This window comes from Halobacillus sp. GSS1, assembly GCF_017307035.1.
Taxonomy (GTDB): Bacteria; Bacillota; Bacilli; order Bacillales; family Halobacillaceae; genus Halobacillus; species Halobacillus litoralis.
In genome coordinates this window covers 287,348-402,690 of record NZ_JAFLHE010000001.1, presented here as the reverse complement: position 1 = coordinate 402,690, position 115,343 = coordinate 287,348, and the positions used below count along the sequence as shown (strand labels likewise).

115 protein-coding genes (2 of these 115 running past the window's edge) are annotated in these 115,343 nt (G+C 42.5%); 55 read left to right on the top strand and 60 right to left on the bottom strand.

All coding sequences use genetic code 11. The features are described from left to right. The 3 genes from J0K78_RS02020 to J0K78_RS02010 form a co-directional block, all read left to right on the top strand. Positions 1 to 217, top strand: the end of a protein-coding gene (locus tag J0K78_RS02020; RefSeq protein ID WP_206945166.1) for a type III polyketide synthase. Its footprint begins 866 nt before the window's first position; 217 of the gene's 1,083 nt are visible here — the last part of the coding sequence; the start codon falls outside the window, past its left edge; it ends in the stop codon at positions 215 to 217. A 1-nt stretch (position 218) separates the two neighbouring features. Beyond that, complete coding sequence (locus J0K78_RS02015; protein ID WP_206945165.1) at positions 219 to 728, top strand: isoprenylcysteine carboxyl methyltransferase family protein; 510 nt, start codon at positions 219 to 221, stop codon at positions 726 to 728. Between the two features lie 420 nt (positions 729 to 1,148). Then, the gene (locus J0K78_RS02010) at positions 1,149 to 1,436 is read left to right on the top strand and encodes a DUF6123 family protein (protein ID WP_160913482.1); all 288 of its coding nucleotides are present in this window, start codon (positions 1,149 to 1,151) and stop codon (positions 1,434 to 1,436) included. Between the two features lie 13 nt (positions 1,437 to 1,449). Here the strand turns inward: J0K78_RS02010 and J0K78_RS02005 are convergent, their stop codons facing one another. The 3 genes from J0K78_RS02005 to J0K78_RS01995 all read right to left on the bottom strand — a co-directional run bounded on the left by J0K78_RS02005 (position 1,450) and on the right by J0K78_RS01995 (position 3,668). Next, positions 1,450 to 1,854 carry a ribonuclease HI family protein gene (locus J0K78_RS02005; protein WP_206945164.1) on the bottom strand — a complete coding sequence of 135 codons (405 nt, stop codon included), beginning with the start codon at positions 1,852 to 1,854 and terminating at the stop codon, positions 1,450 to 1,452. Positions 1,855 to 1,868: 14 nt separating this feature from the next. Next, positions 1,869 to 2,546 (bottom strand): queuosine precursor transporter, encoded by a 678-nt coding sequence (locus J0K78_RS02000; RefSeq protein WP_206945163.1) that lies wholly within the window; start codon positions 2,544 to 2,546, stop codon positions 1,869 to 1,871. Between the two features lie 921 nt (positions 2,547 to 3,467). After that, positions 3,468 to 3,668 carry a cold-shock protein gene (locus tag J0K78_RS01995; RefSeq protein ID WP_035504999.1) on the bottom strand — a complete coding sequence of 67 codons (201 nt, stop codon included), beginning with the start codon at positions 3,666 to 3,668 and terminating at the stop codon, positions 3,468 to 3,470. Between the two features lie 300 nt (positions 3,669 to 3,968). On the opposite strand from J0K78_RS01995, the gene J0K78_RS01990 reads away from it, so the two are divergent. The 23 genes from J0K78_RS01990 (at position 3,969) to J0K78_RS01880 (ending at position 24,709) form a co-directional block, all read left to right on the top strand. Beyond that, entirely contained in the window at positions 3,969 to 5,639 is a 1,671-nt protein-coding gene (locus tag J0K78_RS01990; protein ID WP_206945162.1) for a formate--tetrahydrofolate ligase, read from the top strand. Positions 5,640 to 5,744: 105 nt separating this feature from the next. Then, complete coding sequence (locus J0K78_RS01985; protein ID WP_370551072.1) at positions 5,745 to 6,602, top strand: DUF72 domain-containing protein; 858 nt, start codon at positions 5,745 to 5,747, stop codon at positions 6,600 to 6,602. Positions 6,603 to 6,611: 9 nt separating this feature from the next. Continuing rightward, a complete protein-coding gene (locus tag J0K78_RS01980) occupies positions 6,612 to 7,229 on the top strand; it encodes an HD domain-containing protein (protein WP_206945160.1) in 618 nt (205 codons plus the stop codon). Next, positions 7,216 to 8,175, top strand: coding sequence for a thymidylate synthase (locus J0K78_RS01975; RefSeq protein ID WP_206945159.1), 960 nt, complete (start codon positions 7,216 to 7,218; stop codon positions 8,173 to 8,175). The genes J0K78_RS01980 and J0K78_RS01975 overlap by 14 nt, the downstream gene beginning before the upstream one ends. 270 nt (positions 8,176 to 8,445) lie before the next feature. Continuing rightward, positions 8,446 to 8,940 carry a dihydrofolate reductase gene (locus J0K78_RS01970; protein WP_206945158.1) on the top strand — a complete coding sequence of 165 codons (495 nt, stop codon included), beginning with the start codon at positions 8,446 to 8,448 and terminating at the stop codon, positions 8,938 to 8,940. Further along, positions 8,940 to 9,539 carry a molybdenum cofactor guanylyltransferase gene (mobA, locus tag J0K78_RS01965; RefSeq protein ID WP_206945157.1) on the top strand — a complete coding sequence of 200 codons (600 nt, stop codon included), beginning with the start codon at positions 8,940 to 8,942 and terminating at the stop codon, positions 9,537 to 9,539. The genes J0K78_RS01970 and mobA overlap by 1 nt, the downstream gene beginning before the upstream one ends. A 133-nt stretch (positions 9,540 to 9,672) precedes the next feature. Then, positions 9,673 to 9,849 carry a twin-arginine translocase TatA/TatE family subunit gene (locus tag J0K78_RS01960; RefSeq protein ID WP_089652603.1) on the top strand — a complete coding sequence of 59 codons (177 nt, stop codon included), beginning with the start codon at positions 9,673 to 9,675 and terminating at the stop codon, positions 9,847 to 9,849. A 49-nt stretch (positions 9,850 to 9,898) separates the two neighbouring features. Then, positions 9,899 to 10,087 (top strand): twin-arginine translocase TatA/TatE family subunit, encoded by a 189-nt coding sequence (locus J0K78_RS01955; protein WP_160913462.1) that lies wholly within the window; start codon positions 9,899 to 9,901, stop codon positions 10,085 to 10,087. A 111-nt stretch (positions 10,088 to 10,198) separates the two neighbouring features. After that, the gene (gene tatC, locus J0K78_RS01950) at positions 10,199 to 10,921 is read left to right on the top strand and encodes a twin-arginine translocase subunit TatC (RefSeq protein ID WP_206945883.1); all 723 of its coding nucleotides are present in this window, start codon (positions 10,199 to 10,201) and stop codon (positions 10,919 to 10,921) included. 181 nt (positions 10,922 to 11,102) lie between these two features. Then, a complete protein-coding gene (locus J0K78_RS01945; RefSeq protein ID WP_206945156.1) occupies positions 11,103 to 11,321 on the top strand; it encodes a YozE family protein in 219 nt (72 codons plus the stop codon). Positions 11,322 to 11,336: 15 nt separating this feature from the next. Next, complete coding sequence (locus J0K78_RS01940) at positions 11,337 to 12,491, top strand: exonuclease SbcCD subunit D (RefSeq protein ID WP_206945155.1); 1,155 nt, start codon at positions 11,337 to 11,339, stop codon at positions 12,489 to 12,491. 1 nt (position 12,492) lies between these two features. Next, entirely contained in the window at positions 12,493 to 15,606 is a 3,114-nt protein-coding gene (locus tag J0K78_RS01935) for an AAA family ATPase (protein WP_206945154.1), read from the top strand. Positions 15,607 to 15,783: 177 nt separating this feature from the next. After that, positions 15,784 to 16,488 (top strand): uracil-DNA glycosylase, encoded by a 705-nt coding sequence (locus J0K78_RS01930; RefSeq protein WP_206945153.1) that lies wholly within the window; start codon positions 15,784 to 15,786, stop codon positions 16,486 to 16,488. Positions 16,489 to 16,532: 44 nt separating this feature from the next. Continuing rightward, on the top strand, positions 16,533 to 17,078 hold the full coding sequence (vrrA, locus tag J0K78_RS01925; RefSeq protein ID WP_206945152.1) for a VrrA/YqfQ family protein: 546 nt from the start codon (positions 16,533 to 16,535) through the stop codon (positions 17,076 to 17,078). A gap of 75 nt (positions 17,079 to 17,153) precedes the next feature. Continuing rightward, entirely contained in the window at positions 17,154 to 18,134 is a 981-nt protein-coding gene (msrB, locus tag J0K78_RS01920) for a peptide-methionine (R)-S-oxide reductase MsrB (protein WP_206945151.1), read from the top strand. 66 nt (positions 18,135 to 18,200) lie between these two features. Then, entirely contained in the window at positions 18,201 to 18,773 is a 573-nt protein-coding gene (locus J0K78_RS01915) for a TetR/AcrR family transcriptional regulator (protein WP_206945150.1), read from the top strand. Positions 18,774 to 18,862: 89 nt separating this feature from the next. Continuing rightward, complete coding sequence (locus J0K78_RS01910; RefSeq protein WP_206945149.1) at positions 18,863 to 19,894, top strand: AbrB family transcriptional regulator; 1,032 nt, start codon at positions 18,863 to 18,865, stop codon at positions 19,892 to 19,894. 97 nt (positions 19,895 to 19,991) lie between these two features. Further along, entirely contained in the window at positions 19,992 to 20,591 is a 600-nt protein-coding gene (locus J0K78_RS01905; protein WP_206945882.1) for an alpha/beta hydrolase, read from the top strand. A 69-nt stretch (positions 20,592 to 20,660) separates the two neighbouring features. Further along, a complete protein-coding gene (locus J0K78_RS01900) occupies positions 20,661 to 20,864 on the top strand; it encodes a DUF6501 family protein (RefSeq protein ID WP_089652517.1) in 204 nt (67 codons plus the stop codon). 160 nt (positions 20,865 to 21,024) lie between these two features. Continuing rightward, complete coding sequence (locus J0K78_RS01895; RefSeq protein WP_206945148.1) at positions 21,025 to 22,620, top strand: amidohydrolase; 1,596 nt, start codon at positions 21,025 to 21,027, stop codon at positions 22,618 to 22,620. A gap of 82 nt (positions 22,621 to 22,702) precedes the next feature. Next, positions 22,703 to 23,251 carry a histidine phosphatase family protein gene (locus J0K78_RS01890; protein WP_206945147.1) on the top strand — a complete coding sequence of 183 codons (549 nt, stop codon included), beginning with the start codon at positions 22,703 to 22,705 and terminating at the stop codon, positions 23,249 to 23,251. Positions 23,252 to 23,422: 171 nt separating this feature from the next. Next, on the top strand, positions 23,423 to 23,662 hold the full coding sequence (locus J0K78_RS01885; RefSeq protein WP_089652514.1) for a ferredoxin family protein: 240 nt from the start codon (positions 23,423 to 23,425) through the stop codon (positions 23,660 to 23,662). A 306-nt stretch (positions 23,663 to 23,968) separates the two neighbouring features. Next, the gene (locus tag J0K78_RS01880; protein ID WP_206945146.1) at positions 23,969 to 24,709 is read left to right on the top strand and encodes an SDR family oxidoreductase; all 741 of its coding nucleotides are present in this window, start codon (positions 23,969 to 23,971) and stop codon (positions 24,707 to 24,709) included. A 35-nt stretch (positions 24,710 to 24,744) separates the two neighbouring features. On the opposite strand, the gene J0K78_RS01875 is transcribed toward J0K78_RS01880, so the two are convergent. Next, entirely contained in the window at positions 24,745 to 25,020 is a 276-nt protein-coding gene (locus J0K78_RS01875; RefSeq protein WP_206945145.1) for an acylphosphatase, read from the bottom strand. 75 nt (positions 25,021 to 25,095) lie between these two features. On the opposite strand from J0K78_RS01875, the gene J0K78_RS01870 reads away from it, so the two are divergent. The 16 genes from J0K78_RS01870 (at position 25,096) to J0K78_RS01795 (ending at position 42,130) form a co-directional block, all read left to right on the top strand. Then, on the top strand, positions 25,096 to 26,055 hold the full coding sequence (locus tag J0K78_RS01870) for a P1 family peptidase (protein ID WP_206945144.1): 960 nt from the start codon (positions 25,096 to 25,098) through the stop codon (positions 26,053 to 26,055). Positions 26,056 to 26,071: 16 nt separating this feature from the next. After that, positions 26,072 to 26,953 (top strand): gamma-glutamylcyclotransferase family protein, encoded by an 882-nt coding sequence (locus J0K78_RS01865; RefSeq protein WP_206945143.1) that lies wholly within the window; start codon positions 26,072 to 26,074, stop codon positions 26,951 to 26,953. Continuing rightward, positions 26,950 to 27,774: an alpha/beta hydrolase gene (locus J0K78_RS01860; RefSeq protein ID WP_206945142.1), complete on the top strand. Its 825-nt coding sequence runs from the start codon at positions 26,950 to 26,952 to the stop codon at positions 27,772 to 27,774. Before J0K78_RS01865 ends, J0K78_RS01860 begins: the two co-directional genes overlap by 4 nt. Further along, entirely contained in the window at positions 27,771 to 28,820 is a 1,050-nt protein-coding gene (locus J0K78_RS01855; RefSeq protein ID WP_206945141.1) for a C45 family autoproteolytic acyltransferase/hydrolase, read from the top strand. Before J0K78_RS01860 ends, J0K78_RS01855 begins: the two co-directional genes overlap by 4 nt. Before the next feature lie 75 nt (positions 28,821 to 28,895). Further along, complete coding sequence (locus tag J0K78_RS01850; RefSeq protein ID WP_206945140.1) at positions 28,896 to 32,483, top strand: dynamin family protein; 3,588 nt, start codon at positions 28,896 to 28,898, stop codon at positions 32,481 to 32,483. Between the two features lie 155 nt (positions 32,484 to 32,638). Then, positions 32,639 to 33,136: a superoxide dismutase family protein gene (locus J0K78_RS01845; RefSeq protein ID WP_206945139.1), complete on the top strand. Its 498-nt coding sequence runs from the start codon at positions 32,639 to 32,641 to the stop codon at positions 33,134 to 33,136. Positions 33,137 to 33,387: 251 nt separating this feature from the next. Then, entirely contained in the window at positions 33,388 to 33,588 is a 201-nt protein-coding gene (locus tag J0K78_RS01840; protein WP_027954344.1) for a cold-shock protein, read from the top strand. A gap of 76 nt (positions 33,589 to 33,664) precedes the next feature. Next, positions 33,665 to 33,877 (top strand): cold-shock protein, encoded by a 213-nt coding sequence (locus J0K78_RS01835; protein WP_089652505.1) that lies wholly within the window; start codon positions 33,665 to 33,667, stop codon positions 33,875 to 33,877. 59 nt (positions 33,878 to 33,936) lie between these two features. After that, positions 33,937 to 35,277: a DUF2252 domain-containing protein gene (locus tag J0K78_RS01830; RefSeq protein WP_206945138.1), complete on the top strand. Its 1,341-nt coding sequence runs from the start codon at positions 33,937 to 33,939 to the stop codon at positions 35,275 to 35,277. Positions 35,278 to 35,358: 81 nt separating this feature from the next. After that, positions 35,359 to 36,975, top strand: a complete 1,617-nt coding sequence (locus J0K78_RS01825) for an ABC-F family ATP-binding cassette domain-containing protein (RefSeq protein WP_206945137.1) — start codon at positions 35,359 to 35,361, stop codon at positions 36,973 to 36,975. 329 nt (positions 36,976 to 37,304) lie between these two features. After that, on the top strand, positions 37,305 to 38,123 hold the full coding sequence (locus J0K78_RS01820; protein ID WP_206945136.1) for a 3D domain-containing protein: 819 nt from the start codon (positions 37,305 to 37,307) through the stop codon (positions 38,121 to 38,123). 126 nt (positions 38,124 to 38,249) lie between these two features. Continuing rightward, positions 38,250 to 39,248: a zinc-binding dehydrogenase gene (locus J0K78_RS01815; RefSeq protein WP_206945135.1), complete on the top strand. Its 999-nt coding sequence runs from the start codon at positions 38,250 to 38,252 to the stop codon at positions 39,246 to 39,248. A 139-nt stretch (positions 39,249 to 39,387) separates the two neighbouring features. Continuing rightward, positions 39,388 to 39,774: a helix-turn-helix transcriptional regulator gene (locus tag J0K78_RS01810; RefSeq protein WP_242517675.1), complete on the top strand. Its 387-nt coding sequence runs from the start codon at positions 39,388 to 39,390 to the stop codon at positions 39,772 to 39,774. An 18-nt stretch (positions 39,775 to 39,792) separates the two neighbouring features. Then, on the top strand, positions 39,793 to 40,785 hold the full coding sequence (locus J0K78_RS01805; RefSeq protein WP_206945133.1) for an LLM class flavin-dependent oxidoreductase: 993 nt from the start codon (positions 39,793 to 39,795) through the stop codon (positions 40,783 to 40,785). A 269-nt stretch (positions 40,786 to 41,054) separates the two neighbouring features. Next, positions 41,055 to 41,141, top strand: a complete 87-nt coding sequence (locus J0K78_RS01800; protein ID WP_008640034.1) for a YjcZ family sporulation protein — start codon at positions 41,055 to 41,057, stop codon at positions 41,139 to 41,141. 116 nt (positions 41,142 to 41,257) lie between these two features. Further along, on the top strand, positions 41,258 to 42,130 hold the full coding sequence (locus tag J0K78_RS01795; protein ID WP_206945132.1) for a CvfB family protein: 873 nt from the start codon (positions 41,258 to 41,260) through the stop codon (positions 42,128 to 42,130). An 86-nt stretch (positions 42,131 to 42,216) separates the two neighbouring features. On the opposite strand, the gene J0K78_RS01790 is transcribed toward J0K78_RS01795, so the two are convergent. Continuing rightward, positions 42,217 to 42,705 carry a YusW family protein gene (locus J0K78_RS01790; RefSeq protein ID WP_206945131.1) on the bottom strand — a complete coding sequence of 163 codons (489 nt, stop codon included), beginning with the start codon at positions 42,703 to 42,705 and terminating at the stop codon, positions 42,217 to 42,219. A gap of 151 nt (positions 42,706 to 42,856) precedes the next feature. On the opposite strand from J0K78_RS01790, the gene msrB (J0K78_RS01785) reads away from it, so the two are divergent. The 3 genes from msrB (J0K78_RS01785) to J0K78_RS01775 all read left to right on the top strand — a co-directional run bounded on the left by msrB (J0K78_RS01785) (position 42,857) and on the right by J0K78_RS01775 (position 45,462). Further along, a complete protein-coding gene (gene msrB / locus J0K78_RS01785) occupies positions 42,857 to 43,441 on the top strand; it encodes a peptide-methionine (R)-S-oxide reductase MsrB (RefSeq protein WP_206945130.1) in 585 nt (194 codons plus the stop codon). Positions 43,442 to 43,664: 223 nt separating this feature from the next. Then, positions 43,665 to 44,219 (top strand): nitroreductase family protein, encoded by a 555-nt coding sequence (locus tag J0K78_RS01780; protein ID WP_160913404.1) that lies wholly within the window; start codon positions 43,665 to 43,667, stop codon positions 44,217 to 44,219. Between the two features lie 307 nt (positions 44,220 to 44,526). After that, positions 44,527 to 45,462, top strand: a complete 936-nt coding sequence (locus J0K78_RS01775) for an exonuclease domain-containing protein (protein ID WP_206945129.1) — start codon at positions 44,527 to 44,529, stop codon at positions 45,460 to 45,462. Between the two features lie 13 nt (positions 45,463 to 45,475). On the opposite strand, the gene J0K78_RS01770 is transcribed toward J0K78_RS01775, so the two are convergent. After that, on the bottom strand, positions 45,476 to 46,015 hold the full coding sequence (locus tag J0K78_RS01770; RefSeq protein ID WP_206945128.1) for a YiiX/YebB-like N1pC/P60 family cysteine hydrolase: 540 nt from the start codon (positions 46,013 to 46,015) through the stop codon (positions 45,476 to 45,478). Positions 46,016 to 46,278: 263 nt separating this feature from the next. Between J0K78_RS01770 and J0K78_RS01765 the strand changes: the two genes are divergently transcribed. After that, positions 46,279 to 47,265: a potassium channel family protein gene (locus tag J0K78_RS01765; RefSeq protein WP_206945127.1), complete on the top strand. Its 987-nt coding sequence runs from the start codon at positions 46,279 to 46,281 to the stop codon at positions 47,263 to 47,265. Positions 47,266 to 48,296: 1,031 nt separating this feature from the next. Here J0K78_RS01765 and J0K78_RS01760 read toward each other — a convergent pair. From J0K78_RS01760 to J0K78_RS01750, 3 genes are all read right to left on the bottom strand, one after another. Continuing rightward, a complete protein-coding gene (locus J0K78_RS01760) occupies positions 48,297 to 49,460 on the bottom strand; it encodes a glycosyltransferase family 4 protein (protein WP_206945126.1) in 1,164 nt (387 codons plus the stop codon). 13 nt (positions 49,461 to 49,473) lie between these two features. After that, entirely contained in the window at positions 49,474 to 50,622 is a 1,149-nt protein-coding gene (locus tag J0K78_RS01755) for an NAD-dependent epimerase/dehydratase family protein (RefSeq protein ID WP_160913395.1), read from the bottom strand. 293 nt (positions 50,623 to 50,915) lie between these two features. Further along, on the bottom strand, positions 50,916 to 52,409 hold the full coding sequence (locus tag J0K78_RS01750) for a flotillin family protein (protein ID WP_206945125.1): 1,494 nt from the start codon (positions 52,407 to 52,409) through the stop codon (positions 50,916 to 50,918). A 190-nt stretch (positions 52,410 to 52,599) separates the two neighbouring features. On the opposite strand from J0K78_RS01750, the gene J0K78_RS01745 reads away from it, so the two are divergent. Next, entirely contained in the window at positions 52,600 to 54,555 is a 1,956-nt protein-coding gene (locus tag J0K78_RS01745; RefSeq protein WP_206945124.1) for an AMP-binding protein, read from the top strand. Between the two features lie 104 nt (positions 54,556 to 54,659). Here J0K78_RS01745 and J0K78_RS01740 read toward each other — a convergent pair whose 3' ends face one another. From J0K78_RS01740 to J0K78_RS01680, 13 genes are all read right to left on the bottom strand, one after another. Further along, positions 54,660 to 56,189, bottom strand: coding sequence for an acyl-CoA carboxylase subunit beta (locus J0K78_RS01740; RefSeq protein ID WP_206945881.1), 1,530 nt, complete (start codon positions 56,187 to 56,189; stop codon positions 54,660 to 54,662). Positions 56,190 to 56,204: 15 nt separating this feature from the next. Further along, entirely contained in the window at positions 56,205 to 56,987 is a 783-nt protein-coding gene (locus tag J0K78_RS01735; RefSeq protein ID WP_206945123.1) for an enoyl-CoA hydratase, read from the bottom strand. Positions 56,988 to 56,990: 3 nt separating this feature from the next. After that, on the bottom strand, positions 56,991 to 57,899 hold the full coding sequence (locus J0K78_RS01730; protein ID WP_305037796.1) for a hydroxymethylglutaryl-CoA lyase: 909 nt from the start codon (positions 57,897 to 57,899) through the stop codon (positions 56,991 to 56,993). A gap of 13 nt (positions 57,900 to 57,912) precedes the next feature. Then, on the bottom strand, positions 57,913 to 58,125 hold the full coding sequence (locus J0K78_RS01725; RefSeq protein WP_206945121.1) for an acetyl-CoA carboxylase biotin carboxyl carrier protein subunit: 213 nt from the start codon (positions 58,123 to 58,125) through the stop codon (positions 57,913 to 57,915). 12 nt (positions 58,126 to 58,137) lie between these two features. Next, positions 58,138 to 59,493 (bottom strand): acetyl-CoA carboxylase biotin carboxylase subunit, encoded by a 1,356-nt coding sequence (locus J0K78_RS01720; RefSeq protein WP_206945120.1) that lies wholly within the window; start codon positions 59,491 to 59,493, stop codon positions 58,138 to 58,140. Between the two features lie 17 nt (positions 59,494 to 59,510). Beyond that, the gene (locus tag J0K78_RS01715; RefSeq protein WP_206945119.1) at positions 59,511 to 61,151 is read right to left on the bottom strand and encodes an AMP-binding protein; all 1,641 of its coding nucleotides are present in this window, start codon (positions 61,149 to 61,151) and stop codon (positions 59,511 to 59,513) included. A gap of 23 nt (positions 61,152 to 61,174) precedes the next feature. Further along, positions 61,175 to 62,317, bottom strand: a complete 1,143-nt coding sequence (locus tag J0K78_RS01710) for an acyl-CoA dehydrogenase (protein ID WP_206945118.1) — start codon at positions 62,315 to 62,317, stop codon at positions 61,175 to 61,177. A 69-nt stretch (positions 62,318 to 62,386) separates the two neighbouring features. Further along, the gene (locus tag J0K78_RS01705) at positions 62,387 to 63,019 is read right to left on the bottom strand and encodes a TetR/AcrR family transcriptional regulator (protein WP_206945117.1); all 633 of its coding nucleotides are present in this window, start codon (positions 63,017 to 63,019) and stop codon (positions 62,387 to 62,389) included. A gap of 244 nt (positions 63,020 to 63,263) precedes the next feature. After that, positions 63,264 to 65,720: a DNA topoisomerase IV subunit A gene (gene parC / locus J0K78_RS01700; RefSeq protein ID WP_206945116.1), complete on the bottom strand. Its 2,457-nt coding sequence runs from the start codon at positions 65,718 to 65,720 to the stop codon at positions 63,264 to 63,266. A gap of 14 nt (positions 65,721 to 65,734) precedes the next feature. Next, on the bottom strand, positions 65,735 to 67,690 hold the full coding sequence (parE, locus tag J0K78_RS01695) for a DNA topoisomerase IV subunit B (RefSeq protein ID WP_206945115.1): 1,956 nt from the start codon (positions 67,688 to 67,690) through the stop codon (positions 65,735 to 65,737). Between the two features lie 456 nt (positions 67,691 to 68,146). After that, complete coding sequence (locus tag J0K78_RS01690) at positions 68,147 to 68,560, bottom strand: CoA-binding protein (protein WP_206945114.1); 414 nt, start codon at positions 68,558 to 68,560, stop codon at positions 68,147 to 68,149. A gap of 11 nt (positions 68,561 to 68,571) precedes the next feature. Next, positions 68,572 to 70,098: an ABC transporter permease/substrate-binding protein gene (locus J0K78_RS01685; RefSeq protein WP_206945113.1), complete on the bottom strand. Its 1,527-nt coding sequence runs from the start codon at positions 70,096 to 70,098 to the stop codon at positions 68,572 to 68,574. After that, positions 70,095 to 71,165, bottom strand: a complete 1,071-nt coding sequence (locus J0K78_RS01680) for an ABC transporter ATP-binding protein (protein WP_206945112.1) — start codon at positions 71,163 to 71,165, stop codon at positions 70,095 to 70,097. Before J0K78_RS01680 ends, J0K78_RS01685 begins: the two co-directional genes overlap by 4 nt. 259 nt (positions 71,166 to 71,424) lie before the next feature. Here J0K78_RS01680 and plsY point away from each other — a divergent pair, with 259 nt between their 5' ends. The 4 genes from plsY (at position 71,425) to J0K78_RS01660 (ending at position 73,729) form a co-directional block, all read left to right on the top strand. Beyond that, positions 71,425 to 72,006 carry a glycerol-3-phosphate 1-O-acyltransferase PlsY gene (plsY, locus tag J0K78_RS01675; protein WP_206945111.1) on the top strand — a complete coding sequence of 194 codons (582 nt, stop codon included), beginning with the start codon at positions 71,425 to 71,427 and terminating at the stop codon, positions 72,004 to 72,006. 175 nt (positions 72,007 to 72,181) lie between these two features. Continuing rightward, entirely contained in the window at positions 72,182 to 73,114 is a 933-nt protein-coding gene (folE2, locus tag J0K78_RS01670; protein ID WP_206945110.1) for a GTP cyclohydrolase FolE2, read from the top strand. A gap of 8 nt (positions 73,115 to 73,122) precedes the next feature. Beyond that, entirely contained in the window at positions 73,123 to 73,377 is a 255-nt protein-coding gene (gene yidD, locus J0K78_RS01665) for a membrane protein insertion efficiency factor YidD (RefSeq protein ID WP_160913363.1), read from the top strand. Between the two features lie 61 nt (positions 73,378 to 73,438). Then, positions 73,439 to 73,729 (top strand): HesB/YadR/YfhF family protein, encoded by a 291-nt coding sequence (locus J0K78_RS01660; protein ID WP_206945109.1) that lies wholly within the window; start codon positions 73,439 to 73,441, stop codon positions 73,727 to 73,729. Between the two features lie 7 nt (positions 73,730 to 73,736). Here the strand turns inward: J0K78_RS01660 and J0K78_RS01655 are convergent, their stop codons facing one another. From J0K78_RS01655 to acnA, 7 genes are all read right to left on the bottom strand, one after another. Next, positions 73,737 to 74,054, bottom strand: coding sequence for a hypothetical protein (locus J0K78_RS01655; RefSeq protein WP_206945108.1), 318 nt, complete (start codon positions 74,052 to 74,054; stop codon positions 73,737 to 73,739). After that, positions 74,054 to 74,479: an acyl-CoA thioesterase gene (locus J0K78_RS01650; protein ID WP_206945107.1), complete on the bottom strand. Its 426-nt coding sequence runs from the start codon at positions 74,477 to 74,479 to the stop codon at positions 74,054 to 74,056. Before J0K78_RS01650 ends, J0K78_RS01655 begins: the two co-directional genes overlap by 1 nt. Next, positions 74,479 to 76,743 carry an AAA family ATPase gene (locus J0K78_RS01645; RefSeq protein WP_206945106.1) on the bottom strand — a complete coding sequence of 755 codons (2,265 nt, stop codon included), beginning with the start codon at positions 76,741 to 76,743 and terminating at the stop codon, positions 74,479 to 74,481. Before J0K78_RS01645 ends, J0K78_RS01650 begins: the two co-directional genes overlap by 1 nt. Before the next feature lie 132 nt (positions 76,744 to 76,875). Beyond that, positions 76,876 to 77,121: a small acid-soluble spore protein Tlp gene (gene tlp / locus J0K78_RS01640; RefSeq protein WP_160913353.1), complete on the bottom strand. Its 246-nt coding sequence runs from the start codon at positions 77,119 to 77,121 to the stop codon at positions 76,876 to 76,878. A gap of 148 nt (positions 77,122 to 77,269) precedes the next feature. After that, positions 77,270 to 77,413 (bottom strand): FbpB family small basic protein, encoded by a 144-nt coding sequence (locus J0K78_RS01635; RefSeq protein WP_160912244.1) that lies wholly within the window; start codon positions 77,411 to 77,413, stop codon positions 77,270 to 77,272. Positions 77,414 to 77,464: 51 nt separating this feature from the next. After that, positions 77,465 to 78,037 (bottom strand): TlpA family protein disulfide reductase, encoded by a 573-nt coding sequence (locus tag J0K78_RS01630; RefSeq protein WP_206945105.1) that lies wholly within the window; start codon positions 78,035 to 78,037, stop codon positions 77,465 to 77,467. A 296-nt stretch (positions 78,038 to 78,333) separates the two neighbouring features. Then, positions 78,334 to 81,039, bottom strand: a complete 2,706-nt coding sequence (gene acnA / locus J0K78_RS01625; protein WP_206945104.1) for an aconitate hydratase AcnA — start codon at positions 81,037 to 81,039, stop codon at positions 78,334 to 78,336. Between the two features lie 277 nt (positions 81,040 to 81,316). Here acnA and J0K78_RS01620 point away from each other — a divergent pair, with 277 nt between their 5' ends. Continuing rightward, positions 81,317 to 81,745 (top strand): DUF2621 family protein, encoded by a 429-nt coding sequence (locus J0K78_RS01620; RefSeq protein ID WP_160913347.1) that lies wholly within the window; start codon positions 81,317 to 81,319, stop codon positions 81,743 to 81,745. A 12-nt stretch (positions 81,746 to 81,757) separates the two neighbouring features. Here the strand turns inward: J0K78_RS01620 and J0K78_RS01615 are convergent, their stop codons facing one another. From J0K78_RS01615 to J0K78_RS01595, 5 genes are all read right to left on the bottom strand, one after another. Continuing rightward, positions 81,758 to 82,240: a CcdC family protein gene (locus J0K78_RS01615; RefSeq protein ID WP_160913345.1), complete on the bottom strand. Its 483-nt coding sequence runs from the start codon at positions 82,238 to 82,240 to the stop codon at positions 81,758 to 81,760. Positions 82,241 to 82,272: 32 nt separating this feature from the next. Continuing rightward, a complete protein-coding gene (locus tag J0K78_RS01610; protein ID WP_206945103.1) occupies positions 82,273 to 82,632 on the bottom strand; it encodes a response regulator in 360 nt (119 codons plus the stop codon). Positions 82,633 to 82,646: 14 nt separating this feature from the next. Beyond that, positions 82,647 to 83,075: a Na(+)/H(+) antiporter subunit B gene (locus J0K78_RS01605; RefSeq protein ID WP_160913341.1), complete on the bottom strand. Its 429-nt coding sequence runs from the start codon at positions 83,073 to 83,075 to the stop codon at positions 82,647 to 82,649. 64 nt (positions 83,076 to 83,139) lie between these two features. Then, positions 83,140 to 83,841, bottom strand: coding sequence for a cytochrome c biogenesis CcdA family protein (locus tag J0K78_RS01600; RefSeq protein ID WP_206945102.1), 702 nt, complete (start codon positions 83,839 to 83,841; stop codon positions 83,140 to 83,142). A 139-nt stretch (positions 83,842 to 83,980) separates the two neighbouring features. Beyond that, positions 83,981 to 84,205: a YneF family protein gene (locus tag J0K78_RS01595; protein ID WP_035505139.1), complete on the bottom strand. Its 225-nt coding sequence runs from the start codon at positions 84,203 to 84,205 to the stop codon at positions 83,981 to 83,983. A 160-nt stretch (positions 84,206 to 84,365) separates the two neighbouring features. Between J0K78_RS01595 and J0K78_RS01590 the strand changes: the two genes are divergently transcribed. Further along, complete coding sequence (locus J0K78_RS01590) at positions 84,366 to 84,509, top strand: hypothetical protein (protein WP_206945101.1); 144 nt, start codon at positions 84,366 to 84,368, stop codon at positions 84,507 to 84,509. 1 nt (position 84,510) lies between these two features. On the opposite strand, the gene tkt is transcribed toward J0K78_RS01590, so the two are convergent. The 3 genes from tkt to J0K78_RS01575 form a co-directional block, all read right to left on the bottom strand. Then, entirely contained in the window at positions 84,511 to 86,514 is a 2,004-nt protein-coding gene (tkt, locus tag J0K78_RS01585) for a transketolase (protein WP_206945100.1), read from the bottom strand. A 183-nt stretch (positions 86,515 to 86,697) separates the two neighbouring features. Then, the gene (locus J0K78_RS01580) at positions 86,698 to 86,931 is read right to left on the bottom strand and encodes a DUF896 domain-containing protein (RefSeq protein ID WP_206945099.1); all 234 of its coding nucleotides are present in this window, start codon (positions 86,929 to 86,931) and stop codon (positions 86,698 to 86,700) included. An 85-nt stretch (positions 86,932 to 87,016) separates the two neighbouring features. Next, positions 87,017 to 87,676 (bottom strand): YneB family resolvase-like protein, encoded by a 660-nt coding sequence (locus tag J0K78_RS01575; RefSeq protein WP_206945098.1) that lies wholly within the window; start codon positions 87,674 to 87,676, stop codon positions 87,017 to 87,019. 302 nt (positions 87,677 to 87,978) lie between these two features. On the opposite strand from J0K78_RS01575, the gene lexA reads away from it, so the two are divergent. Beyond that, on the top strand, positions 87,979 to 88,602 hold the full coding sequence (lexA, locus tag J0K78_RS01570) for a transcriptional repressor LexA (protein WP_206945097.1): 624 nt from the start codon (positions 87,979 to 87,981) through the stop codon (positions 88,600 to 88,602). A gap of 157 nt (positions 88,603 to 88,759) precedes the next feature. Here the strand turns inward: lexA and glnA are convergent, their stop codons facing one another. The 7 genes from glnA to miaA form a co-directional block, all read right to left on the bottom strand. Then, positions 88,760 to 90,091, bottom strand: a complete 1,332-nt coding sequence (gene glnA, locus J0K78_RS01565; RefSeq protein WP_089652331.1) for a type I glutamate--ammonia ligase — start codon at positions 90,089 to 90,091, stop codon at positions 88,760 to 88,762. 24 nt (positions 90,092 to 90,115) lie between these two features. Beyond that, the gene (locus tag J0K78_RS01560) at positions 90,116 to 90,520 is read right to left on the bottom strand and encodes a MerR family transcriptional regulator (RefSeq protein ID WP_089652332.1); all 405 of its coding nucleotides are present in this window, start codon (positions 90,518 to 90,520) and stop codon (positions 90,116 to 90,118) included. A gap of 126 nt (positions 90,521 to 90,646) precedes the next feature. Next, positions 90,647 to 91,894, bottom strand: a complete 1,248-nt coding sequence (locus J0K78_RS01555) for a methionine gamma-lyase family protein (RefSeq protein ID WP_206945096.1) — start codon at positions 91,892 to 91,894, stop codon at positions 90,647 to 90,649. Between the two features lie 50 nt (positions 91,895 to 91,944). Next, positions 91,945 to 93,177 (bottom strand): GTPase HflX, encoded by a 1,233-nt coding sequence (gene hflX / locus J0K78_RS01550; protein WP_206945095.1) that lies wholly within the window; start codon positions 93,175 to 93,177, stop codon positions 91,945 to 91,947. An 80-nt stretch (positions 93,178 to 93,257) separates the two neighbouring features. Next, the gene (locus tag J0K78_RS01545) at positions 93,258 to 94,202 is read right to left on the bottom strand and encodes an AAA family ATPase (protein WP_206945094.1); all 945 of its coding nucleotides are present in this window, start codon (positions 94,200 to 94,202) and stop codon (positions 93,258 to 93,260) included. A 157-nt stretch (positions 94,203 to 94,359) separates the two neighbouring features. Continuing rightward, positions 94,360 to 94,584 (bottom strand): RNA chaperone Hfq, encoded by a 225-nt coding sequence (hfq, locus tag J0K78_RS01540; protein ID WP_089652336.1) that lies wholly within the window; start codon positions 94,582 to 94,584, stop codon positions 94,360 to 94,362. Positions 94,585 to 94,629: 45 nt separating this feature from the next. Then, positions 94,630 to 95,559 (bottom strand): tRNA (adenosine(37)-N6)-dimethylallyltransferase MiaA, encoded by a 930-nt coding sequence (gene miaA / locus J0K78_RS01535; protein WP_206945093.1) that lies wholly within the window; start codon positions 95,557 to 95,559, stop codon positions 94,630 to 94,632. 185 nt (positions 95,560 to 95,744) lie between these two features. Here miaA and J0K78_RS01530 point away from each other — a divergent pair, with 185 nt between their 5' ends. Continuing rightward, a complete protein-coding gene (locus tag J0K78_RS01530) occupies positions 95,745 to 96,104 on the top strand; it encodes a helix-turn-helix domain-containing protein (RefSeq protein WP_115823239.1) in 360 nt (119 codons plus the stop codon). A gap of 109 nt (positions 96,105 to 96,213) precedes the next feature. Here the strand turns inward: J0K78_RS01530 and mutL are convergent, their stop codons facing one another. The 16 genes from mutL to J0K78_RS01450 all read right to left on the bottom strand — a co-directional run. Continuing rightward, positions 96,214 to 98,076: a DNA mismatch repair endonuclease MutL gene (gene mutL, locus J0K78_RS01525; protein WP_206945092.1), complete on the bottom strand. Its 1,863-nt coding sequence runs from the start codon at positions 98,074 to 98,076 to the stop codon at positions 96,214 to 96,216. 13 nt (positions 98,077 to 98,089) lie between these two features. After that, the gene (gene mutS, locus J0K78_RS01520) at positions 98,090 to 100,672 is read right to left on the bottom strand and encodes a DNA mismatch repair protein MutS (protein WP_206945091.1); all 2,583 of its coding nucleotides are present in this window, start codon (positions 100,670 to 100,672) and stop codon (positions 98,090 to 98,092) included. Positions 100,673 to 100,858: 186 nt separating this feature from the next. Next, positions 100,859 to 101,434: an outer spore coat protein CotE gene (gene cotE, locus J0K78_RS01515; protein WP_115823236.1), complete on the bottom strand. Its 576-nt coding sequence runs from the start codon at positions 101,432 to 101,434 to the stop codon at positions 100,859 to 100,861. A 171-nt stretch (positions 101,435 to 101,605) separates the two neighbouring features. After that, positions 101,606 to 102,031, bottom strand: coding sequence for a YlbF/YmcA family competence regulator (locus tag J0K78_RS01510; RefSeq protein WP_160913319.1), 426 nt, complete (start codon positions 102,029 to 102,031; stop codon positions 101,606 to 101,608). Next, complete coding sequence (gene miaB, locus J0K78_RS01505) at positions 102,032 to 103,603, bottom strand: tRNA (N6-isopentenyl adenosine(37)-C2)-methylthiotransferase MiaB (RefSeq protein WP_206945090.1); 1,572 nt, start codon at positions 103,601 to 103,603, stop codon at positions 102,032 to 102,034. Between the two features lie 759 nt (positions 103,604 to 104,362). Continuing rightward, entirely contained in the window at positions 104,363 to 105,538 is a 1,176-nt protein-coding gene (locus J0K78_RS01500; protein WP_206945089.1) for a glycine C-acetyltransferase, read from the bottom strand. A gap of 18 nt (positions 105,539 to 105,556) precedes the next feature. Then, positions 105,557 to 106,597, bottom strand: a complete 1,041-nt coding sequence (tdh, locus tag J0K78_RS01495) for an L-threonine 3-dehydrogenase (protein ID WP_206945088.1) — start codon at positions 106,595 to 106,597, stop codon at positions 105,557 to 105,559. A 419-nt stretch (positions 106,598 to 107,016) separates the two neighbouring features. After that, a complete protein-coding gene (locus J0K78_RS01490; protein ID WP_008640081.1) occupies positions 107,017 to 107,277 on the bottom strand; it encodes a stage V sporulation protein S in 261 nt (86 codons plus the stop codon). 108 nt (positions 107,278 to 107,385) lie between these two features. Beyond that, a complete protein-coding gene (locus J0K78_RS01485) occupies positions 107,386 to 108,183 on the bottom strand; it encodes a TIGR00282 family metallophosphoesterase (protein ID WP_160913314.1) in 798 nt (265 codons plus the stop codon). 87 nt (positions 108,184 to 108,270) lie between these two features. Then, positions 108,271 to 109,833, bottom strand: coding sequence for a ribonuclease Y (rny, locus tag J0K78_RS01480; RefSeq protein WP_160913312.1), 1,563 nt, complete (start codon positions 109,831 to 109,833; stop codon positions 108,271 to 108,273). Positions 109,834 to 110,177: 344 nt separating this feature from the next. Further along, on the bottom strand, positions 110,178 to 111,221 hold the full coding sequence (recA, locus tag J0K78_RS01475; RefSeq protein ID WP_160913310.1) for a recombinase RecA: 1,044 nt from the start codon (positions 111,219 to 111,221) through the stop codon (positions 110,178 to 110,180). A 165-nt stretch (positions 111,222 to 111,386) separates the two neighbouring features. Continuing rightward, positions 111,387 to 112,625: a competence/damage-inducible protein A gene (locus J0K78_RS01470; protein WP_206945087.1), complete on the bottom strand. Its 1,239-nt coding sequence runs from the start codon at positions 112,623 to 112,625 to the stop codon at positions 111,387 to 111,389. Next, positions 112,622 to 113,200 (bottom strand): CDP-diacylglycerol--glycerol-3-phosphate 3-phosphatidyltransferase, encoded by a 579-nt coding sequence (gene pgsA, locus J0K78_RS01465; RefSeq protein WP_160913306.1) that lies wholly within the window; start codon positions 113,198 to 113,200, stop codon positions 112,622 to 112,624. Before pgsA ends, J0K78_RS01470 begins: the two co-directional genes overlap by 4 nt. 116 nt (positions 113,201 to 113,316) lie before the next feature. Continuing rightward, complete coding sequence (locus tag J0K78_RS01460; protein ID WP_206945086.1) at positions 113,317 to 114,249, bottom strand: helix-turn-helix domain-containing protein; 933 nt, start codon at positions 114,247 to 114,249, stop codon at positions 113,317 to 113,319. Between the two features lie 18 nt (positions 114,250 to 114,267). Beyond that, entirely contained in the window at positions 114,268 to 115,059 is a 792-nt protein-coding gene (locus J0K78_RS01455) for a DUF3388 domain-containing protein (protein ID WP_146816339.1), read from the bottom strand. 190 nt (positions 115,060 to 115,249) lie between these two features. Continuing rightward, on the bottom strand, positions 115,250 to 115,343 hold the final stretch of the coding sequence (locus tag J0K78_RS01450) for a DUF3243 domain-containing protein (protein ID WP_160913302.1). 167 nt of this gene lie beyond the right edge of the window; only the last 94 of its 261 coding nucleotides appear in the window; the start codon falls outside the window, past its right edge; it ends in the stop codon at positions 115,250 to 115,252.

Genomic DNA, 115,343 nt, shown 5'->3' with positions numbered 1-115,343 from the left:
AGTTTTAGAAGCCTACGAGGAAGTATTCGATTTGAAAGAGGGGGCTTTGAAGATTCCGAGGAAGGTGTTATCCGCTCACGGAAATATGTCCTCTCCAACGGTACATTTTGTGCTGCATGAAGTCTTAAAGACGAAACATGAAAAAGGGACGAAATCAATTATGACTTCTCTCGGTCCTGGATTTAGTTCTGAAATTGTAAGTTTGGAGTGGGATTAGAATGGAAATTTTTTTATGGATGATTTTGGCTTTTTTAATATTTCAACGGCTGGGGGAACTTGCCCTGGCAAATCGAAATCGTAAGTGGATGGTGGAAAGAGGGGCGAAGGAGTGGGGGCAAGGTCACTATTTCCTGTTCATCCTTCTGCATAGCTTATTTTTTGTATGTATCATTGCAGAGTTCGTTTGGACGCCTTATGTTCAGCAACCATTCTTTTATATCGCACTAACCGGGTTTTTCTTGTTACAAATTCTTAGAATCGCCTGCATACGAACTCTGGGAAAGCGGTGGAATACAAGAATCCTCGTATTACCTGATGAAGAACCGATCCGGAAAGGGATTTACCGATTTGTGAAACACCCGAATTATGTGATCGTCTTTTTTGAATTAATGGTCATCCCGGTGTTGTTTCATGCCTATTTAACTGCACTGATTTTCCCTTTCTTGCATCTGCTCGTCCTCACGGTAAGAATTCCTGCTGAGGAGAGGGCGCTTCAGGAAAGGATTTAAATGTTCAAAAAATATTGCTCATTTGCGGAATGTCTGTTAAGATTCTAATTAGAAATGAAATTCATTTTCAATTAGAAGGGTGAGAACAAATAATGTTGGTTTTCATAATGTTAACGGTCGCCGTTTACAGTAGTTTGATGATTTTCGTGTTAGCTAAATTGGGAAGCGTCCCTGCTCAAACTGTCATGAATGTATTCAGAACCAAAAACCAAAGTTCTCATTTCTACCATAAAAAAAGATACGAACGGACCCTTTCGGCCAGGTGAAAGCACCTGGTCTTTCTCATGCCTGAAAGTCTTAAAAAGTACAAAAATTAATGGGAAATTCCTGTCGAATTGCCGATAATTTCGTCATTTTTTGTTATGATATAGAAAAATGTCACAAATACATACCAATGACGGATAAGGTTAGGAGAGTATTATGGATAGAAACACGTTAGCTTACTTCCTTGAAGATCTTTGGAGTAAGGGATTCAAACTGAGTGATGAGGATGTCCAATTTATATATTTTGGGAATAACTCTTCTAATGCTCCGGAATGGAAAACCATTGTTGCTGTCAACATGACCTTAAAAATACAACAGTCTTTTGATCCCAGTTTTTTTATTAGTATTTTAGAACTTATTTCGAATCCATCCATCACCAGTAAAAGAAAGGCATATGAATCCATAGAAGCACAACTTTCCATTACAAGGACTACACACAAATAAAGAACCCAGATCACTACTGATCTGGGTTTTGTTTCGTCTGTAGACACTCTCTCGCAAGACGGTCTGCATTTTTGTTTTGTTTGTCGGGAATCCATTTATAAAAAACATAGGAAAAGCTTTCTTCAAGGCTCATGATCTGGTTAAACAAGGGAAGGAATTTTTCATTCTTCGTGTATCGCTTATCCATGGTATCAACTGCGATTTTTGAATCAGATCTGATCGAAATGATTTCTCCCGGATGTTTCTCCTTACAGATTTGCAAGGCGTGAATAATCGCGAGGAATTCCGCTTCATGATTCGTCCAGTTCCCTAAATAGAATTGATGTTCTTCCGTTTTTTGATTTTTTTTAATAACTACCCCAGCGGCACTGGGGCCCGGCTCTCCACTGCAAGCAGCGTCTGTGTACACTTCTAACATGGCATATGACCTCCTCACTCAGAATGCGGCATTTTTTTAGCCATATAAAAGAATGGTGTATCCATAGCTGCCACGATGAACTTAATGATATACGTGGTTATAAAAATCTCAAGCCAGATCTCAAATGGATACAAACCAAAAAAAGCGATGAAGCAAAAAATACTCGTATCTAACAATTGACTGATCATCGTACTTCCATTGTTCCGAATCCAAAGCGCACGATCAGATGGAAACATCTCTTTGAGTTTAGCATATAACCATACATCAAAATATTGGCTTACGATATACGCAAGCATGCTGCCGAGTGCAATCCTCGGAACAAGACCAAATAAAGACTGCAATGCTGGTTGAGCGATGTCGTTTTCGCCTGGATTGAAAAGAATGGCGAACTGCATAATGATTGTCATAATAATCAATGTGGAAAAACCCAACCACACAGCTTTCCTCGCCTCTTTTTTTCCATATTTTTCATTAAGAATATCGGTAGCTAGAAAGGCGGTTCCATAGACAATGTTCCCGAGGGTTGCATTCAACCCGAACATCTCTACTGTTTTGACAACTTGGATATTTGCAAGGACCGTGGACATTCCGATCCAAACAAATAAGCCAGGTTTTCCGAACAACCGATAAATTCCAATTAATAATCCGAAATTGAGTAGTGCAAATAATATCCATAGGATTTCGTTACTCATCGTATTTCCTCCTTAGTTTTGATATCGCGGGAGTTCCCGAACCGCGGGTAAAAAGAACCAACAGCGATCCATTATACGATGGTACAAGCCATTTGACAAGAACCATTTCCCTTATTCAATACTATGTCAGGATTGTGGAAGACTCAGTTTCGAGACTTTTGTTGAGTGGATGGGGCTGCGGGGAATAACTCGCTTTCCGCGGGAGCGCGATGAGCCTCCTCAGGCTGACGCCTTCCGGGGTCTCACCTAGCACTCTTTTCCTCTTAGATATCCGGTTCCGGCGCCTAGCGGCTAGTGAGACTTCCCTCGCTTCTGTCCGATAAGTCAACATCGAATCACTTCGTTCTTCGTGTTTCCTTTATCTCCGCCAGCTCAGTCCAGTCCATACGCCGCTGATCAAGGCGCCTGCACACTTAAGGTAGGAGTCTCGACATTCCCCTCCGCCCCTTAACCAAGGAAGGTTCTCGAAACCACTACTTAAGAATCAGCTTGTATGGTTTTGGGAAGAGGATAATATTAATTTTGCCCAGTGGGCATTCAGAAAGTGAAAGCTTGATACAGAAGCTTATACCCACTCCAGTTCGGAGAGTGGTCACTCCATCTCGGTATAGGGAGTTCGTTTCTCCCTCATATGAAATGGGGTGGTTGGGAAGCTGCGAGACTCCCGTGGGAGAAGGAGATAGGCGAGATCCCGCAGGACGCAGTCCGAGGAAGCTCGGCGCTCCCCCACAGGAAAGCGAGTTGCTTCCCAGCCACCCCTAACGCTTAACCAGGCAACGAACCCTGGAAACATCTCGAAACTGAGTCTTCAAGAAAAGGGAGCTATTCTGGAGTATTGAGTGAGGGAGTTGTGAGGCTTGTTTAGTCGTTAGAGGTAAAAGAAAAAGCAATCTCCGAGGAGATTGCTTTTTGATGGAACATCTATTCTTTCACAACGTTCGCAGCTTGTGGGCCGCGGTCGCCTTCTACGATTTCGAAAGTAACAGCTTGACCTTCTTCTAGAGATTTGAAGCCTTCTTCCTGGATAGCAGAGAAGTGTACGAATACGTCGTTTCCACCCTCAACTTGAATGAAACCGTAACCTTTTTCTGCGTTGAACCATTTGACTGTACCATTTTGCATGATTTGTTCCTCCTAAATCTTGCACGTAAAACGTGGAAATTACAAATATCAGACCGAAAAAAACCTCATAGAACGACGGAACAATAAATTCCGAAGCACTTCTATGAGGAGTTACCTGTCATTTATGTTTCCGATCGTGTTATTTGCTTACCCCAAATATATCGTATGAGAAAAGGAGCGTCAACAAGATAAATCTAATAAATTTAAACAACTTGTACCGCTTCCGATAATGGAAGACTATAACTCACAACAAGAGTCAGGTACAATGATAGAAGATACATAAGGAAAGGAACGATTTCAATGAAATCCGATATAAAAATAGCGTTGGAAGCTGATATGAAACCGATCCATCAGATTGCTGAACAGTTGAACTTAAATGTGGAAGATTGGGAACCTTATGGCCATTATAAAGCGAAATTGTCGGATCAACTTTTGAATAAACTCTCTAGCAGAAAAAAAGGGAAAATTATCTTGACTACATCAATCAATCCGACACCAGCAGGGGAAGGTAAATCCACGGTAACAGTCGGTTTAGGGCAAGCCTTGAATAGATTGAATCAACGCGCTGTGATCGCACTCAGAGAACCTTCTCTTGGTCCCACTATGGGAATAAAGGGGGGAGCAGCGGGAGGAGGATACTCCCAAGTGGTACCGATGCAGGATATCAACCTGCACTTCACTGGGGATATCCATGCCATTACTTCTGCGAATAATGCACTTTCCGCTTTTATCGACAATCATATTCATCAGGGAAATGAACTGAATATCGATCCGAGAAGAGTTTCATGGAAGCGTGTGATGGATTTAAATGATAGAGCTTTAAGAGAAGTCATTGTCGGTCTTGGTGGCCCGGTAAAAGGAGTGCCCAGAGAAGATGGTTTCAATATAACGGTTGCTTCAGAAATTATGGCCATTCTTTGTTTAGCGAAAGATCTTACTGACATGAAGCGAAGAATAGCTGAAATAGTCATCGGATACACTTATGACAAAAAGCCGGTTCAAGTAAAACAACTAGGTGTGCAAGGAGCTTTGACACTTCTTTTGAAGGATGCAATCAAACCTAACCTTGTACAGACCCTTGAGAATACACCTGCCATTATACACGGAGGGCCATTTGCGAATATAGCCCATGGTTGTAACAGTGTCATGGCCACAAACTTAGCCGCGAAACTTGGAGATTATGTAGTAACTGAAGCTGGATTCGGAGCAGACCTTGGAGCAGAGAAGTTTTTGGATATTAAAACTAGAGCAGGCGACCTTGAACCCGATGCCGTTGTTATTGTAGCTACAATTAGGGCTTTGAAAATGCATGGGGGTATGGAAAAAGGATTACTGGAGAGTGAAAGCGTGGACGCTTTAAAGGCTGGGATCGGCAACCTGAAGAAGCATATGGAAACCATCCAGCAATATGGACTTCCTTTTGTTGTGGCGATCAACCAATTTCCTTCTGATACAGAACGGGAAATAGAGTTTCTCACTCATTGGTGTGAGGAACAAGGAGTTGAAGTATCACTTACTAACGTATTTGCTGAAGGTGGTCAAGGTGGGATCGACCTGGCGGAAAAAGTGATGAGTGCATGTGAGAAGAAAACGGAACCGTTAAAGTATATGTATGAGTTGGAAGACTCTATAGAAGAAAAAATTGATAAAATCGCAATGAACGTTTATGGAGCTGAAGGTGTTGATTTTTCATCAAAAGCTGAGAAGCAGATTCGTCAACTAAGAGAGCTTGGTTTTGGAGAGCTGCCTGTATGTATGGCTAAGACTCAATATTCCTTATCTGATGACCCTGGAAAGCTTGGTCGCCCGCAAAACTTTAGAGTAACTGTCAGAGAGATCTATCCTTCAGTAGGAGCCGGTTTCCTTGTTGCTTTAACCGGAGACGTCATGACCATGCCGGGACTGCCCAAACAGCCGGCCGCTTTGCGGATGGATGTAGATGAAGAGGGTATCATCCATGGCTTATTCTGATACAAGTTTGGAAAATGATCTGCTATAATCATTCAAGTCGAACATTTTATGGGATTGAGAATGAAACAGGAGATGGAATGGTTATATAGAAGGTAAGGGGGATTTATAGTGACAATACGTATTGGTTTGACAGGATGGGGAGACCATCCCACCCTTTATTCGGACCGGACGAGATCTGAGGAGAAATTATCCGCGTACGCTTCTCACTTTCCTGTAGTTGAAGTAGATACAGCCTTTTATGCAATCCAACCCGTTTCCCGTTATGAAAAGTGGCTGAAGGAAACGCCTGAGTCCTTTTCATTTGTTATTAAAGCATTTCAACAATTGACAGGTCATGACAGGGAAGCGAGGACGGTACAGGAAGCGAAGGATCTGATGAAGCGTTATGAAGAGTCCATCCAGCCCGTATGGGAAAGTGGCCAGGTGAACGCGTTGTTATTTCAATTTCCACCGTGGTTCGATGTGCGTAAAGAGAACATAAAAAAACTTCGTTATATCCGGGAATGGATGGAAGATTACCCACTGGCATTGGAGTTCAGAAACCGCACGTGGTTCGATCCAAGCTATTATGAACAAACATTATCTTTCATGAAAGATCAGCAGTGGATTCACAGTATTTGTGACGAGCCGCAAGCAGGAGAAGGGTCAGTGCCACGTGTTCTTGTACCTACCCATCCTGAAAAAACATTGGTCCGTTTCCACGGGAGAAACATTCACGGCTGGAACAAAAACGGTCGGAAAGACTGGCGGAAAGTTCGCTTTTTGTATATGTATAATGAGGAAGAATTGCAGGAGTGGAAAGAACAAGTGTTAAAACTTGAAGAATCGACTCCTGAGGTTACTCTTCTGTTTAACAACAATTCAGGTGGCGATGCCGCAGATAATGCTAAGCAAATGCAGGAGCTTCTTGATATCAAGTATGAAGACCTCAACCCACGACAAATGGACCTTTTCAATTTCTAGGAGGCAAACATGAACAAAAGGGAAGCACTGGAAACAATCAGATGTTTCGTTAATGATATATTCAAAGACGATACGAGCGGGCACGATGATGTCCATATGAAACGAGTAGCCTCGTGGGCGAAATTCATGGCGAACAGTGAGGGCGAGGATCCATTTTTATGCGAAGTTGCAGCTCTCCTTCACGATGTTGGAGATCATAAATTGTTTGCCCATCCAGAAAAGGCGATCCAACAAAGGGATAAACTACTTTCGGATATTGGTTTTACAGAGAATGAGATTGATACAATTGCTGATGCGATTCGGACAGTATCTTTTTCAAAAGGAGACGTCCCCAATTCAAGAATGGGAGAGATCATTCAAGATGCTGACAGGTTAGATGCCATAGGAGCTGTCGGTATTGCACGAACGTTTGCTTTTGGCGGGACCATCAATCAACCGATTTATAAGGAAGATGAAAAAGATGCCATCAGCCATTTTTATGAAAAACTTTTGAAACTAAGAGAATTGATGCATACCAAAAGCGGAAAGCAGGAAGCTGAAAGGCGCCATCAATTTATGCTTCAATACTTAGAAGAGTTTTATCGTGAACAACAATGCAGAGAGGAGTACAGTCATGTCAAAGAATGAACAGGCTTATTTAAATATGTGTAAACACGTGTTGAAAGAAGGAAACTCAAAAGAAGATCGAACAGGAACCGGGACTCTTTCGGTTTTCGGACACCAGATGCGGTTTGATTTAAAAGAAGGTTTTCCGCTCATGACCACTAAGCGTGTTCCTTTTAAGCTGATTGCCAGTGAACTATTATGGTTCATGAAAGGGGATACGAACATCCGCTATTTATTGGAACATAAGAATAACATTTGGAACGAGTGGGCTTTTCAAAAATGGGTGGAGAGTGAAGACTATACAGGCCCTGACATGACTGATTTCGGACGGCGCAGCCAGAATGATGAAGAGTTCAAAAAGCAATATAAAGAGCAGATGGATACGTTTAAAGAAAAGGTCCTGAACGATGACACTTTCGCAAAAGAGTTCGGTGATCTCGGCGCGGTTTACGGAAAACAATGGAGGGAATGGAAAACAAGCAGAGGACAAACCATCGATCAGCTTAAAAATGTGGTAGAGAGTATAAAAAATAACCCTGACTCGAGAAGACACCTTGTCACTGCATGGAATCCAGAAGATGTCCCCTCAAATATGGCTTTACCACCTTGTCATATTCTTTTTCAATTTTATGTCGCGGATGGTAAATTATCGTGTCAGTTGTATCAAAGGAGCGGAGACATTTTCCTGGGAGTACCTTTCAATATTGCCAGCTATGCGTTGCTGACCCACCTGATTGCCCATGAATGTGGGTTGGAAGTCGGTGAATTCATTCACACTCTTGGAGATGCTCATATATACAATAATCATAGGAAGCAGATCGATGAACAATTAACGAGAGAACCTAGAACCTTACCAACGTTGTGGTTGAACAATGAAAAAGAAAGTATATTCGATTTCGATATGGAGGATATCACGATTGAGGGCTACGACCCCCATCCGAGCATTAAAGCTCCAGTAGCCGTATAACCCGAAGTTTCTCTTTGTTGGAATACCATAAAAATCCTCTTCGGTATAAGGTTTAAACTTGCCTTGAGGAGACATTGCAGCGTGGCATATCTAGTTTCATGAGGGAGCATGGTTTAGCTTACCCACTGAGGGCTAACCAATCGCTGATTTGCCGGAAGATTCTCTTCATCACCGACAGACCCTGGAACATCACAAAAATACCGAAATTTAGTATTTCTCAAGACTGCCATCACTTTAGTAACTGTAAATCTTAAAGAAGGGGTGTTAAGGATGATTTCATTCATATTTGCAATGGACAAAAACAGATTGATTGGAAAAGACAATGATTTACCATGGCATATTCCGAACGATTTTAAATTTTTCAAGGACACCACGTGGGGGAAAACCATCATTATGGGAAGGAAAACATTTGAGTCCTTTCCTCAACCTCTTCCAGAGCGGGAGCACATCGTTATAACCAGTAATAAGAATTACGACCGGGAAGGATGTACAGTGATCCACTCCATGGATGAGATCCTTAAGATGGAGGAAGATAACCCGGATAAAGAATGGTTTGTAATCGGAGGAAGTGTACTCTTTGAAAAAATGCTTCCTCATGCAGATCGTATGTATTTGACTTATATTGATGCAAGCTTTGAAGGGGACACATATTTTCCAGAGTATGACGAATCTGAGTGGACGCTTGTTTCTGAGACGAAGGGTCTGAAAGATGAAAAGAACCCGTATGACTATTATTTCCGTACCTACGACCGGAAGAGTTCCTAATGCAACAAAAGGATTTGTGTGGAGTGATTCTTAACGGGGGAGGATCGACAAGAATGGGGACCGCTAAGTCTTCTTTGGCTTTGGGTAGTATGACCTCATTGGAGTTGATTACCTCGAGTCTTTCAATGGTAACTGACACCATCATAGTGAACCAGGATGAACCATTAAAAGAGCCTTACCCGGTCGTCGCAGACATTTATGAAGATGCAGGGCCACTAGCTGGATTGCACGCAGTCATGAAACAAAGACCGGCCACCTGGTTTGTCATGGCTGCATGTGATACTCCTTTTGTCAGTGATGAGGTTTATCGTCATTTGATTCAAGAAGCGGATGATTCGGTGGATGCTGTCATTCCTGTCTACGAAGGACGATTTCACCCCACATCTGGAGTCTATCATATACGGATCCTGGACAAACTGGAGTCTTATCTTTCTCAAGGTGGCAGAAAAGTCCGGGGGCTTTTTGATCATATACAGATAAAGGAATTGTCCATTTTTCCTGGTATTGAGCAGGAGAAGCTTTCCATGCACTTTTTTAATATGAACACACCAGAGGAATATGCATATGCAAGGGATTTGTTTAAAAACTGGAAGAGGTAGAGACAATAGAATACAGAGCATGATATGATAAAGAAGAAGTAAGATGGAAAGGAATTTTTGGTGAAGTTGTTTCTTTTCTATGTCTACTCTTGTAAAATGGATATAAAGTACGCGTTGAAGGCGGTGAATGGACATGCTGTCAAGTATCGGAATACCAGGTCTGATTTTGATTTTGACGATTGCTTTAGTCATTTTCGGCCCGAAGAAATTGCCTGAAATCGGAAAGGCTGCTGGGGAAACCTTAAAAGAATTCAAAAACTCTGCTCGTGATCTTACAAGCGACTCTAGTGAAGAAAAAACGAACAAATAACATAGGCTTATAATTTTTAAAAAAGACATAACTAATGGAGTGATTGACCATGTTATCAAGCATTGGTGTACCAGGTCTCATTCTGATTTTAATCATCGCACTTGTCGTTTTTGGCCCTTCAAAACTGCCTGAAATTGGAAAGGCATTTGGAAGTTCCCTTAAGGAATTCAAGAAAGCTACAGGCGACATCATGTCTGATGATGAAAGCAGTAAAGCAGAAAAGAAAACCAAAGAATAAAATGAATAAAGAAGGTGTAAGGGACTTTCCCTTGCATCTTCTTTTTGTCAGGCTCCTACCAGCCTGGAGGTGAGTGTAGTGTCAGAACAAAAAATAACTCAGGATATCGAAATGAACGTCACCGATCACTTGAGTGAGTTGCGAAAACGCGTTTTATGGACGTTAACCTTTTTTATCACTTTCTTCATTGTAGGATTTATCTATGTTGAAAGAATACAAACGTTTTTTATTAAAGATCTACCGTTTGAATTGAATATGACGAGTCCGGGTGAAATCATTTGGATTATTTTCACCATTGCCAGTCTCGTGGCTATTGTAGGAACCTTGCCCATACTGTCCCTACAAATATGGCTGTTTGTCAAACCTGCCTTAACACCAAAAGAGCGCCGGGTTTCACTTTCCTACGTGCCAGCGATCTTTTTACTGTTTCTTGCAGGGCTTACGTTTGGATACATCGTATTTGTCCAGCTGATTTTACCTTTTCTCTTGTCACTCAATAATGGAATGTTCAATGAAATTTATACGGTGGAGCGGTATTTCCGTTTTCTTTTCAGGGTAACGATTCCTTTTGCGGTTTTATTTGAGATCCCCATCATCATTATGTTCTTAACTAGTCTGGGTATCGTTAACCCTGTCTTTCTAGTGAAGGTTCGTAAATATGCGTATTTTATCTTGATTATTATCGGAACCATCATTTCTCCACCTGATTTCATTCTTCAATTGGTGGTTGCGTTTCCTTTAATCCTTCTGTATGAGGTAAGCATTATTCTATCGAGGATTGTTTATCGTAAGAAGCTTAAAAATCACCAGGAATTCATGGAATCTGAAGATTAGATAGTCAAGGAACAAAAAGCACGTGGAAAGGCCCAGAGATTTACATCTCTGGGCCTTTCACTTGGATTTTAGCTTATTTTTACAAAATGGTTAGTTTTTCAGTTTTACAATATTATCTTTTGCTGTACAGACCGTAACATGATAAAAATAATGTAGGAATATGCGAGGAGGAACAAAACCGATGAGATCCTTTTACCACTATATGATGAGATACAGAGGGAACAAGAAGAATAACGAAGAAAAACAACTCGCTGAATGGATGTTCGATGACCACAGCTTCCCAAAGCAGGCGAAAACTTATGATGAAATCAGTTCCTATTTAGAATGGAATGCACCTTTTCCATCTGCTTTATCTGTTTTCGATCAATTATATGAGAAATACAAAATAGAAGAAGAATAAAAGAGAGGTGGACCTATGAGAATTTTACACACGGCTGACTGGCATTTGGGAAAAATCGTGAACTATGTACATATGACGGAAGACCAACGCTACATTCTTCAACAATTTGTGGGAATTGTAGAGAGGGAAAAGCCGGATGTCATCATTATAGCAGGGGACCTCTATGATCGCTCCATTCCTCCAAAACAAGCGGTGGAATTACTGAATGAAACGTTGACGACGCTCATTAATGACCTCCAGGTTCCGGTTCTTGCGATATCGGGTAACCATGACAGTCCGGATCGGTTGAATTTCGGCAGCCAAATGTTTAGAAAACAAGGTCTGTTCTTAGATACGAAATTACAAAAAGAGCGAGAGCCTGTCACCTTATACGATGAAGACGGTCCTGTTCATTTTCATCTCATCCCATATGTTGAGCCTGCAGAAGTGGCGTCTGTATTTGAAGATCAAGAGATTAAGACCCATCAACAGGCAGCGGAAGTTCTGATCAAGGATATCGAGCAACGCTTTAACATGGATGATCGCCATGTCTGGGTCGGCCACTCCTTTTTAGCAGGAGGAATGGAATCGGAATCTGAAGAGCGCCTGTCTATGATTGGGGGTAGTCCTTATGTTGATGCCCGGTTATTCCAAGCCTTTTCTTATGTCGCTCTGGGTCACCTTCATCAGCCCCAAAGAGTGACGGAAGATTATATAAGGTACAGCGGATCAATTTTGAAATATTCGTTTTCTGAAGTTAATCACGCGAAATCAGTGACAAGGATTGATATGGATCAGGAAGGATCATGTGAATGGGAAAAGATACCGCTTACACCGATAAGAGACTTCCAAGTCATCGAAGGTTATTTTGAAGACCTCCTGGCTGGAGAATCCGCTGAAAATCCCGAAAACTACTTGCATGTCCGCCTCTTGGATGATGGCCAGCTCGTGGATCCCATGGGCAAATTACGAAAAGTATACCCGAATATCCTTCATTTGGAAAGACGGAGATCAAAGACAAATTTACAAATGGAAGAACTGCAGGAAGTCAAAAAGCGACAGAAGCTTTCACACGCAGACCTCTTTGCTTCTTTTTATGAAGACATTAAAGGGGAGTCTATTCCACCTGAACGGAAAGAATTGATTGAACAAGCCATAGATAACCTAAGGAAAGAAGAGAGGGGGAGATAAGATGAAGGCACTCACTCTTACCATGGCTGCATTTGGTCCTTACCGTCATAAGCAGGTAGTGGATTTTACAACATTAGGAGAAGAGTCGATCTTTCTTATCACTGGACCTACCGGGGCAGGAAAGACAACGATTTTTGATGCGATGTGTTTTGCCCTCTATGGCCGTGCAAGCGGCAGCGATAGGGACCAGGATTCGATGCGGAGTCATTTCGCAGATACAGGAGAACCAACCTATGTAGAATTCACTTTCGAATTACGGGGGAAAACGTATCGCATTGTAAGAATGCCAAAGCAGATGAAAAGGAAAGAACGTGGGGAAGGGTGGAAAGAAGACCCGGCCCGTGCCGATTTCTATATCATTCAAGGTGAGGAAGAGAAACTGGTAGCATCTAAAATTAAAGAAGTGAACGAATACATTGAAGAAATCCTCGGCCTTGATTATGAACAATTTCGAAAAATGATCATGATCCCACAGGGAGAGTTCCGAAAGTTAATCTCTGAAAATAGTAAAGAGAGAGAGGAAATCCTTCAACGCATTTTCAAAACGGAGTTCTTCGCAGAAGTCACTGATTATTTTAAGAAACAGTCGAAGGAACTACAAACGGAGATCAATCAATTTGAGTGGAAAATTTCTCAGGAGAAAGAGAGAGTCGTGTGGGGGGAAGAAGCAGACGCTGATCTCGAAAATGAGGAACTCTCAAAAGTACGAAAACGATTGAGTCAAAGGATCGACCATCAGAAACAAATGGTTTCTGATGAAAAAGCTTATGCGGATCAACTTCAGCAAACCACAGACCACATTCAGAACCAGTACTTCGAATCGAAGCAGCTCCTGGATCTTTTTGAAGAAAGGGATCGGTTATCCATAGAGCATAAGAAGCTCGAAGAAAATTCAGCGGCCATCAAAGATTTGGAGAAAGAGCATGCCTATGCCAAGAAAGCAGCGGAAGTACACCCATATGAAAAACAATACGAGGAAAGACAAAGAGAACTTGACCAGCTCCTTTTGAATCAAAAGGATAGAGAAGAAACATACAATCGCGTGAAATCGGCGTTTGATAAGATACAGGAAGAATATGTGAAGAAAGCCGATCAACAAGAAGATCGTGACAGTATGAAAGAGGCCTGGCAACAAAAATTAAGAGAAAAAGAGCATGTAGAAGAATTTTTAAAGAAAAATCAGGGGCTCGAAAATCTTGAAAGGGAGATAGCCAATAATCGCCGTTCTTTCTCTGATTTTCAGGAAAAGGAACAAAAAATTCTTCAAGATAAGAAATGGATGAAAGAAAAAGTGAAAGGTGAAAGGTCTTTAAGAGAAGCAGCTTATGAGAAAAAACAATCCTATCAGACCTCGCAACAACGAAAGGAAAAGGTGGGAAGATTATCCAAAGAATGGCTTCAGTTAACTAAGCTACGCACTCAATATCAGTCTGTTTCCAAAAACTATCAGGAAAAAAAACAAAGGTTACAGAAATCCAAAGAGTCGTATGAAAAAGCGCTGGATGACATTAGGAAACACCACGCTTATACCCTATCCTTGCATTTAAGTGATGGGTCACCTTGTCCGGTATGCGGCTCAACTGAACACCCTGGTGTAGCAGGGAAGCCAGAAGGTGTGCTGAATGAAGATCAGGTGGAACAGCTGAGGGAGCGTCACAAGGAGGCAGAGCAGTACTTCGAGAAGGCACAGGACGAATTGATCCAGGTAAAGTCTGAAGGGGAAGCTCAACGTCAATTGACAGAGAGCATCTGGAATGATTTAGACATCGAGGATGAACTTTCTGAAGAGATGATTGAAAAAGAAAGACAGCATTGCTCTCATGAGATGAGAAAAGTGCTTGACGAGTATAACAACCTTAAAGAGAAAATAGAGGACATTCAATCCACGGAGAAAAAATTGGACCAGATGGATCAACAGTTGGAATCCTTGCAAAACCAAAAAGAGACACTTCAGCGAACAATCAATGATCAGCAGCAGGACCAGGCCAAACGAAGAACAGAGCTGGAATCACTAAAAGAAAATGTGACTTCTACGAGTGTTGATCCTGAAGAATTAGTGAAAGAAGCAGCAAGTCTTGAAAAGTCATATAAAGAAGCAGAGGAAAATTGGATAGAAATACAAAGCTTATATCAACAGAAACGGGACGAATGGCAGAAAATCCAAACAGCAGTAGAAGAAGGACAGAACTATTTGGAGCAAGCACAAAAAGCTGTAGAACAGCGGAAAACAGAATTTGATCAAACGCTTGTTCAATTTTCTTTTGACTCGGTCGAAGCGTATCAATCGGCCATTCGTACTCCTCAAAAAATGGAACAAATGGCCAACGAAATCCAGCAATACCAGCAACGGGTACACATCGTCAATGAGCGGTTGGAAGAATTGAATCAAAAGTTAGAAGAAAAAGAAAGACCTCAGCTACAAGCTGTTCATGAGAAATTGGAAAAGATGCAAGAAAAACTAAACGAGCAGCGGGAAAAGGTCAATCATCTCAACGTTTCGCTTCAACAAAATGAATCCATACAAGAAAATATCCGGCGGCTTGTAGAAGAACAAGGAGAACTGGCCGCGAAGTATTATGATATTGCTGAGCTCGCTCAAATTGCGAACGGAGACAATCATTTACGCCTCTCTTTGGAGAGGTATGTGCTGGCTTCTTATTTGGATGAGATCCTCATACAGGCCAATTTACGCCTTGATCAGATGACAGACCACCGATACCAGCTCATCCGCAGTGATGCTATAGCTAAACGGGGTGCTCAAAGTGGACTCGATCTTGAGGTGATTGATCATCATACAGGACAACAGCGATCAGTAAGAACACTTTCGGGTGGGGAAGGTTTTAAAACCTCTTTAAGTTTAGCTCTTGGCATGGCTGATGTGGTTCAGGCGCATGCCGGCGGGGTTCAGTTGGACACATTGTTCATTGATGAGGGGTTCGGTACGTTGGATGACCTTTCATTAGAACAAGCGATTGGCTGCCTTAGAAGTTTACAGGACGGCAACCGAATGCTCGGAATTATTTCCCACGTCCAGCAATTAAAAGAGGAAATTCCGGCGAAATTGCAAATCGATGCAGGCCCAGAAGGGTCAAAAGTGGAATTTGTCTTTCAATAAATAAAAAATATTTCCTTATTTTCGGATGCTCTTATACGAAAAGCGCCAATATTCAACAGCACTCTCCAAATTCTATGTCCCATACAGAAAATGAAGAAAGATGCCTGTCATATTTTGCGCTTGCCCGGGAAATATCTGAGATTTTAAACGGGAAATAATCAAGGAGGGGGTGTTCGGATGATCCAACCAGCCAATGATTGGGAAGATCTTCTGAACGAAGAGTTTAAAAAAGATTATTTTAAAGAATTACAGAGTACTGTCGAGACGGAATACAAAGTCAACGCCATCCAACCTGCTTATGATGAAGTTTTCCAAGCCTTACAGTCGACACCTTATGCGTCAACTAAAGTAGTCATTCTTGGACAGGATCCTTATCATGGAAAGGACCAGGCACATGGGCTCAGTTTTTCAGTTCGACCAGGTAATCGTATTCCACCCTCCCTTCGCAATATTTACAAAGAATTGAAGGAGGATCTAGGTGTTCAACCTCCGGACCATGGCTCCCTTCGTTCCTGGGCAGAACAAGGTGTCCTACTTTTAAACGATGTATTGACAGTGAGGGAAGGGGAAGCCAATTCTCACAGAGGGTTAGGGTGGGAAACATTCACCGATGCAATCATTCAATCATTGAATGAAAGAAAGAAGCCAGTGGTTTTCTTTTTGTGGGGAAAGCATGCACAAAAGAAAGGGGCATTCATCAATCGAGAAAAACATCTTGTACTGACTTCCTCTCATCCTAGTCCCTTTGCTGCGCATAGAGGTTTTTTCGGAAGCCGGCCTTTTTCTCAGGCGAATAAGTTTTTATTAAAAAATGCGTTGGATCCGGTGGATTGGTCGTTACCGCCTGCGAACATAGAGACAGGAGCCCAAACCAGTTCATAAAAAAGGCATATGCTAGAGTATTCTAACGTTTCGGAGGGGTTTTTATGTTTCCGACAGGTCAACCGCCTTTCCCTCCTATGGGCCAGTTCCCAGGATTCCAGCAAGCTGCACCGCAAATGATGCGTTCGATGGCACCGTATATCAATGCGGGAAGCCGGGGTTTCGGCGGCTTTGGGGCTCCAGGTTTTTTAGGGAATACAGGGTTCGGCTCCGGGCTCTCTGGGCTCCCGGGTGTTTTCGGTGGAGGTGGAGGTACTGGTTTTGGGGCGCAGGCTCTTGGTGCCGCAGGGACAGCTGCAAAAACTGGAGGAGCTGGATGGCTTGGGCACATGCAGACGGCACTGAAAGCTATGCAATCGGCAGCACCTATGATGCAGCAATACGGGCCGATGCTGAAAAACATTCCTGCCATGATTAATATGATGAAAATCATGAACGAACCAGATGATGATGATGATGAGAGTCTGGTACCATTAGACGAAAGCAGCAGCAAACCGTCTGTTTCAGAGGACTGGGAATCCACAAGTGTGCTTGATAAGAAAGAAAAAAAACGTTCTCAAGGTGCATCACAGCCTAAATTATACATTTAGGCTGTGCATGTAGCTTGATTTTTTTTGTAGAGTTAGCAAAAATAAGTACATATCCAAATATAAAAATGAAAACCGATGCCTTTAGGAGGTTATATATTGAGTAGACAATTGGAAAATGCAACATTCGCAGGAGGATGCTTCTGGTGTATGGTGGAACCCTTTGATGAACGCCCTGGAATCGAATCCATTGTATCAGGCTATACCGGCGGGCATACTGAAAACCCGACATACATGCAGGTAATCACGGAAGAGACGGGTCACAGGGAAGCCGTACAGATCACTTTCGATCCCGCCATTTTTCCTTATGAGCGGCTGGTTGAGCTGTTTTGGCAGCAGATCGATCCCACTGATGCCGGAGGTCAATTCGCTGATCGGGGGCACTCCTACACAACGGCCATCTACTATCACAATGAGAAACAACGAAAAGTGGCTGAGAAGAGTAAAGAAGAGCTTGCAGCATCTGGGAAATTCAAGGATGCGATAGTAACTGAAATTCTGCCGGCTGAAACGTTTTATCCTGCCGAAGATAAGCACCAGGATTATTATAAGAAGAATCGTTTTCATTATAAACGGTACAAGAAAGGCTCCGGTCGAGCTGATTTCATTAAAGATCGCTGGAGTTATGAAAAGGATCAGGAAGATCTGAAGCAACGCTTAACCGACATCCAGTATAAAGTCACGCAGGAGAATGCGACCGAACGCCCCTTTCAAAATGAGTTTCATGATCATGAAGAAGAGGGCATTTATGTGGATATAGTTTCAGGCGAACCCTTGTTCAGTTCTAAGGATAAATATGATGCAGGCTGTGGATGGCCAAGCTTTACCAAGCCTATTGAAAAACAGCAGGTGAAAGAAGAAGTTGATAGATCTCATGGTATGTTCCGGACGGAAATCCGAAGTGATCGAGCGGACTCCCATCTTGGCCATGTGTTTGAAGATGGACCGAAAGATCAAGGAGGGCTGCGTTACTGTATCAATTCTGCTGCCTTGAGATTCATTCCTAAAGACGATATGGAAGAAAAAGGATACGGTTATTTGACGTACCTTTTTCAATAAATCCCTTCAAATGCCCCTCTCAGCTTTGATGATGATATAATGGAGGAAGCTTGAGGAGGTACCGAATTGGGAAGAAGACGAATTCTTACAAAAGAGGAAATTTTAAAAGAGACAGGGGCGCTGCTCAGGAAAGAAGGGATCCACGGGGTCCATTTCAAAAAACTTTCAACGGAGCTTCAGGTGAGCAGAAGCACCCTCTATGAATATTTCAAAAATAAGGAAGACCTCATTCTATCCTATATGAGAAACATGATGGAAGAGATGACCAAACAAATTGAAGCGATTCCGGAAAAGGAAGCGCCAAATAAAAAGCTATACAAGCTTTTGTTTATTTTTCTCGATCATGCAGAAACCCATCATATTGATCAAATGATCCGGGAACTGCAGAGCAGCGATCATACCCTGGCTCTGTTCTATCGTACAAAAATCCATGAAGACCTCATGGGAACGTATGACCAAATGTTGGACTGGATTGAGGCTGCGAAGCAATTAGGGATATGGAAAGAGGATATTGAAAGCGAAATGGTGGCTGATCTCATTTTCCACTCCATATTATTTCCCACGAGGCAAAAATACGGAGTGGAAAAAATGGCAGATCAACTCTTTGAAATGATTGAAAATGGTGTGAAAAACAAATAGGTAAACCGCTTCCTCGTTGGGAAGCGGTTTATTGTATTTCTGTTAATCGTTCGCTTTTTAGATTTCGCGAAAGGAGCGGTGTCTCCATAATGCCTTCCAACATAACAAAGACCTATTTGATCGCATTCCCGGGTGGCCTGTTGTTTAATTTCTTACACATGCCCATCCCATGGATATTAGGACCGGTTGTGTTTGTTGTCCTGGCTAAATCCTTAAAGAGATTAGAATCAAAAACTGTACCACTAGCAAAACACATGGCATTTGTTCTTCTGGGAATTCAGATAGGTCTTACGTTCAGTGCTGAAACGTTCCGTTCGATCGGTCCTTATCTCTTACCTTATACCATCCTTACATCAGTCATGATTGCCACCAGCTTATTAGCCGGATTGTACATTGCTAGGTTTGGGGCTGTAGATAAAACGACTGCCCTTGTAGGAAGCTCTCCAGGCGGGCTGTCTGCCATGATTGCCGTCAGCGAATCTATGAATGGCAATAGTGCGCTTGTTACAATTTTTCATACCTTACGTTTAATCAGCGTTCTTTTTATCATTCCATTTTACGTTACCCATGGAAATTTCGTTGTTTCAACAACGGTTGTTGATGGTGTAGTGGAAGAGATGGATCAAGACTCTATGTTTACCCTACCTTTATACTTGGCAGCGGCTTTCATTGGGTGGAAGATGAGGGCTTGGGTTCCGGCTTCACTTGTCATTGTTCCTATGCTTATTATCGGTTCACTACAGACATCAGGTGTCCCATTCTATCCTTTACCGGAAATGCTTTTTACGCTTGCGCAGTTTTTTATTGGAACATACCTGGGACACACAGTATCGTTAAGCGAAATTGTTTCAGCTGGAAAGACCTGCTTAGCTTTTTTAGCTTTAGCTATTTCTATGATTGGAATAGGAATTGGGATGGCTTTTTTATTAAGCTGGTGGACAACTATGGATGTAAAGACTGCTGTTTTGGCTCTAGCCCCTGGTGGTCTTGTAGAAATGTCTATCACGGCTGAACAAACGGGTGGCGAACCTGCCATTGTTAGTTCTTTACAGACGATTCGTCTATTAATGATCGTCCTGTTTCTCCCCTGGTTGTTCAAGAAACTAAGAACATGTTTTTGACATTATCTCGAATTAAAGATAAAATGAACTTAGTAAATAGTAGTTTCTCATAAAAACATTATGTAAATTAGAATGAAAGGAATGAAGCACAATGAATATGAAGCATATCTTCCAAAAAGGAAATTCAGCACGCACTTTGTTGCTTCTTCATGGTACGGGCGGAACAGAACAAGATTTGCTGCCTGTAGCTAAGATGATCGACCCTGATGCATCTATCCTTTCTGTAAAAGGGAATGTGTCAGAGAATGGGATGCCGCGTTTTTTTAAACGATTAAGAGAAGGTGTCTTCGATGAAGAAGACTTAATTAATAGAACGGATGAATTGAATAAATTCCTTACAGATGCTAGTCATGAGTACGGATTCGATCGTAAGCATGTCATTGCTGTAGGGTATTCCAATGGAGCGAATATTGCGGGAAGCCTTCTTTTTCATTACGAAGAAAGTTTGCGAGGGGCTATGCTGTTTCACCCAATGGTTCCGAGAAGAGGCATTGAAATTCCTGAACAATCAGGCCTCCCTGTATTTATCGGCGCAGGTGAAAATGATCCCATCTGTCCAGCTCAGGAAACAAAAGATTTAGAGGATTTATTAACGACGGCTGGTGCGGATGTAACTGTCCATTGGGAACGTATGGGGCATCAATTGACAGAAAATGAAGTATGGTCAGCGGCAGACTGGTATAAAGATCAATTTTAATCATCTGTATATTGAGTCATCCCTTCGTTCATTGTATGATAGGTACACATAAACCAAGGAGGATGCTCTATGATTCACAAAAATTGGGAAAACAATGAAACCATCAAACAAATTGAATGCGTTCATAACGATGCAAAAAAATTCGTTGTGAACAATGTACTGACACCAGGCAAAGTGTATGATGTGAAAAACGAAAGTGAAGAGTTTTACTTTGTCATTGATAATTCCGGCCGCATGGGCGGTTTCTATAAGGAATATTTCAAAGAAGTGTAAATGATGAAAAGCCAGGGATGCGTTCCCTGGCTTTTTGTATGGTTAGAAGTATTCTATGAAGCTCTTAAAAATCTCCCCTATAGGGATTTGTTCCCATGTTTATATAAAAGATGAAGTAGGGTAATGGTAATTAGAAAATACTTGAAAGGAAGAGCATGCCATGATTTTGGATAACGTAAGAATCTACCAGCCCTATCAAACCTATGAGAGCGACCGCACTTATGCGATTAAAGTAGAAGGAGAGAAGATTGAGGCCATCTACGAGTCACCCTACAGGGGAGAAGAGGATGTCATAGATGGGAGAGGACGTGTCCTTTCTCCTTCCTTTAGTGATAGTCATATGCATCTGCTCCGTTACGGGTTGTTAAAAAAAGAATTAGACCTTACGCAAGTGACGAGCTGGGAAGAAATGAAAGCTGTTGTTGAGAACCATTATGACGAACTTGAGCAATACGACTGGGTTTTCGGAAAAGGTTTCAATGATGGAAACTTTGACGATATCGACCACCTTCTAACAGCAAAAGACCTGAATGAAATCCAAGTGAATGCCTATATGTACTTCATGCATCAGGACGGCCATGAATGTGTCATCAGTGAACAAGCGATGGAATTATTGAAAGAAGAAGAGAATTTTAAAAAAGAACCGGATGAATTTAAAGAAAAAGATGAACATGGAAATTGGAATGGCCGCTTCAAAGATACAGCAGTTCATTACATTAAGCACCATTTTTGGGGACGTTCGACGGAGGATGCAAAAGAAGCCTTAAAGAAAGCTCTGCCTCATCTGAGCGAATATGGCATAACCTCTGTCCATACAGATGATATTAACTTTATCGGGTCCTATGAGCGGTTGTGGCAGGCATATACAGAATTGGAACAAGAGGAAGTCCTGTCGATCGATGCCCAGCTTCATCATTACGTATTTGATATCCAGGATATGAAGACCTATTGTGATGAAAATGATCACCGTACCGGTCAGGGGACACCTCAAGTGAAGGTCGGGTCTTTCAAAATTTTCCTCGACGGTACCCAGCGCCTTTATACGGCAGCTATGAGGAATCCTTATCCCATTCAGCCAAGTGAGAACGGTCGTCTGATTTATACCCAGGAACAGCTCGATGAAATGGTTAAATATGCAAGTGACAATGATATGCAGGTGGCTATGCATGCGATCGGCGACCGGGCTGTTGAGCAGGCAATTACAGCGCTTGAAAAATCAGGAGAAGCTACTGAACGCCTAAGACACCGGATTATTCATGCCCAGACACTTGCTCCCGATTTGATTGCCCGCTTGAGAGAGTTGAAACCTTACATTGAAACACAACCGTCTTTCCTTCTGGATGAGTGGAGCGAGAAAGGAAAATGGACACCAGAAAGTCTTCTACCTTACTGTGATGCTTTCGAAAGCCTTTTGAAAGAGCACATTCCAATAACCTTAAGCTCTGACCTTCCCATCGGTGCATTGAATCCGTTCACGACCATGTTTACGGCTGTAAATCGAACAGACCTTAACGGAAAGCCTGAAGGTGGATGGATGCCTCAGGAAAGGTTAAGTGTAAAGGATTCTTTCCTTGGATTTACAAAAACTCCAGCAGAGCTTGAATATAAAGAAAGTGAAAAGGGTAAAATAGAATCTGGTTATCAAGCCGATTTTATTATACTTGATAAGCATCCTGAAGAAATAGAACCTGAAAAGTTGAAGGATATACAAGTACTGGAAACATGGCAGAGAGGAAAGTGCGTCTATCGGAAGTAATGTCTTCTGCAACTTTCCTTGTCAACACTCGTTCCATCAGCCATAATGGACATAAGTGATGGAAAGGGGAGGATGGGTAGCAATGGAGAAATTATTTTTAGTGCGTCACAGTGAAACGGAAGGTCAACATGAAGATTCCCCACTAACAAAGACGGGCATCAGACAGGCCCAAATGCTTGCGACTTTTTTAGAAAATTACGGTCACAACATTGATCGTATCTTATCAAGTCCTTATTTGCGGGCGATTGAAACGATCAAGCCTTTCGCCAGAAAAAATAATGTGACCATCGAAATGGATGAACGTTTAGAGGAGCGTGTCCTAAGTCATGAACCACTGGATGATTGGGAAGAAGTCCTGCATGATACGTTCGTCGACCCTGAACTGAAACTAACGGGAGGAGAATCCTCTACAGAAGCGAAAAAACGTGTCCTTTCGCTGATTGATGAACTTGAAAATGAGGATTGTGGAAACGTTCTCCTTGTTACTCATGGGAACTTGCTCGCCCTATTACTACAAAAATATAACCGTGAAATCGGTTTTTATGAATGGAAGCGCCTCTCCCGTCCAGATGTTTTTCTTGTACAAAAGCAAGGAGGAGAATATACAGTCGAACGAATTTGGGAAGACTGATTCCATTCTTCCCCTTTCTTTTTTCGTACAATGCGAAAAAGGTCGAACAACTACGGGAATTGCGATTTTTCATCAAAATCGTTATAGTATATTGTGGTGTTTATCTTAGCCGGTAAGGGTGAATAGTATTTTATAAGCACACGAAATTCTATAAAAGGAGGAGAAATAGATATGGCATTTGTAATCACATCCCCTTGTAAAGATGAAAAAGCTGGAGAATGTGTGGATGTGTGCCCAGTTGATTGTATCGAAGAAGGGAAAGATATGTTCTATATCGACCCTGCGATTTGCATAGATTGTGGTGCGTGTGAAGCGGTGTGTCCAGTTGAAGCGATTTATATCGAAGACGAGGTACCAGAAGAAGAAACTCCATACATCGAGATTAACCGTAAGTTCTTTGAAGAACAATAAGTATCATAACCAGACCGTCTCTTAACCTAAGAGGCGGTCTTTTTCATACCAGCCTTTCCTTGTTCACTAAATATGCTTTTTGTTGAAGAATTACTTTCGAGAGATCCTTGTAGTAAAGGGGTGGGGTGGAGTGAAAGATTTGATGTAGCAGCCAATCGTCCAAAATCACCTCTAAATCAAAGGTTCCATTTGCTTTATATCTTGAATGGTACATCCTTCATAAGGGGGCAGTTGGTTCTTGTGTGAATATTTTTTCTTTATGCAGGGTAGATAGAAAAGGAATGATAACAAGGGAGGACATAAATTATGACAAAACTAAAAAACCAGACAGCGATTATAACAGGGGCAAGCAGCGGCATCGGCAAAGCCATTGCTCATCATTTAGCGGATGAAGGTGCGAATGTCGTATTAGCCGCTCGAAGAGCAGAAAAGTTAAATGAATTAGCAGAGGAAATTACTGAACAATATAATGTAGAAGCGAAAGTAGTAGAAACAGATGTAACGAAACGAGAGGATGTTGAGAAGCTTGTTTCCGAAACGAAATCAGCGTTCAACACGGTGGATCTCTTCATTAATAATGCAGGAGTCATGTTGCTCTCCTTCTTAAAGAATGACCATGTAGATGAATGGGAGCAGATGGTCGATGTCAATATTAAAGGGGTGTTGTATGGCATCCATGCAAGTCTTCCTACAATGATTGAACAGGAGTCCGGCCATATCGTCAATGTGTCTTCTGTTGCGGGACATGAAGTCTTTCCATCCAGTACCGTTTACAGTGCGACAAAATATGCTGTGAAAGCACTATCGATGGGAATGGAAAAAGAACTCTCGAAATCAGGCGTCCGTGTAACGAACGTTTCTCCTGGGGCAGTGGATACGGAACTTACCGACCACATTACCGACGGAGATGTCATTGAAATGTTCAAAAATCGTAGTATGGACCCTCTGGAAGCGGATGACATTGCCCGCGCCGTTTCCTATGCTGTGACCCAACCTTCTTATGTGAATGTGAATGAAGTCATTGTTCGTCCAATGCATCATAAGTAAAAGGAAAAAAGATGACCGCATCCCTGCGGTCATCTTCATTGTACAACTTTAAATTTTTTATAATGGTTTACTATATCCTTATTCTTCACGTTGAGAGCTTCGACTTTACTGAAAGGTGTAGGACCTTCATCGATTTTTTTTATAAACTCCTGTAGTTTCCCATGCTCCCCTTCCGCTTCAATAAGAACGGTGCCGTCAGGTTGGTTTTTCACCCATCCTGAAATACCTATTTGTTCAGCGATTTGTTTGGTAGCTGCACGGAAACCGACGCCTTGAACATGGCCGTGTACGGTTATTTGATTGTTTTCCATTCTTACACCTCCTCATCTATCCTCTTGTTTCCCCACAAATAGAATACGGCAAACCTTTAGAAGGAGTGGTTTTAAGTGAAGGAGATTGAAATTACTGATATAGAAGGATTCTTTTTTGGACAAAAAGAAAGTGAAGATCATCACACAGGGTGTACAGTCATCCTGAATAAAGCTGGTGCCACGGCAGGTGTCGATGTCCGGGGCGGTGCTCCTGGTACACGAGAGACCGATGCGTTGAAATCCGAAAACCTCGTCGACCATATTCACGGAGTATTTCTGGCTGGAGGCAGTGCCTTTGGTCTTGAGGTCGGTACAGGAGTAATGAAATATTTGGAGGAGGCGGGAGTCGGTTTTGATGTAGGAGTAACTCGAGTTCCCATTGTCCCCGGGGCAATATTGTTTGACTTAAGAGAGGACGACCAAGACATGCGCCCGGATGCTACAATGGGGTATGAAGCTGCAGCATCTGCTTTTCAGCATTCCCATTTAAAACAGGGGAATTACGGAGCAGGTGCAGGGGCGACCGTCGGAAAAGTGAAAGGACCTTCTTTCAGTATGAAAGGTGGGTTGGGGTACTCTGCCATTCAAATCGGAAACGTGAAAGTGGGAGCTGTCGTCGCCGTTAATTGTTTTGGCGATGTCGTCAACCCAGAAACCGGTCAAATAATCGCTGGTATGCAGAAAAAGGGAAAGTTCTTAAATAGTGAAGAAGTGATGATGGATGAAGTTTTGGAGGGGCGGACTAATCGTTTTCGCGGAAATACGACCATTGGTGCGGTCGTTACAAATGCAATTGTAGATAAACCAGCAGCAAATAAGCTGGCGGCCATGTCCCATGACGGACTTGCTCGCACCATTCGTCCTGCCCATACGTTTGTTGATGGCGATACACTGTTTTTCATGGGATCTGGAAAAGTTTCCTGTGATTATAACAGCCTTGGTGTCATGGCTGTAAGAGCGGTGGAAATAGCCGTACAAAACGCAGTGACTCATGCAAGATCAACGAAGAACTATTTATCAGCTAAAGATCTGTAGTAGGAGGAACAATGGAATGAACGTTTTTGTTTACGGTTCTCTATGCAAAAACCAGGAGAATCATCATTTTATGAAAGAAGCAACATGTCTCTCAGAACAAGCTTTTGTGAAAGGAAAGTTATATACTGGCCATTCTTATTATCCGCTTCTAGTGAAGAGTGAAGAGGAGATTACCTATGGAGAATTATACGAGATTCCCTCGTCATTACTGAAGGAGTTGGATCAGTTAGAAGGCTATTCTACTCTTTCGGAGGACCCTTATTTTGTACGTGAGAGGAGTGAAGTTTCCACACCTCATGGAGTTAAGGAAGCTTTTGTCTATTATTGGCCCCGTGAAGCTAAAGGTGAAGCTGTCCATAATCACGATTGGAAAGTCCATCGCTATATTCAAAAAGATCGCCTCCATTATTTTGCCTATGGTTCATGTATGGACAATTCCAGGCTATGCGACCACGGGGTAGACCACCTCTTTACTTCTATTAAAGGAAAGGGGGAGCTCAATGGATACAGGCTCGCTTTTTCCACTCATTTTGAAGACGGTTCAAGAGCCGATATTACTGAACATCCCGGGGCTCACGTAGAAGGGGTGGTCTATGAAGTTGGAAATGAGGCACGCGAATATTTATATCAAAGAGAAGGGGTGGAAACGAGAGTCTATAGACCAACGATTGTCCACGTGACAGGAGACGACGGAATCACCTTCCAGGCTCTTTCGTTCACCGTCATAGAAAAGAAAGCGGAGATTGCACCTCCCTTCCATTATGCAGAAGAAATTCATCGCGGAGGATCAAAATACCTCTCTGAAAACTACATGAGATCCATAGAATATAAATTCATAGAAGAATGGAAAATGCCCGAGTTTAAAACGTACTTGCAAAGAAAGGGATGGAGACAATGACAGACATCAAGTGGTCTAGTTATATGACCAGGGATTTCACACGTTTGCAATATACAGTCCTCAAGGAGAGACCATCTTCCAAGGAAGCCATTATTATGGTCCATGGAATCACCGCTGAGTATCATCATCATGAAGCGTTTGCTGATCAATGTCTCCGTGAAGCTGACATTTATTTTCCTGTATTAAGAGGATACGATCAGAGTCCAAGGAGAGGGGACCTTGAATATATAGGCCAGTATGATGACGATATATTTGATTTCATTCATTTCATTGAAAAGAAAGGGTATGAAAAAGTCACCCTGGCCGGACACTCCATGGGATGCGCGAACTTGTTAAGGTTGATTAAAAAAAACAACAGCGCAGCCAGCGAATACTTATTTATCGCTCCCTTTTTTCATCCTACTCTGCCTGTCTACCATGATGATGCGACAGAGCAGTCTACAGATCGAACCGATGTTGATTATACGGTGTTCGACAAAAAAGTCATGCTTCTCATGACTTTGTATAAGATGAATATCCATCGGTTCAATAAACGGACAGTTGCGGAAATTCCGGATGAGTTTAATAAAAGTGAAAAACTAACGTTGAGCTTCCGCCTCCTCATCTCAAGGTTCCTCGAAAAAATCCCTTCACATTTGTTGACTGATATAAAAGATCGAGTGTCCATTTATGTGGGTAGTGAGGATGAGGTTCTCTTACACGACAAGTTCAAACGTTATGTGAAGGAGCAGTGGAATGTTGAGGTCGACATCATTCAAGGAGTCGATCACAACCATATCCTCCATCATCCCCAGCTGCATAAGATGTGGGCAGGAAAATGAAACCTTTTTATTCTCAGCTGATCGATTTCCGCGGTCGATATGATGACTTCGGGTACGAACAAGGAGAGCGTTTGAAACGTACGCTGCTGTATAAACATCATGAACAAAGACGAAAACGCTCAAAGCTTCGCTATGATGTTGACATTAAAGTAGTTAAGGAACAAATGGATCTTTATTGCAAAGGTCTCTTTGAAGAGCTTAGAGGCCTTGCTGAAGGATTACAGTGGCCGCTTGCTGAAGTCATTCATGAATACAGTGGGTATCAGCAGGATTGGGAAGGTTCAGGCTGTTCCATTTTAACGGGAAACGGATATTTTGCGAGAAATTATGATTACCACCCCAAAACGTATGAGGGGCGCTTAGTATTGTTTCAACCCAAGGATGGATATGCAAGCATCGGACCATCACAGCGGATCATAGGACGTACAGATGGCATGAATGAACATGGTCTGTGTATTGGATATAATTTCGTGAACAGAATTCATCCTGAAGACGGCTTTATATGTTGTTTACTGACACGAATGGTCTTAGAAACATGCCAAACGACCAGGGAAGCGGTTCACCTTTTAAAAAAACTTCCTCATAGACACTCGTTTAACTATGTCGTTTTTGATTCAGGAGGCACGTCTAAAATTATTGAAGGCTCTCCTCGAGGGGTTAGCGTAAAGGAGGGGACGGCTTGTACCAACCATTTCACTGAAATGGCTAAGGAAAACCGCAGGCATCTATCAGACACACACGAGAGACTGGATGATCTCAAAAGCCGCCAAGCCTATGTGCTTGATGGATTAGAGGCTTTTCATTTATTAAATGATTCTTACGGTCCCATCTTTTCTCATGGGTATAAACAATGGAGCGGTACCATTCACACAGCCTGCTACAGTCCTGCATCATTAACTCTTCATTTTGGACTCGGAGGAGATACGGTACCATCTAAGATCTCATTTAAGGATTGGCTGAATGGGAGCCCTTCTCTTCCTGGTAGGATTTATGGGGAATTGGACACGGATGAAACGATTCCCTATATGGATGCTCCATCGTTTTAAGTATCTCCCCCTTGAGGAAACACAGCTCTTAAGAGTAGAATGAGGGAGGACATTGTACGGCAAAGGAGACAAGACATGAGCCATTTGACAGATCTAAGCATTGATAAAATTCAGAATTTATACGCTTTTTTAAAAGATCAAGGGAATGAAGAACAAAAAGAGAAAGTATTGGATTTATATGAAAAGTTGATTCAAGAAGACATGATCATCGGCTTTGCTGGTCATTTTTCAGCTGGAAAGTCGACATTGATCAATACATTATTAGAAAATGATCTTCTCCCTTCAAGCCCTATTCCCACCAGTGGGAATATTGTCCGGTTGAAGACAGGCGATCCTTATACGCTTGTCTATTTCCAGGATGGATCGATCGTCCGATATGATGCAGAAATTGACCTTGGAACCATCAAGGCGCTCTGTAAAGATGGGGAGAAAATTACTGGACTTGAAATTTCACAAACAGGAAAATCCCTGCCTTCCCATGTGTCGATTGTCGATACACCCGGGGTGGATTCAACAAATGACGCCGATCGGTTGATCACAGAATCCTCTCTTCATTTAATGGATTACATGTATTATGTCATGGATTATAACCATGTACAGTCTGAAGTGAACCTTACGTTCTTACTGGAAATGCAAAGGCGTCAGACGCCTTTTTCCGTAGTCATCAACCAGGTGGATAAACATGTAGAACGAGAACTTTCTTTTGAAGACTATCAAAAAACAGTAACAAGCGCCTTTGAAAAGTGGGGCATCTCCCCTGAAGAAATCTATTTTACTTCTTTAAGAGATTATTCTCTTCCTTTCAATGAGTTTCAAACGTTGAAGAAGGATTTCCGTACTCTTTTCTCATCCTCACAATTGGAAAGACAAGCGGATACACAGGTGAAATGGCTTGCCGAAGAAGCGGTGAGGCAGTATTCAGATCTTATCGAAAATCAGATGGCCCAACTTCGAGAAGAAAAGGAAGAATGGGAAGAAACGATTAAACAAAGTCCTTTCCATCTTAAAGAGCTTGAAAACCAGCAAGTTCTTTATGAAAAGGCAGAAGTAGATTTTCAGGAGAGAGTCAGTCAATTCATATCAAACGCTTATCTTATGCCGAGTTCCCTCCGTGAATATGCGGAGGCTTATTTAGAGTCGGTACAACCGGACTTTAAGGTAGGTATTCTGTTTACACAAAAGAAAACAGAAGAAGAACGGTTGGCAAGAGAGGAAGCGTTTTATAAGAAGCTTACAGAGTCTGTGGAGAAAAACCTGTACTGGCCGCTTCGGGAACGAATGGTTCAGCTGATGGAACACTATTCAGTGAGCAGCGAAAAACTGCTTGAAAAGGTTCAAAAAGAGGCTTTTCATTACCCGAAGGAACGCTTATATGCTCTTGTCGAACGAGGCGCGTCTGTCACGGGTTCCTATGTTTTACGCTACACCGATGATGTGGCCAAAGATATCCAAAAGGAAACGAGACGCTTCATACAAGAATGGAAGCAATTATTCCTTCAGGCTATAGCATCCAGTCAACAAGCAATGGTCGAACAGCACAGAGAAGTATTTGAAGCGGCTGATAACAAACAGGAAATAGATAAACAAATGGAGATACTGAATGAACGAATTAAAAATTACCGTCACCTTCTAGATGAGTATCTGGAAAAAGGTAGGTCGGAAGAAAATGCTGCAGGAATCCGTGAATCCTGGAAGAAACGAAAAGAGAAACTGGTTCATAAAAGTGCGGATGAAATTCGGATTGAATCATCGGTCGTTGAAGAAGAAGACCTTACTCCTCATCCCGAGCCTACTAAAAACAGTGGTTCTTCCATCGAAGAGGCCCTACACAGGGCAGATGAAACGCTGAAAAACATCCATTCACTGGAAGGGACTAAGCGTCTATATAGTCAATTGGAGAAAAAACGAAACCGCCTGGATGACAGGCATTATACGATTGCCTTATTTGGAGCATTCAGTGCAGGGAAATCCAGTTTTGCTAACGCTTTGCTTGGAGATTTGGTGCTTCCTGTTTCGCCTAATCCGACGACAGCGACGATCAATAAAATTTCTCCGCCCCGCTCAGATAAGAAAGATCGGTCCATTGATGCTTATATCAAGACAGAAGAAGAGATGTTTGAAGATTTATCTCCCATTCTTGAAACTCTTGATCTCAGCGCTCCCACATTAGAAGATGTTCATGCGAAAACTAAAAGCTTGAATGAAACGGATTGGCAGCCGCTTGATCATAAGAAACATTCTTTCTTACGTGCTTTCATAGACGGTTATCCGAGTATGAAAAACAATCTTGGAAGACGCATCGATGTCTTATGGGATGAATTTTCTTCGTATGTTTCCAAAGAAGAAAAGTCTTGTTTCATCGAATCTATGGAACTTTTCTATGACTGTCCGTGGACTCAAGAGGGAGTTACTCTCGTTGATACACCTGGAGCAGATTCTGTCAATGCGCGTCATACAGATGTGAGCTTTGAATACATCAAGGATTCGGATGCGGTTTTATTCGTTACCTATTACAATCATCCATTCTCCTATGCTGATCAAGCGTTCCTTAAGCAATTAGGCCGTGTTAAGGATAGCTTCAGTCTGGATAAGATGTTTTTCCTTATTAATGCAGCTGATTTGGCCTCATCCGAAGAGGAACGAAAACAGGTGGAAAGTTATGTGAAAGGTCAATTGAACGAATTTCAAATTCGTCATCCGAAACTTTTCTCCCTCTCAAGTTTGCAAGCTCTGGAAGAGAAGATGGGAGGAGCGGAAAAGGAATCAGGTATTCAAGCTTTTGAAAAAAGCTTTCACTCTTTCCTGCACGAAGACCTTGCAGAAATCATGATTCATGCAATTAATGAGGATATTAAGAGTGTCAGACAGGTTCTTGAGAACTTCATAGCTGCAAGTAAGCTGAGCGACCAAGAGCGCTATGAGGAAATAGAAAAGAGTAAAAAGGAACAACGCCACATCTCTGAAAGTCTTCAAAAGAATTTCGACCAGGGTGCTGAAGATGCCATTCATAACAAAGCCAATAAACAGATTCATTTTGTTCATGAACGAATGATGCTTAATTTCAATGACTTGTTCAAGCGGCATTTTAATCCAGCGACCATTCAAAACCAAGGAGACGCAAAGGAGTCATTAAAAGTGGCTCAGAAGCAGCTTCTTGAGGAAATGAGTTTTGAAATGCTTCAGGAAGTCAAAGCGGTTTGCGTGCGTATGGAGCACTTCATGGACCAGTTAGTGAATCAAACCAAAGAGCGGATCGAAAGTGAGCTCTACAAAATTCGTCCCACTCTTCAACTGTCAGGGATAGAAGAAGGAAGCTTTCCTCTCCCCATTCTCAGTGGGGAAGTTGACATTCATGAGAAAGAAAAAGCGCAACTGCGTAAATTGTTCAGAAATCCTAAAGCTTTCTTTGAAAGAAATGAGAAGGAAGAAATGCGGGAATCTATGTCAGCCATCCTTACTATTGAATTGAAAAAACAATTGGATGCGCTTGAATCATTAGTCGTCGATCATTATACAGAGTTGTGGAAGAGAAGATACATGGAATGTATGAACATATGGAAAGAAGATGCCGCGGATCACTTTATACAGATTCAGTCTCATCTTGAACGACCGAAAAACGCCCAGGATCTTGAAAGGATCCTTTCAAAAATTCCAAAGTTCTAAATGAGTCCATTCGCACATAAGGTAATACATCAGCATCCCCCTCTTCTAAGGATTTCTTCCTCCTCCTCGGAAAAGGGGGATTTGTTGTGCCATTGCTATTGGTGTGAAGGGGAAGCGGAGGTCAGCATCATAAAAAGTAAGGAGGATTTTATTCATTGTATATCCAAAACGGTCCGTACAGACAAACGTATGCCTCTGAAACGGCGCAGGCAAAATTTTTAAGCAGTCCACTTGCTCCTAATCTGAAAGGAACCATTCAATTTTACCAAATGCCCTACGGGGTCGAAATTTTTGTCCAGGTAGAAGGACTGCCTGACTTTAAGAAGAAAAAAAACGGCAAACAGATTGGACCTCATGGATTTCACATTCATGAAAAAGGGGTGTGCGAAATTGGGGATGGCAAAGACCCTTTCGTCTCTGCAGGTGGTCACTGGAATCCAGACGATCAGCCGCATGGGAATCATGCAGGCGACTTTCCTGTGTTGTTTTCCAATCAAGGAAGAGCAAGGATGATTTTTTTCACGGATCGCTTTAAGGTGAAAGACATCATTAGTAAATCAGTTATTATCCATGAAGGACCTGATGACTACCAGTCCCAGCCAAGCGGAAATGCAGGAAAACGAATCGCATGTGCCATTATAGAAAGTTCTTGACGGAATGGAATAATTCGCCTTCTCACTGTATATACTAGTCGTGTAACGGTTAATCGCGCGCTCTGCTTGACTTCACCGGTGAGTCATAGTATAGTGTATAAAAGGATAAAATTTACCAATATTCAGAAGTTCGCACTTCCAATCACCTATTATAAAGAGTGATCAATCTTATTGGTACTTTTTATAATATGTGATTTTTTCTTTATTGCAAAACGCATATTAATTTTTGAAACATTGGAGGATCCATCCCTATGAAAACAGGTACAGTGAAGTGGTTTAACGCGGAAAAAGGTTTTGGTTTTATCGAGGTTGAAGGTGAAGATGATGTATTTGTACACTTCAGCGCGATCAACGAAGAAGGCTTCAAGTCTCTAGAAGAAGGTCAAGCTGTAGAGTTTGAAGTGACAGAAGGCAATCGCGGACCACAAGCTGCAAACGTCACGAAACTATAATAAAAAATAGAAAGAGACTGGCTTTTGAAGGTCAGTCTCTTTTATATCATGACATTCTAAAGGGGGGGCTACGCCGATGGCTTTCGGAAAGAAAAATCAGGCTGAGATTAAAGAAGAAGATACGAAGATTTGGGTTTGTACTTCCGAGGACTGCAACTGTTGGATGAGAGACAACTTCAGAACCAATAACAATAAGAAGTGTCCAATGTGCGGAAGTGATATGGAAGAAGAAAACAAAGTACTCCAAGTTGTAGAAAACAATAGTTTGTACTATAAAGCAGAGTCATAATAAAAAAGCGGTTGCTTCTAAGGCAATCGCTTTTTCTTATATTCAAGGGAGGGTAGTTGATGGACCCAAAAATAAAACAGATGCGTGAAACCAAACAACGATTGAGAAAGGATTCGCTTTCTACCGTTTTAGACAAGTTTGATGGGGATTTAATGGGATTAACGGAGAAAGAGCGTAAAAAGAAGTACAGTAAAATGAAAGAAGATCCGTACAGCTTTTTTAGAGGAAGTGCCTATTTGTTCTTTCATGATACGACAGAGCTGCCATTTACTTTTCATACACCAATGGAAAGACCAACATGGATCATGGGAGATTTACATTTCAATAATTTCAGTGTCTTCCAAAATGAAAACAAAGAGATTGTCTTCGATGTGGATGACTTCGATGAAGGTTATCTTGGGTCTTATCTTTATGACGTTTTACGGATGGTCGTTAGTATTCGCCTGATGATGCACTCCCTTTCGTATGATGATGAGGCTAAGGATGAGATGGTTCAGCGATATTTGAAAACCTACGTAAAACAAATGCAAGCCTATCATGATCGTGAATTAAGTCCTGAAAAAGTTCAATTCACGAAAGAATCCACGAAAGGGCCTGTCAAAAAAGCGATAAAAAAAGCAGAGCAAAGAAGCTTGTCACACGAACTGGAAAAGCAGACCATCATCAACCATGATTCCATACGATCTTTCGATATTGGGAAGGACAAGCTGGCTTCTGTTCCTAAACACGAGAAACGATTGTTAGAAAAAGCGTGGGATGACTATTATCATTCGCTGGATGAAAAGAAAAAGAAGGCAAAGGACTATTACCGGATCAAAGATGTAGTTAAAAAGACAGGAGCGGGAATTGGGTCGACTGGTTTGAAAAGGTATTACGTTCTTATTGAAGGCTCTTGTAGGGAAGACCATGAGGATGATATCATCCTTGAAGCAAAAGAAGCACGAACCCCTATACCTGCTTATTTCTTTCCCTATGATGAGACATTTTGGAATGATCACAAACATCAGGGAAGGAGAGTCATACACACTCAACAGGCGATGCACCACCTTTCCGATCCTTTTCTCGGCTTTTTCACCATGGATGGGAAAGATTTTTATGTGCGGGAACGCTCTCCCTTTTCCAAAGATGTGAAAGAAAAGCATTTACTCGAGCTTAAGTCTGTCAAAAAGACAGTAAAGACAATGGCCAAAGTGAGTGCGAAAATCCATGCAAGGGCAGATGTGGATATTGCTGAAGGTGTACTTGACTATCATAGTGAAGACAGCATCATGGAAGCGGTTGGGTCAGAGAAGAAGAGGTTCCGCCAGCAACTCTGTGTATGGGCCGACCATTATGAGAAAAAGGTATATGAAGATTATGATTTATTTCTTGAGTGGGGTAGAGAACGAGGATATTTTTAATCTTGCCGACGGCTATCATACAACGCTGAAGAATGATATAATTTCTATGGTAAAGAAACGAGAGTACTGGAGGATTATCACATGTTAACAGTAAACAATGTAAGTCTTCGATTCGGCGACCAAAAGCTGTTTGAAGACGTAAATATAAAATTCACACCGGGGAATTGCTATGGCCTCATTGGTGCGAACGGTGCAGGCAAATCCACATTCTTGAAGATTCTGAGCGGTGAGATCGAGGCGCAGACTGGTGATGTAAGTTTGAAAAAGGACCAGCGATTGGCCGTCTTGAAACAGAACCACTTCGAATATGATGAATATCAAGTACTTGAAACAGTTATTATGGGTCATACACGTCTATATGAAGTGATGAAAGAAAAAGATGCCATCTATATGAAAGGCGATTTCTCAGAAGAAGATGGCATGCGTGCGGCGGAACTGGAAGGAGAGTTCGCTGAAATGAATGGATGGGAAGCGGATTCTGACGCTGCCCGTCTATTAAAAGGTTTAGGCATTGGCGAAGACCTTCATGATAAGAAGATGAGTGAACTGCAAGGATCAGAGAAAGTGAAGATTCTACTTGCACAAGCGCTTTTCGGAAACCCGGATGTCCTTCTTCTCGATGAGCCGACCAACCACCTGGACATTAAAGCGATCCAATGGCTGGAAGACTTCTTGATCGATTTTGAGAATACAGTCATTGTGGTTTCCCACGACCGTCACTTCCTGAACAATGTCTGTACACATATCGCAGATCTTGACTTTGGAAAAATCCAGGTTTATGTCGGAAACTATGACTTCTGGTATGAGTCCAGTCAATTAGCGCAAAAAATGGCTGCCGAACAGAATAAGAAAAAAGAAGAGAAAATTAAGGATTTGAAAGAGTTCATTGCACGTTTCAGTGCCAACGCTTCCAAATCCAAACAAGCGACTTCCCGTAAGAAACTGCTCGATAAAATTACGCTGGATGATATTCAACCATCTTCCAGAAAGTATCCTTATATCGCATTCAATGCGGAACGTGAAATTGGTAATGACTTGCTGACAGTTGAAAACCTTTCGAAAACGGTAGATGGTGAGAAAGTATTGGACAATGTCAGCTTCACCCTTAATAAAGACGATAAAGTGGCCCTTGTGGGATCAAACGAAGTAGCAAAAACGACTCTTTTCCAAATCCTTATGGGTGAGGTTGAGCCGGACGAGGGAACCTATAAATGGGGTGTAACGACATCTCAAAGCTACTTCCCTAAAGACAACTCGGAATTCTTTGAAGGTTCGAATTTAAATCTTGTCGAGTGGCTTCGTCAGTATTCACCAGAAGATGAAACAGAAACGTTCCTGCGCAGCTTCCTTGGACGTATGCTGTTCTCTGGAGAAGAAGCGCTTAAGAAAGCGAATGTCCTTTCAGGTGGAGAGAAAGTGCGTTGCATGCTTTCTAAAATGATGCTTTCTCAAGCAAATGTTCTTCTTTTGGATGAACCGACCAACCACCTCGACCTTGAGTCCATCACATCCTTGAACAAAGGATTGATTAATTTCAAAGGTTCGGTCATTTTTGCTTCCCACGACCATGAATTCATTCAGACCATTGCTAATCGTATTATTGAAATTACGCCTAACGGTAAGATTGTCAATAAAGAAATGACGTATGATGAGTTCTTGAATGACCCGGAAGTTCAAAAGCAAGTAGCAGCTAAATAAGTATGAGACAAAAGCACAGATTCCCAGTGGATCTGTGCTTTTTTTCGCTAGAATATGTTTTTTTCTATCATTTTCGGGTAAAAAAATCTATGAATAGGCAAACCTCCGCTTTGTTGAATGTTGACGAAGGGTAGCAGAAGAAGGGCATTTTTGACCGTTTCGCGGTACAAATGCTCCTTTTGTAATGGCTGTGAAATATGGATGTTATGTTTGCAACTAAACTGTTGCTTGTTTGTTCTTAATTTATCCTGAGATTCTGTTAATCTTGTAATTGTGAACGGATCACCTAAATACATAGGGATCGACCAATCAAGAGGAGGCAGAATTTCATGAAAAAAACTGTATTTTCTGTTGTAGCAACTGTCGCATTAACGGGAGCATTCGCCACTACGGCAAGTGCCCACGAAACGGAATATAAAATCAATCAAGGGGATACACTTTGGGGAATCTCCCAAAAATATGACGTCACTGTTCAGAACTTGAAAGCATGGAATGGTTTACAATCAAATTTAATTTATCCTAACCAAACAATAACAGTAGCAGGCGAGTCTAAATCCAGCACACCTTCTTCTACTACGTCTTCCAACACATCCACTTACACAGTGAAGTCTGGAGACACGTTGTACGCCATTTCTCAAAAATTCAATACTTCAGTGGATCAACTGATGGCGTGGAACAACCTGACTTCCACCCTCATTTATCCTGGCGACCAGTTCAAAGTTGATGGACAGGCTGTACAAACATCAGCTCCAAGCTCAAACAGTAGCTCAAGCAATAGTTCCAGCAGTAATTCTAGCAACAGCACATCAACAGCAACTCAAACAAGCACAAGTCAGGATACAAGTAATGATGTAATTAAAGAATTTACAGCTGAAGCTACGGCATATACGGCCTATTGCACAGGCTGCAGTGGTGTCACAGCTACCGGAATCGACCTGCGTGCGAACCCGGACCAAAAAGTTATCGCTGTAGACCCGAATGTCATTCCACTTGGCTCTAAAGTATATGTCGAAGGTTACGGAACTGCAATCGCTGGTGATACCGGCGGTGCCATCAATGGCAACCGTATTGATGTTTTCATGCCTTCCCGTGAGGATGCCCTTGACTTCGGTAGAAAAACGGTTAAAGTCCAAGTACTCGTTGACTAATTTTATAAAAGTAGAAAAACTCCTTTCTGTGGATTCAGAAAGGAGTTTTTTAGTGCGGTTAATTTTGAGTTCCAAGCACTTATTGATAGACTAAAGACAATTGTAATAGGAAGGGAGAAGGTAAGCATGAGAGCAATTGTTCACGAAGGAAAAGATGGGCTGGAAGGTTTGAAAGTAAGCGAGATACCGGAGGCACAAATCAGAGACAATGAAGTAAGAGTAAGAGTACATACAGCAGGAATGAACCGGAGAGATCTGGCAGTAGTTACGAAGCGTCATAAAGCGGGTGACCCTGCTTTAATACCCGGTTCAGATGCATCTGGTACTGTAGAAACCGTAGGGAAGAACGTCACCAAGTTTCAAAAAGGAGACGAGGTCATTGTCAATCCTGGTCTTGGCTGGCAGAGAAACAGTGATGCCCCTCCTGAAGGGTTTGAAATTGTCGGTCTTCCTGATCACGGGACCTTTGCAGAGTATTACACGTGTACAGAGGACCATCTTGAGCAAAAGCCAGAGCATTTGTCTTTTGAAGAAGCAGGTGTGCTTCCCCTAGCGGCATTGACCGCCTATCGAGCCTTGTTTACCAGAGGGAATCTACGAGCGGATCAAACAGTCATGCTACCGGGAATTGGCAGTGGAGTCCTTACCTTTTGCCTGAAGTTTGCGAAAGCGATTGGGGCACGAGTCATTGTGACCTCCCGATCAGAAAGTAAACAAGAGGAAGCCTTGAAGCTTGGAGCAGATGTAGCTATTTCAACGGAAGAAGACTGGAAGGAAGCGTTGGCGTCTGAACAAGTCGATTTGCTTATAGAAACGATCGGGAACGCCACTTTCAATAAATCATTAGAAATTGTACGTAAGGGAGGAACCGTTGTCACATTCGGTTCTACAACAGAGGATGAAGTGACCATCAACATCCGTCAATTCTTTTATGGACAGTACAACTTGCTCGGATCGACGATGGGTAGTGCAGAGGAATTGCGGGAGATGCTTCGTTTTATTAGTGAACACAAAATAAAACCACAAGTAGATAAGATATTTACAATGGATCAGTATAAAGAAGCCTTTGAATACATTCAGGACTCTAAAAATTTCGGGAAAATTGCCTTTCAAGTATGTAAATAAGTTCTACTTCAAACTTAGTAGTAACTCCGAATAAAAAATAAAAAAACACAATCTAAGCGAACGAATGTGCGTATGATTGGACAATTCATCCATCTTTTGTTGTAAAATGATAGAAAGACCATTTTATGACAAGGGGTGGATGATTTTGTCTCATAAAAACAATCCGAAACGATTCGCTTTAAACATGAGTGCCGCGCAATTTACGAAGTTTTATATCATGCACCTGTTACAAGTTCATCAGCCAATGATCAGTGAACACTTTAAAGCAGAGTTCAAAAAACTTACGAAGAATTGGATACCCGCACCTTCCACATTACTTGATACCCTACATGAAATGACAGAGCAAGGATTATTATACCGTAAGGAAGATTACAAATCACATGATAAGAAAAGACAAAAAGTGTACTGGTATTATCTAACGGATGACGGCAAAGAAGAATTTGATGTATTAAAGAAACGATATAAATTGTTATTTGAAGAACAGATGCAAATACTAAAACAAATTATGGACGATGTATACAGATAAAAGAAAGGTGAGCTTTCATTGAAATTAAGTGTGCTTGATCAAAGCCCGATATCCGAGGGAGACGCTGCTCAAAAAGCGTTACAACAATCAGTGGAACTAGCTAAATACACAGAAAGATTAGGATTTCATAGATATTGGGTGGCTGAGCATCACAATACTAATGGTCTGGCCAGTACGTCTCCTGAAATACTTATATCCATGATTGCCCAATCAACAACTACCATACGGGTCGGTTCCGGTGGTGTCTTACTTCCACAGTACAGCCCCCTGAAAGTAGCTGAAAATTTCCGTATGCTTGAAGCTTTTTTTCCTGGAAGAATAGATCTTGGGCTTGGCCGTTCCCCAGGTGGTGGACCAAAGACAAGGCTCGCCCTTACTGATGGTTTTGAAAAGCCACTCAGTTCTTTTTCCAGGCAAGTGAAAGACCTGAAGCAATTTTTACAACAAACCACTCCTAAAGATGATCGATTCTATGGAGTAAAAGCACGTCCGAATACCGAACATCAACCGGATCTATGGGTACTCGGTTTGACCGAGCGAGGCGCTAAACATGCAGCACTAAACGGAACAGGCTTCACTTTTGGTCACTTCATCAACCCTGATCACGGAAAGGCATCCATAGCTACCTATAGAGAGCGATTCAAAGACTCGGATATGAACGGACCAATGGTCAATGTTTGTATATTTGTTGTTTGTGGAGAAACAGAAGAAGAGGCAGAAGATCTTGCAAAAAGCCAAGATCTTTGGTTACTTCGTGTGGAAAAAGGTCTTGATACACGTGTACCTTCTATGGAGGTGGCCAAAAATTATTCTTATACGGAACAAGAAATGGAGAAGGTTAGCAAAAATAGAAGACGTTGCATTATAGGGAACCCAGATCAGGTGAAAACTCAATTGGAAGAACTGTCTGAATACTATGGTACGGACGAGTTTTTGATCATTACAAATATATTCGATTTTGAGGAAAAGAAAAAATCCTATAATAGAATCGCTCAATTGTTCCAGGATTAATCAAACTAAAGTAAAGCTATGCTCCCAATTGAGAAATTTCAGTAACGCGATAAGCAGGACTTTCTGCCATATTAAAAAGACAGGTATGATTCGAAAACGAGTCATCCCCCGCCTTCTCCGATTCAAACATACAAAACGGAGTACACAATAACCCTGCCTTTTACTCTAATCACTAACTCACAGATCCGCCTAATCATCAGGGGGCTCAGTCTTTCACCCATACCGATTCTAGCCATACTTCATATAAAGAAGTAAAGGGGGGAATTGGAATGAGTAAAGGATATGGTGGAGGCTTTGCGCTAATCGTTGTTTTGTTTATTCTCCTTATTATTGTAGGAGCTTCTTGGTGGTATTAATCACTAAAAAGCGTGGCAAATGCCACGCTTTTTTAATTATAATAAATCATCGTTTTAAAATATCTCGATGTAAGCTATAATAAGTACCATTACGTCACGAAAAAGGATGAAATTGCATGAAAGATGTCAATATATTGGGAACAATCCAACAAGCAAAAATTGAAAAGAAAATCACTGAAGGCTTCGTTGTTCATATCCAAAATGAAGAGTTTGTACTCTTGGACGAAGATGTCACAGAAGAGATTGAATTGGATGAAAGCAGAGACATGTTCATTTATGAAAATAAGAAAGGACAAGCTTCTGCGACCATGGAAATTCCTGAAGTTACCAAAGATACTTATGGCTGGTCTGAAGTCGTAGAAGTTGTTCCGAACATGGGTGTCTTCGTAGATATCGGTCTAAATAATAAGGATATTCTTGTTTCCTCCGATCATTTACCTCTTCTTAAATCCGTCTGGCCTCAAGAGGGAGATCATTTATTTGTCAGTCTGGAACTAGATAAAAAAGGCCGGCTTTTGGCAGAACCTATTTCTGAACAAGAAATCATGGATGATTTGGAACCTGCCCCGAAAGAAATGCTGGGACAAGAAGTGACCGCGCGTGTTTACCGAGCTACCAAGGCAGGTTCAACGGTATTAACTGGAGAAGGATACCGAGGATTCGTCCACCCAAGTGAAAGAAAAGAAGAACCAAGACTTGGAGAGACAATTACAGCCAGGGTCATTGATGTAAAAGAAGATGGGACAATCAACCTTTCTCTTCGCCCTCTAAAACAAGAGGGGATGAAGGAAGATGCAGAGGTTATCTATGAATATTTACAAGAAAACGATGGTGTCATGTTCCTTCATGATAAAAGTGACCCAGAAGATATACGAAAAACCTTTAAAATTAGTAAGGCAGCATTCAAACGAGCCCTTGGACAATTGATGAAAGAAAGAAAAATCATTCAAGAAGATGGAAAAACCGTGATCAATCACGATCGCACTTAAAACTTAGTAGCAACTCCGAAACTAAATAAAAAATAAAAACAAGCACCTAAGGAGAGTTTGACATAGGTGCTTGTTTTATATATCTTTTAATCCTCATATTCAGCTTCTACGCCGTTGCTGTAGATCACCCTCAAACTAAATTCTTTATACGTGTCATCAAGGCCAAAAACCTTTATAACATCTTCAATCACTTCTTGTTCAGATGAATCTTCGTCAAAACTGAGTTCCATGAAATGAGGAGTCAGTTGATCAAGAGCTTTTTCTCCTGAGATCTTTTCTTCACCGATTTCATGAATGACAGCACGGGTATGAGATTCGTTCGAAACGTACTGAATTTCATAGGAGAGTGAATCTACATAATCAATTTCCAGATCAAATTGTTGGAACGGAAGAGCTTTTCTCGCTTTATCCACTTTCTCATTCGTATCATAATTCATATCATTGATTGAATCGCTGGTAGGGGTCGTAGATAATTGTTGTTGATCATAATTCATCATTTGCTCTTCATTCGTATCAGCCATACATCCACTTATGAGGATGAGGCTTATCGCCAGTATTGAGGTTACAGTTTTCATTTATATCCCTCCATTCATATCCTTTTCTTAGGATTGACGAAAATCACTGATTTCATAACCCAGTTTATGTATGATGAGCATTGAAATTACTTGAACACAAGCTCGCATGGTAAGATGAAACTGTAAATTCTTTTTTTAGGGAGGAGAAGGAATGAAAAAAATGACAGCTGTAGCAATCAGCGTTCTTTTACTAGTGAGTGTCGGCGTCCTTTTCTTTTTCAATAAGAATTCTGGAGCTTCTACAACAAGTGTTTCTGAAACTGGAAAAAGAGTAGAGATATATAACGGTGAGGTTGTTGAATATTCCGAGCAACAATTAAAGAGCAAACTGACAGATATCCAATATGAAGTAACACAAGAAGACGGGACGGAAAAAGCTTTTGATAACGCATACTGGGACAATAAGGAAGAGGGGATCTATGTAGACATTCTCTCAGGAGAGCCTTTGTTCAGCTCTACAGATAAATATAAATCGGGTACAGGATGGCCAAGCTTTACAAAGCCAATCCTGGAGGAAAATATCAAAACAAAGGATGATCCAGGTATATTCGGAATGAGAACAGAAGTAAGAAGTCAACAGGGGAATAATCATCTTGGTCACGTATTTGAAGACGGACCAGAACCAACGGGATTGAGATACTGTATGAATAGTGCAGCCATGGACTTTATTCCAAAGCAGGAGATGAAGAAAAGTGGTTACAGTGAGTTTTTATATTTATTTAAAGAAGAAGGGTGAATTCATCCTTCTTTTTTATTGTGATTGATAAGGAATCTCATTGACGGGCATTATCCCTTAGATTAATAATTGCAAAAAGCTGCCTCTACGCTGGCAGCTTTTCTTGTTGTGCACACCGGCCAATATTTTTGACCCCTTGCATTTATAGGAATGAACCTTGACAAAATTATTGAGAACGATTATCATTACCGTAAATAAAACTTTAGATACGTAGGTGAGAGGTATGGAACAGACAAAAACAGAATTAGCAAGAATTATTCGTGAACGTCGCTCTGTGAAGAGTGGATATTTAGATAAAGAGGTACCGACAGAACTTGTTACTGAACTGTTAGACGATGCAAGATGGGCACCCACACACGGTTTACGTGAACCTTGGAGATTCATTTTCATTCCTTCTCACGAAAAAGAAGAATTCGTGGAATCCCTTGTACAAACCTTTCCCCGAGACATGCAGGAAAACCGCAGAAACTATTTCAGCCAACCGGCTGCTTTTCTTATAGCGATTATGAACGAAGATCCACGCCAAAAGCAGTGGGAAGAAAATTTCGGTGCCATCAGCAGCATGCTTCAAAACTTCCAACTGCTGGCCTGGGAACGTGAGTTAGGTGTGTGTTGGAAAACAAATCCACAAATCCACGAACCGAAAGTCCGTGATCTACTGGGCGTTCAACCTGGGGAAAAAATTGTAGGTTTTATTCATATGGGCTTCTTTGAACAGCAGCCAAAACAAAAAAAACGAACCCCTATTGAAGAAAAATTAACGATTTACAAAAATTAACGACATGCATATTAACCAAAAAGACGCCGGGTTCGGCGTCTTTTATTTAATCTTTATATTTGGAATCATAGGCGATTAAAACAACATTCAGTTGTGTTTCAAGCTCTTTTACCCTTTGTAGTGTTTCTTTCGGCAGTTCTGCATAATCAAAAGCCATCTTTAGACGCCTCCTTGGGTACTATCTTTTGCTTTTCAAACGAGGAATATTCCGTCATTATTCTAATTTTGAATGGCAAGCCTTTACAATAGACGAGCCAATGGTCGCCCATATATTATAAAGATAAGACTTTAAATAAAGGAGATCGACATGAATTTTGTAGCTCTTGATTTTGAGACAGCAAATGCTTCAAGAGGTTCTGTTTGTTCCATTGGTATGGTGGAATATGAACAGGGCCGTATAAAAAGAGATTATTACAGGTTAGTGAAACCAAAGGAAAACTATTTTGCTCCCATCAATATTCGTGTGCACGGAATAACTAAAAGCGACGTTCAGGATGCCGAGGAGTTTGATGTGCTATGGGAGCGCGAGATCAGGTCATGGCTGGAAGGGAAGTTTGTCGTTGCTCATAATGCTCAGTTCGATATGGGGGTGTTGCGTGCGGTTTTAGATCAATACAACCTAAGCTACCCGATGCTTGCCTATAACTGCACCGTCAATATATCCAAGAAAACGTGGCAGCTGCCGAGATACAAGTTAAATGTTGTCTCCAGTCATCTTGGTTTTACATTCAGTCACCACCATGCGTTAGAAGACGCGAAAGCTTCAGCTCATATCCTTATGTCAGCGAAAGAAGAGCTTGGAGCAACTGATGCTAAGGACCTTATAGAAAAAACAGGGACAACAAATGGGATGATGTTTGATGGGGGCTATGAGCCTGCAAGAATAAATAAGAAGAAACGGGCTAAAAAAGCACATCCATCTTCCTATGTAGCAGCAACCCAACAGTTTGATCCCAGACACCCTTTTTATAACGCGGCTATTGTATTCACTGGAAAGTTAAAAGAAATGAAAAGGGATGAAGCTAGCCAAAAAGTCGTTGATTTAGGTGCACAACTTCATAATTCGATTGAATCCAATACAAACTTTGTAGTCGTTGGCGAACAAACGTTCGAAGGGTATAAAAATGGCAAAAAAACAAGTAAACTCGAGAGAGCAGAAACGCTGCTAAGCCAGGGCTATCCCATTGAAATTATTTCAGAATCCGTTTTCCATCAATATTTAACACGCTCATCCAATAGATAAGGATGAGCGTGTTTTATTTCTTAGATAGATACCTGCGATCTTTTAACCGCTCAGGATGGACAGATTTTGCAAGAGGAGATACCTTACCCAAATTGACACCTGCACCAAAATGGTAAGCCTGCCACACGATCTTTGTACAATATTGCTCCTCGTTCGTCCTGCCTATAGGCGTCCATATTTTATAGGTGGCACGAGGATGCTCTTTTTGAAGCTTTACCGCATAATCAGCAGCAGCCTCTCCAGATTTAGAATCAAGGGCTGAATAAATGCGTATATTGCTGAATTTGTTGAAATAAGTTTCCATTTGATCTTGTATGACTCCTGAAGGAATGGAATGAATGACTTTATTATCTTTCGTTACAATCCCAACATGACCTATATAACGCGATTCTTTTTTTCCTATTGGAGAAAACAACAAATCCCCTGGTGCAATGGATAGGTTTGTACCTGGATAAAGGTGTTCATGTTCTTGTTTCAGAGGTGCAAGGACTTTCTTGGGCTTTATCATCCATGCGAAAAATAATGTACTTATAAAAAGGAACAACTTCTTCATATACATCTTCCTTTGTCAACTTATATCTTTATCCTAGCTAAAATTTTAGAAAAAAACAAAGAGGAAGTGCTATTTTCCACCACAAAGAACGTATGTTCGGTTTTGGAGGGTACTTACGAACATTCGAACGGGATTCGGTTGAATCTCTTTTTACAATCATGACAAATCGGCAAAATTAAATGATGTGAAGTGGGACTCTTACTAAGAATATTGGTATGATTGAGAAGTAGGTCTAATCTCAGGGTCTCAGAAGAGGTGAGTTAATGGAATACAGAAAAATTGTGATTTCGATTATCCTCTTGCATATTTTGATATCACTAGGAATCTTCGGGTATATGTTTTTCGAACAATTGGCATTCTTTGATTCCTTATGGCTGACCATTGTATCCGTGTTAACTATTGGTTATGGAGACATTTCGCCAGAATCAACAGGAGGAAAAATCCTTACCTTAGTCTTAATTCCGAGTGCCATAAGTCTGACAACTTACATGTTAGCTCAACTGGCAGGCGCCATTATAGGCGGTAAACTATCAAGTGAAGTGAGGAAGAGGAGAATGAGATTAAAGATACAAGATCTGCATCATCATATTATATTGTGTGGTTACGGCCGTGTGGGACAGCAGGTTTTTCAACAATTACGGCATGAGAATCAACCATTGGTTGTTATTGAAAATGATGAGAGTGTCATAAATGAATTACCTGAAGATGTCCTTTACGTTAAAGGAAATGCCACGGAGGATCGTGTATTGATTCAGGCGGGCGTTGACAGGGCTAAGGGGATGATTGTCACTCTTCCTGATGATGCAGATAACGTTTTTATAACTCTGACAGTAAAAGGGATGAATCCGTCTCTTTATACAGTTGTTAGAGCAGAAAGAGATTTTTCAGAAGAAAAGCTTTATCGAGCAGGAGCCGATAAAGTGATCAACACCTCCAATATAGGAGGAAAACGTATGGCAACGGCGATTACAAAACCGGTAAGCGTTGATTACGTTGAAACAATTCTCCACGACACCAGAAATGATTACAACATCGAAGAAATTCACATTCCTAAAGATTCGCCATTATTGAATCAAACATTAAAAGAATCGGATATAAGAAGGATTTATGGTGTTAATATCGTTGCAATAAAACGGAAGGACAGAATTATAAGTAATCCAGAAGGAGACGAAACGTTTCAAGAGAATGATTTGTTGATTGTTTTCGCAACTTCTGAACAATTGAAGCGTTTCGAGAAAGCGGCGATCTGATTGAGCAAAGAAGCAGCTTTTCAGTGTGAAACAAACGATAATCAGATCGCTGCATATTTGTATGAAAAACAAGTGAATCAAAAAGGATAACTCGGACTCCTGGAAGAATGAATTTATTCGTTTACATTTAAGTGAAGAAGTTTTAGATCAGTGTATAAACGCATCTTATTTTCATTCAAAATTTGGGGGGATAAGGAATCTACGCCTGTGGAATAAAAGAGGATAAGCATGATGAAAATCTGTGTATTTTTATTTTTTATTCTAGTTTACATAATATTTATTATACTGAGTCATTTAAAGAATAGATATTTCATCTCAATTATTAAGTATACTTATGATACTGAGACAAAATAAAAAAATGAACTGATCTCAACATGAATTTTTTAGGATTTTATTGGTTGCACTAATGATTCATTATAGACACATTTGTATCACCAAAAAATTTTGACTTTCTTAACGGCTGCAATTCTCTTTACTAAATCTACACCGAAGCTTTTTTAACTTTTGAACTGACTTTTTAATATCCAGCGTAATAAATTTATTGGATTTTACTTTTTCTTTGTCCTCAAAACTGTTTCATCAGACTATTTTCTAAACTAACCTGATGACTATCTATCATTAATGCTGTTATTATGATCATTGTCTCTCATTCATTTGAATGTTATATAATAAAGCCCTTACATCTTTTGCATGGCAAATACGACTGGTTAAGTCTAAAAATATAGTGTTTACTCACATTCTCCTCTAGAAACCATGAAAACTTTCGTACCTTCTTCCCTCTTCTACTTATGTATTGAATAAATGACCCTCTATTTATTTTATGTTTTCTTTTATCTTGGAAAATGGCTAATGCGATTTATGGTTTGTTTTTTTAAAGTATTTCGGAGTTGCTACTAAGTATGAATAAAAACAAAGCAAGAATGTGCTGTTTTTACGGGGTTCGGAACATGTGTTCTTGTTTGATGTGTTTAGGTGATTATGTTTTGGAGTTACTACTATGTAGATAAACTAAAAGAAAAGTCACAGAGTATTTACTCTGTGACTTTAACCTTTGATTTTTTTGACGTTGTTGCTGCTTGCTCATCGAAGATCTTTAACGTCTTGTAATAATATTCAAGGATCTGCTCGGAAGGTTTTTGCCAGCTATACTTTTCTGCTTCTTGACGTGCATTTTTACAAAGTGTCTGATACAACTCCTCATCTTCCAGTCTTTCGATCGCTTGAATCATGCTGTGCGTGTTCTCATTTTCAAACAGTAGCCCAGTTTTGCCATCTTCCACTTGCTCCATGGTCGGACCGCTTTTTGCTGCGATGACAGGCAGACCAGAAGCCATAGATTCCAGAATGACAAGGCCAAGCGTTTCTGTAACTGATGGAAAAATAAGTGCATCAGAAGAAGCGAAAGCTTGAGCAAGCTCTTCCCCGTGCATCAGTCCGGTAAACACTGTATTGGTACCTTTGAAAGTTTCTTCTAATTCACCTTTCACAGGACCATCTCCTACGATGGCAAGAGAGATATCCTCCCTCTGTTCCAATAAGGGCTTAATTTTATGAATTTCTTTTTCAGGAGCCAGTCGGCCGACAAAAACAAGAAGCTTGTTCTCTTTCCTGCCGGCAGATAACCGGTCCCTCATTTCTTCGTTTTTATGCCGAGGGTGGTAGTGATCAACAGCCACCCCACGGTCCCATACACTCACATTATGAAAGTTCTTCTCATCCAGCTCTGTCTTAATGGCTCTTGAAGTACACAAATTCACATCTGCATAGTTGTGTAACTTTCTAAAATACCACCATACAAGAGGCTTGAATGGATATAACCGATAGTAATCCAAGTATTTAGGGACGTGTGTGTGATAAGAAGCAATTAGTGGATAGTTCAGTTTATCAGCGTAATAGACGCCGGATACCCCTACAAGAGCAGGATTTACCACATGGACGAGGTCAGGATCATGTTTTTGTAACAAATCCTTGACCCTCCGTTGAGGTAAACTGAATTCTCGATACCTGTAAAAAGGCATTCTTGTCGTTTTGACCCCTTCGACGACCGCCCCTTCATATTCCGTCACACCAAAGTCTGGAGCAATGACGACGACCTCATGATCTTGGCTTCTCAAGTATTTGATGGACTCTTTTAATCGAGTGACGACTCCATCTGTTGATGGTAGGAATGTTTCTGTAATGATGGCGATTTTCAAAGCGGAAAACTCCTTACTTCCAAGTGATTGACGGCAATACGTTCTCTTCAATGATTCGGTCTTTATTTTCGACAGCTGTGCGCAAAATGTCACGAATGACATCGTCTGTCAACAAGTGAGGTTCGAGACCAAGGTCACGCAGTTTTGTATTCACAGCGTTGTAATAGTGATCCTCATTTTCGATACGAGGATTCTCAATCTGTTTCACTTGTGTATCAAGACCTTCTTCTTTTGCGATTTTTTGTACACGTTCTGCAAGATCCTGTACAGAGAACCATTCTGTGAATTGGTTAAATACGCGGAATTCACCTTTGTCTGCTGGATTCTCAGCGGCGATCTCTACACATCTTACTGTGTCTTCAATGTTTAGGAACGCGCGTGTCTGCCCTCCTGAACCATAAACCGTGATGTCATGGCCGATGGCTGCCTGGTTGACGAAACGGTTTAGAGCTGTACCGAATACGCCATCGTAGTCTACACGGTTTACGAGCATTGGATCCTGACGCGTTTCGGCTGTATGTAAACCGTATACGATTCCCTGATTCAAGTCAGTGGCGCGAATGCCCCAGATTTTACATGCGAACATAATATTATGGCTGTCATGTACTTTAGACAAGTGATAGAAGGAACCAGGTTGTTTTGGATATGGGAGGGTATCCTTCCGTCCTTTATGTTCAATTTCAATATATCCTTCTTCAATATCAATGTTAGGAGTACCATATTCGCCCATTGTACCCAGTTTAATCAGGTGACATTCCGGAGCGAATTCTTTAATGGCATAAAGAACGTTCAAATTCCCCATGACATTGTTTGTTTGTGTATAAACCGCATGCTCACGGTCGATCATTGAATATGGAGCCGAACGTTGTTCAGCGAAGTGAACGAATGCTTCAGGTTCCGTTTGACGGAAAACTTCACTTAAGAAATCATAATGGTTCAAGTCACCAATGAATGTTTTGATTTCTTTTCCTGAAACTTCTTTCCATTTAGCTACCCGGTCTTCCAGTGATGCGATCGGTGTAACTGAATTCGAACGTAGTTCATCATCATACTTTCTGCGTACTAAATTATCTACGATGGTTACATCATGTCCTTGTTTGGATAGGTATAGTGCCGTTGGCCAACCGCAAAAACCGTCTCCCCCTGCTACAATAATCCTCATAATCTACCTCCTAGTTACGTCTTGCATACTCGTATTCCAAAATAGAATGACTCTAATGACTATTCTATCTCCTTACTAATCGTTCGTCGTTCGAAGACGGACAAAGTCAAGGTCTCTACGTTTTTGACTTTACCATTAATTTAATTTTGAAACAATTAATTCTTTGTTAAACCGTCGATTCTATGTAGAGATATGCTTGTGAGACCTCAAACCTATTTACCCCAAATGAAGAACGCTTCAAACCTACTTTACAATAAAAGCCTGCAGAACAACAAGTCCTGCAGGCTGAGCAATCATTTTTCCTCTTCCTGACCTTCTGGAATCGAGGATTCTTCTTCATTATGCTCCTGCTCTTCTTTCGTAGCTGCCGCTTCCTTCATTTCATCATCAGAAGATTCTCCAAATTCATGAACAGCACCTCTTGAAACATAGCTCTCAAGCATCGCTTTCAGATCCATACCTGTCGTTTCTTTTAAAGATTCCTGGATGCCAAGCATAGTCGAAGTCACACTGTTCGCTACTTTCGCAGAACCTCCACGCGAATCGCTACCGCCCATATCGATAACCTTCATATCCTTAATTTGACTAATAGGTGCGGAGACTTTTTCTGCATAGTCAGGCAATACTTTAATGAGCATTTCCATGATAGCCGCTTCACCATAATGTTCCATCGCTTTAGCCATACGCTCTTTCGATTCCGCTTCAGCCATTCCTCGCTGACGAATGACTTCCGCTTGGGATTCCCCTTTGATACGTTCATTATCGGCTTCTGCCTGCGCCCGTTTAGTCACTTCGTAAGCTTCAGCATCAGCGATGGAACGGCGTCGCTTGTTCTCTTCTTCTTCCAACTCGACCGCTCTCTGTTTCTCAATGTACTGAACCTTTAATTCTTCTTCCTTTATCTGCTGGGCAAGTTTCTGCCTCTCTAATTCTCCCGCTTGGTCTGCGTTAGCTTTGGCTCGGTTGGTTTCCGTCTGGAATTCCGCTTCTTTGATGTCTTTTTCTTTCGTAGATGCCGCAACCGCAGTCAAACGGCGGTTTTCTTCATCCTGTGCTTCCTGGTCGTTTTTCGCCTGGTAAATGCGTGTTTCTTTCGTTGCATCGGATTCTGCCATGTTCGCTTTCTTTTGCACTTCAGCAATATGAGGACGACCGAGCGCATCGATGTATCCATTCTCGACATCCACATCCTCCACATCATTCAATGCGAAAGAAGTGATTTCAAAGCCCATGCCTTTCAAATCGGATTCAGCAATTTTTTTCACCTGTGTGTTGACTTCTTTGAAATCATTATAGATTTTTTCAATAGGAAGCGATGCGATGATGGAACGTAAATGACCATTCAGCACATCTTTCAATTCCGATTCTCTTTCTTTCTGTTTTTTACCAAGGAATTTCTCAGCAAAATTGGCCATGATCTCAAGCTCACTACCAATACTGATCACAGCAGTACTGGCAACTCTAACCGGAATACCTTCCTTTGTGTAGGCTTTGTCTGAGTTGACCTGCAGTTGAAAGGATGTCAAATCAATCGGTGTCGCCGTCTGAAACATTCGCAGGCGGTACCCCCCACCACGAATAATTTTGACCGACCGTCCGTTATCGTCTTCAAATACATTCTTCTCTTGTTCCGGATCTCCAAGTTTTGGTCCCGTGACAATCAATGCTTCATTCGAACTGGCCGTCTTATAACGCATGCGGAAGATGATGAAAGTTATGATTCCTCCAACAAGCACCACCGCTCCAATCACTCCTAAGATGACTAACAGTAACGCACCTTCAAACAAATGATCACTCCTCTTTTTATATTCCCTATTTATGTAACAAAAGGGGTTATATTACATAACGATTACAACTCTATTAAAGTTTCACGAAATTTGCAATGTTCGACAATATTTCTATCGTTCCATCAATTCAATCGAAAGAACGATTCCGTTATAATAGAAACAAGAACATTCTGAAAAAGGAGGAACGTTCATGACTACATACACCAACGCATGGATTCCTACCGCAGAATATAAAGAAGCAACACGATTATTCCAGTGGATGAAAAAACATGGCTTCACCTGCTATGATGACTTTCATTCTAAATCCATCGATGATATCGAATGGTTTTGGGAAGAAGTAGTGAAAGAGCTTGATATCGAGTGGTATACCCCTTATAAGCAGGTGCTGGATCAAACACATGGGCCTATGTATCCTGTATGGTTTGAAGGTGGAGAGTTGAATGTTGCTCACTTAGCGCTGGATCGATGGGCGAGTAATCCTTCTAAAGAAAATGATATCGCTCTATACTGGGAGGGAGATAATGGCCAAACAGCCTCCTACTCTTTTAAAGATTTTCAAAAGGAAGTGGATGCTGTCTCTTATGGTCTTGAGAGCTATGGAATTACAGAAGGGGATATTGTTACTTTGTATCTGCCCATGCTCCCTGAGACCCTCATTGCTATGCTGGCCATCTCAAAGATAGGTGCAATCTTCTCTCCTGCCTTCTCTGGTTACAAATCTGATGCCGTCACTACAAGAATTCATGCAAGCCATTCGAAAGCGCTGATAACAGCTGATGCCTTTTACCGTAGAGGAAAAACGATGCCTATGAAAGAAGAGGCGGACCTTGTGGCAGATCAATGCCCTTCTTTAGAGCATGTTTTCGTCGTAGAACGGACAGGAGCGAAAGTGAAATATAAATCACCTCGTGATGTTCGCTGGAGTGATTTGAGAAAGAATAAAGCCACTTACAAGACGAAAGTAAAAAAAGCGAACGATCCTTTTATGCTCATTTACACTTCTGGAACGACGGGTCTACCAAAAGGAGCAGTCCATACTCATGCAGGATTTCCTGTTAAGGCTGCCTTTGATGCTGGCATCTGCATGGATGTCACAAATAAAGATACATTATTCTGGTACACAGATATGGGGTGGATGATGGGACCTTTCCTCGTGTATGGAGGATTAGTTAATGGGGCTTCCATCGTAATGTTCGAAGGTACTCCAGATTATCCAGAACCCGACCGTTTATGGAAGCTTGTAGAGAAATATCAAGTGACCCATTTAGGAATATCCCCGACTCTAGTCCGCACAATGATGAAACACGGGAAAGGCTGGCTGGAGAAACGTGACCTCCAATCCTTGAAGCTTATTGGATCTACAGGTGAACCATGGAACCCGGAGCCTTGGCATTGGCTTTTTAAACATGCGGGAGATTCTCGAGTTCCCATTTTTAACTATTCAGGAGGAACAGAAGTCTCAGGTGGAATCCTTGGGAATGTACTTGTCAAACCGATTCAGCCGGTCACCTTCAATGCTGCTCTTCCAGGTATGGATGTTGATGTTTATGGTGAAAAAGGGGAGCCCCTCATCAATGAAGTTGGCGAACTGGTAATCAAATCCCCTTGGGTAGGGATGACGAAGAGTTTTTTTGAAGACGATAAGCGTTATGAAAAGACATATTGGAGCCGCTTCAATGATACTTGGGTGCATGGGGATTGGGTGATAAAAGACCACAAAGGGTTCTATACGATTACTGGACGATCCGATGACGTTTTAAACGTGGCTGGAAAACGTTTAGGTCCGACGGAAGTCGAGTCTGTTCTCGTTAAACATACATCAGTTATAGAAGCCGGAGTTATCGGAGTCCCTCATGAGATAAAGGGAGAAGAACCCATTGCTTTCGTCGTCCTTAACGATACCCAGCCTACAAAAGATCTAACAGAAGAGTTAACGATGATTCTGAATCAAAAACTAGGGAAAGCTCTCTCCCCGAAAAAAATCTTTGTGGTCGATGACCTGCCTAAAACAAGAAATGCCAAGGTGATGAGACGTGCCATCAAATCCGCATACTTGAACCACCCTTCCGGTGACTTGAATGCACTTGTCAACCCGGAAAGCATTGAGCAAATAAGGAGCATTGGTCAAAATCTTTCGTCAACGTAAGAAGTACCACCCTTTTGAGTATGAGGTTGCTAGAAATCATTCTATTAACATGCCGTATCCAATTAAAAAGGTTCCTGGACCAATGTTGTCCAGGAACCTTTTTGTCAGACCGGATAAACGCCGTGTTTTCTTTCTGTAAACAACACGTCTTTTGTTTCGTAGGCATCGAATCTGGTGGAAAGCTCTTCGCGCAGCTTATTCGGCTGAACGATGTCATCGATGACCATCTCAGAAGCCAACCGATAGATATCAATGTTCTCTTTGTATTCTTCATGCTTTTCTTTGATGAAAGCCGGTCGCTCCTCTTCAGGCAGCGCAGCAATCTTATTGGCATACACGGCGTTCACAGCCGCTTCCGGCCCCATGACAGCAATTTGTGCTGTTGGCAAGGCCAGACACGCATCTGGCTCAAACGCCGGCCCTGCCATCGCATAAAGCCCTGCTCCATATGCTTTGCGGACCACAACAGAAATTTTCGGTACTGTTGCTTCACTCATAGCAGAAAGCATTTTCGCACCGTGACGGATAATCCCTGCTCGCTCAACCTTTGTTCCGATCATGAACCCTGGAATATCAGCAAGGAACAGTAGTGGAATATTAAAGGCGTCACAGAGCTGGATGAATTTCGCCGCTTTATCCGCGGAATCAGGGAATAGAACCCCTCCCTTTGCTCTCGGCTGGTTAGCGATAATCCCAACAGGCCGACCTTCAATTCTTGAAAGCCCGGTAATGAGCTCAGGAGCAAACTTTTTCTTGATTTCGCAGAACGAATGATCATCAATGAGACGATCGATCAACTGATACATATCAAAGGGTGCATTTTGATTTTTAGGAATCAGTTCTTCCACACTTTTCTCAAAAGGAGCAGGCTCTCTCGAATCTGCCTTTTTCGGAAGTTCCCGGTAGGACTGCGGGAAGTAGCTCAAATACTTTCTGGCATAGGCAATCGCATCACTTTCGTCTTTAGCCAGCACATCTCCGCATCCGGAAACCGAACAATGCATATTCGCACCGCCCATTTCCTCAAGTGTCACTTTTTCACCGATGACTTTTTCTGCCATACGTGGAGATCCTAAATACATGGATGCATTGCCATCGACCATCACGACGATGTCGCAAAAGGCAGGTATGTAAGCACCGCCCGCTGCGGATGGTCCGAATAGTAAGCAGACTTGTGGCACGCGGCCGGATAGTTTGATCTGATTATGGAAAATACGTCCTGCCCCGCGGCGGTTAGGGAACATCTCTACCTGATCGGTAATCCTTGCCCCCGCCGAGTCTACAAGGTAAAGCATAGGGACATTCAGTTTTAATGCGGTTTCCTGGATTCGGATAATCTTCTCAACTGTCCGCGCACCCCAGGATCCTGCTTTAACGGTTGAATCGTTAGCCATCACGCATACTTTTTCTCCGTTTATTCGCCCGATCCCTGTGACCACGCCGTCAGCAGGAAGGGATTCATCCTGGCAATTGGCGAAAAAAGCATCTTCGATATCGATGTCGTCATCAAACAAAAGCTGTAAACGTTCACGGACGAACATTTTCCCTTTTTCTGCGTTCTTGCTATGATATTTTTCAGCACCACCAGAAGCAATTTTCTTCGCTCGTTCTTCTAACGTTTCGTTTGTAGGCATCGTTTTTTCCACCTTTTATTCTCCTTTGTATTCCGGCTTCCTTTTTTCCTGGAACGCTTGAAGTCCTTCCACACGATCATCGGTTGGAATCGTCTTTTTATAACAGGCGCGCTCAATCTCAAGACCTGAAGATAAATCGGTATCATACCCTTGATTGATCGCTTTTTTTGCCTGCTTCATAGCTACCGGGCCGTTCCGTGCAATGCATGCCGCAAGGTCTTTCGCTTCTTCCATAAGAAACTGCGGTTCATGGATATATTCGACAAGTCCGAGGGAATAAGCACGGTTGGCTTCCACCGGTTTCGCTGAATAGATCATCGCTTTTGCTTGGCCCATCCCAATCAGCCTAGATAGACGCTGGGTTCCGCCAGCTCCAGGAATAATGGCAAGCGATGTTTCCGTCAGTCCTACTTTCGTAGACGTACTCATCATCCGTAAATCACAAGCAAGCGCAAGCTCTAATCCACCTCCAAATGCGACCCCATTGATGACAGCAATCGTAGGTACATGGATATCTTCGATCATTCGAACCGTATCTCCGATTTTGGTTACGGTCTGGACGACTTCTTCGTCACTCATTCCCTTTCTTTCTTTCAAATCAGCACCTGCACAAAAGGCTTTATTTCCTTCTCCAGTCACTAAAACGACTCTGATCTCCTGACGCCGGTTAATTTCGTGTGCTTTTTCCTGCAGTTGGTCAAGTAGATCTGAAGACAATGCATTCGCTGCATCCGGCCGGTTCAATTTCAGTACATACACGTGAGAGGAAATCTCTTCTAACGCGACTAGTTCCTCCATCCGTTACACCCTTTCTTTATTTACCACCTGCATTTGATGACTCGGCAGTGATTTATTCAACACGCGTTGGATATAAATCGCCGCTTCCTTCAGTTTTTCTTCATGGATCCCCGTTTCTATGCCCATTTGATGAAGCATGTGTACAAGATCGTCTGTGGCTAAATTCCCGGAAGCTCCCTTCGCATATGGGCAGCCCCCGAGCCCTCCAAGCGCTGCATCAAAAGTGGTGATGTTATGCTGCATGGAGACAAGGACGTTGGATAAGGCCATTCCCCTTGTATTATGAAAATGCATGGCAAGCTTGTCGAAAGGAAGCCATTGTTTCCATTCGTGAAGAGCTTGATCAACTTGCCTCGGATTTGCAACACCGATTGTGTCTCCTAGAGACAATTCATCAATGCCCATTTCCAGTAATCGCTCACTGACCCTTGCCACCTGATCTGTAGCAATGTCTCCTTCATAAGGGCATCCGAACACCGTGGAGAGATAACCTCTTACAGTCTTACCTTCTAATTTAGCTTCTTGCACGACCTCTTTAAGGACTGGATACGTTTCCTCCAGCGTCTTGTTGATGTTTTTTTTGTTATGCGTATCGGAAGCGGACATGAATACAGATACTTCATCCACGTCCGTATCGATCGCTGCTTCAAGCCCCCGTCGGTTCGGGACCAGGGCAGCATAGGTGACCCCCTCTTTTCGTGAGATCTTCGCTGCCACTTCTTTTGCATCTTTCAACTGCGGAATCCACTTTGGATGGACGAATGAACTGAATTCAATGTACGAGTATCCCGCTTCTGATAAGAGATCAATCCAGGCAACCTTTTCTTCAAGCGGTACTTCTACAGGTTCATTTTGCAGGCCATCACGTGGACCGACTTCTTTAATTGTGACTCTTTCAGGCCATTCCATCATACGAACCTCCTGTTTATTCGATAATGGCGATGACGTCTCCTTCGTTGACGAAATCCCCTTCACTTACTTTCAACTCTTTGACTGTTCCCGATGTTTCTGTAGGGATCGGAATCTCCATTTTCATAGATTCGAGGATCGCAATATCCTCCCCGTCGTTTACTTTCGTACCTTCTTCTGCAACAATTTTCCATACACTTCCTGCCATGGATGCTTTAATTTCTGTCATGATTATTCCTCCTTAATGATTTGTCAATGTTGGTAGGTAATAGTTTTCTACAAATGTGGTTTTCGTTTCGCCTGCTCTGAATTTCTCATGGGTGACGACGCTCTTCAGCATCGTCAGGTTGCATTTAATGCCATCAATCTCGTATTCATGAAGGGCTTTTGTAAGACGTTCAATCGCGTCTTCACGGTTTTCTCCATGAATGACAAGTTTCGCAATCATCGGGTCATAGAACGGAGTCACTTGTGAATCTCCTTCTACCGCTAATTCATGCCGTACTCCTGGTCCTTCCGGCAGAACCATTTTCGTCAATTTACCTGGTGAAGGATAGAAAGTATTTGGATCTTCGGCATAAATTCTCACTTCAATGGCGTGGCCGTCAATGAGCAAATCCTGCTGCTGGATGGATAAATGTTCCCCGTCTGCTACCCTCAACTGTTGTTCGACAAGGTCGATCCCTGTAATTTGTTCGGTGACCGGGTGCTCAACTTGTAAACGTGTATTCATTTCAAGGAAATAGAAGTTCTCCTGATCATCGACCAGAAACTCAATTGTACCGGCATTGGAATATCCGAGAGAAGAAACCGCCTTCAGCGCACTTTCACCCATTTTCTCCCGCGTTTTTTCTGAAAGAACCGATGACGGAGCCTCTTCGACAACTTTTTGGTGCCTGCGCTGAATGGAACATTCGCGTTCAAACAAATGGACGGCATTACCGTGACGATCAGCAAGCACTTGAATTTCAATGTGACGCGGATGCTCGATTAATTTCTCGATGAACATCTTCCCATCACCGAAAAAGGCCTGCGCTCGTTTGGAGTTGCCTTCAAACGCTTTTTCAAGTTCTTCATCGTTATAGACCGCCTGCATGCCGATACCACCGCCTCCAGCCGCTGCTTTCAGCATGACAGGATAACCGAATTCGACCGCAATTTTTTTGGCGTCGTCGGAGTTCGCAACTGCATCATCGGTTCCAGGAATAATAGGGACACCAGCCGCTTTCATTTCCGCCCTCGCGGCAATCTTATCTCCCATTTTTGCAATGACATCGGCATCCGGTCCGATAAACGTGAGGCCTGCTTCTTCCGTTCTTTTCGCAAACTCCGCATTTTCACTTAAAAGACCGTATCCCGGATGAATAGCTTCTGCTCCGGAGTCCTTGGCCACCTGTAAGATTTTATCGATGTTCAGGTACGATTCATTCACGCGTGGTTTTCCAATAAGATAGCTCTCATCAGCCATTCGTACGTAAGGAGCTTGCTGATCCGCTTCCGAGTAGACGGCCACTGTTTGGATGTTCAGTCTTTGACACGTCCGAATAATTCGGGAAGCAATCTCTCCACGGTTGGCAATTAGAATTTTTTGAAACAACAGTGATCACCTCTTCGTTAGGATTTTAAGTTCATCATTTCAAGCGCATGTTCACGGAGTCTGAACTTCTGGATTTTTCCGCTCGCCGTCATGGGGTATTCATCCGTGAAGGTTATATATCGAGGGATTTTATGTTTCGATATTTTCCCTTCACTAAATTCCCTGATATCGCTTTCATTTAATTGTTTCCCTTCTTTAGGAATGATCCAAGCCATGATCTCTTCCCCGTACTTCTCATCCGGAACACCGACCACCTGGACATCGAGAACATCCGGATGCTGATACAAAAATTCTTCAATTTCTCTCGGATAGACATTTTCGCCTCCGCGAATAATCATATCTTTGATTCTGCCGGTAATTTCGACATAACCATTTTCATCCATCACTGCAATATCTCCTGTATGCAGCCAGCCATCCGGATCGATCGCAGTCATTGTGGCTTCCTCGTTTTTGTAGTACCCTTCCATCACGAGATATCCTCGTGTACAAAGTTCACCAGGAGTCCCTGTATCCACTTCTTCACCTGTTGCAGGTTCAATTATTTTCACTTCGACGTTGGGATGAGCCTGGCCGACGCTGCTCACTCTCAAATCAATCGGATCATCCGCTTTTGTCTGTGTGATGACAGGGGATGACTCCGTCTGACCATAAGCGATCGTGATTTCTTCCGCTCCCATATCTTCGATCACACTCTTCATGACTTCCATCGGACAGGTAGAGCCTGCCATGATTCCTGTTCGTAAAGTCGAAGGCTTCAAGTCTTCATATTCTGGGTGGTTCAATTCGGCAATGAACATGGTAGGCACTCCATGAAGCGCTGTACAGTTTTCCTCTTTCACAGCCTGGAGCACTTTTTTCGGATCAAATTGTTCCAGAATGACCATCGTTGTCCCTTTGGAAACAGCAGCCATCGTTCCTAACACACATCCGAAACAGTGGAAGAATGGCACGGGAATACAGAGGCGGTCATCTTCTGTAAGGCGCATACAATCCGCTACCTGATTTCCGTTGTTCACGATATTGTAATGACTCAACATGACCCCTTTTGGAAAGCCAGTCGTTCCTGAAGTGTACTGCATGTTGATCACATCACGATGGTGAAGCGTTTCTTTCCGCTCTTTCAATTCGCCATCACTTACGGTCATCCCCATATCAAGGATATCCTGCCATGAATAACAACCGCGGTAGGACTTGTCACTCAATACAACGATATTCTTTAAGAAAGGAAGACGATCACTTTGAAGATCACCTTTTTCAGAGGTTTCAAGCTCCGGACAGATTTCTTTCAAAATATCAATATATGAGGTTCCTTTGAATTCTTCAGCAAGAATCAATGTGGAAGCATCGGATTGTTTTAATAGGTATTCGAGCTCCTGAGCACGATAGTTCGTGTTGACAGTGACAAGTACGCCACCCATTTTTCCAGAAGCAAATTGTGATTGAAGCCACTCCGGCTTGTTATCCGACCAAATGGCGACATGCTCTCCCTTGTCAATCCCTAGAGCCATGAATCCCTTGGCTACTTCATCCGTCATATCGTTGAATTCAGCATAGGTCTTCCTAAGATCTAGCTCAGGATAAACGAACGCCTCATGGTTCGGATAAGCTTCGGCCTGCTGTTCTAACAATTCACCAACCGTCTGTTCTAATAAGGACATAACATTTCCTCCTTTAAAATGATTTAGCAACCTAACTGACGGGCAATGACCAAGCGCTGGATTTCTGATGTTCCTTCACCAATCTCAAGAAGTTTTGCATCACGGAGAAAACGTTCGACTTCATACTCTCTCATATATCCATATCCACCATGAATTTGGATGGCCTGATTGGCAGAGCGGAAAGCCGTCTCTGAAGCGAAAAGTTTTGCGTACGCCGATTCTTTTGTGAAATTCCTACCTTGATCTTTCAACCAGGCTGCTTTTAAAACCATGTTCCGAGCCAGTTCCACTTCCATAGCCATGTCTGCCAGCTTAAACTGAATGGCCTGGAATTTTGTAATCGGCTGACCGAACTGTTTCCGTTCTTTCGCATAAGCGAGAGCGCGGTCCAAGGAGGCTTGCGCGATTCCTACTGCCAGTGCAGCTATGGAAATTCTTCCACCATCTAGTGTGTAAAGGAATTGCTTGAACCCTTTTTCTGGATCTCCGAGAATATTTTCTTTTGGGACTTTTACATCTTCCAAAATGATTTCAGACGTGTTTGATCCACGGACGCCCATTTTGTCATAAGGACTTGTAATCGTCATGCCTGGTGTATCTTTTGGAACGATGAAAGCGGATATGATGTTCTTCCCGTCGTCGCGCTTTCCTGAAACAGCCGTGACCGTGATGGACCTCGCATATTCAGCATTTGTAATCCAGCACTTTTCTCCATTGATTACATAGTGGTCACCTTTCAATTCGGCACGCGTCTTCGTGCCTCCTGCATCGGAACCGGCATTCGGTTCTGTTAACCCAAAAGAAGCCAAGCCTTCTCCTTTAGCAAGAGGGGTTAAGAACTCTTGTTTTTGTTCTTCTGTCCCGAAATAATAGATGGGACTCGCTCCCAGTGAAACGGCTGCTGCGTAACTGAGACCGGTAGAACCACAAACACGCCCAATCTCTTCTACAGCAAGAGCATAACTGATCGTATCTCCCCCGGATCCACCATACTCTTCAGGGAATGGGATACCAAGAAGCCCCAGCTTACCCATTTCATCAAAAATATCCTTCGGGAATTCACTGTTGATGTCAATATCCACCGCTCTTGGTGCAATCACATCTTCTGAAAAATCACGGACCATCTTCCTTGTCATTTCCTGCTCTTTCGTTAAATCGAAGTTCATATGATTCCTCCTTAAGGAAATAAAGACCGACTGGTTGGTCTGTTTTAATGATAAATATAATGAAAGCGTTTACCTGCTTTCATAAAAAAAAGGAACTTTTAACATATGACGGAAGTATTCACTGTCTTCTTTTCCTGGAAGCAAAAAGTGCAGCACCAGGTCAGTAAAAACCTCTGCAATTTGATCGATGGTGTACGTCCCATCCCTCCGGTACCATTTATAGATCCAGTTGACCATACCTAAGATCGCCATCCCTGTAATCTCAAGCGGCAGCTCTTTACGGAAGTGGCCGGATTTTTGACCTTCGTCAATGACATTGAACACCATACGTTTGAACTCATCACGCTTCCCTTTGATTTCTTCCTCATACGCTGGTTTTAAATACAGGCTTTCCTGATAAAACACCGAGATATGTGGTTTGTACAAGTCGAATACCTGAACAAACGATTGAATGATTGCCTGAACTTTAGGTATAGGGGAAGAATGAGTAACGTTAGCGGCCTGTGCTTCTTTCAATACATATGTAATAAACGTGTCGTGAATAACGAATAGAAGTTCATCCTTTGACTGGAAATGATGATAGAAGCCGCCTTTTGATGTGTTCGTTTGCTGGACAATTTGTTTTACTGTGACGCCGTGAAAACCATGGCGGTCGAACAGTTCTAAAGATGTCTGGATGATTTTTTCTCGCAAATCGCTCATACATCAACTCCCATCTGCTGAATATACACTCATTTTATCACATTTTTCTGAAAATACAACGGTCTAAAGGATGACATCAAGCAGGTGTTCTCCTCCATGAACGAATGGATTCTCCTACACCCGCTTCACTGGTAGAACAGAGGCCAGCGAAAAAAGTCTGGACCCCTATACACACAAGCATTTCTTTTGTCACTTCTAATAAAAAAAGCCCTCTGGAAACAGAGGGCTTTTCTCATCATTAGTATTAGGTTTTATCAGATTCGGTTTCAAACGGAACACGATAGACCGGCTTGATCCACGCTTCTTCCGCTTGTCCTTTTTCTTCTGTGTCCAGTACATAGGACCCATTGCTATATCGATCATTGGCTTTAAAGTCCATTGTGTTGACAACGATGGTTTCTTGTTTTTCTGTCATGATCATCAACTGATCATCTCTGTGCACGAGGTGAACATCCACCAATTGATGAGGGTTCTTCTTCAACTCTCTTAACATGAGCACCCCGCGTTTTGCCCGAGTTGTTCGTTCAAACTCTTTCAATCGCATCCGCTTCACTGCGGCACGATGAGTGGTCATAAGGATCGAAGGATCTTCTGAGGCTCTGAACAATTGTCCAGACACCACTTCATCGTCTTCTTTCAGGTTGATCGCTTTCACACCTGCTGCCCGCTGGCCGACGGTGTTCACTTCTTCTTCATGGTACCAAAGGCCATAAGCTTTCTTCGTAGCAATAAACAAATCGGACTGGCCATTTGTTTTGTAGACATCCACAACTTCATCATCATTTTTCAAATTGATAGCAACGAGAGCCTTGGAATGACGCTGGGCTTGATAGAGCTGTAATTCGCTCTTCTTCACCATCCCGTTCTTCGTGAAGAAAATGAGGTATTCCTCTGCTGTGAAGTCACGGACAGGGATGGCCTCGACGATATATTCTTCTTTGTCCACTTGTACGATGTTGGAAATGTATTGACCAAGATCCTTCCACCGGATATCCGGCAGTTTGTGAACAGGTAAGAATAAATATTTACCGAGGTTCGTAAAGAGTAAAATGGTATCCGTTGTATTGATTTCAAATAAACCCAGCAGGTGATCCCCGTCTTTCAAAGCGAAATCTTCCCCGTTTGACGCAGCATAGGAACGAAGACTTGTCCGCTTAATGTAACCATCTTTCGTCACAGATACGAGCACATCTTCACTCGCGACAGTCACTTCAAGATCTACTTTCAACTCTTCCACTTTTTCCTCAATCTTCGTCAAACGATCATCGTTGTATTGTTTTTTCATCGAGCGAAGATCAGCCTTGATAACTTTCAACATTTCGTTTTCACTGGATAACAATTTTTCTAAGTAATCAATTTGCTTTTTCAGTTCATCCGCTTCTTTTTGCAAGGCTGTAATATCTGTATTTGTCAAACGGTACAGCTGTAATGTCACGATCGCTTCTGATTGTTCTTCTGTAAAATCATAGCTTGCGATGAGCTGTTTCTTTGCATCCGCTTTGTCTTTGGAGCTGCGAATCGTTGCGATGACATCATCCAAAATGGAAATCGCCTTGATCAGACCTTCCACAATGTGAGCGCGAGACTTCGCTTTATTCAAATCATAAATGGATTGCCTTGTGACCACTTCTTTCTGGTGCTTGATATAGGCATCAAGCATCATGGGAAGACTCATCAGACTTGGTGTCCGTTCGTGAATGGCGACCATATTGAAGTTGTAAGAGATCTGAAGGTCTGTATGTTTGTAAAGGTAATTGAGAACTCCTTCACTGTTCGCATCCTTCTTCAGATCAATGACGACACGCAAACCGGTACGATCCGTTTCGTCACGGACTTCAGCAATACCTTCGACTTTTTTATCAATTCTCAATTCATCCATTCGCTTGACCATGCTTGCCTTGTTCACTTCAAAAGGAATTTCGTCGATGACGATCTGTTCCCGTCCTCCGCGCTGTTCTTGGATTTCGGCACGCCCACGTAAGACGATTTTCCCTCTGCCCGTTTCATAGGCTTTCTGAATTCCATCAATTCCCTGAATGATCCCACCTGTTGGGAAATCGGGGCCATTTAATTTGGTCATTAGCTCCGGTACAGTCGCATTGGGTTTATCAATCTTCATAATGACGGCATCAATTACCTCACCCAGATTGTGAGAAGGAATTTCTGTCGCATAGCCCGCTGATATCCCTGTGGAGCCGTTAACAAGAAGGTTTGGAAACTTCGCCGGAAGAACAGTCGGTTCATCGATTGTATCGTCAAAGTTCGGTATAAATTCCACTGTCTGCTTCTCAATATCCCTGAGCAGTTCAGATGAAATTGCGGAAAGTCTTGCTTCCGTATAACGCATAGCTGCAGGCGGGTCACCATCAACACTTCCGTTATTTCCGTGCATCTCCACTAAGGATTTTCTCACTTTCCACGTTTGGCTCAAGCGGACCATCGCATCGTAAACGGAAGTATCGCCGTGCGGGTGATAATTACCGATTACGGTACCGACCGTTTTCGCGGATTTCCGGTAAGCTTTGTCGTGGGTGTTCTTTTCCTGGTGCATCGCATAAAGAATACGGCGCTGTACAGGCTTCAGCCCGTCCCTGGCATCAGGGAGGGCACGTTCCTGGATGATGTACTTACTATATCTCCCGAAGCGGTCTCCGAGAACTTCTTCTAATGGTAAATCTAAAAACTTCTCTGCCTCTGCCAACAGAAGGTCCCCCTTTACGTCTGTATTTTATCGTTTTCTAGTATGCTCGCTTCATCTTCAAGGCCAAAAGCGACATGGGATTCAATCCATTTTCGGCGAGGTTCAACCTTATCTCCCATCAACGTCGTCACCCTGCGTTCGGCGCGGGCGATATCGTCAATCGTGACCCGGATTAATGTGCGTGATTCCGGGTTCATCGTCGTTTCCCAAAGCTGATCGGCATTCATTTCACCTAAACCTTTGTATCGTTGGATCGTATACCCGTTTTTGAATTCCTTCAATATCTTCTGCATGCCTTCTTCATCCCACGCATATTCGACTTTTTCTTTCTTCCCTTTCCCTTTGGAAACTTTATAAAGGGGTGGGAGGGCGATAAATACTTTCCCCGCTTCTACAAGCGGTCGCATGTATCGATAGAAGAAGGTTAATAAAAGCACTTGAATGTGCGCTCCATCGGTGTCGGCATCGGTCATGATGACGATTTTATCATAATTACAATCTTCGAGCGTAAAGTCCCCTCCGACTCCAGCGCCGATGGTATGAATGATTGTTGAGATCTCTTCATTTTTGAAGATGTCGGCAATTTTTGCTTTCTCTGTGTTGATGACTTTTCCTCGCAAAGGAAGGACGGCCTGGAATTTACGATCACGCCCCTGTTTTGCTGATCCTCCGGCAGAGTCCCCCTCTACGAGATACAATTCGTTCTTTTGGGCATTTTTGGACTGAGCAGGCGTGAGTTTCCCGCTTAGAAGAGTGTCCTTACGTTTCTTCTTCTTCCCTGAACGCGCATCTTCTCTAGCTTTTCTTGCTGCTTCTCTTGCTTCTTTCGCTTTAATCGCTTTTTTGATGAGCATAGAAGCGACATCCGGATTCTCTTCGAGGAAATAGGATAATTGTTCAGCAACGATCCCATCGACGGCGGAGCGTGCTTCAGAAGTTCCTAATTTACTTTTGGTTTGTCCTTCAAATTGAAGAAGTTCTTCTGGAATTCGCACGGAGATCACCGCAGTAAATCCTTCTCTGATATCGTTTCCTTCTAAATTCTTATCTTTATCCTTCAGAAGCTGTGCTCGTCTGGCATAATCATTAAAAACTCTGGTAATGGCCGTTTTAGCTCCGGATTCATGGGTGCCCCCATCCTTCGTCCGCACGTTATTGACAAAGGATAAAATGTTCTCTGCAAACCCGTCGTTGAATTGAAAAGCGAAATCCGCTTCAATTCCACTGTGACTTCCCTCGAAAGAAACGACAGAATGCAGGGTATCTTTCTCTTCATTTAAATACTCAACGAAAGAGACGAGTCCGTCATCATATTGGTACTCTTCTTTAACCGTTTCCTTACGCTCATCTACAAGGATGATACGGAACCCTTTCAATAAGAAGGCCGCTTCTCGTAAACGTTCGGATAACGTTTCAAAATTGAATTTCGTCATTGAAAAAATGGAAGGATCCGGTTTAAAGCGGATCGTCGTTCCTGTTTTGCGGGTGGTCCCTTTATTTTCTAATGAGGTGACAGGAACGCCCCCGTTCTCGAATCTTTGATAAAATTTCTCTCCATCCCTACAGATGTAAACTTCCAACCATTCAGATAGAGCATTTACCACAGAAGCACCGACACCGTGCAAGCCACCTGAGGATTTATAACCACCTTGGCCAAACTTACCTCCTGCATGTAGGACGGTCAAAATAACCTCAGGTGTCGGTTTACCTGTTTTATGCATCCCCGTAGGCATCCCCCGGGCTTCGTCCTGAACCGATACACTACCATCTTTATGGAGCGTGACAGTCATTTTTTCGCCGAATCCAGATAACGCCTCATCAATCGCGTTATCTACAATTTCGTGGACGAGATGGTGCAGACCTCTATGATCCGTGGACCCAATATACATCCCCGGTCTTTTCCGAACGGCCTCCAATCCCTCCAGCACTTGAATAGAATCATCTGAATACGTTTGATTTTGACTCGACAATTTACCATCGGCTCCTTTCTCTAACACCTGCTACATCAATAATAGAACAAACGTTCGATTATGTAAACGATGAGTGCATCTCCAGATCCTTCAGCTCTCACGACATAAGTCAATCAACGGTGTGGACACTCTTCCACTCCATTGATTGGCTTATGACTTAGAAAAAGGCTGCCGACCTATGCACAATTGTGGGGGTGATTAGAACCCCCATTTGATTTCGCTTACATTTCTTATTCTTTCTTAAACAACCGTTCTGTTAAACCATGGCTCTCCAATTAAAATGGGCCCTCTACTAAAGGTCCTTTTCTGTTCTATAGAGCTTTTCGTTGTCTCTAACAAAAAACGTCGCTTGTTATATTGTAGCGATTTTATAAGGTTTCGCAAACATAAATCTTCCAAAAAACATGAAAAAACCCCTGAATGAACAGGGATTTTTTCATTTTCATTCAGATTCTTTTACTGGTAAATCGCATGCGCGACCTTAATGCAAGAGTCCATAATGACAAGCTTTGAATCGTTTTTCAGGATGTCATCCGCTTCTTCGGAATACACCCCTTGCTGAGCCCAAAAGGCTTTGGCCTTAATATTTTTCGATTCCTCTGCAATTTGGGGTAAATATTCGGATCTTCGAAAGACATTGATAATGTCTACAGGCTCTTGTATATCTCCAAGGTTTGCTACCGCTTTTTCCCCAAGAGCTTCTTTGATTTGAGGGTTCACCGGGATGATTTTGTACCCGGCTTTCTGCATGGCTTCACTCACTTGATAGGATGTACGGTGCGGTTTATCCGAAAGCCCTACAACCGCAATCGTCTTCGATTGGGCCAGTAAATCCCGGATCTCTGTTTTGGACGGATTTTCAAAAGTCATCTTTTTACCTCCTATTCATCTATTAATCCTTCACTGACTAAATACTCTCTAGCCACTTGTTCAGGATCGCGATCTTCAAAATCAACCTGGTAATTCATTTCCCTCATTTTATCTCCGGTAATCTTTCCTCCCAGTTGATTCAGGACTTCCTCAAGTTCAGGATATTGATCTAAGGTTTCTTGTCTCATCAATGGTGCCCCCTGGTATGGAGGAAATAGATTTTCCGGATCCTCTAATACTTTTAAATTCAGGTCAACCATGTAACTATCTGTAGCGTAGGCGTCAATGATGTCAACTTCTCCACTTTCAATAGCTCCCTGTCTTAAGCCAGGGTCCATCGTCCGAACTTCTCCAAGGTTCAAGTTATAGATATCCTTCATGCCTTGATACCCGTCTTGACGATCATTGAATTCGAGTGTGAAACCAGCTGTGATTTGATCTTCAACTGGTTTAAGGTCCCCGATTGTTTCAAGATCGTATTGTTCGGCAAGCTCCTGGGTAGTAGCTACGGCGTAGGTATTGTTAAATTGCATCGGTTGCAAAAACGCCATATCATAGGTTTCTGCCATACCTTCTTTCGCCTGTTCATATACTTCTTCAGGTTCATTGCTGTTCGCTTCTTCTCCTAGAAGAGAGACGATAGCGGTCCCTGTGAATTCCGGATAAATATCAATGCTTCCTTCTTCCAATGCACTGAATACAAGGTCTGTCTTTCCTAAGTTCGGTTGAAGACCTACACTCAAGTCTGTTTCCTCTTCTATTAACAGCTTATACATGTTGATAAGAATAGCAGGTTCTGATCCAAGCTTTGCTCCAAGCGTCAAATCATTCTTCACTTTTCCACCGAACGCTAAAGGACCAACTGCGATCAAAGCAGCGATCAATAATAAACTGACGAGTGAACGGAAACCGGATTTGGCTGAAGTTCGTTCAAATAAACGGAGAATAAGATCTAGAATAATGGCTAACAAAGCAGCTGGAATAGCGCCGAGCAAGATAAGATTGACATCTCCGCCCCTGTCTAAACCGAGCAGGATTAAATCTCCGAGACCACCCGCCCCAATAAGAGCAGCAATCGTGGTCGTTCCGACGATCAGTACCATGGATGTCCGTATCCCTGCCATAATGACAGGCATGGCGATCGGTAATTCAATTTTCGAAAGACGTCTGAATGATTTCATTCCCATTCCTGTAGCCGCTTCCTTTAAAGCAGGATCAACTTCCTTGATTCCTGTGTACGTGTTTCTAAGGATAGGAAGGAGCCCGTATGCCGCAAGCGCGATAATAGCCGGGGTTTGACCAATACCGAAAAACGGAATGAGAAAAGCAAGGACAGCAAGGCTTGGAATGGTCTGTAACACAGCTGTCATACCGATAATAGGTTCTGCTACTCTCTGCTTTCTTGTCAGCCATAAACCAAGCGGAACGGAAATCAATGTAGCAATCACTAATGCAATAATAGATATTTGTAAATGTTCCCATATCTTCTCTAATAAAATGCCCTGTCGTTGATTAAAAACATCTAGAAACTCACTCATTTACTTTCCACCTCCTCTTCCTTTTTTCGTGACTGTTCTTTAAGGTAGAGGACAATATCCCTATAGGATAAGGTGCCGATCAGCTTGTCACCCTTGACGACTGGCAGAATGGTAGAGTGACCTTCTTCAAAGATTCGAACAGCGTCTCTAAGAATCATATCATTGGATAACGGGGGAGCCTGTACCTGATTCCCATCCTCGATCATCCCTCGATACGTCCCATCGTGACTTTTAAGGGCGAAAGGTCCATCCAGGACAACATGGCCTTCCTTGAATTCTTCTTCTGACACAACACGTTTTTCTGCATGATTCATGATGACATCAACAGCTGTCTGCCACGGTGTTTTTCTCCCCCCGATGAAATCTTCTACAAATTCATTGGATGGTTTCAAAACGAGATTTTGTGGAGTATCCAACTGAACAATTTCTCCTGCCTTCATGAGGCAGACGCGATCGCCAAGTGCTAGAGCTTCGTCCATATCATGGGTGACAAAAACAATCGTTTTCTTGATTTCCTTCTGCAATTGACGGATATCCTTCTGCAATTGATCCCTGCTGATAGGATCGAGAGCACTGAAGGGCTCATCCATCAAGATGATATCAGGATCTGCAGCTAATGCCCGGATAACTCCGACCCTTTGCTGCTGGCCGCCTGAAAGTTCACTGGGTTTTCTTTTGCGGTGCTTTTCAGGATCCAGGCCAACCATATTCATCAATTCGTCAATTCTTTTAGACAAATCTTTTTTCTTCCATTTTTTCATTTCAGGTACGACCGAAATGTTTTCTTCTACTGTCATATGTGGAAAGAGAGCAATTTCCTGCAACACATAGCCGATATTCCAGCGTAGTTCATGAATGTTGTATTCTCTAATATCTTTGTTATGTATAGTAATGGTCCCTTCCGTCGGATGAATCAAACGGTTAATCATTTTCATCGTCGTTGTCTTCCCACAGCCGCTTGGACCGATCAGCGCAAGCAGTTCTCCTTCTTGCACTTCTAAGTTGAAATTCTTCAACGCTGTCGTCCCATCCGGGTACGTCTTCGTTACATCAGTGAACGTGATCATCGTTTTCCCCCTAAACAAAAAATAAAAGACCTATTTCTATAACCACATTTCCACAATCTGAAACATTTTGCAATTTTCCTGCCTTTTAAATAAGCTGAATTTTTGCAGCAGCCTCCCTTGACGTTTCTCCAACACTATTAAAACAACTTGATACCTGGTACTAAATTGATATAATAGAGAAGCTGCCTTATGAAATAAGAGTTCTTTATCTATGAAGCCCATGATAAAATAGTAGAAAGTGCAGAAGGAGTTGAACTTATTGGAATATGTACTCTATATCCTCATCGCCTATCTCCTTGGGTCCATCCCTTCAGGATTAATTGTAGGTAAAATTGGTTACGGTACGGACATACGCGAACATGGAAGCGGAAACCTTGGAGGTACGAATACATTCCGAGTGTTGGGGATCAAAGCAGGCTTAATTGTCACCCTCGCTGATATCTTGAAAGGAACATTAGCCGCAGCTCTTCCTTATTTTTTGGGAGCTGAAGTCATACCACTTGTTATTGGAATTTTTGCCGTTATAGGTCATATGTACCCTGTATTTGCGGGCTTTAAAGGTGGAAAAGCTGTCGCTACATCCGGAGGCGTGATTCTGGGTGTCAATCCAGTCATTTTTGCCGTCCTCTTATTATCCTTTTTCATTGTCCTATATTTAAGTAAATACGTTTCCTTATCTTCCATGGTAAGCGGAATTGTTGGCATTGTTGCTACTTTGGTCGTGAAGGATTACGGCTTGACCATCATCATTTCCTTGTTTACCATCTTCGTGATTTACCGCCACCGTGCAAACATCAAGAGGATTATTAATAAGACAGAGCCGAAAATCACATGGATGTAGAGACGATCCACGTTTAAAAGGGTATCGATTGCGAAGATAGTCTATCCCATTGAAGGATAGGCTTTCTTTTATGGTGTATTCTATAAATACACACTCGTCAAGCAATCCATTGTATATTCAGAAATACATATTGTATACTTTGACATAGAAAGAAGGCCTGAAAGGAGTCTTTATTATGAATAAGACTGAATTGAACCAAAACAAACACTTACCATCAAAAAAAGAACGACATAAATTATTCGGCTCCGTTGAGCCGGGTCCACGAACAAAGCCTTTGGAAAAAGATCAAATGGCTGACCTTCAAAACTCGAAAAAGGATTTTTTGTTCGAAATTGATATGGTTGGGATTTCCAGCGTCAAGCACCCCATCCGTATTCCCAGCACGATGACTCCAGAGATTCAGACAACCATCGGAACCTTTTCATTCGGTTCCTCCATTGCTCAAGGGAGTAAAGGCACGAACATGAGCCGATTCACAGAGCAGCTGGATAAATACCACAACGAAGGATTCGCCGTTGACATTGGCACACTAAAACAATTTACCGAGGAATTAGCCGGTCGTCTCAAGCAATCGGATGCGGAAGTGGAAGTGACATTTCCATGGTTCTTCGAACGAAAAGGCCCATACTCCGGTCTCACCGGGATGAATCATGCAGATGCAACCATCCGCGTCGAGTATGATCAAGAAACGGGACATGATGTGACCGTGACTCTCACCGGGAAAATTACCACGCTTTGCCCTTGTTCCAAGGAAATCAGTGAATATAGTGCACACAACCAGCGTGGAAATGTGACCATGAGTGTGAAATTGACAGATGACTTCGATGAGCAGGAAATCGATTGGAAAGCAGCGCTTTTAGAAGCAGCAGAAAGCAATGCAAGCGCGCGCATCCACCCGGTATTAAAGCGCCCCGATGAGAAGATGGTAACAGAACAAGCCTATGAGAACCCTCGCTTTGTAGAGGATATCGTTAGACTAGTCGCTGCCGATCTTTATGAATATTCCTTTATAGAAGCGTTCACCGTAAAGTGCCGTAATGAAGAATCCATTCACCTGCATGATGCTGTGGCGACCCTCAGTTACGATAAGAAGAAGGAAGCTGAGTAATAGAACAGATGAAACAAATCATGATCGTCTTGATTCAATTTTACCGAAAGGGCATCAGCCCCTTTTTTCCACCATCATGCCGGTTTCAACCAACGTGTTCAGAATACGGACTTGAGGCTTTTCGCCGTTTCGGTTTCTTCAAAGGCAGTTATTTGACGGTCAAGAGAATTCTTAAGTGCCACCCTTTCCACCCAGGAGGATTTGACCCTGTACCTATGAAGCAACCGAACCATAACTCTGATTCGTCTTCTCCTGAAAAATAGGTTTATAAAACGACGACAGAGGAAAGAGACAAACACGGACCCCATTACAGGAGATGATCTAATGAACTTAACAGTAACAGAAGAAGCAGCAAAGTGGTATGAAGAAGAACTCGATATCGATGGTAACGTTGACTTAAGATTTTACGTCCGTTATGGAGGCGTTGGTGGACTTCAACCTGGTTTCTCTCTTGCCATTAAATTGGAGGATCCTGCAGAACCAATTGCGGAAACCACAACCGGCCCGATTCATTTCTTCATTGAAGCGGACGATGAGTGGTACTTTGATGAACATTCATTAGAAGTGACATTAGATGAGAAATGGAATGAACCATCATTTGAATATAAAAAATAAGACGCCGCTATGGCGTCTTATTTTTTTGTAATTGGAAGCGGTGAATATGGTCCCAATGCCCTTCTTTTTTCAAAATAAACAGCTGACGGTCACCAAATAGATCGAAGTGAGGGAACCTTGGATCGTTATGGATCCAGGCTGGTTCTAAACCATACTGTTTCCCCCATGCCTCTAATTTGTTGAGATCACAGCAGCCGACTTTAGTGACGGTATCACAGCCAGGAAAACGATCATCCAACCAAAAATGCGTCAAAAAAGCAATTTCCCCTCGCTTCACTTTCGCTTTCCAATCCTTCAGTTCCGACTTTTTCACTCCAAAAGCCATTAGGCTTCAGTCTCCATAGCAGATAAATAAGCTTCGTGCCAATCAGGAAAACTACGCCTGATGGATACTGGTTTGAAGTTATCTTTTTTAACGATGACGTGTTTCGTCACCCCAGTCACTGCTACATCACCATTACTAAACGCTACTTCGTATCCGTAGGAAACACGAAGACCATCGTAACTTTCCACCCATGTTCGCACATGGACAGGATCACCGTATTTTACAGGTTTTTTAAAACTCATTTGAGCATCAATGACGGGTGAAACGACTCCCTGTTTTTCAATCTCAGAATACATAAACCCCAGGTCTTCGATAAAGGATGTTCGTCCGATCTCAAACCAAACTAAGTAATTGGCATGGTAAACGACACCCATCATATCTGTTTCTTGATATCGTACTTGAATCGGTGTTTCGACCACTTTCATTAAGAAGACTCCCTTCGCACCATATGCCATGCTTTTTCTAAATCGACAAGTTCAAGCTCATTCATATCTTCCACTTCATTTTCCATAATTCGAATCGCCTGGAATTGAATCGCTTCATTCACAAGGTTATTGATGAAGCGTCCATTGCCCCTCACTTTGTGATCCGTGTATTTTTCTAAAAGGAATGACTCCGCCCATTCATTGAAATGATACCCGTATTGTTTCGCCTGATAGTGAGTCATGGCAATCAACTCTTCCTCTGTATAATCCGGGAAGTGGAAATATTTTTTAAAGCGGGAAGACAAGCCCGGATTACTTTCCACCAACTGCTCCATTTCGCGTTGATAACCAGCGAGGACAACCACTAGGTTTTCATTATGTTTAGTCATTTCGTCCACGAGTGTCTCAATAGCTTCTTTGCCAAAATCATCCCTGCCCCCGTTGTATAAAGAATAGGCTTCATCAATGAACAGGACACCACCAAGAGCTTCCCGGATCTTCCGTTTCGTTTTGATGGCTGTCTGTCCTACATACCCGGCGACAAGATCGCTCCTTGAGACCACCACCGTATGCCCTCTCTTTAACAAGCCGCATTCTTTCAGGACATCAGCATAGATTTCTGCAACCGTTGTCTTTCCGGTCCCTGGATTTCCTGAGAATACGGAATGTAATTGGATAGGAACGACAGGATATCCTTTTTCTTTTCTCTTTTGTTGGGCTTGAACGAAGGATGACAACTTCTTCACTTCTTCTTTGACATTGGATAATCCGATCAGTTCATCCAAGCGTTGCATGGGAGACCGCTCGTCTTCATCCGTTTCTTTCTCCCACGCAAGGTCATCGGCAGATATCCTCATATGATCAAGCCAATGATGCTTATCCTGTTCAGCTTCTTTGGCACCTTTTTGGAAGACGGTCTTTAATACTAAGTTTTTGACCGTGCGTGCATTGCCGAAAGAATCATCCACACGTTCGCGATCAATGAGTGAGGTGAATTCATTTAACGCAGATTCTGTGAAAAAGAAATCATTATCAGTCGCCGTTTGCTCAGCAATCGTAAGCAGTTCATCCATGTGATAATCAGGTAGTTCGATATGATTTTGTTCAGGGAAACGACTTCGGAGACCTGGATTTGACCATAAGAACTGGCGCATTTCTTCAGGATAGCCAGCAAGGATCACGGCAAACTTTCCTCCATATTCTTTGCTTGTCATCGCAGATACAAGAGTGTCAATGACCGCTTGACCATAATCATTACCTGTTTGCCCTTCCCTTTTCAGGCTATATGCTTCGTCAATGAACAAAACACCACCGATCGCCTGTTTGACATAGTTCATCGTATTCTCTTCACTCTGCCCGACATAAGACCCAACAAGGTGGGAACGATTTACTTCTACTACTTCTTTTGTATCTAAAATTCCAAGCTCATGATATATATTCGCCAGCAGCCGGGCGATTGTCGTTTTCCCTGTCCCGGGATTCCCGGTAATGATCATATGTAATCCAGGCTCATCCACCATGGAAAAGCCATAGTTCTTTCTTTGCTGCTGGTATCTCAAGAAATGATAGTAACGTCGTATATACGTTTTCACATCATGCAACCCAACCATTTGATCGAAGGCTTCCAAAGGATTTTGAAACGATTGATCTGTCAGAAAGCTTGGCAATCGTTTATAAATTTCATCCTGATTATCTGAAAGACGCCTCGTACGCTCATTGATCTCTTTGACAGGTACTCGAATCCGGCGATTTTCAATGGAGTTAATGGCTTCTTCCAGCATGTGTTCCAAATCAGACAATTCCTCATAAACATCCTGATATAAGCTCAACCGGCTGGAGGCGTCGATGATCGTCTTTTTAGCCAGATCATCGTCCCACTGCTCCTTCAAATGGCAAACATCAGAGTAGATGGCTTTCGCCTTTTTTGCTTTTGCTGAATCATGATCAGTTTCATGTAGAATCCACTGATCAAGTGGTGTTTTTTTTAATAAAGTATACGCCTGCATCAACTGCTGGGACTCATACAATTCCGCCACTAAGGGATGCGAAGGATTGAGAACCCGAGCCTCGTCGATGAACTGCTCAGCAAGAGGATCATCTCCCGGGTGTCTCTTAATCCGGTGGTAGGCAAGCGTGACGTAAAGCAAGGCTTTTGTATCTTTCTCCTGCTCCCCATCCGTTTGATCCATATATCGTAAAGCCTCCACTTCCGAAATAGGAGGCTGCTGCTCTAAACTGTTCCACTGTTTCAGTTGTTCTAACATCTTCATCACTTCCTTTTCTTTCGCCGATATCCATTTTATCATAGTCAAGATTTAATGTAGATGAAGATGCCTTAAAGCTTACATTATACAGGCAAAAACCGCCCCTCTGAAAGAGAAGCGGTTAGTCAGACATTAATATTGTTGATGACGGGCTTCGTCCTTGATTTCATCGCGCATAGCTTCTAATGATTGATTTCTCCGTTTGTTTTTCTTTTCAATATTTCTCTTTTCTTCTTCCGTTGCAAACTGCATAGCATCATGAGATTCTTCAATATTTTCAATCGTGTTCGTCACTTTTTCCTGAAGACGATCGACGTTATCTGCGCGATTGTCAGGGTTCGGTTTTTGATTAGCCATATGCTGTTGTTTATGGGACATGGTCTTTTCCCTCCTGTAAATGTCAATAGACCCTCGATGAGTCATCCTTTACTTTTCCCATGAAGAAGCCGAATTATGAAAAGAAAAAGGAAGGAGCCTGCAATGCTCCTTCCTTTTTGGTTTATTATGTAAAAAAAACAAACCCCGCTTACGATGGGATTTGCTTCATACGCTCATTGTGACGCTTTTCAATCCGTTCATCGATCTGGTCCAACAGCTTTTGGTCAGCTTTGATGGAACGGATATTTTCCTTCACACGTTCTTCAAAAGATATGCTTTTATGTTTTCTCATGGATATCTCTCCTTTTACAGGTAGGATTTCCATGAATTGATAAAAATATTCCTATTTCAGCGCATCTTTCTTCTTTTCCATCATTTCGTAGGTCATCGGCCCAACAATTCTTGGTTCTTGAATGACACCATCTGTACCGATGAAATATGTGGTAGGGATGGATAGAATCTGGTATGTCTGATTAATCTTGAGTTCCTCATCCAGAAGAATAGGAAATGTATAACCTCCTTCTCTGACAAACTGGTCAACATCTTCTATTTTTTTCTCTGTTCCCGTTCCATTAACAGCCAGAATGACCACTTCATCTCCATAATCTTCATGAAACGACTGTATTTCGGGCATTTCATCACGACAAGGAGGGCACCAAGTCGCCCAATAATTGAGAAAAACTTTTTTACCGCGATAATCAGAAAGCTGAACGGTCTCTCCGTTCAACGTGTTCAAACTGAAGTCAGGAGCCTGCTCCCCTACTTTTAATCCATCTGGTGCATTAGGTGCAACCATACCTGCTTCCTGATTTGCAGAAGATTTTTGCTGCTCCCCCTCATCCTTTTCAGAAAGGGTAGTAAAAATAACGAGACCTAAAAGTATAACCAGGAAAGCTGTTGCCAGCCATTGTTTCATGATGATAGCCTCCGTCCATAATCCAAAACGTTTCTGCTTTATGTATAAGAATAAAGAAAACCATTTATGCTTGTAAAGCTTTATCAGAAAATGTATGAGAGTCGTTACTGATTTGTTTTAGTTTTTATTAACTCTCGGAGTTGCTACTAAGTTCGAATAGAGAACAATAAACAAGTCGTACGAATCCACACTTCTTCCTTCAACAATAATCCTGTATATTTTTGATCATTGATCACATGGTTTTTGTGAAGAATAAAAAGATCGCCCTTTTAAAAGGGCGATCTTTAGAAAGAAATTTAGTTCAATTTGTTACGTAGAACCATTTGTAGAATACCACCGTGGCGGTAGTAATCAACTTCCACTTCACTGTCGAAGCGGGCAATCACTTCAAATTCTTTCTTATTGCCTTCTTCATCTGTAGCTGTGACTTTGACAAGGTCACGAGGCTTAACATCTTCACCGACTTGTACGTCGAATGTCTCACGTCCTGTCAGCCCAAGAGACTCGATGCTGTCTTCAGGTTTGAACTGTAATGGAAGAACACCCATCATAACAAGGTTCGAGCGGTGGATACGCTCAAAGCTTTCGGCGATGACCGTTTTAATTCCAAGAAGATCTGTCCCTTTGGCAGCCCAGTCACGGGAGCTTCCCATACCATAATCATTACCGGCAATGACCATCAACGGAGTCTTATCCTGTTGGTACTTCATTGCTGCTGTATAGATCGGCATCACTTCTTCTGTCGGCCAGTAAGTAGTGAAACCACCTTCAGTACCTGGAGCTAACTGGTTACGGATGCGGATATTTGCGAACGTACCACGCATCATAACTTCATGGTTACCACGACGAGAGCCGTAAGAGTTGAAGTTACGAGGACTTACGCCATTGTCTTGCAGGTATTCTCCTGCAGGCATATCTTTTGGAATCGCACCTGCTGGTGAGATGTGGTCCGTTGTTACAGAATCGCCAAATTTACCGATGACACGCATGCCATTTAATGGCTTAACTGCTTCAGGATCACTGGAAAGTCCTTCGAAGAACGGAGGATTTTGGATGTATGTGGAGTTGTCGTTCCAATCATACAATGGCTCATCCGTTGTTTCGATTTCGTTCCATTTTTCGTTTGAGTTGAATACATTTTCATACTCTTTACGGAAAATCTCAGGTGTAACAACACGGGAAATTTCTGATTTTATCTCTTCTTGAGAAGGCCAAATATCATTGAAATACACATTGTTTCCTTCATTGTCTTTTCCGATTGGCTCATTTTTAAGGTCAATATCTACAGTACCCGCAAGGGCATAAGCAACTACTAGTGGCGGAGAAGCCAGATAGTTGGCTTTAACTAGTGGATGAATACGTCCCTCGAAGTTACGGTTACCAGACAATACAGAAGAAGCCGTCAAGTCACTGTCAGCGATAGCTTTTTCAATTTCCGGCAGTAATGGACCTGAGTTACCAATACATGTCGTACATCCATATCCGACTAGGTTGAATCCTAAATCGTTCAGATAAGTCATTAGTCCTGAATCTTCCAGGTAGCGAGTAACAACCTTGGATCCTGGAGCTAAAGATGTCTTCACGTAATCAGGAACTTGCAAGCCTTTTTCAATCGCTTTTTTAGCGACCAGGCCAGCCCCAAGCATAACGTGAGGGTTGGATGTGTTTGTACAGGAAGTAATAGCGGCGATCGCCAGAGCACCTGTCTTCATGACAGACTTGTCTCCATTATCAAACTGCACTTCAACTTCTTTGTCGAACTCAGATTTATCCAAGCCAAAACCATGGTTTCCTGCTGGACCTGTAATCGCCTTTTCGAATGATTCTTTCATTTGAGAAAGAGGAATCAAATCCTGAGGACGTTTTGGTCCTGACAAGTTCGGCTCCAACTCACCGAGATCGATTTCAACAAGTGATGTGAATTCCGGGTCCTCAAAGGACGGATCATACCACAGGCTGTTCTTCTTGCAGTATTCTTCGACAAGCTCGATTTGCTCTTCCGTGCGTCCTGTGAGGCGAAGATACTCAAGAGACTCGCCATCAACCGGGAAGAAACCACATGTCGCACCATATTCAGGAGCCATGTTGGAGATAGTCGCACGATCAGCCAATGGCATTTCCTGCAATCCTGGCCCGAAGAACTCAACAAACTTACCGACTACATTTTGTTCACGAAGTTTTTGAGTGACTTTCAGGGCTAAGTCTGTAGCTGTTGTTCCTTGTGGGAAGCTTCCATTCAGCTTCACTCCAATAACTTCTGGAGCTGGGAAGTAGGAAGGTTGACCGAGCATGCCGGCTTCTGCTTCTATACCACCAACACCCCAGCCCAGGACACCAAGACCATTGATCATCGTTGTATGTGAGTCCGTTCCGACAAGTGTATCAGGATAAGTATCATAAGAGCCGTTCTCATTTTCTTTCGCGTGAACGACATTTGCGATGTATTCAAGGTTTACCTGGTGAACGATACCTGTTGCAGGTGGGACAGCACGATAATTATCGAACGCTTTTTGAGCCCAGTGTAGGAATTCATAACGTTCTTCGTTTCGTTCAAATTCAAGCTCCATGTTCACATTCAGTGCATCTGGTGTCCCGTACTTGTCTACTTGCACAGAGTGGTCAATAACAAGATCAACAGGAACTTCCGGGTTGATTTTGTCAGGGCTGCCACCCATATCGACCATCGCTTTTCTAAGTGATGCCAGATCGACCACGGCAGGTACACCGGTGAAGTCTTGTAAAATAACACGGGAAGGCTTAAATGGAACATCTTCCCCTTTGGATTTCTCCGTTCCCCAGTTTGCTAGACTCTCCACGTGATCATCGTTGATGACACGTCCGTCATGTTGACGTAATAAAGATTCTAGTAGGATACGGATGGAGAAAGGTAGACGGGAAATCTTACCATGTCCCGCATCTTCTAAGGCTTTCAAATCGTAATAGTTGTACGTTTGGCCATTAAGTTCAAATTGTTTGCGAGCATTAAAAGCATTGCTAGCCATATTCCTTTTACCCCCTCATCAATATTCAATAGTGAACCATTATAAGGTTTCACTATTCCCCAAATTCTTACATTTGTTCCCTTTTGATAAAACAAGTTCACAAATATGCAATCCTTATTGTAAATGAAAACGATTTATAAGTAAAATGAATGACCACAAATTTTTCTGAATTCGATAAATTTCATACAAAAACCTACATAAACGTACGCTTGTATTTAAAGGGTCAACCTTTTATAATGAAATTAGAAAAGTCTAAGACAATGAAACAGGTGATAATATGTCAGGTGGATTTGCCCTATTTATCGTCGGGTGGATTGTCATTATGGTTGGTTTGATGAGCATTGGTGGTTTCTTTATGTTCCGCAAATTCCTGAAACGTCTTCCTAAAGAAGACGGAAAATCAATTATTGATTGGGAAGAATATTATGTGGACAAAACAAAACACATGTGGTCTGCGGAACAAAAAGACTTATTAGAAGAGTTGATTTCTCCTGTCCCTGAGATCTTCCGGGATGTAGCAAGACAAAAGATCGCTGGTCGTATCGGGGAAATCGCCCTACAGAAAAAGAAAAAGAAAATCACCCAGGAGATTTTAATTGAGGGCTACATACGAGCCACTCCAAAGCGAGACCATAAGTTTCTCGTGAGAAAGTTAGAAGAGAAAAAAATAGACATGAGCCCTTATGATGTACTGATTGAACGTTAAAAAGGACCCGGCTTAAGCCAGGTCCTTTTTTAGTTCCAATTTTTTCTCTAACTGTAAGTATTGTTTCAACATGGCGATCCGCCAAGTCATAATCATACCGAAGGCCAGCAGAAAGAACATTCCACTCGTTTCTCCAAGGGATACATGCTGCCCTATAATAATTTTGAAAACCACTCTCAAAATCAGGAGTCCGAAAAGAATAAACACGAAGGCCCTTGATGGCTTTAAATAAATATCTCCATCCCTCACCTCAAATTTCGAAGTTCGAATGAGGAATATCGAAAAAATCACACCAATGAGTACGGCCTCAATGACCTGGGTCCATTCAACTCTGAACACTGGAAATACAAACATGAGAGCCCCTGTGCTCATCATGAAAGGCGGCAGAATGATTTTTTTCACACTTGCGGGTTTTTTAGCCGCCCGCAACCGGACGAAGATCATCGCTGTTGCCATCCCAGCAGCGACAATGGTACTTGCAATTAACCAAAACATAACGATTCACTCTTTCTACTCTGTCCTTAATATCAGTTCAACACAAGATCAATGGCATCCAGGACCCGAGCTTCATCAAAGGGTTTAACGATGAAGTCTTTCGCTCCACATTCAATAGCCTTTAAGACCATTTTCTGCTGCCCCATCGCTGAACACATGATGACTTTTGCTTCATTAGAAACCTGTTGGATCTCTTTTAGGGCATCAATGCCGTTCATTTCCGGCATTGTAATATCCAGCGTAACCAGGTCTGGTCGAAGCGAACCATATTTCTCAACCGCTTCTTTTCCATTATCGGCTTCCCCTACAACTTCATGATGTCCTTTTTCCAGGATGTTTTTTAAAGTTACCCGCATGAACTTGGCATCATCTACAATTAATACCCTAGCCATTACATGCTCCCCTTTTAATCCCTGTCATAAGCAATGGTCAAAATGATCGTCATGGTTACGCCAACAACAGCTAGATAAACACCGAGGTCGAACAGAAGCGCCGTGGCGAGTTCTGTTTTGCCAAGGATCGGCAGTTGAAAGTAAGCAAACGTTTGAGTCAGGAAAGGTGCGTCAAACACCATTCCACCAATCCCGGTTGCTGCCGCTACCATCAATCCAACTGGAATCAGAAAACGGAAATTAATCGGAAGGATCTTTTCCATCGCTTTACTTCCATAGGCCATGTACATGAGGATAATGGCCGCAGCTGTCATTAAACCACCAATAAACCCTCCACCTGGAGCATTATGTCCAGCAAAAAATAAATAAACGGAAAACCCTAGCAGGATAAAGGCGATTAGTGTGGTCGTAGTTCTTAATATAATATCGTTGGTCTGGGTCATAAAAAAGCTCCTTTATTTTTTCTCTAGTATCATCTTAATATAAATGCTCATTAAAATCCACGGCTTAGAACCCTTGGAAATCAAAGACTCCGGCAAGGTACGAGGTCAGCATAGTCATCCAGTCAAAATAAAGAGCAATTCCGACGAGGATCATGATATACCCACCTATCTTAACAATTCCCGTACTATGAGTTTTAATCCAATTCAATTTCCCAATGAAGAAGGACAGGGCTAGAAAAGGAATGGAAAAACCAAGAGAATAAGACAGCATCATAACTAAGAAAAGCTCCGGAGAATCCGCGGCCAACGAAAGGACAGAAGCAAGGATTGGACCTGTACAAGGAGTCCAACCGAGTGAGAATGTAAGACCAATAAGAAACGTGCCTATGTACCCAGAGGGTCTATTCTTAAAAGTGATCTTCCGGTCTTTCATTAAAAAATCAAAGTTGAACACCCCAATAATGACAAATCCGAAGAAAATAATCAGAATGGATCCCAAACGACGGATCACGGATTCATATTGTATGAAAAACTGTGCAAAAAACGATCCTGAAAACCCTAATAGTAAGAAGATCGTTGTAAATCCTAGTAAGAACAAAACCGTATGGATCAGACTTGCTCTTTTCAGCATCCCATTGTCTTCTTTTAATTCATGCACACTCATCCCGGTAATGTAGGAAAGGAATGCAGGATATAAAGGAAATACACACGGGGATATAAAAGATAAAAAACCTGCTCCGAAAGCAAGGAAGAGATTCACATCCATTCAATCATCACACCTTCATTCATAGTCGCCTCTTATTGTATCAGAGCTTCAGGACTAACACGATGTTTATCTTGTGAACATCTCAGGAAGTCCGCATAGAGAAAGCCTTCTTTCGTTTAGGAAAGAAGGCTTTGTGTCATTATTTCATTTGATTGTTCATTGAACGCATCATCTGATTGATTTTCTTCTGTGAAGGCTTTTGGCCCATCTGCATCATCAATGTGCGCAACATTTGTTCGTTAATTGGCGGGTTTTTTTTCAAATAGTTCATCATGTACTTTCTTGCGATGAAGAAGCCTAGAGCTGCACCACCGACAAGAGTCAATAAAGCAATGATGATAACCCAAACGATCCCCAATGTCATGACTTCGTCTTCCTCCTTCGTGTTGTCTCCCATAACAGTATAGTAAAACGTTCTTTAGAATACAATAGTCGTTTCAATAAGACTATAGACCAAACGCTACTATAGGATCAACCGTCAATTTGAATAAGCAGTAACACCCTGAAATGGAGGATTATCTGCTATGACAGGTGACCGTAACAGAGACAACAATCATTCTTATGAATATTATATCACACAGAGCAGGGAAACCGAAAATGGTTATTCCTACGATCTCACTATTCAGCCAAAAAAGAAGCTGCCTCAGAAACAGGCAGCTTCTTTCTAGTTTATTTCATTAAGTTTTCCGCATGCTTGACTACGTTTTCTACTGTAAAACCATAGTTCTCAATCACAGTATTTCCTGGCGCAGAAGCACCGAACTTGTCAATTCCGATGACGGAACCATCAAGACCTACATAACGGTCCCAACCGAATGAAGCACCCATTTCAACTGCCAGACGTTTGCGGACAGAAGAAGGCAATACCTGTTCCTTGTATTCCTTAGGCTGAGCTTCGAAGCGATCGAAAGAAGGTACACTGACAACGCGGACGTCGTAACCATTCTTTTTCAATTCAGCTTGAGCTTCAACAATCAACTGCACCTCAGAACCTGAAGCAAGCAGGATCGCATCCGGCTCTTCTTTATCAGAATCGCTAAGGATGTATGCCCCTTTCTTCATTCCTTCATAGGCATGTTCCTCTGTACCTTTTAGAGTCGGTAAACCTTGACGTGTAAGAACGAGTGCTGTTGGAGTCGCTTCAGACTCTAAAGCAAGTCGCCATGCCGCATTGGTTTCGTTCCCATCCGCAGGACGGAGTACAGAAAGGTTTGGCATTGCACGAAGTGAAGCCAATTGTTCAACAGGTTCGTGAGTAGGACCATCTTCACCAACAGCAACAGAATCATGAGTGAAAACATAGTTCACCGGCAGGTTCTGCAGAGCGGATAGACGGACAGCTGGACGCAGGTAGTCACTGAAGACGAAGAATGTACCCGCATATACTTTAAGTCCACCATGAAGTCCCATTCCGTTTAAGGCAGCCGCCATGGCAAATTCACGAACACCGAACCAGATGTTTCGACCTGCGTAGTTGTTACGTGAGAAGTCCTCTTCATCTTTGACGGCCGTTTTGTTTGAACCTGCAAGGTCAGCACTACCACCAAAGAAGTTAGGGATCGCTTGAGAAAGAGCATTAATCGCATCACCGGATGCTGCGCGTGTAGCCGGGCTGTCTTCCCCTACCTGGTATGTTGGAAGGCTTTGATCCCAACCTTCAGGAAGTTCACCACGAATCGCACGCTCAAACTCTTCAGCAAGTTCAGGATGCGCCTCTTTGTACTGAGCCAATAGATTGTTCCAGGATTCTTCTTTATCCTGACCATTTTGCTGAACTTTATCTTTGAAGTCCTGATAAACTTCTTCAGGTACGTGGAACGGCTCATGTTCCCACTCATAGAACTGCTTCGCTGCTGTTACTTCCTCTTCACCTAGAGGAGCACCATGAGAAGCAGACTTACCAGACTTGTTAGGAGATCCATATCCAATGACCGTTTTCACTTCAATCATTGTGGGCTGATCAGTGTTTGCTTTAGCTTTCTCTAAGGCTTTCGCAACTTCTTCTGTATTCGTGCCATCCTCTACACGGATGACCTGCCACCCATAAGCTTCATATCGTTTTTCGACACTTTCGCTGAAGGAACGGTCAAGATCACCATCAAGAGAAATATCATTGGAATCATAAAGAACGATCAATTTACCAAGGCCAAGGTGACCGGCAAGAGAAGCAGATTCCTGTGATACTCCCTCCATCAAATCACCATCACCGCAAATTGTATATGTGTAATGGTCAACGACGTTGTAACCTTCACGATTATATTTCGCAGAAAGATGAGCTTCAGCCATCGCCATTCCGGTCGCCATTGCAATACCTTGTCCAAGGGGACCTGTAGTTGCTTCTACACCGTCTGTGTGACCAAACTCTGGGTGACCAGGGGTTTTGGAATCCCATTGACGGAACGACTTAAGGTCGTCCATCGTCACATTATAACCAGATAGGTGGAGCAGGCTGTAAAGAAGCATAGATCCGTGTCCAGCTGATAGGACGAAACGGTCACGGTCGAACCAGTTCGAGTTTTTTGGATTGTGATCCATGAACTGAGTCCATAGCGTATACGCCATCGGCGCTGCACCCATTGGCATCCCCGGGTGGCCGGAGTTTGCTTTTTCTACTGCATCGATTGTTAAAGTTCTAATCGTATTGATTGATGTTTGTTCAAGGCTGTTTGCCATGTTCAACATTCCCCTTTCTTTTCAGGTATATGTACCATGTATTATCCTATAATGAAAATCGTTTCGAAACAAGCTTTGTGCAAAATTTCGCACAGCCTCAGACCTAATTTCCCCCTTATCCAAGGAATTAAACAAGAAAAATCCGCATTCGAAATTTTATCGAATACGGACGAATGATCAGGATTAATTCTTTTTCTCGTTCTTTTGCATTTGACGAAGCTTTTCTGGAGTTACGTCATTCCCTTTCGGATCAATGACGGTCACACCTTTAAGCTGATTTTTGAAGGATGCACGGGCATTTTTCAAATATTCCTGGCGCAGCTTCTGCTGCTCTGCTTTTTCTTCCTTCGAGAGCTCTTCCTGCTTAGATTTATTAGCTAGTTCATTTATACGATTAATTTTTTCTTTTGATAACATAGATCCTTCTCCTTTACTCATAGTCTGGATCGTAAAAACATGAAAAAGACAAGAAATCCAAAGATCCTTGTCCGTATATCTAATATTATCGTGATTCTTCTTCTTTTTCAAGCGATAGGTACTCCTTGTATCTACGATGCACCGTAGCTTTTGATACGTCATATCCCAAACCTCTCAAAGTCGCTGCAATATCTTTGAAGGTCAAATCATTTTTCCTTAACCGAACAACCTCCTCAATGGGAAACTCGATTCTCTCACGTCCGGGTGCCTGATCACGATTGGATAAGTTGGCGGATGGATCATAGCCGCCCTCAACCGCTTTTCTCATCCCACGCCGTATTTTCATATTATGTATCTTCCTTTGGTATTCTTCTACGATGCCGACAATCTGTAAAACCATCGAATCCGATTCCGATAACTGGAGCTCCCCCTGGTTAGATAGGGAGTACACCTTGATCTCCAACCGGTTTAATTGATGGAATAAAGCAATCTTCGTATTTCCCCTGCCTAAGCGTGTTTCATCCTGTATCAATAAGGCATCCGCACGCCCGGAAGAAAAACATTCCAGCATGCGGAAAATCCCTTCACGTTCAATATCGTAACCACTAGCTTGCTCTTCAATACAATCAACAACTTCGAAATCATGACTGTCCGCCATGGATATCAATTCAGCTCTTTGTCGTTTTAATGAAGTCACTTGAGCTTCTTTTTCCGTACTTACTCTGCAATATAAAATCACTTTCAATGTATATGTTCCTCTCTCTTTCTCTATTATACAGCTGTGACCATAGAATAATAGAGAATGATAAAACTCACAATAAAAAGAATAATGTAGGTGTAATCCAGCTTAGATAATTTGTTAAACATTGATAACCCCTCCGTTTTCCTTAGAACGAACGTTCTTAAGAACCTGTGTTCGTGTTTGTTACTTCTCATTATATACGAACACAAGTTCTTGTCAATGGTTTTTTCGAACGCGTGTTTGTATTTTTGAAATATAAGTGGTACAATGTGGTTACTATAATCCTATGTACGAGGTGCTAATCTATGAGTAAACTTTCAAAGCGGCAGCAGGAAATACTAGATTTTATTAAAGAACAAGTTTTAGCAAAAGGATATCCACCATCCGTAAGGGAGATCGGCCAGTCCGTTGGTCTTGCTTCAAGTTCGACTGTGCATGGTCACTTATCCAGATTGGAGAAAAAAGGATACATCAGACGCGACCCGACCAAACCTCGTGCCATTGAAGTGATTGAATTAGAAGAAGATCACAGCATCCCAAGAAGTGAAGCTTCTTACGCTCCAGTAATCGGTAAAGTCACGGCGGGTTCACCGATTACTGCTGTTGAAAACATTGAAGAATATGTCCCTTTACCAGATACACTTGCAGGGTCGGATGACAACACATTCGTACTAATCGTACAGGGTGAAAGTATGATTGAGGCAGGAATTCTTGATGGAGATATGGTGATTGTGAGACAACAACAAACCGCCCAGAACGGTGACATCGTTGTCGCGATGACTGAAGACGAAGAAGCCACGGTGAAGCGTTTCTTCAAGGAAAGAAATCACGTTCGTTTGCAGCCTGAAAACGCAACAATGGAACCGATCCTGCTACAGGATGTATCCATTTTAGGGAAAGTCGTCGGCCTTTACAGGACCGTACACTAAAAGAAAGAGGCGAGTTAAATAAACTCGCCTCTTTCTTTATTTATATCAAGCCCTATGACTTTTACGGGAAAAGTTTTCACTTATTTTCGATCATAAAGAGAATCCTTCTTGAAACACAAAAAAACCCTTGAAGTAAACCACTTCAAGGGTTTTATATTTAATATGTCTGTAGATATTGTTCGCGTTCCCACGGATGAACCTGTGTGCGGAACATATCCCATTCGATTTCCTTCGCTTCAATGAAGTGTTCGAACAGGTGCTCGCCGAGAGCTTCTACCATGATTGGATCTTGATGCAGCTCTTCCAATGCATCATATAGAGTGGCTGGGAGATCTTTCACTCCGTGCGCTTCCCGTTCTTTTTTATCCATCACGTAAATGTTTCGGTCGACAGGAGCAGGTGCTTCCAGTTTATTTTCTACGCCATCAAGTCCAGCAGCAAGAAGGACCGCCATCGCCATGTATGGGTTCGCTGAAGGATCCACACTGCGGACTTCGATTCTTGTGCTCAACCCACGGGATGTCGGTACGCGTACGAGTGGACTACGGTTTTGACCGGACCATGCAACATAACATGGAGCCTCATAGCCTGGTACAAGACGCTTGTAAGAGTTGACGGTAGGATTTGTCACGGCTGTGAAGTTCGTTGCATGCTTGATGATGCCTGCTGTGAACTGGTAAGCGACTTCTGACAATTGTTCCTTCCCTTTCTCATCGAAGAAAGCATTTCCCTTTTCATTGAAAAGAGACATGTTCGCGTGCATACCCGATCCGTTTACACCGAACAATGGTTTAGGCATGAATGTTGCATGCAGACCATGTTGCCGTGCAATGGTTTTTACGACGAGTTTGAATGTTTGGATATCATCGCAATGCTTGACAGCATCTGCGTATTTGAAATCAATTTCGTGCTGACCTGGAGCTACTTCGTGGTGAGAGGCTTCGATTTCAAAGCCCATTTCCTCAAGCTCAAGGACAATATCGCGACGGCAGTTTTCACCAAGGTCGGTCGGTGCCAAGTCGAAATAGCCACCTTTATCATTCAACTCCATCGTCGGTTCGCCTTTTTCATCTAATTTAAATAGGAAAAATTCAGGTTCTGTACCAATGTTGAAAGCAGAAAAGCCGAGTTTCTCCATTTTTTTGATGTTACGCTTTAAATTGTAGCGCGGGCATCCTTCAAAAGGAGTTTGGTCTGGGTTGTAGATGTCACAGATGAATCGTGCGACCTTCCCTTTTTCTGAAGTCCAAGGGAAAACGACGAACGTATCCAGGTCTGGAACCAAATACATGTCAGACTCCTCGATACGAACGAATCCTTCAATGGAGGACCCGTCAAACATCATCATGCCATCAATAGCTTTATCCAACTGGCTTAGTGGGATTTCCACGTTTTTGATCGTACCAAGCATATCCGTAAACTGAAGGCGGATAAACTTGACGTTTTCCTCATCGATTTTTTTGTAGATTTCTTCTTTTGTTAAACCCATTGAATTTCTCCTCTCAACACAAAATTAATGGAAGAACCTCGACATTTCTCCCTGCCTGATTGCTAATTTACCTTGTCTTCCCGCTGTGAATAGTTCTCGTTGCAGCATACGACGAAGTTCTTTTTCGGTAAGTTCATTGTGTACTTCCTTCACTTGATCCTCATCATATACCTCATTATCTGGCTGATCATTCAGCTTCAGAACTTTCTTGATTCCGGCCATGTTCACACCTTGATCGATCAGGTCTTTTATTTCGAGAAGACGATCGACGTCATTGAATGAAAACATGCGACGGTTACCTTCTGAACGGGCCGGCTGTACCAGCTCGTGCTGTTCGTAGTACCGGATCTGCCGTGCAGTAAGGTCTGTCAAGGATTGAACAATCCCCATCGGGAATAACGGCATGGAACGACGAATTTCATCACTCATCGATGTGCCACCTCCCCATAAGAATGATACTTTAATTATACGTCACGAAAGGGATATGTCAACATATGTGAGGAATGTTCACACAATTTAACGCTGTTTTTTGAAAGGGTTACCATTCCCGTAGCTTCAGGCTTTGACCATACCCTCTTCGATTAATTGTTCCACTGCCTGTACGACAGCGATCTTAACATGGGCATAGGTCAATCCACCTTGGACGAAGGCAGTGTAAGGGGGGCGAATGGGACCATCAGCGGTCAATTCGAGGCTTGCGCCCTGAATGAAAGTCCCTGCAGCCATAATCACTTCGTCCTCATATCCCGGCATGGCGCTCGGTTCGGGTTTGAAATGGGAATTCACCGGAGATGCCTGCTGGATGGATTGGCAGAATCTGATCATTTGTTCAGCCGTTTTGAAGTTGACGGATTGAATTAAATCCGTTCGTTTCTTATTATAAGCAGGATTCGTGTCGAAACCATATTCACTTAAATATTTAGAAGTGAAAATAGCTCCTTTCAAAGCTTCCCCTACGACATGTGGGGCTAGAAAGATGCCCTGATACATCTCCTGAAGGCTATTTAAACTCGGCCCTGTTTCCTTCCCTAACCCAGGAGCAGTCAAGCGGTAGCTGCATTTTTCAATCAAGGATTTGCTCCCTGCAATGTAACCACCGACCCTAGCAATTCCACCTCCCGGGTTTTTAATTAACGAACCAGCAATCAGATCAGCGCCAACTTCAAGTGGTTCCTTCATTTCTACAAACTCTCCATAACAATTGTCAACAAAAATAATCACATCTTCTTTGATTTCACGGACGAACTGTATAATCGACTGTAACTCGTCAATGAGAAATGATGGACGATCTTCGTACCCTTTGGATCGTTGGATGGCTACCACCTTCGTTTTTTCACGCATAGCTTCTCGAATTCTATCATGGGAAAAAGACCCGTTCTCTTCTAAAGGAACCGTTTGGTAACTGATACCAAAATCACGTAAAGAACCTGTATCCTTATTTCCTCCAGAACCAATGACTTCTCTCAGGGTGTCATAGGGCTCTCCTGATATGTAAAGCAGTTCATCTCCAGGTCGCAGGACACCAAACAAGGCAGTCGTAATCGCATGCGTTCCGGATATGAGCTGAGGTCTGACAAGGGCATCTTCCGCTTCAAATATTTCTGCATACAATGCTTCAAGGGTGTCCCGCCCAAAGTCATCATATCCATATCCCGTCGTCGGATTAAAGTGAGAATCGCTGACCCTCAGTTTATGAAAGGCCTTCAAAACCTTTTGCTGATTGTATTCGACAATCTCTTCCACGTGATCATGTTGAGGCTTAATTTCTTTTGTTACGCGTTGCTTCAATTCTTGAATATTCATGATGAGTCCTCTTCCTATCTTGCAGTATTTCGTTGATTCAACGTTTTCATTTATAATATTTGGTGTTTCAATGGGTGCTCCGGATGGATGAAACCATGAAGAGCGTACCCCTCTTTTTCTTCAAAGAAATGAATGCTTGTAATCATGCTGTAAGCCTTGAATTGCTGGAGCCGTTTCCCTTCAGAAGCTGGTAAGAAAACGTCATACTCGTCCCACTCTTCCTTTAAAACCTCTTCTATTTTATGAAGAACCCTTTTACGATCAATCGGATCATGTACGCTCACTGTCAGCGAAGGGAAAGAGTGGGGAATGAAATCCTCCTTAAGGAGATCTTTCTTATTGTAAACGGTCAGAACTGGCAACTGGCCAGCCCCAAGTTCCTCCAATAACTTCAATACAGTCTTTTCCTGCTGCATATGATCAGGGTGTGAAGCATCAACCATATGAACAATAAAGTCTGCTTCTGTCACTTCTTCTAACGTAGATCGGAATGCTGCAATAAGTGTCGTTGGCAGGTCCTGAATAAATCCTACCGTATCGGAGAGAAGCGCCAAAAAGCCAGAAGGAAGGCTCATCTGTCTTGTCAAAGGATCGAGTGTAGCAAACAATAAATCCTCTTCAAAAGACTGGCTGTCCGTTACTCTGTTGAAGAAAGTCGATTTACCAGCATTCGTATAACCGACGATCGCTACTTGAAAGGCACGGTTTTCTTTTCTGCGTTTTCGATACTGCTCACGTTGTTTGACAACCGTATCCAGCCGCTTCTTAATATCATCAATTCTTCTTTGGATATGCCGGCGGTCGGTTTCCAGTTTGGTTTCACCTGGACCACGCGTACCAATTCCTCCACCTAACCGGGATAAGGCAGTCCCTTGACCAGAAAGCCGCGGAAGCAAATATTGCAATTGAGCAAGTTCCACTTGCAATTTACCTTCCTTTGTACGTGCCCGTCCTGCAAAAATGTCCAGGATCAGCTGACTTCTGTCGATGACGCGAACTCCGATTCTGTCCGATATATTTCTAAGCTGACCAGGTGATAACTCATCATTGAATATCACCAATTCAGCTTCAGATTCCTCTGCTGCTTCTTTTATTTCTTCCAGTTTGCCCTCACCTAAATATGTAGCCGGGTGAACCCGGTCACGCTTCTGAGTTATGATTTTGCATACTTCTCCATTAGCGGTCTCAGTAAGTGATTGTAGCTCCTCCAAAGAAGACTGAAACCGTTCTTCTTGTTCGAATGGTTCTTTCCTGGCAACCAACACGACCATTTCTTTTTCCATCTGTCTCTTCACCTACTCTTCCATCTGCCTGTATCTTTTTCATCATAACAGAAAATCGTTTCCTATGAATGTACGAGTGTTTAGAACACGTCTGTTTCTTTTAATGGAACATCAAAGTCTTCTGCTTGAAGGGTCATCAGTGCTTTTTTCTTCGGGTTCGCTGTGCTGATTACTCTCCAGGCATGCTTTCGAATGGCTTCTTCAATGAGGTTCCTTACATAGCGGGCATTCGAAAAATTCTCCTCACGTCTTGAGTACATGTATGCGAGATGCTGAAAAAGTTTCCGTTCCGCTTCTTTTGTTAAACAATATTCCCTTTCTTCAATCATTCCAAAAGCAATCTGTGTAAGTTCTCTAGCCGAATAATCCTTGAATGAAAGCTGGATGGGAAACCTGGAAGCGAGCCCTGGATTTAGGGTCAGAAAATCTTCCATCTCCTCAGGATATCCCGCAAGAATAATAATGCATTCATTATGATGATCTTCCATGCATTTCACTAACGTATCAATCGCTTCTTTTCCGAAATCCTTTTCTCCACCTCTCGCTAATGAATAGGCTTCATCAATAAAAAGGACGCCCCCCAATGCTTTATGAATAAGATCCTTCGTTTTTTGAGCCGTATGACCAATATATTCTCCTACAAGGTCGCTCCTATCCGCTTCAATGAATTGCCCTTTCTCAAGCACCCCTACATCGCGGAATAAAGCAGCAACCATTCGCGCGATGGTCGTTTTACCCGTACCGGGGTTTCCGTGAAAGACCATATGCAGAACTTGTGCATTCGACTTCAATCCTGCTTCTTCTCTCTTCTTTGAAACGAGCACCTGGGCATAAATTTCTTTGACCCTGGTCTTTAGATCATCCATTCCGATGATGGAAGAAAAAAATTCCTCAATTTTCAAAAAAGGAGACCCTGTCTGTTTGAGGGCAGCTGCTTTCCGATCAGGAATCGCTTTTTCTTTAGATTCATTTAACACAATATTGATCGTGCTGCTTGTTCTCGCTGTTTTCGCTTGGGGTTGCACATCAATCCCTCCTCATTCTTCTTCATCATACGCGGAGGTGAGGTTCCCTGTGACAAACGCCCAAAAGATGAACGCACAACATCATTTCCTTTATCCATGAAAGAAGCGGAGGCCTTAAAAAGGCCTCCGCTTCTTTCGGTTTCATAAACCATTCACACTATTCTTTATCCAATGAAACATTTTTTACAGGAGCAAATGTTGAAATGGCATGTTTAAAGATTAATTGCTGCTTTCCTTCTGTCTCCAGCAAGACAGTGAAATTGTCGAAGGCTTTGACGATGCCTCTCAATTGAAATCCATTGAGCAGAAAGACAGTCACCTGCATGCGTTCTTTCCTTAATTGATTCAAATAATTGTCCTGGATATTAACCGATTGGGCCATGGATCTTCCTCCTCTTTTCTATCTGTAATAATACGATTCTACGCATTAGTCTATCTTTCCTGCTAAATCGCCTAAAATTGTTTCAAATTTCTCCTTGTAGTTTGAAGGAGATACTTCATACCAATGGATTTCCATCTTGTTCTTGAAGTACGTGTACTGACGCTTCGCATAACGTCTGGAATTGCGTTTCAGCAACTCAACTGCTTCCTCCAGGGTACATGACCCTTCAAAGTAAGGAATCAATTCCTTATAACCGATGGCCTGCATCGATTGAACGTCCTGCAACCCCTGTTCATACAGAAGCTGTACCTCTTTTACCAAACCTTGTTGAATCATCTGATCGACCCTTTTATTGATACGTTCGTACAATAACTCACGGTCCATCTCCAGTCCAATTAAGATCGGGTTAAAAGGAGATTCATTCTGCTGCTGTTGGTGGCGGTCACTCATTATCCGTCCTGTTGTTTCATAAACTTCAAGCGCCCGCAGCACCCGCCTTTCATTATTCGGGTGAATTTTTTCTGCTTGTTCGGGATCAATTTCAACAAGGCGTTTGTACATATAATCTCTGCCTTTTTCTTTCCGCTCTTTTTCAAGCTTCTCCATGATGGCAGGATTCTTTTTTTGTTCAGAAAAGTGGAAATCAAAAAGTGTTGCTTGTATGTATAAGCCTGTCCCCCCTACTAAAACCGGCAGCTTCCCCCGCTCATGGATTTCACTGATTAAGGTCTGCACATTCTCCTGGAACTCAGCAACTGAAAACTTCTCATCAGGGTTTTTAAAATCAATCATATGATGCGGAATACCCTGCATCTCCTCTTTAGTTACCTTCGCTGTTCCAATATCCATCGTCCGGTAAATCTGCATGGAATCACCACTGATCACTTCGCCGTCAAAACGCTGAGCGATCTGGATCCCCAAATTCGATTTTCCGACTGCTGTTGGACCGACCACTGAGATCACCAATGGTTTCATACGCCCACCTCCTTCACACGTCTCTATTATACATGAATGGCTCTACAATCATACCTCAGGCAGGAAACTAACGCAATCCGTTACCATTACTAACGGTTTCCGTTACAAATATTCAAAATATTCGTTAGTCGTACTATCGCATTTCGTTAGTCTGTGTTATAGTATAGAAAAGGAGGCGTCTTAAAGTGGTTCATGAAAGAATTCGTTCACTTAGAAAAGAAAGACGTTTAACACAATCGATGTTAGCTGAAAAAGTCGGTGTGTCCCCACAAGTCGTGTCGAATTGGGAACGGAGTTACACTTCCCCTGATCTTGATGATCTCACGAAGATTGCTCACGCTCTCCATACCACCGCAGATTATCTCCTCGGTTTAAGTGATGAGCAAGAGGATGAAATGCGGGAAATTAAACAGCTCCTGGAAACGAAAGGATACACAAAACCTGTATTTTTCGACAAGAAAGCATGGTTCGGAATTCAGCCGGAGGACATCAAGCAGATCGATAACTATTTTCGTTTTCTTCTCCAGCAGAAGAACATCTCCTAATTCCCTACTCTGTCATTCGTACTTATATATAAATTAAATATAAAAATATTATGTAAACAAAATAGCAAACAAAAAAAGAGAGACTCCCACTTTGGAGTCTCTCTTTTTATTACATCACACGCTTGAACATTTTTTCCATTTCATACTCCGAAAAGAAAACGATGATCGGCCGCCCATGGGGACATGTGAAAGGGTCGGTCGACTTTCTCAAGTCTTCCAAAAGTTGAAACATATCCGTGTGGTTCAAATAGTGATTCGCTTTGATCGATCGTTTACATGACATGAGAATTGCCGCTTCTTCTCTTAATTTAAGAATATCAATCCGGTCTTCCTCCATCAGTTGCTGAATCATTTCATCGATGACTTCCTCTTCAAACCCTTTAGGGAACCATTGAGGGTGACTGCGCACGATATAGGTCGTGTCTCCGAATGGTTCAAAAAACAAACCCACTTTTTCCAGTTCGTCTTTGTACTCTTCCATTCTTAACGATTCAGCCTTGGACAATTCAAAGGTCATCGGCACAAGCAGTTCCTGTACTTCATGATTCACTTCCGACAGTTTGTCTCTGAAGAATTCATATTTTATCCTTTCTTGAGCCGCATGTTGATCGACAATATACATGCCTTCTTCATTTTGGGCAAGGATGTATGTTCCATGCAGCTGACCTATAGGATGCATGGTCGGCACTCTTTTTTGTTCATCAGAAGGTTCTTTCTGTTCGAATTTATCTTCAATCTGTACACGTTCCTCTGACACAGAGTCCTCCGAATCGAATGCAGGGATCATCTCTTTGATTAACTCGTTCTGATTTTTTTGAAAACCATCCTCTGCGGGGAGTCCCTTCTCACTTTTCACTAAATGGTCCACTGTGGATTCCCGCTCGCGATGCGCATCCTCCTCCCTCGTATGATAGAGGTCGAAGGATTCCTGGGTGGTTTTCTCTTTCGCAGGCTTTGATGCTGGCTGTGACACATCAGGAATAAGAGTTTGCTTACGAAAGGCCTGACGAACGGTCTCTTCCAGCAAATCATACAATTCTTTTTCCTTACTAAAACGCACTTCCATTTTAGACGGGTGAACGTTGACATCGACAAGAATTGGATCCATGTCTATATTTAATACGACAATCGGGCTTTTACCGATCGGCAGCAGAGTATGATAGCCTTGTAAAACAGCTTTATTTAAGGGAATGCTTCGGATGAAGCGCCCATTGATGATCGTTGACATATAATTTCTTGAAGCACGGTAAACTTCGGGCTTTGCAATATAACCATCAACTTTAAAGTCCGCGGTTTCCATCTTTATCGGGATCATTTTCTTTGCGACATTCATTCCGTAAATGTTCGCGATAACCTGGAGGAGATCTCCGCGTCCATTCGTTTTGAAAATCTGCTTTTCATTGTGCATGCATAGGAACTGCACTTCCGGATGGGCTAAGGCCAAACGATTTAATACATCTGTCACATGACCAAGCTCTGTGTGGATGGTTTTCATATATTTTAACCGGGCCGGCGTATTGAAAAACAATTCCTCAACCGTAATGTCTGTTCCTTTTCTTGCATCACTTTTCCCTCTGGAGACAAGATGTCCTCCCTCTAAATTCATTTTCGTTCCAGCACTTACCCCCGTAGAGGTCTGAATACTCAATCGGCTCACTGCAGCGATACTTGCAAGTGCTTCTCCGCGAAAGCCCAGGGAACGGACATGGAAAAGGTCGTTTTCATCAAGAATTTTACTCGTTGCATGGCGATGAAAAGCGATTTCGCAGTCCTCTTCCTCCATTCCCGCACCATCATCAGTGATTCGAATTCGCTGCAATCCAGCCTCCATTAAATCGATCTTCACCCATGTGGCACCTGCATCAATACTGTTCTCGACCAGTTCTTTGACGACAGAGGCTGGGCGTTCAACAACTTCTCCGGCCGCTATTTTGTTGGCTAGGTGGTCTGGCATCAGTCGTATCCGCGCCATCTCTGGTCCTCCTTTATGATTTCAAATGTTTTTGCAATTGGTACAATTCATTCATGGCGTCCATCGGAGTCATTTCCATCAAGTCTAATGACTGTAGACGCTTCTCTATATGAGAGGGAGCCGGCTTAGCTGCCCTCTTTTTCTCCACCTTCGATTCTTCTACAAACAAGCTTAATTGTTCCTCTTCTTCGGTGGAGACAGGGGCTTCTTTTTTACCGGTCCCATTTTCAAGCTGATCCAAAAGGGCGGTCGCTCTGTTGATTAATGGATCAGGCAAATGGGCAAGTTTCGCTACATGAATACCGTAACTTTCATCCGCAGGTCCCTCTTTGATCTGGTGTAGGAAGACAACATTACCTTCATACTCTTCGGCACGGACGTGAACGTTTTTTAAACGCTCCAGCTGTTCTTCCAATGAAGTCAACTCATGATAGTGGGTGGAAAATAACGTTTTGGCATTGATCTCTCCATGAATATATTCAACAATCGCCTGAGCCAGTGCCATGCCATCATACGTACTTGTCCCTCTACCGATTTCATCGAGAAGGATCAAGCTGTTTTCCGTCGCATTCGTCAATGCATGATTTGCCTCCAGCATTTCGACCATAAATGTACTATGACCAGAAACAAGGTCATCAGCCGCACCAATTCTTGTGAAGATTTGGTCGAAGACTGGTAAACTCGCAGACTGGCAAGGTACAAATGAACCCATCTGTCCAAGAATGGCCGTCAAGGCAAGCTGACGCATGTACGTACTCTTACCGGACATGTTCGGCCCTGTAATCAGCAACACATCCGTCTCTTCATTCATGTAAATATCATTCGGGACGAACGTTCCTTCCTGCATAACTTTCTCCACTACAGGGTGACGTCCTTGACGGATGTCCACCACACGTTGTTCACGATACTCCGGTCGTACATACTGGTAGGATTCTGCTACTTGAGCAAAACCCTGCAACACATCCACGCGGCTGATTTGGTCTGCCAGCTGCTGAAGTCTTTTAACATACGCTTTTACTTTTTCACGAACCTCGAGGAAAAGTTCATACTCAAGCTCTACACTTTTCTCCTGGGCTTCGAGGATCATCGTTTCTCTTTCTTTCAGCTCTGGGGTAATGAAACGTTCCGCATTGGTAAGGGTCTGCTTCCGTTCATATCTACCTTCAGGCAAATGCCTCAAGTTCGCTTTTGTGACTTCGATATAATAGCCGAACACACGATTATAGCCAACTTTCAAAGATTTGATTCCAGTTTCCGTTCGCTCTCTTTGTTCTAACTCTGCGATCCACTGTTTTCCGTTCTTGGAAGCATATCTATAGTCATCCAGCTGTTCATGAAAACCGTCCCGGATCAAGCCTCCCTCTTTTACAGAGATAGGAGGGTCATCCGCGATGCTTTCCTGAAGAAGATCCTTTAATTCTTGGAGTGGATCGACCGTGTCATATAACTTTTCTATGGAAGAGTGATCAAATTTTGAGAGCGTCGTTAAGATGTCCGGAATATGATTTAAGGAATTTCTCAACTGAATCATATCTCTGGCATTCACATTCCCAAACGCTACCCTTCCAGCTAAACGTTCCAGGTCGTAAACATTCGATAATTCCTCTCTCAGCGTCTCCCGCTCAAAGAATTGATCAAGAAATCCCTCGACCTGATTATGCCTCTCCGCAATGGCATCCGCTGATAACAACGGACGCTCCATCCATTTTTTAAGCATACGCGCACCCATAGAAGTGACGGTTTTGTCGATAACAGAAAGAAGACTTCCTGCTTTTCCTTTCTTTCTAAGGGTTTCCAATAATTCCAAGTTTCTTTTGGAGTACATATCGAGGGTCATGTATTGTTTCAACTCGATCACTTTCACAGGCTGAAGGTGATCGAGTGACCTTTTTTGCGTATGCTGAATATAATTAAGAAGCCTTCCGAAGCCAACTAATAGCTTCTCCTGATGGACCCCCTCAACAAGAGATTGGAATTCAGGAACTATCTCAGTATTGTCCTGATGTGAAACCGTATAATCCAAACGGTCCATCAACATCTGCTTATGCTCGACATCAAAATCATTGGATACCACCACTTCTTTGACCGGCCGGCTGTACAATTCGCTCATCGCCGCGTCAAAACCACCTGGAATAAGGGCCACACTGTTTTCTCCAGTCGTAAGATCGTTGTAACTGACGACGTAAGAGCCATCTTCAAATGCGCTCAGGGAGGCAAGGTAGTTGTTTTCTTTTTCATCGAGCATACTGCCTTCCATGACCGTACCCGGGGTGATCAATTGGACGACTTCCCGTTTCACGACCCCTTTCGTCGTTTTCGGATCCTCCACCTGCTCACAAATAGCCACCTTGTACCCTTTTTCAATCAACTGCTTTATGTAATTGTCCGCAGAGTGATAAGGAACTCCACACATCGGGATCCTCCCGTTTGAACCTCCATCCCTGCTGGTCAAAGTGATTTCAAGTTCCTGAGATGCCTTCGTTGCATCTTCAAAAAACAATTCATAAAAATCGCCTAACCGGAAAAACAGAAAGGCATCTTTTTGGTCTGCTTTAATTTTTAAATACTGCTGCATCATGGGTGTGTATTGCGCCATAAGGTTAAACCTCCAAAACGTGCATAAGATTCTCCACCCATTATAGCATACGAGGCAAATAATCTTACACGAAACGACATGACTTTCTAATGGGGAAAGGCTGAATTCCGGTAGTCTATTTTATTTGCAGAACCCATTGGATCAGGCAAAAAAAAATTCCTCGCTGAGTCAGCAAGGAATGGTTTATTAATCGTGACTATCGTGATCTTTGTCAGAAGAAGATGGAAGGAAGTCCGTTTCAATGGCTGAAAAATCATCGGATGACAGATCATAATCGTAATCATCATCATGTCCGCATCCATGTGGATCCACTTTCACACACAATTTCGTCTCACCTATGACATCTACAACAAACTCTCTCTCTACTTCCACTACAATCTTTTGGCCGTTTCCTGAGATATTTGCCTCTAAACAATTCGGTTGCTGTACGACCTTAGCAATTACCTCAAAGTCATCATGTACACAATTATCATCTTTCACTGCCAACTTGACGTGATCACAATAGCTGACACGTTCTGTAACGACTTCTGTTTTTGTATTGTCGTTGTACGAATACCAGACGTTCACATCGTAACTGCCAGAGATTTCAACGTGATCTCCTTTCTTCTTGGCATTGTAGATGTGATTGATGACCCAACAACCTAGGATACTTGTCGGACGGTGCGAAGGGCTGATGGTGTGTGTGGATTCTGTAAACTTTTTACCTTTAGCGATTACAGCTTTTGTGATGATCTCTCTGTAATCTCGTTCAAAAAAAGACATAGGGTTTCACTCCTCCTTATTCTACCACCCATCCTATGTTTGGGTTGGGCGAATGGTGACTAGCGGGAAAATGGCCTAAGGACGTGTTTAATTCATTCTATGCACTAGCCCATAAAATTGTACGAAAAAAATCCGCCAGAGGGGGAAAACCCTCTGACGGAAGTGTATGCATCACCGGCTGCAACCATGACTCGATTTATTTGAACCTGTTTCTCCTTGCAGGAGATCCCCGCCTGTTGAACGGATGACTTCATTGGTAACTTCCCGAGAAATCGTGTTTGAAACCATTTGAAGGATATCATTAATAATGGTTTGAGAATCTTTAAATTCTGCAACGACCGGAATCTCATCAAGCTCATCTTGAAGTCGATCAATTTCTTTTTCAATCTTCTGTAGAGCCTCTGTTTTGCCATAGGCTTGAAAGTTTACTGCCTGTTTTTGCAAAGCTTTGATTTTCTTAATATGAGATTGAACTTTTTGATTGTCATTCAATTTCGCTTCCAGTTGTTTGAAACGATCGATTTCTTCGATATCTGCCATCATTTTCGCTAATTTTTTTGCTTCTTCTACGACTTCCTGTCTTGTATAATGTGCCATTCATTTCACCTCTGCGTTGATTTCTACTAACTCTCCATCAAGGGACCACGTTTTCGCTTTGGTCACCCTTACTGGTACAATTTGTCCGATTGTAGATTCAGGTGCACGGAAATTAACCAGCTTGTTCCGCTTTGTATACCCAGCTAACACATCTGGATTATTCTTACTTTCTCCCTCTACAAGGACATCTACAATTTCACCTTCGTATGCTTTCATGGCGTCTGCAGACTGCTGGTTGACGATTTTATTCAATCGCTGCAAACGATCCTTTTTCTCTTCCATTGAAACGTTATCTTTCATCTTAGCTGCGGGAGTGTTCTCCCGTGGAGAATAGATAAATGTATAAGCTGCTTCAAAACCGACTTCTTCCACTAAGGATAATGTATCCTGGAACTGTTCTTCCGTTTCATTCGGAAACCCGACGATGATATCCGTCGTAAGTGTTGCATCCGGCATCGCCACACGAATTTTACGAACAAGTTCAAGATACTCTTCCCTCGAGTATTTCCGGCCCATGATCTTCAAAACATCACTATTCCCCGACTGGACCGGTAGATGGATATGATCAAGCATATTCCCACCTTTAGCAAGTACTTCAATTAAACGATCATCAAAGTCTCTAGGATGAGATGTTGTAAAACGAACCCGTGGAATATCAATACTCCGAAGTTCATCCATCAAGTCTCCGAGCCCATAGGACATGCCCAAATCTTTTCCATAAGCATTGACATTTTGCCCAAGGAGGGTGATTTCCTTGTACCCTTGAGCCGCCAGGTGTCTCACTTCCTGAATAATGTCCTGTGGCAGACGGCTTCTTTCTTTTCCTCTAGTATAAGGAACAATACAATAGGTACAGAATTTGTCACAGCCATACATGATGTTCACCCAGGCCTTGATTTTTCCTTTTCGAGATCTTGGAAGGTTCTCGATAATGTCTCCTTCTTTCGACCACACATCGATCACCATTTCTTTCCCGAACATCGCTTCTTTTACGAGCTGCGGGATTCTATGAATATTGTGTGTACCAAAAATAAGGTCGATAAATGGATGTTTTTTAAGAATTCGGTTTACGACAGACTCTTCCTGCGACATACATCCGCAGATGCCGATGATCAAATTCGGGTTTTCCATTTTCAAAGGCTTCAAGTGTCCGATTTCACCGAACACTTTATTTTCTGCATTCTCACGAATGGCACAGGTATTCAATAGGATTATGTCCGCTTCTTTTGTATCTTTCGTGGGTTCATAACCCATTTCTTCAAAAATACCTGCCATAACTTCAGTATCATGTTCGTTCATCTGGCATCCGTATGTACGGATCAAATATTTTTTACCCCTGCCTGCTTGATCCATATCTTCAGGAATTTCAAAATCATAGTGCACATCCGTTTCCTTACGTTTCCGGCGCTGTGCATCCCTCATGTTCGGAGGTTGGTATGTTGTTTCAAAGTATTTGACAAAATCTTCACTTGTTTTTTGTTTCAATCGATTTAAGTTATCTTGTTCTGCTTTATCATCCGCCTTGGAAGGCTGACGAATTTGTGACATTTCCTTACGTTGCTGTTCGTTCATAATGATCTCCTTTCAAGCCGAACCTTCTAACTGTATCATTATATCAAGTTTTACAAGATAAATTAAGCGTAAACATAAATTCCACCTTTTTTCATCATTTGTCCAATCATTTTATTCAACATTTTGGCAGGATTCTTTAAGGCTCAGTTTCGAGAATTTTATGGAGTGGATAGGGGCTACGGAGAATAACTCGCTTTCTTCGGGAGCGCGGTGAGCCTCCTCGGACTGCGTCCTGTGGGGTCTCACCCTGCACTTTTTTCCCGCAGGAGTCTCGCCATCCCCCTCCGCCCCTTTACCAAATGAGGTTCTCAAAATCTCTCTAACAGGATCCGGCCGATTTCTGTAATGAAGACATGCTCCCCCGTTATAAAGTTGTTTTTCTCATTGTTTCTGCACGAATAAGGCATGGGAACAGAGTCTGGGAAACGTCCGCATGAAAAGCGAATGTAGACACGAACCTGTATGTTTTTCTACTGACTGTTACAAAGCATTGCCAATCGTCGTGTTTCCCTGACCGAGCATCCATAGCCAGGTAGTGTCATTCATTATATCAACGAGACAAGGCTTCTTTTAACGATGCGCGGCAGGAGCTCCTTGTGCTCCCGCGGAAAGCAAACCTTTTCCCAGATCCCGTAGAATCACACGAACACCTCGATACTGAGCCTTCAGGAAAAGTGAGCGTTTGTTTAATAGAGGGGGTAGTGTTTTTTAAATGAAAAAGAAGCCAGCTATGCGACTCCATAGCTGGCTTCTTTATTATTACAAGATTCCTAATTTCTTACCGACTTTTTCGAAGGCATCGAGAGCTTCTTGAAGTTCTTCTTTGGAATGTTCTGCTGTAACAATTGTACGCACACGTCCTTTTCCACGCTGGACCGTCGGGAAGACGATTCCTTGTGCGAATACTCCTTCTGCGAACAATTCATCAGAGAATTTGTGAGTAAGAGCATCGTCCCCAATCATTACTGGAGTTACTGGTGTTTCACTGATGCCCGTATCAAACCCTAGAGCGTTCAAACCATCTTTGAAGAACTTTGTATTGTCCCAGAGTTTTTCAATCAGTTCCGGCTCCTCCAACAATACATCAATCGCTGCATCATTCGCTGCCGTAACTGCTGGCGGGTGGGATGTACTGAACAAGAATGGACGACCTTTGTGTATTAAGTAATCTCTAAGAGTTTTTGTACTTGCCACATACCCGCCAAGTACTCCAATCGCTTTACTTAATGTACCTACTTGGATATGGACTCTGCCATCAAGATTGAAGTGGTTGACCGTACCGCGTCCATTATCACCTAGAACTCCACTAGCATGTGCATCATCCACCATAACAAGAGCATCATACTTTTCAGCAAGCTCTACGATTTTTGGTAGCGGTGCGATATTACCATCCATGGAAAAGACACCATCAGTAACGACTAAACGTGTACGATAGTCGCCGCTTTCTTTCAACGCTGACTCTAGCGACTCCATGTCAACATGCTTATAAATTTTACGGTCCGCTTTTGTTAAACGAATTCCATCAATGATAGAAGCGTGATTTAACTCATCAGAAATGACTACATCTTCTTTACCTAGAATAGAAGACAAGACACCTTGGTTTGTTGTGAAGCCGGACTGAAATACTAAAGCAGCTTCTGTATGCTTGAATTTCGCTAACTTTTCTTCAAAATCTTCATGCATTTTCAAAGTACCTGCGATCGTACGAACTGAACCTGTTCCTACTCCGTATTCTTCATTAGCTTTTTCAGCTGCATCTTTCATCCTCGGGTGAGAGGTCAGTCCCAGATAGTTATTAGAAGAAAGTTGAATTACTTCTTTTCCTTTGATTGTCACTTTGGAACCTTGTGCAGATTCGAGAGGAATCAACGTACGGAATGTTCCTTCTTCCTGCATTTCATTTAGTTCTTTTTGCAAATATTCAAAGCCTTTCATAAAACATCCTCCTTACAATTATGGGTGTAAAACTACTTTTCCACATTGACCCTGATTCATCAAGTCAAAGCCCTTCTCGAACTCTTCAAGCTTCAAATGGTGAGTAATTAGTGGAGCAACATCCACCTGTTTAGACTGAAGAAGGCGGGAAACCTGTTGCCACGTTTCATACATTTTCCTTCCAGTAATCCCTTGAACCTCAACACCTTTGAATACGATATCATTCGTAACATCAAGGCTCACTCTCTTAGTAGGTAAACTTAGAATGGAAACGCGGCCTCCATTCGTAATCATCTTAAATCCTTGATCCATCGCTACGGGATGGCCACTCATTTCACAAACAACGTCTACCCCATGGCCATCTGTTAACTCTTTTGCTTTTTCAACAGGATCTATTTCACCAGAATGAATCACAGTAGTCGCTCCCATTTTCTCAGCAAGTTCCAGGCGGTACGGATTCAAATCAAAAGCAAGCACTTGAGATGCTCCAGCTGCCTTGGCAACGCCTACAGCCATCAACCCAATGGGACCACACCCGATGATGGCTACTGATTTCCCTGCTACATCGCCATTTAAAACCGTATGTACTGCATTCCCCATCGGTTCTTGAATGGAAGCGATGTCTGTTGGCATATCTTCAGGATTTTTCCAAAGGTTGTCGGCGGGAAGAGCTACATATTCAGCAAAACAGCCTTGGGTATCCACACCAATAATTTTAGTGTTTTCACAAATATGGAATTTACCCGTTAAACACTGCGGACAGTGGCCACAAATAAGGTGAGTCTCTGCACTAACATAATCTCCTGTTTGGAAATTATGAACCTTACTTCCTATTTCCACAATCTCCCCGGAGAATTCATGACCGAAAACATATGGGGGTTTAACGCGGCTTTCAGACCACTCATCCCAATTATATATATGGACATCCGTCCCACAAATCGATGTCGCTTTCACACGAATCAATACTTCATCATCACGGATCTCAGGAATAGCAACTTCTTGCATTTGCGCTCCCGAACCTCGGTGATGCTTAACGATCGCTTCCATCGTTCCATTCACAGTGAACACTCCTAACCTAAGTAAATCATTATTAAACCTCTTATAAAAACAATAGTAACATGGATTGCGTAAAACGCAAACATCACTGTCCACTGTAAAAATACAAACGCTTATATTCTGCAAACTTTCTAGCAGCCTCTATCAACTATCCATATTTATTACATTAAATACTATTCTTTAGTATCTGATTTGGTATCTTTGAGCGCGGACGGGTCATAGACTGCAAACTCAGAACCACCGTTGTTTCTTAAGCAGATCATCTTCACAGCTTTCTATTACATCATAATAAAAAAAGACGTACTCAATTGTGAGTACGCCTTTACGCTCCATTCTATTTTTCTTTCATTCACAACGACAAGCTATCCGCTAGCAAATATCGTAAGTACACGAAACTTATAAAAAAGCCGGAACTTATAAGTTCATCGAGGTTCGACGATCAACTTAATCGCTGTCCGTTCCTCCTCGTCGATCATGATATCTGTAAATGCCGGAATACAAATCAAGTCCATGCCACTCGGGGCGACAAACCCGCGGGCGATGGCAACGGCTTTAACTGCTTGATTCAATGCTCCTGCTCCGATCGCTTGAATTTCGGCCGTCCCGCGCTCTCTTACTACGTTGGCCAAGGCTCCTGCTACTGAATTAGGTACGGATTTGGCTGATACTTTTAAGACTTCCATTACTAGCTCCTCCTTCAATCACTATAGTTGTTCCATAACTACTATATTCTTGGAGATGTAGGATATTACCTTTTCATTATGAATGAATTTGTCGCAAAATTCAAATAATCACTCAAAGAATGGATGGTCATCATTAATTAAAATACGCTGCACTTTCGTAGACTTTCCTGTCTTATCATCTACATCCACCAAGAAGGCACTCAGTTGTGCTCTTCCCTTTTTTGGAACTTCAAAACGTACAGGTAAGTTTGTAAGAAAACGCTTCAAAACGGCTTCACGTTCCATTCCTAAAATTCCGTCATATGGCCCTGTCATCCCTACGTCAGTAATATAGCCCGTACCTCCCGGCAGAATTCTTTCATCTGCGGTCTGTATATGGGTATGTGTCCCAACGTTTACACTCACTCTGCCATCTACATACCAGCCCATCGCCTGCTTTTCACTTGTTGCTTCCGCATGAAAATCCAGAAAAATAATAGATGTCCGTTTCTTAGCTTCTTCTATCAGCTCATCAATTTTTCTAAATGGATCATCATTCGGAGACAAAAACGTGCGTCCTTGTAAGTTAATAACGGCGACCTCACCCTTAGGGGTTTTGACAAAAGTGATACCTTTTCCTGGCGTGCCTTCAGGGTAATTGGCTGGCCGGACGAGATATTGTGCGTCGTCAATAAATTCAAAGATCTCCTTTTTATCCCATGCATGGTTACCGAGGGTTACGGCCTGAGCACCTTTTTCAAGGAAACGACGGTAAATCTTTTCGGTAATACCTTTTCCGGAAGCTGCATTTTCCCCGTTCACAATCGTCACAGCAGGCTGATATTTCTGCTTGAGTTTCGGTAAGTATTCATCTACCATTTCACGTCCTGGTGAACCTACGACATCACCTATGAATAAAATTCTCATTTAACAAAAACCTTCCTTCCACAATCGTTTCTTTATTGTCCCCGTAAAAACAGAAATGAAGCGACCCAGAAGGCCGCTTCATTCATTTTATTTCGCATACTCCACAGAACGTGTTTCACGAATAACGGTAACTTTAATATGACCTGGATAATCGAGTTCTCCCTCGATTCGATTTCGAATATCTCGTGCTAATCTTGTTGCTTCAAGATCATCAATTTCATCAGGACGAACCATGATGCGAACTTCGCGTCCAGCTTGGATCGCGAAAGATTTCTCTACGCCATCGTAAGACTCTGAAATCTCTTCCAGTTTTTCAAGACGTTTGATGTAATTCTCTAAGGTTTCACTTCTGGCTCCAGGACGTGCCGCGGAAAGAGCATCGGCAGCAGCCACAAGTACAGAAATGATTGAGGTCGGCTCTTCATCACCATGGTGGGATGCCACAGCATTGATAACCGTTTCATTCTCTTTGTACTTCATCGCCAGTTCTTTACCGATTTCCACGTGGCTTCCTTCAACTTCATGGTCAATAGCTTTACCAATATCATGAAGCAGACCTGCACGACGTGCCAGGGTTTCATCTTCTCCAAGTTCGGCAGCTAACAAACCAGAAAGGTAGGCGACTTCCATTGAGTGTTTCAAGACGTTTTGTCCGTAACTGGTACGGTACTTCAGACGTCCTAAAATCTTAATCAGATCTGGGTGGAGACCATGAACGCCTACTTCGAATGTCGTTTGTTCACCAACTTCTCTGATGTAATCATCAACTTCTCGTCTGGACTTGTCCACCATCTCTTCAATACGAGCCGGGTGAATTCGTCCATCCTGCACCAACTTCTCAAGGGCCATTCTTGCTGTTTCTCGTCGAATTGGATCAAACCCTGAAAGGATGACGGCCTCTGGAGTATCGTCAATGATCAAGTCAATGCCTGTTAATGTCTCTAAAGTACGAATGTTCCGGCCTTCACGTCCAATGATACGGCCTTTCATTTCGTCATTAGGGAGATTGACCACGGAAACGGTCGTTTCAGCTACATGATCCGCTGCACAACGCTGAAGGGCAAGAGAAAGAATGCTTTTCGCTTTCTTATCCGCTTCTTCCTTCGCGCGGTTTTCCGCTTCCTTAATCATAAGCGCTGACTCATGCGATACCTCTTGTTCGACGCGTTCTAAAATCATCTGCTTCGCCTGGTCTGATGTTAAGCTTGAAATGCGTTCAAGCTCTGTTTGTTGTTCTTGAAGCATAGCTTTCACTTTGCTTTCCATTTCTTCAATTTGTTGTTGTCTCTCGGCAAGAGTCCCTTCTTTCTTTTCGAGTGAAAGATCACGTTGGTCAAGCGTTCCACTCTTACGATCAAGATTCTCTTCTTTCTGAGTTAAACGATTTTCAGTTTTCTGCAGGTCCATGCGGCGCTCACGGATTTCGTTCTCCGCTTCCTGGCGAAATTTCTGGTTCTCTTCTTTCGCTTCAAGAAGAGCTTCCTTCTTGGCTGATTCAGCATTGCGATGACCTTCTTCCACAATCTGTTTCGCAAGGTCCTCAGCACTGGAAATTTTCGCCTCCGCAATCGATTTCCGAATAAGATAACCAACAACAGAACCGATGATAAGGGCAAGCAAAATGAAGATGAGCGAGGATATTATATCCATAATTTCACCTCCTCTTGCTATGAACTTGGTCCGTTTGTCGGCAATTACAAACGTTTCATTTTCAGTTTCATTTGTTTAAGATAAGGGTATAAAGATGAAAATGATACACATTCATTTTATGCTTGACTATACGGAATGTCAAGGAAACGCCCTATGTATCTGCTAACATATTCAAATATTTAAAAATGTCAGTCTATTCATTTCGCATTTCCAGACCTAATTTCTTTAAAAATGATGTGACATACGCCCAAAAATAGTTTTTTTATTTGGATTTGGAAAACTTATACCTATGAAAAAATCGAGTATGAAACAGTGGTTTCATACTCGATTTTTCTTCTAAACAGTTAGACATCCAGCGTTTCCTGACTTTCTTTATTATTGGCATCTCCAGCTTCTTCATCTGCTTCCATGCCGTAATGGTCTCGAATCAGTTTTTTCACTTCTTCATAGACCTCTACATTTTCTTTCAGGAATTGCTTGGCATTCTCACGGCCCTGACCGAGTCTATCATCTTTATACGAATACCAGGAACCACTCTTCTGAATGAGATCAAGGTCTGTTCCGATATCAAGAAGTTCTCCTTCTCGGGAAATTCCTTCTCCGTACATAATATCCACTTCCGCCTGTCTGAAAGGAGGGGCTACTTTGTTTTTGACCACTTTCAAACGGGTTTTGTTTCCGACCATTTCGTTTCCTTGTTTCAAAGTCTCCGCACGACGGACTTCCAGACGAACAGAAGAATAGAACTTCAAGGCACGTCCACCAGGGGTTGTTTCAGGGTTACCAAACATTACTCCCACTTTTTCACGAATTTGGTTAATAAAGATGGCCGTCGTTTTCGATTTGTTGATAGCTCCGGAAAGCTTACGAAGCGCCTGAGACATCAAACGGGCCTGCAAACCGACGTGGGCGTCACCCATTTCTCCTTCAATCTCAGCCTTTGGTACAAGTGCTGCTACAGAGTCGATGACAACCATATCTACTGCACCACTACGGACTAGGGCCTCTGCAATTTCAAGCGCCTGCTCTCCCGTATCCGGTTGAGATAGTAGAAGTTCTTCAATGTCTACGCCCAAAGCTCTTGCATAGACAGGGTCTAAGGCATGCTCCGCATCGATGAAGGCCGCCTGGCCGCCTTTTCTTTGAGCTTCAGCAATCGCGTGAAGCGCGACTGTTGTTTTACCAGAGGATTCTGGTCCATAAATTTCTACAATTCTACCTCGCGGGTATCCTCCTACTCCAAGAGCCACATCAAGAGCAAGGGATCCACTTGGGACCGTGTTCACTCTCTGCTCCGCACTTTCACCAAGCTTCATAATGGAGCCTTTTCCGAATTGTTTTTCTATTTGACGCAATGCCATATCTAACGCTTGTTTACGATCGCTCATTATATACCGCCTTTCAATATTTCTAACCCTATCATAACTTGTTTTGGATCGTTTGCCAACTAAAAAGCGAATAAATGTTCCCTTTTTTATAAAGAAGAAAAGGTGCAATTTTTTTATTTCTCCTACGTGAAATTATCAAAACTGCACCTTTTTATCAATGAAAAATCATTTTTTCAATTTTAGGAAAATCATTTCGTACGCCTTTTTCACAGCTCTCACTCTCACTTGTTCCCGTCCACCGTCGAAATGGAATTTATGAACTTCAGGTTTTCTCTCCCCTATCTGAAGACCGATGAAGACAGTCCCTGGTTCATGTCCTTCACTGGCATCCGGACCTGCAACACCAGTGAAACTGACCACGACATCTACATCTAAGTTCGCTTGGGCATTCAAAGCCATCATTTCCGCACATTCATGACTGATCGTTCCATATTTCTTTATGAGGAATTTGGGAACCTGAAGTATTCTTTCTTTCATCTCAGGAGTATAAACGGTATAGCCACCCTGACAGACGGATGAAGCACCAGGAAGTGCGATCAGGCGTTCCAAGAACCTCCCACCGGTAAAGCTTTCTGCCGACCCGATTTTGAGACTCTTTTCTTTAAGAAGATCTCTAACCTTCTCTTCAATGGTAATCGCATCACTGCCGTAATAATACTTTCCGACATGGGTTAGAATATCAGTTTTAAGCGAAAGGATTTTTTCCTTCGCCTGCTCTGTGGATTCCCCTGTCGCCGTCAGCCTTAAACCCACTTCTCCCTCAGATGCAAGCGGGGCAATGGTTGGATTGGTTTGAGATTTAATAAAAGACTGAAGCTTCGTTTCTAAATCCGATTCACCGATCCCGATAAAACGCATCATTTCTGAAACGATTTGGGATTCAATATGGTAATTATTCTGTAAGTAAGGAATGATATACTCATCCATAATATACTTCATTTCTCTAGGGACCCCTGGCAGAAAGACCCACACGGTATCCTCATGCTTTACCAGTTGACCAGGCGCCATCCCCTCTAAATTTTGAAAGACGGAGGCACTCTCAAACACACGCGCCTGTTTACGATTGTTCTCTGACATAAACTTTTGATTTCGTTGATAATAGCTCTTGATCTTCTCCATGGAATCTTCATGTTCGACCAATTCCTCATCAAAAACGCGTTGAGCGGCATCCAATGTCAAGTCATCTTCGGTGGGACCGAGGCCGCCTGTAACAATAACAAGATCAGCCCTTTTTTCCGCCAATGCGAAAGAATCGGTTACCCTCTTCAGGTTATCTCCAACAACGGTGTGATGATAAACGGAATGCCCAAGTGTCGCAAGACGGCTTGAGATCCACTGAGCATTTGTATTCGCAATTTGACCTAATAGTAATTCTGTACCGACACCTATTATTTCTGCTCTCATTTAGAATCCCTCATTACATGCCAATTTTTTTTGAAGTAATCGTAACCAGAGTACACGGTAATTATTAAAGCCAAGTATAGCGCGATCATTCCCAGAGGGAACCCGATGAAAGCGAAAGGCCAATTATGCAGGAGCAGAAGGGAAATAGCGATGATTTGGATCCATGTCTTCAGTTTTCCCATTTGGCTTGCTGCAAGGACACTGCCCTCTCCTGCGGCCACCAGACGAAGCCCCGTCACTGCGAACTCACGACTGATAATTAAAATGACGATCCAGGCGGGTGCAAGACCGATCTCAACTAGTAAGATGAGGGCTGCACTGACTAAAAGCTTGTCAGCTAAAGGATCTAGAAACTTTCCTAAGTTAGTGACAAGGTTATACTTCCTTGCAATATACCCGTCAATCCAGTCAGTTGTAGAAGCTATAATAAATAGCAGAGCACCCGCTAAGTGGGCGACAGGTAACTCACGCCCTTCCATTTGAAAGGTACCCCAGTCAAATGGAACACTCATAAGGATGATAAAAATTGGAATAAGGAAAATTCTTGATAATGTGATTTTGTTTGGTAAATTCATACGCTCACTCTCCTAACAGTCATTTCAATACATCAAAGGCTGCCCGTCCACGAAGAATGGTTTGCATTCTTCAAATGAAACGCAGGGGCAGCCTAGTCATGATTATATTCAGTTTCTTAGTTGAATTGCAACAATAGTTTCTGCGTGGATACTTCCGGGTTAGGATAAGGGACTTTTTTACCGCCGATCGTAACGATAGTTCCCGGTGCATTTCCAGTCTTAATGTACAATTCAGCTTTGTCTCCTAAATCAAGGGTGATAGGCGAATCCTCGGCGGTGTATTCCTTTGCTGTCACAAGGTCTTCACCACTCTTAGGAGCTTGTACTTCCATGTAGGCTCTCCCTGTCAACTCGATGTTAACGGTACGTTCAGTCGCGCCGCTGACATCGTAGGTGTGCTCTGGAAAAGAACCTGTCCCTTCCTGAACCAATTGAATATCTACCTCTTCTTTTTCCTCTACAGAAGTTTCCTCATCTTCTTCAGCGGATGTTTCTTCTTCAGCTGATTCTTCTTCAGCTGAATCTTCAGATTCACTTCCACCCTCAGTGTCTTTCGCTTCTTCCTGATCGTCGGAAGTCTCGCTCTCAGAATTCTCAGGCACACTGATTTCATTGTTGGAACCATTGTCTGTTGCTGGATTTTCACCTTCAGCCCCGCTCATATTCTGCCATACGAGCCACACGACAAAGATTAAACCAATGATTAAGCCAACGGTTAAAATCGTAGGCAGAACACGGGAGGATGGCCCGCTTTTCTGTGTCGCTTCCTTTTTAGTCCTCTGGACACGGCTGTATTGTACCGAACTCTCCTCATCGAAGGTCGGAAGCTCCCCTTTGTGTTCTTCCATGACCACTTCTGGATCTAATCCGACCGCAGAGGCGTACTCCCTGATAAACGCCCGAGTATAGAATTTTCCAGGCAGCACTTGAAACTCATTCTTTTCAATTGCCTGAAGGTAGCGTTTTTGTATTTTTGTCGTCTCTTGCAGCGATTCTAAAGAAAGGCCCTTCGATTCACGGGCTTCCCTTAGTCTTTCTCCAATCTCCATGTTAACACCATCCAATTTCTAAAAATCGAACATGGAAAAACCTTCATTCATAGACATCTCTTGTTTTTCCACAGGTTCATAAGTAATTTCTTCATCTTCGTTATTCCGAAGTTCGATAATGTAATCAAAGTCATCCATTGTATATTCTGTTTCCTGAACAAAAATGTCCGGGTGTTCAATGACTTTCGTTGCGGGAAGTCTCATGATCTCGCGCACAAGCTGCCAGTGTTTTTCATTCGCTCTTTTAGCAGATACAATCCCATCGATGATGTATAGGTTGTCTTCACTGTACTCTTCATCGATCAATTGGTTACGTACGGTCTGCTTTAAAAGCGTACTGGAAACGAATAACCATCGTTTGTTTGCACATACACTCGCTGCCACGACAGACTCCGTTTTTCCTACTCGGGGCATTCCACGGATCCCAATCAGTTTATGCCCATCTTTCATAAAGAGCTCTGCCATGAAATCAACAAGTAACCCCAGGTCCTCCCGATTGAAACGGAATGTTTTACGATCATCCACATCGCTATGTATGTAACGTCCATGCCTCACTGCCAAACGATCTCTCAATTTCGGCCGGCGTAACTTTGTCACTTTAATTGTATCCATTGTATTTAAAATCGATCTCAACCGTGTGATTTGTTCTTCATCTTTACATAAAAGCAGCATGCCCCGGTGTGAATTTTCTACACCATTGATGGTAACGATGTTAATCGCCATCATCCCAAGCAATGAGGAGATGTCCCCAAGCAATCCTGGGCGGTTATATTGGATTTCATATTCTAAGTACCATTCTTTTTTTTCCATAATACAACTCCTCTGAGAAATTGTCGTTATTTGTCAAAGTCGAGTGATTTATGGAATTTTTCACTCACTATCTATCATAAAGGATTTTTTCTAAATAGGAAAGGACGATCCCCCATAAACATACAAAAATTGAAAACTTGGGTCCACCAAAAAAAATCCGCACAGACATCTGTGCGGATTGATGACGAGGTTAAGCTTGGTTTCCTTCGTTTTGAACCATCTTCACCATCATATTAGCGATGGCGTGTTGCTCTTTTTCATCTGCTACGTTCCAAAGATCACGC

Bases quoted from the DNA above. Each gene is read 5' to 3' on its own strand.
- J0K78_RS01650 (WP_206945107.1), bottom strand. From the start codon at position 74,479: ATGAAAGTGGTCGAAACACCGATTCAAGTACGATATCAAGAAACAGAT.
- J0K78_RS02000 (WP_206945163.1), bottom strand. From the start codon at position 2,546: ATGAGTAACGAAATCCTATGGATATTATTTGCACTACTCAATTTCGGA.
- J0K78_RS01740 (WP_206945881.1), bottom strand. From the start codon at position 56,189: ATGCCTACAAACGAAACGTTAGAAGAACGAGCGAAGAAAATTGCTTCT.
- miaB (WP_206945090.1), bottom strand. From the start codon at position 103,603: ATGAACGAACAGCAACGTAAGGAAATGTCACAAATTCGTCAGCCTTCC.
- J0K78_RS01605 (WP_160913341.1), bottom strand. From the start codon at position 83,075: ATGACCCAGACCAACGATATTATATTAAGAACTACGACCACACTAATC.
- J0K78_RS01765 (WP_206945127.1), top strand. From the start codon at position 46,279: ATGGAATACAGAAAAATTGTGATTTCGATTATCCTCTTGCATATTTTG.
- acnA (WP_206945104.1), bottom strand. From the start codon at position 81,039: ATGGCTAGCAATGCTTTTAATGCTCGCAAACAATTTGAACTTAATGGC.
- J0K78_RS01995 (WP_035504999.1), bottom strand. From the start codon at position 3,668: ATGCAAAATGGTACAGTCAAATGGTTCAACGCAGAAAAAGGTTACGGT.
- J0K78_RS01980 (WP_206945160.1), top strand. From the start codon at position 6,612: ATGAACAAAAGGGAAGCACTGGAAACAATCAGATGTTTCGTTAATGAT.
- J0K78_RS01715 (WP_206945119.1), bottom strand. From the start codon at position 61,151: ATGTCCTTATTAGAACAGACGGTTGGTGAATTGTTAGAACAGCAGGCC.
- J0K78_RS01895 (WP_206945148.1), top strand. From the start codon at position 21,025: ATGATTTTGGATAACGTAAGAATCTACCAGCCCTATCAAACCTATGAG.
- J0K78_RS01960 (WP_089652603.1), top strand. From the start codon at position 9,673: ATGCTGTCAAGTATCGGAATACCAGGTCTGATTTTGATTTTGACGATT.
- J0K78_RS01990 (WP_206945162.1), top strand. From the start codon at position 3,969: ATGAAATCCGATATAAAAATAGCGTTGGAAGCTGATATGAAACCGATC.
- J0K78_RS01970 (WP_206945158.1), top strand. From the start codon at position 8,446: ATGATTTCATTCATATTTGCAATGGACAAAAACAGATTGATTGGAAAA.
- J0K78_RS01685 (WP_206945113.1), bottom strand. From the start codon at position 70,098: ATGAGTGAGTTTCTAGATGTTTTTAATCAACGACAGGGCATTTTATTA.
- folE2 (WP_206945110.1), top strand. From the start codon at position 72,182: ATGAATAAGACTGAATTGAACCAAAACAAACACTTACCATCAAAAAAA.
- J0K78_RS02010 (WP_160913482.1), top strand. From the start codon at position 1,149: ATGGATAGAAACACGTTAGCTTACTTCCTTGAAGATCTTTGGAGTAAG.
- msrB (WP_206945151.1), top strand. From the start codon at position 17,154: ATGCCTTTAGGAGGTTATATATTGAGTAGACAATTGGAAAATGCAACA.
- J0K78_RS01940 (WP_206945155.1), top strand. From the start codon at position 11,337: ATGAGAATTTTACACACGGCTGACTGGCATTTGGGAAAAATCGTGAAC.
- recA (WP_160913310.1), bottom strand. From the start codon at position 111,221: ATGAGCGATCGTAAACAAGCGTTAGATATGGCATTGCGTCAAATAGAA.
- vrrA (WP_206945152.1), top strand. From the start codon at position 16,533: ATGTTTCCGACAGGTCAACCGCCTTTCCCTCCTATGGGCCAGTTCCCA.
- J0K78_RS01835 (WP_089652505.1), top strand. From the start codon at position 33,665: ATGGCTTTCGGAAAGAAAAATCAGGCTGAGATTAAAGAAGAAGATACG.
- J0K78_RS01630 (WP_206945105.1), bottom strand. From the start codon at position 78,037: ATGAAACAATGGCTGGCAACAGCTTTCCTGGTTATACTTTTAGGTCTC.
- J0K78_RS01660 (WP_206945109.1), top strand. From the start codon at position 73,439: ATGAACTTAACAGTAACAGAAGAAGCAGCAAAGTGGTATGAAGAAGAA.
- mutL (WP_206945092.1), bottom strand. From the start codon at position 98,076: ATGGCGCGGATACGACTGATGCCAGACCACCTAGCCAACAAAATAGCG.
- J0K78_RS01730 (WP_305037796.1), bottom strand. From the start codon at position 57,899: ATGATGGAATGGCCTGAAAGAGTCACAATTAAAGAAGTCGGTCCACGT.
- J0K78_RS01600 (WP_206945102.1), bottom strand. From the start codon at position 83,841: ATGGATGTGAATCTCTTCCTTGCTTTCGGAGCAGGTTTTTTATCTTTT.
- miaA (WP_206945093.1), bottom strand. From the start codon at position 95,559: ATGAAACCATTGGTGATCTCAGTGGTCGGTCCAACAGCAGTCGGAAAA.
- glnA (WP_089652331.1), bottom strand. From the start codon at position 90,091: ATGGGTTTAACAAAAGAAGAAATCTACAAAAAAATCGATGAGGAAAAC.
- mutS (WP_206945091.1), bottom strand. From the start codon at position 100,672: ATGGCGCAATACACACCCATGATGCAGCAGTATTTAAAAATTAAAGCA.
- J0K78_RS01880 (WP_206945146.1), top strand. From the start codon at position 23,969: ATGACAAAACTAAAAAACCAGACAGCGATTATAACAGGGGCAAGCAGC.
- J0K78_RS01735 (WP_206945123.1), bottom strand. From the start codon at position 56,987: ATGGAGGAACTAGTCGCGTTAGAAGAGATTTCCTCTCACGTGTATGTA.
- J0K78_RS01860 (WP_206945142.1), top strand. From the start codon at position 26,950: ATGACAGACATCAAGTGGTCTAGTTATATGACCAGGGATTTCACACGT.
- J0K78_RS01795 (WP_206945132.1), top strand. From the start codon at position 41,258: ATGAAAGATGTCAATATATTGGGAACAATCCAACAAGCAAAAATTGAA.
- hflX (WP_206945095.1), bottom strand. From the start codon at position 93,177: ATGGAAAAAGAAATGGTCGTGTTGGTTGCCAGGAAAGAACCATTCGAA.
- mobA (WP_206945157.1), top strand. From the start codon at position 8,940: ATGCAACAAAAGGATTTGTGTGGAGTGATTCTTAACGGGGGAGGATCG.
- J0K78_RS01820 (WP_206945136.1), top strand. From the start codon at position 37,305: ATGAAAAAAACTGTATTTTCTGTTGTAGCAACTGTCGCATTAACGGGA.
- J0K78_RS01875 (WP_206945145.1), bottom strand. From the start codon at position 25,020: ATGGAAAACAATCAAATAACCGTACACGGCCATGTTCAAGGCGTCGGT.
- J0K78_RS01790 (WP_206945131.1), bottom strand. From the start codon at position 42,705: ATGAAAACTGTAACCTCAATACTGGCGATAAGCCTCATCCTCATAAGT.
- J0K78_RS01645 (WP_206945106.1), bottom strand. From the start codon at position 76,743: ATGTTAGAACAACTGAAACAGTGGAACAGTTTAGAGCAGCAGCCTCCT.
- J0K78_RS01615 (WP_160913345.1), bottom strand. From the start codon at position 82,240: ATGTTTTGGTTAATTGCAAGTACCATTGTCGCTGCTGGGATGGCAACA.
- J0K78_RS01935 (WP_206945154.1), top strand. From the start codon at position 12,493: ATGAAGGCACTCACTCTTACCATGGCTGCATTTGGTCCTTACCGTCAT.
- tkt (WP_206945100.1), bottom strand. From the start codon at position 86,514: ATGGCAAACAGCCTTGAACAAACATCAATCAATACGATTAGAACTTTA.
- J0K78_RS01955 (WP_160913462.1), top strand. From the start codon at position 9,899: ATGTTATCAAGCATTGGTGTACCAGGTCTCATTCTGATTTTAATCATC.
- J0K78_RS01840 (WP_027954344.1), top strand. From the start codon at position 33,388: ATGAAAACAGGTACAGTGAAGTGGTTTAACGCGGAAAAAGGTTTTGGT.
- J0K78_RS01910 (WP_206945149.1), top strand. From the start codon at position 18,863: ATGCCTTCCAACATAACAAAGACCTATTTGATCGCATTCCCGGGTGGC.
- J0K78_RS01460 (WP_206945086.1), bottom strand. From the start codon at position 114,249: ATGGAGATTGGAGAAAGACTAAGGGAAGCCCGTGAATCGAAGGGCCTT.
- yidD (WP_160913363.1), top strand. From the start codon at position 73,123: ATGAAACAAATCATGATCGTCTTGATTCAATTTTACCGAAAGGGCATC.
- J0K78_RS01580 (WP_206945099.1), bottom strand. From the start codon at position 86,931: ATGTTATCAAAAGAAAAAATTAATCGTATAAATGAACTAGCTAATAAA.
- J0K78_RS01555 (WP_206945096.1), bottom strand. From the start codon at position 91,894: ATGAATATTCAAGAATTGAAGCAACGCGTAACAAAAGAAATTAAGCCT.
- J0K78_RS01755 (WP_160913395.1), bottom strand. From the start codon at position 50,622: ATGAGGATTATTGTAGCAGGGGGAGACGGTTTTTGCGGTTGGCCAACG.
- J0K78_RS01825 (WP_206945137.1), top strand. From the start codon at position 35,359: ATGTTAACAGTAAACAATGTAAGTCTTCGATTCGGCGACCAAAAGCTG.
- pgsA (WP_160913306.1), bottom strand. From the start codon at position 113,200: ATGAATTTACCAAACAAAATCACATTATCAAGAATTTTCCTTATTCCA.
- J0K78_RS01655 (WP_206945108.1), bottom strand. From the start codon at position 74,054: ATGGCTTTTGGAGTGAAAAAGTCGGAACTGAAGGATTGGAAAGCGAAA.
- cotE (WP_115823236.1), bottom strand. From the start codon at position 101,434: ATGTCTTTTTTTGAACGAGATTACAGAGAGATCATCACAAAAGCTGTA.
- J0K78_RS01455 (WP_146816339.1), bottom strand. From the start codon at position 115,059: ATGGAAAAAAAAGAATGGTACTTAGAATATGAAATCCAATATAACCGC.
- J0K78_RS01885 (WP_089652514.1), top strand. From the start codon at position 23,423: ATGGCATTTGTAATCACATCCCCTTGTAAAGATGAAAAAGCTGGAGAA.
- J0K78_RS01855 (WP_206945141.1), top strand. From the start codon at position 27,771: ATGAAACCTTTTTATTCTCAGCTGATCGATTTCCGCGGTCGATATGAT.
- tlp (WP_160913353.1), bottom strand. From the start codon at position 77,121: ATGTCCCATAAACAACAGCATATGGCTAATCAAAAACCGAACCCTGAC.
- J0K78_RS01710 (WP_206945118.1), bottom strand. From the start codon at position 62,317: ATGAACTTCGATTTAACGAAAGAGCAGGAAATGACAAGGAAGATGGTC.
- J0K78_RS01485 (WP_160913314.1), bottom strand. From the start codon at position 108,183: ATGAGAATTTTATTCATAGGTGATGTCGTAGGTTCACCAGGACGTGAA.
- J0K78_RS01690 (WP_206945114.1), bottom strand. From the start codon at position 68,560: ATGACTTTTGAAAATCCGTCCAAAACAGAGATCCGGGATTTACTGGCC.
- hfq (WP_089652336.1), bottom strand. From the start codon at position 94,584: ATGGCCCAATCGGTTAATATCCAGGACAATTATTTGAATCAATTAAGG.
- J0K78_RS01620 (WP_160913347.1), top strand. From the start codon at position 81,317: ATGTCAGGTGGATTTGCCCTATTTATCGTCGGGTGGATTGTCATTATG.
- J0K78_RS01890 (WP_206945147.1), top strand. From the start codon at position 22,703: ATGGAGAAATTATTTTTAGTGCGTCACAGTGAAACGGAAGGTCAACAT.
- J0K78_RS01800 (WP_008640034.1), top strand. From the start codon at position 41,055: ATGAGTAAAGGATATGGTGGAGGCTTTGCGCTAATCGTTGTTTTGTTT.
- J0K78_RS01595 (WP_035505139.1), bottom strand. From the start codon at position 84,205: ATGACATTGGGGATCGTTTGGGTTATCATCATTGCTTTATTGACTCTT.
- J0K78_RS01810 (WP_242517675.1), top strand. From the start codon at position 39,388: ATGATTTTGTCTCATAAAAACAATCCGAAACGATTCGCTTTAAACATG.
- J0K78_RS01905 (WP_206945882.1), top strand. From the start codon at position 19,992: ATGAAGCATATCTTCCAAAAAGGAAATTCAGCACGCACTTTGTTGCTT.
- J0K78_RS01745 (WP_206945124.1), top strand. From the start codon at position 52,600: ATGACTACATACACCAACGCATGGATTCCTACCGCAGAATATAAAGAA.
- J0K78_RS01775 (WP_206945129.1), top strand. From the start codon at position 44,527: ATGAATTTTGTAGCTCTTGATTTTGAGACAGCAAATGCTTCAAGAGGT.
- J0K78_RS01500 (WP_206945089.1), bottom strand. From the start codon at position 105,538: ATGAAAGGCTTTGAATATTTGCAAAAAGAACTAAATGAAATGCAGGAA.
- J0K78_RS01850 (WP_206945140.1), top strand. From the start codon at position 28,896: ATGAGCCATTTGACAGATCTAAGCATTGATAAAATTCAGAATTTATAC.
- J0K78_RS01470 (WP_206945087.1), bottom strand. From the start codon at position 112,625: ATGAGAGCAGAAATAATAGGTGTCGGTACAGAATTACTATTAGGTCAA.
- J0K78_RS01930 (WP_206945153.1), top strand. From the start codon at position 15,784: ATGATCCAACCAGCCAATGATTGGGAAGATCTTCTGAACGAAGAGTTT.
- J0K78_RS01490 (WP_008640081.1), bottom strand. From the start codon at position 107,277: ATGGAAGTCTTAAAAGTATCAGCCAAATCCGTACCTAATTCAGTAGCA.
- J0K78_RS01945 (WP_206945156.1), top strand. From the start codon at position 11,103: ATGAGATCCTTTTACCACTATATGATGAGATACAGAGGGAACAAGAAG.
- J0K78_RS01780 (WP_160913404.1), top strand. From the start codon at position 43,665: ATGGAACAGACAAAAACAGAATTAGCAAGAATTATTCGTGAACGTCGC.
- J0K78_RS01900 (WP_089652517.1), top strand. From the start codon at position 20,661: ATGATTCACAAAAATTGGGAAAACAATGAAACCATCAAACAAATTGAA.
- J0K78_RS01510 (WP_160913319.1), bottom strand. From the start codon at position 102,031: ATGGCACATTATACAAGACAGGAAGTCGTAGAAGAAGCAAAAAAATTA.
- J0K78_RS02015 (WP_206945165.1), top strand. From the start codon at position 219: ATGGAAATTTTTTTATGGATGATTTTGGCTTTTTTAATATTTCAACGG.
- J0K78_RS01610 (WP_206945103.1), bottom strand. From the start codon at position 82,632: ATGGCTAGGGTATTAATTGTAGATGATGCCAAGTTCATGCGGGTAACT.
- J0K78_RS01680 (WP_206945112.1), bottom strand. From the start codon at position 71,165: ATGATCACGTTCACTGATGTAACGAAGACGTACCCGGATGGGACGACA.
- J0K78_RS01865 (WP_206945143.1), top strand. From the start codon at position 26,072: ATGAACGTTTTTGTTTACGGTTCTCTATGCAAAAACCAGGAGAATCAT.
- J0K78_RS01770 (WP_206945128.1), bottom strand. From the start codon at position 46,015: ATGAAGAAGTTGTTCCTTTTTATAAGTACATTATTTTTCGCATGGATG.
- J0K78_RS01830 (WP_206945138.1), top strand. From the start codon at position 33,937: ATGGACCCAAAAATAAAACAGATGCGTGAAACCAAACAACGATTGAGA.
- lexA (WP_206945097.1), top strand. From the start codon at position 87,979: ATGAGTAAACTTTCAAAGCGGCAGCAGGAAATACTAGATTTTATTAAA.
- J0K78_RS01635 (WP_160912244.1), bottom strand. From the start codon at position 77,413: ATGAGAAAACATAAAAGCATATCTTTTGAAGAACGTGTGAAGGAAAAT.
- J0K78_RS01975 (WP_206945159.1), top strand. From the start codon at position 7,216: ATGTCAAAGAATGAACAGGCTTATTTAAATATGTGTAAACACGTGTTG.
- rny (WP_160913312.1), bottom strand. From the start codon at position 109,833: ATGGATATAATATCCTCGCTCATCTTCATTTTGCTTGCCCTTATCATC.
- J0K78_RS01815 (WP_206945135.1), top strand. From the start codon at position 38,250: ATGAGAGCAATTGTTCACGAAGGAAAAGATGGGCTGGAAGGTTTGAAA.
- J0K78_RS01725 (WP_206945121.1), bottom strand. From the start codon at position 58,125: ATGACAGAAATTAAAGCATCCATGGCAGGAAGTGTATGGAAAATTGTT.
- J0K78_RS02005 (WP_206945164.1), bottom strand. From the start codon at position 1,854: ATGTTAGAAGTGTACACAGACGCTGCTTGCAGTGGAGAGCCGGGCCCC.
- tatC (WP_206945883.1), top strand. From the start codon at position 10,199: ATGAACGTCACCGATCACTTGAGTGAGTTGCGAAAACGCGTTTTATGG.
- J0K78_RS01590 (WP_206945101.1), top strand. From the start codon at position 84,366: ATGACAGGTGACCGTAACAGAGACAACAATCATTCTTATGAATATTAT.
- J0K78_RS01560 (WP_089652332.1), bottom strand. From the start codon at position 90,520: ATGAGTGATGAAATTCGTCGTTCCATGCCGTTATTCCCGATGGGGATT.
- J0K78_RS01705 (WP_206945117.1), bottom strand. From the start codon at position 63,019: ATGAGCGATTTGCGAGAAAAAATCATCCAGACATCTTTAGAACTGTTC.
- msrB (WP_206945130.1), top strand. From the start codon at position 42,857: ATGAAAAAAATGACAGCTGTAGCAATCAGCGTTCTTTTACTAGTGAGT.